The organism is Methylobacterium sp. GXS13, assembly GCF_001455965.1.
Classification (GTDB): Bacteria; Pseudomonadota; Alphaproteobacteria; order Rhizobiales; family Beijerinckiaceae; genus Methylobacterium.
In genome coordinates, this window is record NZ_LKKO01000001.1 from 161,931 (window position 1) to 274,208 (window position 112,278).

A 112,278-nucleotide genomic window follows, 5' to 3' on the forward strand; every position below is an offset into this window, starting at 1 on the left:
CTTGGTCTCCCCGAGTTTCGCCTCGACGCTATTCGTCTCGGGGACGAACTTCCAGGGCAGGCCGGGAGCGACGTTGGTGTCGAAATGCACCACCATGCTGTCATCGGTGCGTGCCGCCGACGAGGACAAAGCCGGCCCCTGACGCGGCGTGCCGTCGTATCCGGTCGCCTTGCAGAAGGCGTCGTAGAGCGGCACGGATGCGAAGGCGAGACCGACCATGCCGACGGCGAGGCCGGCGCAGGCAATCGCTGTCCGTGTGGCACCGCGGCTGGGATTGGGGCGGGATGGGGTCATTGGGATCCCTCAGAGCGGACGGCTGAGGATCTGCGGGCCGAGCTTCACGATCGTCAGCACGAAGAACAGCAGCACCCAGGCACCCAGCGCCAGGGCGATCGCAATCGATCGCTTCCGGCGGCGCGCTTCTTCCTGGGGTGTAAGCTGGCGGTACGGGACCTCGGGATCCGCCATGGCGCTCAGACCAGGGGCCGGAACAAGCCGAAGCTCTGCTCGGCGAGCAGCGCCGAAAACAGCGCGAAGAGGTAGAGGATCGAGAAGCCGAACATGCCCAGGGCGGCCTTCTTCTCGGCCTCACCTTCGCGGTTCTTCAGGACGCGGACGCTGAAGGCCAACATCCCGACGCCGCCGACCACGCCGATCACCGCATAAAGCAAGCCACCGAAGCCCAGGGCCACGGGTACGAGACCGAGCGGGGCGAGGAGCACGGTGTACCAGACGATCTGGCGGCGGGTGGAGGCCGGGCCGGCGACGTTGGGCATCATCGGGATGCCGGCGCGGGCATATTCCTCGGCCTTGATCAGGGCCAGCGCCCAGAAATGCGGCGGCGTCCAGATGAAGATGATAGCGAACAGGACGAGCGACTCGATCCCGACCGAGCCCGACACAACCGCCTGGCCGATCACCGGCGGGAGGGCGCCGGCGGCCCCACCGATCACAATGTTCTGCGCGGTCGCCCGCTTCAGCCACATTGAGTAGATCACCGCGTAGAACACGATGGTGAAGGCCAGCAATCCGGCGGCCAGCCAGTTCGCGGCCAGGCCCAGCACCAGCACCGACGCCACCGACAGGAACAGGCCGAAGCCGAGCGCTTCCTCGGACGAAATCCGACCGGCCGGGATCGGGCGCTGCGCCGTCCGGGTCATGACGGCATCGATGTCCGCGTCCCACCACATATTGAGGCAGCCCGACGCCCCGGCTCCAACCGCAATGGCCAGAAGCGAGATCACGCCGATCGCAGGCTGAACATGGCCCTGGGACACCACCATGCCGACGAGGGCGGTGAAGATTACGAGGACCATCACCCGCGGCTTGAGCAGGGCGAAATAGTCCGGCACGTCGCCGCCAACGGCCGTGAAGGCCGGGGCCGGGGTGTCCGGTCCGATCGTATTCGTCAGGCTCGTCATCGCGTCTGCCGCTGTTGTGTCGGCGCCCGGCCACGCGCGTCACGGCCGAGTCAAATCTTGAAAACGATTAGTTCCAAGAACGAGCGCGAGTGATTCACGCGACGTATGCGGATCACCCGTCTGGATCGCCCTTGCCGGGAAGTCGCCGTCACGGCTTCCGGGGAAGGGCGAGGGCCGCGCATACGGCCCTCGCAGATGCGGATCAGTGCGCGCCCGGCTCGTCGACGATGCGGGGCAGCGTCTCGAACTGGTGGAAGGGCGGCGGGGAGGGGAGCGTCCACTCGAGGGTGGTTGCGCCTTCACCCCACGGATTGTCGGCAGCTCGCTCCTTGGAGCGGAAGGCCAGCACGACGCCGATCACGAAGACGAACATGCTGAGGCCGAAGATGTGGCCGCCGTAGGTCGAGACCTTGTGCCAGGCCGCGAAGGCATCCGGGTAGTCGGCGTAACGACGCGGCATTCCGGCCAGGCCGAGGAAGTGCATCGGGAAGAACAGGACGTTCGCACCGATGAAGGCCAGCCAGAAGTGCAGCTTGCCGGCCCATTCCGGGATGATGTGACCCGTCATCTTGGGGAACCAGTAGTAGATACCGGCGAAGATGATGAACACTGCGCCCAGCGAGAGCACGTAGTGGAAGTGCGCCACGACGTAGTAGGTGTCGTGTAGGTACTTATCGACCGCCGAGTTAGCGAGCACGACGCCGGTCACGCCTCCGACGGTGAAGAGGAAGATGAAGCCGACGGCCCAGTGCATGGCTGCGGTGAAGCGGATCGAGCCGCCCCACATCGTGGCGATCCACGAGAAGATCTTCACGCCCGTCGGGACCGCGATCACCATGGTCGCGAACACGAAGTAGGACTGCGTCTGCAGCGACAGGCCGACCGTGTACATGTGGTGGGCCCAGACCACGAAGCCGACGACGCCGATCGCCACCATCGCGTAGGCCATCGCAAGGTAGCCGAAGACCGGCTTGCGCGAGAACGTCGAGATGATGTGCGAGACGATGCCGAAGGCCGGCAGGATCATGATGTAGACTTCGGGGTGACCGAAGAACCAGAACAGGTGCTGGTACAGGATCGGGTCACCGCCGCCGGCCGGGTCGAAGAAGGTCGTGCCAAAGTTGCGGTCGGTGAGCAGCATCGTGATGGCGCCCGCCAGAACCGGCAGCGACAGCAGCAGCAGGAAGGCGGTCACCAGTTCCGCCCAGGCGAAGAGCGGCATCTTGTGCAGCGTCATGCCCGGGGCGCGCATGTTCAGGATCGTGGTGATGAAGTTGATTGCCCCGAGGATCGAGCCTGCACCCGAGAGGTGCAGGGCGAAGATCGCGAAGTCGACGGCTGGGCCGGGATGGCCGGCGGTCGAGAGCGGCGGGTACACGGTCCAGCCGGTGCCGGCGCCGGACGCACCGGGCGCGCCTTCGACGAACAGCGAGCACAGCAGCGAGCAGAAGCCCGCCACGGTGAGCCAGAACGAAATGTTGTTCATGCGCGGGAACGCCATGTCCGGCGCGCCGATCATGAGCGGCACGAACCAGTTGCCGAAGCCTCCGATCAGTGCCGGCATCACCATGAAGAACACCATGATGAGGCCGTGGCCGGTGACGAACACGTTGTACGTCGCCGGGCTCGAGAAGAACTGCAGCCCCGGCTGTTCCATCTCCATTCGGATGCCGAAGGAGAGGAACGCGCCGATCATGCCGGCGCAGAAGGCGAAGAGCAGGTAGAGCGTGCCGATGTCCTTGTGGTTCGTCGACAGGAACCACCGGGCGAAGAACGACGGCTTATGGTCGTGGACCTCGTGGGCCTCGGCATGGGCTGCGGCTGTAGCCATGGATTCGGGTGCCTTGTGGATCTCTGACGGGTTCTGATCGGTCGGCCGGGGCTCAGCGCGCCTCGGCGAAGCTCGTGCCGTTGTCGATGCGGGCGTACTTGGTCTTCGCTTCCTTAAGCCAGTCGGCATAGGCCTGCTCGCTGACGACGCGGACGACGATCGGCATGTAGGCGTGACGCTGCCCGCAGAGCTCCGAGCACTGGCCGTGGAACGTGCCTTCCTTATCGGCCCGGAACCACATCTGGTTCAGGCGGCCCGGCACGGCGTCGATCTTGAAGCCGAAGGCCGGCATGGCCCAGGAATGCAGCACGTCCGCTGCCGTGACCTGGATCTTCACGATCTTGCCCAGCGGCACGACCATTTCGTTGTCGGTCTGCAGCAGGCGGGGCTGCTTGTCCTCGTCGATGTTGGCATCGAAGGTGAAGCCACCACCGGCCTCGGTCTGCGGGTACTCGTAGGACCAGTACCAGGCATGGCCGATGACCTTGACGATCATGTCGGCCTTCGGATCCGCGAGCTGCGTGCGCAGCAGGCGGAAGGACGGGATCGCGACGGCGACTAGGATCAGCACCGGGACGATGGTCCAGGCGATCTCGATTGCGGTGTTGTGCGTAGTGCGGGAGGGGGTGGGATTCGTCTTCTCGTTGAAACGGAAGACGCACCAGAGGATCAGTCCCAGCACGAAGACCGAGATCGCCAGCGAGAGCCAATGCAGGCCGATCTCGAAGCTCAGGATATCGCGCGCGTTTTCGGTGACCGGGATCTGCCGGCTCATCTCCCACGGCACCGGCTGTCCGAAGCCCGCCGCGAGCGCACCGGATGTCGAGGTGAGCAAAGCGCCAAGGGCGGCGAGGCTCCAGGGTGATCGGGTGATCGTCCGCACCGTCCGCATCTGCCTCTCGTTGCTCCCCTGCGATTTGCTTTCCCGTCGGCCTTTCCCGTCTTGACTGAGCGCGGGATGGTGCCGACGTGACGGACTGCCAGTTGTGTTACCCGGCGTGTATCCGATCGCGGCTTCAGATCACAAGGGCGTTCGCGGTGCAACCGCACAAGCGTCGCAGCGCGTGGATTCCGGCAGATTCGGGTCGCGTCGCGACAGCTTTTCATCGACCTTTCGCCGATGGTGGAGCGTTCATGCCGCTCCCAAATCGGCGCGACAGTAGCGCTACAGAGTTCTTTTGGAGCTTCGGATGTCGATGAAACCCAAGGATCGACCCGCCGGGACGCCGCCGATCTCGATGCAAGCCCCGATGCAGGTGGTCGCGTACATGGCTTCGGCGCCGAAGGCGGGCACGCGAGCGCTGGCCGTGGAGGCCGCTGTCAATCTCGTCTACGGCAGCGTGCCGCACGCCGTCATGATGGCGACGCCCGCCGATCTCGACGATTTCGCCTACGGCTTCAGCCTTACGGAAGGCATCGTCGAATCCGCCGACGAGATTCGAGCGACGCGGGTCGAAGTCGGATCCGACGGGCTTCGCCTCCATGTCGAGCTTGCGCCCGGCCGCCTCCGTGAGCACCTGGCTCGCAAGCGCGCGATCAGCGGTCGAACCGGCTGCGGCGTGTGCGGCATCGAGGATCTGTCCGATCTCCCGCGCGCCGAAACGCGGGACGCTCCAGACGTGCGGGTCGCGCTTCCGGCGATCGCCAGGGCGCTGCAGGGGCTCGATGCGGGCCAGGTTCTGGGCGCGGAAACCCGTGCCGTTCACGCGGCCGCCTGGGCTCGCCTCGACGGTTCATTGGTCGCCGTGCGCGAGGATGTCGGCCGGCATAATGCTCTGGACAAGCTGATCGGGGCGCTGATGCGGACAGGCACCGATACCGCCGCCGGTTTCCTGGTGATCACCAGCCGTTGCTCGTTTGAGATGGTGGAGAAGGCCGCACGGCTGGGTGCTGCCGTGATCGTGGCGATCTCGGCCCCGACATCCCTGGCGCTGGAACGAGCCAAGGCGCACGGGATCACGCTCTGCGCGATCGCGCGCTCGGATACCCTGACCGTCTTTACCGGGTCCGAACGCCTCATCCCGGGCGGGTAGCGCTACTGCGGCGCCGACTCCTTCTCGGAGGGGCCGGGGACGATTGTGGCTCCGCCGATGATTCGCACCGGCTTCCTGTCCGGTGGCGGATCCTTCCAATCCGCGGCCGGCGGCTTGGCCGCCTGGGCGATGCCGCCTGCCGCGGGCTTGGCCGGAGGGGGATCGGCAGGCGCGGAATTGGCTGTAGGCGCCTTGTCGATGGCGCCGGACTTGGTGTTCGGCTTGGCCTCGGCAGCAGGATCCGCCGTGGCGGCCTCAGCGGGCGCGATCTTCGGGGCAGGGGCTTCCGGGACGTTGCGCAGCGCGGGCTTCAACTCCGGCTGGCGGCTGGGCTGCGCGGCGCGGGCGACCTTACGCGGTGCATCGGGCCGGGCACGGGAGGCGGGATTAAGACCATCAGGATTGGCATCCGGGCGCAGGGCCTCGGGACTCACCCGGCGTTGCGGCCGCAGGGCCGGGCCCGGTATGCTGTCGGGCGTCGCCGGCCGCAGGATACGCCGCGGCGCGGTATCCTCCTCGGTCCAGCCGAATCCAGGGCTGGGACGCTCGAGGCGGGCGTAGGTCTCGGGGGCACCGATCCGCTGGCGCCCGACGATCGCGCCCGCGGCGGGATCGACGAACAGCCGGACCGTCACGCCGGTCGGGCTGACGGCATCCACCACGTAAACACGTCCATCGAAGCGGGGACGACCCAAACCGCTGAAACCGCGTTCGGCCAGACGCCATGCGACGACCCGCGGCGGCAGGATCTCTTCCTCGAAAGCGAATTGCGCGCTGGCGCCGCGGCAGAGACCCAGCATCGCGCCGCCGGAGAGCAGCACGGCACACAGCGCTCGTGCCGCCGCCCGCCGCGCGCGGCAGGGCATTCTGTTCTCGATCATCACTCTGGTGCGTTCCCGTCTTGGAGACCCGGCAGAGTATCCGGTTCCGGCATGGTCCGGGCCGGTTTGCCCAGACCTCGACCATGCCGGCGAGGTCGTTGCCCCGCATGCCGCTTGTGCTCGGCGGGATCCCGTAGACCGGGTGATTCTGGCGAGATTGCGGAAGAGACTGATTAACAGCTGTTTAAGCCACGTCGCCGATGCCGCGCCCGGGGCTCCGTGCGCTCCCTTGCTGAAACGGTTTCAATCTGCCAATTTCGCGACTTAGGACAGTAGAACTGTCCCATCGGCCGTGCATGCTGACCGTCTCCGTCTCGCGCAAAAGCGGGAAATCCGGCAGACGGTTTCGAGCGCGCCAGCGCGCCGCTCCCTGGAGCGGTCCGGGTTCTCGATGAACGCAGGTCGACGGACGTGCCCTTCCGGGGACCGACCGGATCGCCTGCGGCATCGGGTCGGGGCGCCGGGCGGCGACGGCCCGCGGGCATGAAACATGCTCGCGGGTTGACCGGCAGCGGACGGGATCGAGGGAAGGACGAGACGAAGCATGGCCCAGCGCGGATCCGCCGAAGAGTTTGCTGCTTCCGAGTTCCAGGCTGCCGCCCCCCGCGGCGGCGCGATGCCGCTCACGGTGCGCGATCCTGCTCTGCCCAAAGCCCAGGGCGCCTACGATCCGGCCAACGAGCGCGATGCCTGCGGCGTCGGCTTCATTGCCGACATGCATGATCGCCGCACTCATGCCATCGTCCAGCAGGGTCTGAAGATCCTCGAGAATCTCGACCACCGCGGCGCGGTGGGTGCGGATCCGAAGATGGGCGACGGCTGCGGCATCCTCACCCAGATCCCGCACGGCTTCTTCGCGGACGAATGCTCGCGCCTGGGTTTCGAGCTGCCGCCGGCCGGCCAATACGCGATCGGTCAGTTCTTCATGCCCAAGGCCGAAGAGCCCCGGGCAATCATTCAGGGAATCATCGAAGCGGCCCTGGCCGACGAGGGCCTTCCGCTGCTCGGCTGGCGCGACGTGCCGGTGGACCCGGAGGATCTCGGCGTGGCCGTGAAGGCCACCGAGCCGCATCACCGGCAGGTGTTCATCGGTCGCCCGGCCTCGGTCTCCGACCAGGACGTGTTCGAGCGGCGCGTCTTTGTCGCCCGCAAGGTGATCTCCAACAAGGTCTACGCCCTCGACGATCCGCGGGTGAAGGAGTTCTACCCGGTCTCCGTCTCGACCCGGACCATCGTCTACAAGGGCATGGTCCTGGTCACGCAGATCGGCGACTACTTCCTCGATCTGAAGGACGAGCGCTTCGTCTCGGCGATCGCCCTGGTCCACCAGCGCTTCGCCACCAACACGTTCCCGACCTGGCGGCTGTCGCACCCGTACCGGATGGTCGCCCATAACGGCGAGATCAACACGCTGCGCGGCAACGTCAACTGGATGGCGGCCCGCCAGGCCAGCGTCGATTCGGACCTGTTCGGCAACGACATCTCGAAGCTCTGGCCGATCTCCTACGAAGGCCAGTCCGACACGGCCTGCTTCGACAACGCCCTCGAATTCCTCGTGCAGGGCGGCTACCCGCTCGCCCATGCGATGATGATGCTGATCCCGGAGGCTTGGGCCGGCAATCCGCTCATGAGCGAGGAGCGGCGCGCCTTCTACGAGTACCACGCCGCCCTGATGGAGCCGTGGGACGGCCCCGCCGCGGTGGCGTTCACGGATGGCCGCCAGATCGGCGCCACCCTCGATCGCAATGGCCTGCGCCCGGCCCGCTACATCGTCACCGATGACGGGCTCGTCGTGCTCGCCTCCGAGATGGGTACGCTGCCGATCCCGGATGAGAAGATCGTCCAGTCCTGGCGCCTGCAGCCGGGCCGGATGCTGCTGATCGATCTGCAGAAGGGCCGGATCGTCTCCGACGAGGAGATCAAGGGCGAACTCGCCGCCGCGCACCCCTATGCCGACTGGGTCAAGAACACGCAGATCGTGCTTGAGGATCTCAAGCCCGTCGTGGCGCGGGAGACGCGCTCGGACGTGGGCCTGCTCGATCGCCAGCAGGCCTTCGGCTACACGCAGGAAGACCTGAAGCTGCTGATGCAGCCCATGGCCGTGACCGGCCAGGAGGCGGTCGGCTCGATGGGCACGGATACGCCGCTCTCGGCGCTCTCCGAGAAGTCGAAGCTGCTCTACACCTACTTCAAGCAGAACTTCGCCCAGGTCACCAACCCGCCGATCGATCCGATCCGAGAAGAGGCGGTTATGAGCCTCGTCTCGTTCATCGGGCCGCGGCCGAACCTGCTGGACATGGAGGGTGCGTCCCGGCGTAAGCGCCTGGAGCTCCGCCAGCCGATCCTGACCAACGGCGACCTGGAGAAGATCCGCTCGATCGGTCATTTCGAGGACCGGTTCGACACCAAGACCCTGGACATGACCTACCCCGCCGAAATGGGCGCACAGGCCATGGACGGCGCGCTCGATCGCCTGTGCGATCGGGCGGAGGCGGCGGTGCGCGGCGGCTACAACATCATCGTGCTGACCGACCGCGCGGTCGGGCCGGACCGGATCCCGATCCCGGCGCTGCTGGCGACCGCCTCCGTCCACAACTACCTGATCCGCAAGGGTCTTCGCACCTCGGTCGGCCTCGTGGTCGAATCCGGTGAGCCGCGCGAGGTGCATCACTTCGCGTGCCTGGCCGGCTACGGCGCCGAGGCGGTGAACCCATACCTCGCCTTCGAGACGTTGCTGGCGATGAAGGACGAGTTCCCGCCGGACCTCACGGACGACGAGATCATCTACCGCTACATCAAGGCGATCGATAAGGGCCTGCTCAAGGTCATGTCGAAGATGGGCATCTCGACCTACCAGTCCTATTGCGGCGCCCAGATCTTCGACGCGGTTGGCCTGAACTCGACCTTCGTGGGCCGGGACTTCTTCGGCACGGCGACCACGATCGAGGGCGTCGGCATGGCCGAGGTGGCCGAGGAGACGGTCAGCCGTCACCGCGACGCCTTCGGCGACGCCCCGATCTACCGCAACGCCCTCGATGTCGGCGGCGAATACGCCTACCGGTTGCGCGGCGAAGCCCATACCTGGACGCCCGACACGATCGCGACGCTCCAGCACGCGGTGCGCCTCAACGTCCCCGAGCGCTACCGCGAGTATGCGGCCCTGGTGAACCGCCAGGAGAACCAGCTCAAGACCCTGCGCGGCCTGTTCCGGCTTAAGTCGGCGACCGAACTCGGCCGCGAGCCGGTGCCGCTGGATTCGGTCGAACCAGCCTCCGAGATCGTCAAGCGCTTCGCCACAGGGGCGATGTCGTATGGATCCATTTCGAAGGAAGCGCACGAGACGCTGGCGATCGCGCTGAATTCCTTCGGCGGCCGTTCGAATTCCGGCGAAGGCGGCGAAGAGGTCGAGCGGTTCAAGCCGCTGCCGGACGGCCGCTCCCGCCGGTCCGCCATCAAGCAGGTCGCCTCGGGCCGTTTCGGCGTCACGACGGAATACCTGGTCAATTCCGACATGATGCAGATCAAGGTCGCGCAGGGCGCCAAGCCCGGCGAGGGCGGCCAGCTGCCCGGCCACAAGGTCGACGCCAAGATCGCCAAGGTGCGCTACGCCACCCCGGGCGTCGGCCTGATCTCGCCGCCGCCGCATCACGACATCTACTCGATCGAGGATCTGGCCCAGCTGATCTTCGACCTGAAGAACGTGAACCCGTCGGCGGACGTATCGGTGAAGCTCGTCTCCGAGGTCGGTGTCGGCACCGTGGCGGCGGGCGTCGCCAAGGCGCGTGCCGACCACATCACCATCTCGGGCTATGACGGCGGCACCGGCGCCGCCCCGCTCACCTCCCTCAAGCATGCGGGCGGCCCCTGGGAGACGGGCTTGGCCGAGACCCAGCAGACGCTGGTGCTCAACGGCCTGCGCGGGCGCGTTGCCCTCCAGGCCGACGGCGGCATCCGCACCGGGCGGGACGTGATTATCGCGGCCCTGCTCGGCGCCGACCAGATGGGATTCTCGACCGCGCCGTTGATTGCGGCCGGCTGCATCATGATGCGCAAGTGCCATCTGAACACTTGCCCGGTGGGCGTCGCCACGCAGGACCCGGTCCTGCGCAAGCGCTTCAAGGGCACGCCCGAGCACGTTGTGAACTACTTCTTCTTCGTCGCGGAGGAGGTGCGCGAGATCCTGGCCTCGCTCGGCTTCACCAAGCTGGAAGAGGCGGTCGGCCGCTCGGACGTGCTCGACAAGGTCGAGGCCATCGCCCACTGGAAGGCGCGCGGGCTCGACTTCACCAAGCTGTTCCACCGCCCGAAGGTGGCGGACGGCATCGCCATCCGGCATGTGGAGAAGCAGCACCATCCGATCGACACGGTCCTCGACCGGCGTCTGATCGAGCAGGCCAAGCACGCCATCGAGACCGGCGAGCCGGTGGTCGTCACCGACACGATCCGCAATTCGGATCGGGCCGCCGGTGCGATGCTGTCCGGCATGGTCGCCAAGGCCCACGGCCACGAGGGGCTGCCCGACGACACCATCGTGGTGAAGCTCTCCGGCACCGCCGGCCAGAGCTTCGGTGCCTGGGTCGCGGCCGGCGTGACCATCGAGCTCACCGGCCACGGCAACGACTATGTCGGCAAGGGCCTGTCGGGCGGGAAGCTGATCATCCGGCCGAGCGACGCCCTACGGTCGCCGCCTGACCGGACCATCATGGTCGGCAACACCGTCCTGTACGGGGCGATCGCCGGCGAGTGCTACATCCGCGGCTCCGCAGGCGAGCGCTTCGCAGTGCGCAACTCCGGCGCGATCACTGTGGTCGAGGGCATGGGCGACCATGGCTGCGAGTACATGACCGGCGGCGTCGTCGTGTCGATCGGCGAGACCGGGCGCAACTTTGCTGCCGGCATGTCGGGCGGCATCGCCTATGTGCTGGACGAGGACGGCTCGTTCTCGGCTCGCTGCAACCTCTCGATGGTCGATCTCGAACCCGTCGAGGAGGAGGACGACCTGATGCGCCGCTTCCACCAGGACGGCGATCTGGAGACCAAGGGGCGCGTCGATATCCTGGCCGACATGTCCGGCCACGACGAGGAGCGCCTGAGCCAGCTCATCACCAACCATCTCAAGTACACGGGCAGCCCGCGGGCGAAGCAGATCCTCGACGACTGGGCGAGCTTCCGCACCAAGTTCGTCAAGGTGATGCCGGTTGAGTACCGCCGGGCGCTGCGCGAGATGGAGATGGCGCGGATGCCGGTGGCGGCAGAGTAAGGCTATCGGTCTCGGCGCCCGAGCGAAACGGGCGCCGATCGCGGAATGAAGGTCTCATAGGCTGCAGCATCGGTCGATCTGCGGGCCTCAAGGGTTGATCGATGGGCAAGATCACGGGTTTCCTCGAGTTCGACCGGCAAGAGCAGAAGTACCAGCTCGCGGCCGATCGCGTGCGGCACTTCCGCGAGTTCACCCTGCCGCTCGACGAGCACGACCTGACCAAGCAGGCGGCGCGCTGCATGGATTGCGGCATCCCGTTCTGCCACGGCCCGACCGGCTGCCCGGTCCACAATCAGATTCCGGACTGGAACGATCTGGTGTTCCAGTCGGACTGGGAGGAAGCCTCGCGCAACCTTCACTCGACCAACAACTTCCCGGAGTTCACCGGCCGCGTCTGCCCGGCGCCCTGCGAAGAGGCGTGCACACTCAACCTCGAGAATCAGCCGGTTGCGATCAAGACAATCGAGCAGGCGATCGCTGACCGCGCCTGGAACATGGGCTGGATCAAGCCTGAAACGGCCTCCGTACGCACCGGCAAGCGCGTGGCGATCGTCGGCTCCGGGCCCGCCGGCCTCGCGGCGGCCCAGCAGCTCGCCCGGGTCGGGCACGACGTGCACGTGTTCGAGCGCGAGCCGAAGGCCGGCGGTCTGCTCCGCTACGGTATCCCCGACTTCAAGATGGAGAAGCGCCACATCGACCGCCGGGTGCGGCAGATGGAGGCCGAGGGCGTCGTCTTCCACTACAACCAGAACATCGGCGTGACGAAGCCGGTCGAGGAGCTGAAGGCCGAGTTCGACGCTGTGATGTTCTGCGGCGGCGCGGAGGATCCGCGGAATCCGCAGCTCCCTGGCCAGGAGCTGGAGGGCGTCCACTACGCGATGCCCTACCTGATCCAGTCGAACCGCCGCGTCGCAGCCGAGCCGATGCGCGGCAACGGCGAGGTGCCGATCCTGGCCTCGGGCAAGAACGTCGTGGTGATCGGCGGCGGCGATACCGCCTCGGATTGCGTCGGCACCGCCTTCCGCCAGGGCGCCCTGTCGGTGACGCAGCTCGATATCCGTCCCCGTCCGCCCGAGCGTGAGGACAAGCTGACGGTGTGGCCGTACTGGCCGACCAAGATGCGGACATCCTCCAGCCAGGCCGAGGGCGCAGAGCGCGAATTCCAGGCGGCGACGCTGCGGCTCGACGGCAACAAGAAGGGCCGCCTGACCGGCGTAGTCTGCGCCCGGGTCGACGCCAAGCGTCAGCCGATCCCCGGCACCGAGTTCATCCTGCCGGCCGATCTGGTGTTCATGGCGATCGGCTTCGCCGGCTCGGTGCAGAAAGGCCTCCTCGAGCAATCCGGCATCAGCGTCAGCAAGCGCGGCAACGTCGAGGCGAACGAGGAGGATTACCGCACCTCGGACGAGAAGATCTGGAGCGCCGGAGACATGCGCCGGGGCCAGTCACTGGTGGTCTGGGCGATCCGTGAGGGTCGTCAGGCAGCCCGCGCCATCGACGAGACCCTGATGGGCGCGAGCGTCCTGCCGCGATAGCTCTCTTGACTCGACGGCGCGGGTTGAGGAACCCGCGCCGAACGCGTCCCGTCAGCCCGGCGGCCAGCGGAAATCGTCGGCGCGGCCGGGCTGGGGCAGCGGTGCGGCGCCCCGTACGAGCGTCCGCTCCACGGTTCCAAGGTTGTCGCCGTCGCGCGGCCGACCGGTCAGCAATGCGCCGCCGGGAGAGACTTCGGTTCGACCAAGCGGTACGACCGGGCCCGCCGCCGGCTTCACCGGCAGGGCAGGAACCCCCGGCGGTTCCGGCAGGCTCGGTAGCATCGCGGTGATCTGCCGATCGATCGTTGCGGTGTCCGTGGGCTGCCCTGCACCGTCGAGGCTCGGCCCTGATGTCGAGGGCGTACCGGCCGGCGCGATGCTCGCGGTCGGCGGCTGGTCCGTCAGCGCTGGCGTGGCCGTGCCCATCAGCCGCTTCAGCTCGACATCGGCGAAATGTGCCAGCTTGCGGTCGCCCGCCTTGGTGAAGTGAACGCCGTCGGCGGTCCGAAGCTTGGCGATCTGTCCTTCGGGATCGGGGCCGGAGGCCGTGTAGCGGTCGCGGTCGTCGACGAAGCCCGGCCAGATGTCGACATAGGTCGCGCCGGCTTTGGTGACGCTGTCCCGGACGATGTCATTGATGGCGGCGAGGTCCCGGCTCAGCGGCTCGCTCTGCATCGGCGGAAGGCCGACCCAGACCAGCGGCACTTTGTGATCGGTGAACACCTTCACGAACGCGTCGACCCGCGCACGGTACAACACCTTCCAGCGATCGGTGAGGGGATCGGCCGTCTCGTCGCCTTCGCGGATCGGCTGTCGGTCATTGGCGCCGAGCATGACGAGCCCGTAGCGCACCTTCGGATTGGTGCGGAGGTAGTCCTCGGCACTCTTCGGCCAATCGACGACGTCCTTGCGCACGAGCCCGCTATCGCCCTTCGCACGATCGATGACCGCAACGTCGGCATTGTCCTCGAAGACGTCGTCGAGCCCGTGGGCGAGGTGGTCGGCCAAGGAGTCGCCGAACACCGCGATCTGCACGTTCGGCGCGGTCTTGGCGATAGCCGGCTTCGGCGGCATCGGTGCCCGTGCCGGTCGCTCTCGTCGCTTGATCGCGGGCGGGGGCCGCTGTGCGTCGGCGCTTCCCACGTTGTTGCGCGGACGGGGCGCCCGGTAGGTGCGCTCCGGTGGGGGGGCGACCGGCTGTTGCGGTCGGTCCTCCCACGGCCAGTAGAATTGGCGCGGCGCTTCCTGGGGGGGCGCATAGCGGGGCTGGCGCGCGTAAGCTCCGTCATCACGGTAATAGGCATCACGCGCACGACGCCGCGTCGGCGCTTCGGAATAGGCGCCGTTCCCGGGTTGCTGATAGCCGTCGCCCCACTGCGCCCGGGCAGGCGTATTGCCGATCAGGAATAGGGCCGCCTGGCCCAGCAGGACGGCCAGCCCGAGGAGGGCCGGACGTGTCGTGCGACGCCAAACAGCGACTCTCATGCGCATCCCGCATTCCCAAGGCGCCCGGGTACCGGTCGCTGGCCGAGAGTATATGGGAGACGGGCGCGTACGTCTAAACCGCGCGCTATCGACTGGGGCCGTGCCGCTCCCGGATATGGGTGAGAAGCGCCGGCGTGGCGTAGCCGTCGGCCTGGAGCCCCGCATCGATCTGGTAGCGTCGCACCGCCTCGCGAAATTTCGGACCGGCGCGGCCGTCCGTGGGGCCCTCGTAAAAACCGGCCATTGCGAGCTCGCTCTGGAGTGCGCGCAATCCCGTACCGTCGAGGCGCGGGCCGGTCGGCCAGGGAGCCGCAAGGGCTGGGCCGCCGTCGAGACGGTCGGCGAGGTGGCCGACCGCCAGCGCGTAGGAATCCGAGGTGTTGTAGCCGCGGATCACCTCGAAATTGCCGGTGATCAGGAAGGCCGGCGCGCCGAGGCCGCCGGGCAAGAACAAGCTAGCCTTACCCCGCTCGGACAGGCGCTTGCCGTCCATCCGCCGGACGCCGCGGCTCGCGAACCGGCCGAGATCGCCGGAATAATCCGAGAGGTCGAAACCGTCGGGCAGATGCACCTCGTAGCCCCAGGCAAGGGACGGATCCCAACCGAGATCCTTGAGATAGGCTCCGATGGAGGCGAGCGAATCCGCGTCGCTCAACCAGATATCTCGGCGGCCGTCGCCGTCGAAATCGACCGCATGTGCCAGGTAGGTAGACGGCAGGAACTGAACTTGGCCCATGGCACCAGCCCAGCTTCCACTCATCCGCTCGGGCGTGATGTCGCCCCGCTGAAGGATGGTGAGGGCAGCGAGCAGCTCGTCGCGAAACAGCGTGCCGCGATGCTGGGCTTCCGCCAGGGTCGCCAGAGCCCGGATGGTCGAGAGGCTGCCGGCGCTCGCACCGAAATCGGACTCGATGCCCCAGATTGCGAGGACGATGGCGGCCGGAACCCCATAACGGGCCTCGATGGCCTTGAGGGTGGGCGCGAGGGACGACGCCCGTGCGCGTCCCCGGGTTATACGACCGGTTGAAACGGCACCCACCAGATAGTCCCAGACCGGGCGAACGAACTCGCCCTGCTGCTTCGTCCGAGCCAGGATGGCGCTATCGGGCGCCGAGATACCGCGGAAAGCCGCCGTAAAGGTCTCGGGCGTCACCCCGCGGGCCTCGGCGTCCGGACGCAGCGCCGCGATGAACGCCTGGAACGCGCCGTCCGACGCACCCGGTTTTGCGGCCCTGGTCACGGCCGGGACGAGGCATAGGGCGGCTGCGAGGACGGCGCCGCCGGCAAGCACCGGCTCAGATCCGGTTGCGCATACTGAGTTTGTCCTCCCAGGCCAGAGCCTGGGCGACGATGGCGTCGAGATCGTCGTGGCGGGGCTGCCAGCCCAGCTGCGACCGGATCCGGCCCGCCTCCGCCACGATCCGTGACGGAGACCCGGGCCGGCGCGGGCACAGCCGGACCGCGAAGTCCCGCCCCGAGATCCGCTTGACCACCTCGATCACCTCCAGCACCGAGTAGCCCCGGCCGTAGCCACAGTTCAGCGTCAGGCTCGCGCCGCCCCCGCGCAGATGGTCCAGCGCCACCCGGTGCGCGTCGGCGAGGTCCGAGACCTGGATGTAGTCGCGCAGGCACGAGCCGTCCGGGGTCGGGTAGTCGGTGCCGTAGACATCGAGCCGGTCGCGCCGCCCGAGCGCGGCCTGCGTGGCCACCTTGATCAGGTGCGTCGCGTTCGGGGTCGACTGGCCCGAGCGCCCGGCCGGATCCGCGCCGGCGACGTTGAAGTAGCGCAGCACGACGTACGAGAAGCCGTGGGCGGCCGCCGCGTCGGCGATCATCCACTCGCTCATCAGCTTGGAGCGGCCGTACGGGTTGATCGGGGCGAGCGGGAGGTCCTCGGGCACCGGCACCACCTCGGGCTCGCCGTAGACGGCGGCCGTGGAGGAGAAGATCACGTGGCGCACGCCCGCGCGGGTGGCGGCCTCGATCAGGGCGCGGGTCTTGACCGTGTTGGCGAGGTAGTAGCCGAGCGGGTCGGCGACCGAGTCCGGCACGACGATCCGGGCGGCGAAGTGGGCCAGCGCGTCGATGCGGTGCTGCAGGATGGTCTGGGTGACCAGCGCCTGGTCGGCGACGTCGCCGACCACGAGCTTGACCCCCTCGGGCACGGCCCAGTCGAAGCCGGTGGAGAGATCGTCGAGCACCACGATCTCCTCGTGGCCGGCATCCAGAAGCGCCAGAACCATGTGGCTGCCGATATACCCGGCCCCGCCCGTCACCAGAACCGCCATGTCACCCGCTCCGTAGCCGTTTCGATCATGCCCGCCGGGAGCCTTGCCCGATGGGGCCGCGACGGGGCAAGGCTATCCGCCGTCGCTTCATCGCACGTTCAAGCGCCGTGTGGGATTCCACTTGATAACGGCGACTTTAGGTGGTCGCAGACGGTATATTTATGGAGCAACGGTTCATACTAACGACGTAGAGGCCTTGCGAAGCATCGTGTTAGGCTATCTCGCTGTCCGAACCTTTGCCCCTGCCGGTCCATTCAGTTTTTGAGGTCGCCGCTTGATGAAACCGATCCGCAAGGCTGTCCTGCCCGTCGCGGGCTTGGGCACGCGATTCCTGCCCGCCACCAAGGCGGTCCCGAAGGAAATGCTCACTGTCGTGGACCGACCGGTCGTACAGCACGTCGTTGACGAAGCGCGCGAGGCCGGCATCGAGCACTTCATCTTCGTCACGGGTCGCGGCAAGGCGGTGATCGAGGACCATTTCGATATTGCGTTCGAATTGGAACACACCCTTCAGGAGCGCGGCAAGACGGCGGCTTTCGAGGAGCTGAAGCGGGATCTCCCAAAGGCGGGTCAGACCAGCTTCACCCGCCAGCAGGCCCCGCTCGGCCTCGGTCACGCGGTGTGGTGCGCCCGCGAGATCGTCGGAGACGAGCCGTTCGCGGTCCTGCTGCCCGACATGTTGAGCCGCGGGTGCATGCAGCAGATGCTGTCGACCTATGAGCGCCACGGCGGCAACGTCATCGCGGTCGAGGAGGTCGCTCCGGAGGAGACGCACCAATACGGCATCGTCAGCGTCGGTGAGACCTATGGTCAATCCTTCGAGATCACCGGGATGGTCGAGAAGCCGAAGCAGGGTACGGCGCCCTCAAACTACATCATCTCCGGGCGCTACATCCTTCAGCCCGAGATCTTCGGCATCCTGGAGCACGGAAAGAAGGGCGCCGGCGGCGAAATCCAGCTCACAGACGCGATGATCGACCTGATGGAAACGCAGGATTTTTTCGGGATGCGCTATGAGGGCCGAACTTACGACACAGGCTCCAAGATCGGCTTCCTCACTGCCAACCTCGCCTACGCGCTGGAGCGGCCGGAACTCGCTGGGCCGTTGAGGGCTGAGATCGCCAAGCTGCTCGAACAAAGCTGAGGCCTTTGCGCAAGACGCGGCGGAGGCATGCAGCCGTTGCGGAGGCAAACGCGAATTAAGCCTTGCTTCTTGTGCGGCGCACTTTAATTTGTGCATTGCGAGATCGCGATGGCGTCGCGGTCCCGTAGCCCTTCTTGGGCGTTTCCTCCCTAGACTTCGGGCCGCTCCTTCGGGAGTGGCCTTTTTTCTTGCCTTGCTCGCCAGATCAGGCTCGCGTCGGGTTTGCTCGGCAGGTGAACGGTGAGGGGCCTATTCGGCCGCCATCCTGCGAGGCGTTAAGTCGCCGAGATCGGCCGCGACCGTCGCAATGACCGTCCGCAACGCCTTCACGAGGCTCGGAAAATCCGGCGTCATCGCGAGGCTCGCCTCATTCATGTAGAGGGCCCGGTTGACCTCGATCTGCAGGGCGTGACGCCCGAGATTCGGCTCGCCATAATGTTCGGTGATGAAGCCACCAGCATAAGGCTTGTTGCGCACGACGCGGAAGCCCTGTGCCCGGAACGCTGTCTCGAACGCCTCGATCAGGCTGGGCGCACAGGCCGTTCCGTACCGGTCCCCCAGAACCATATCGGCTTTGACCTCGGCATCGCGCCCGAGACTCGAGGACGGCATCGAGTGGCAATCGATCAGGACGCAGTGGCCATGGAGGCGCGCCGTCTGTTGGATCAGGCTGCGGAGGACCCGGTGGTAAGGCTTGTACAAGGCCTCGATCCGGGCGGTCGCCTCGCTGACCGGCAGCCGCCGTGCATAGATCTCCTGACCATCGGCCACGACGCGCGGGACCGTGCCGAGGCCGCCTGCCACCCGCATCGATCGCGTGTTGGCGAAGGGCGGCAGCCGTCCGTCGAACATCCGCGGGTCGAGTTCGAACGGCTCGCGGTTCACATCCAGGAAAGCCCGCGGAAAGTTGGCCCGCAGGAGCGGAGCGCCGAGTTCGACCACCGAGGCGAACAGGCGGTCGACATACGCATCCTCCGACCGGCGCAGGCTGAGCGCGTCCAGTCGCGAGGCCGCAATGAAATCCGAGGGGTAGACTGCGCCGGAATGGCCGGTATTGAAGACGAAGGGCAGGGTGCGGCTCGCCGCCGCGTCGACCGCGAAGGCCGGGGCAAAACCGAAGACATCGGGCTGTACCGTTTCGGGCGCGGTCATTGGGTTTGTGCAGGCCCCGGCGGTTGGAAAAACGCGGCGGATACGCACTGTGGTATGCGAATGGTCGCCTGTCCACTCTGGTGCAGACGGCCCACACGTCCGTCTCGGGGACGTGCGGCGCCGGCTGCGGGCTCAAATCCTAACACCTTGTTTACCATCGCCTCCCTTTATGGGATCAACATTTCGACTCGAGGGCTCGGAAACGGCCGATGAAAATCCTGCTGGCGGAAGACGACAACGACATGCGCCGGTTCCTGGCCAAGGCGCTGCAGAACGCGGGCTACGACGTCCTGTCCTTCGACAACGGCCTGTCGGCCTATAACCGGCTGCGCGAGGAACCGTTCGAGCTGCTGCTGACCGATATCGTGATGCCCGAGATGGATGGCATCGAGCTGGCGCGGCGCGCCACCGAGCTGGATCCGGACATCAAGGTGATGTTCATTACCGGCTTCGCTGCCGTCGCGCTGAATCCGGACTCCAAGGCCCCCAAGGACGCCAAGGTCCTCTCCAAGCCGTTCCATCTGCGCGATCTCGTTAACGAGGTCGAGAAGCTGATGGCCGCCTGACCGGCACAGAGTGCCGACAGCTTCGGCTGTGACCACGCGGGCATAGGTATTTTCACGGGCGCGCTCCTATATGGTGGGAGCTTCCGCGCGAGACGACGAACGCCATGCAGCCGGTCACGATCTACACCACGGCCTGGTGCCCTTATTGCTCGGCGGCCAAGAGCCTGCTGAAAGAGAAGGGCGTCGCCTTCCAAGAGATCGATGTGGAGCGTGCCCAGGGTGCGCGGGCTACGATGGTCGAACGCGCTGGTGGGCGCACCAGCGTGCCGCAGATCTTCATCGGGCTGACCCATGTCGGCGGCTGCGACGACCTCTACGCCCTCGACCGCGCCGGCAAGCTCGATCCGCTGCTGACGGACAAGGCCGATGCCTGAGCGGACGTTCATCGCGGCCTGCGTTCAGATGCGCTCGGGCCGTGACCCGGGCGCCAACCGCGACGCCGCGGTAGCGGGTGTTCGCGAAGCGGCCAGTCGCAGCGCGTCCTATGTGCAGACTCCGGAGATGACCTCCCTGGTCGAGCGGAGCCGCGAACGCCTGTTCGAGCGCGTGACCACCGAGGATCAGGACGCGACCCTCGCCGGTCTGCGGCAGGTCGCCCGCGAGACCGGTACCCTGGTGCATATCGGATCGATCGCAGTCCGATCGGGCGACAAGATTGCCAACCGAGCTTACCTGATCGGTGCCGATGGCGAGATCCTCGCGTCCTACGACAAGCTGCACCTGTTCGATGTCGATCTGCCGAGCGGCGAGCGCTGGCGCGAATCGGCGACCTATACCGGCGGGGCCTGCGCGGTCGTGGCGTCCACGCCCTGGGCGATGCTCGGCTTGACGATCTGCTACGATATCCGCTTCCCGGCCTTATATCGGTCGCTGGCAGAGGCGGGGGCCGAGATTCTCACTGCGCCGGCGTGCTTCAACCGCCAGACCGGCGAGGCCCACTGGCACATCTTGCAGCGGGCGCGGGCAATCGAGACCGGCGCCTTTGTGATTTCGGCGGCGCAGGGTGGCGTCCACGAGGACGGTCGCGAGACCTTCGGCCATTCGCTGATCGTCGATCCCTGGGGGCGGGTGCTCGCGGATGCGGGCGGGTCGGAGTCGGGGGTGATCCTGGCCGAGATCGATCTGGCTCAGGTCGCGGATGCCCGGGCGCGGATCCCGGCGCTGCAGCACGCACGCGCGTTCACGGTCGAGCGCATCGGGCCTCAAGCCGAGGCCGCACAGTAAGCAATAGAATGATCCGGTACAGTCTCGTTTGCGAAGCCGCACACGGCTTCGACAGCTGGTTTCCGTCTTCCGAATCCTACGACGCTCAGGCCGCGCGCGGTCTCGTGACGTGCCCGATCTGCGACAGCGCCAACGTGATGAAGGCCCTCATGGCGCCGAGCGTCGCCCGGACCGATCGCGGGCAGCTTCCGACGCCGGTGGCGCCCCAATTCGACGCCCCGATGCCGATGATCGCCGAGCCCGAGCGCCAAGTGCGGGCTATGCTACGAGCGTTGCGCGAGCAGGTGGTCGCCAATTCCGAGCATGTCGGTGTGCGCTTCCCCGAAGAGGCCCGCAAAATCCATTACGGCGAGGCCGAGGGCCGTCCGATCTATGGCGAGGCGAGCCCAGCCGAGGCGCGTGCGCTCATCGATGAAGGGATCGACGTCGCGCCGATCCCGATCATGCCGGACGACCGCAACTGAGCCGCTTCGCGCTGCGCGTTCACGACCTCACGGCAGCGGTGCCGGAGAAAGAGGCTAGCAGGAAGGACGCAAAGGCGTTCCACCCGGCGAGCGAGATCCCCAGGACCCGCATCGCCGCCACCGAGCAGTCCACCACCCTGGTGCTCTGAAGCGCGTTCAGGAATTCGCTGACCTGACCCGGATTGGCCCCCGTGCCGCCGCCGCAATCGGTCGGCCCCGGCCAGAAACCCCATTCCGCACCGGCATGGTAGACGCCGATCCCGGCCCCATACAGGAGTCCGAGGGCTGCGAGTCCGAGGGCGAGGCGCGCGAGGCGTTCCGGCGCGAAGAGGGCCGCGAGCCCGAGCGGAATAGCGGCATAGTACGGAAGCCGCTCGGTCAGGCAGAGCTTACACGGCGCGTAGCCGTAGCCGTATTGGAGGATCAAGACGGCGCCCAGGATCAGGGCGGACGCGAGGGTAAGCCAGAGGCCCGTTCTCTTGAGGCGCAGCGCCGACGCAACGTTCATGGCTACAGGATCACCTTGAACAACAGGAAGCCGAGGACGACGACGGCGACCGAGATCGCCACGACCGCGTTGAGATGCCGGTCGAGCACGCCACGGATCTGAACACCGTAGCGACCGAGTAGACCGGCCAGGATGAAGAACCGGGCCCCGCGGGTGATCACGGACAGAACCGTGAACCAGAACAGGCTGTAATGGGCAAAGCCCGACGTGATCGTCACGAGCTTGTAGGGGATCGGCGTCAGACCCTTCAACAGGATCACCCAATGGCCGTAGCGGGCGTAGGAATCCTGGAAGGTCGCCGCGGAATTTTGAAGCCCGTACAAGCGGATGAGCCATTCGCCGACGGAGTCGAACAGCAGCGCGCCGATGGCGGGGCCGACGAGGCCGCCCAGCACCGAGGCGATTGTGGCGATGGTCGCGTAGAGCCAGACCCGATCGGGTCGGCTGACCGCCATCGGCACAAGCATCGCGTCCGGCGGGACCGGAAAGAACGAGCTCTCGGCGAAGGCGACGGCCCCGAGCACGTAGGGCGCGGAGGGCCTGCCGCTGAGCGCGAGGATCCACGCGTAGAGCCGCCGAAGCATTCAATGTCCGGGTTTGAGGGAACGGCGATCCTTTGAGCATAGGCGCTGCGCAATGGCCAGATCGCCTGGTTCGGCAAAAAACAGCGCCGATGCCCTTGGCGCAGACGCCATACCTATGCGAAGAGCCCGACGCGCGCGGGTATGGCGGAATTGGTAGACGCGGGCGACTCAAAATCGCCAGCCGCAAGGCGTGGGGGTTCGATTCCCTCTACCCGCACCACTCCTCGGCTGATGAGGAACAGCCCTGACTGCGTGTTACGGCCGGGAGAAGCCGTCCGCGTGAGTGCGGATAGCAGCCAAGTGCGATGCGCGGCGGTGCCGTATCACCCGGATAGATCCTCCGGGTCCAACGGTCGCGGTCGATCGTCTCTGACGCGGCCGCAAACCTCCCCTAGTTCTGCGGACAGCAAGACCGACGGGTCTGCTGCAAACGCGGGACAATTCCTTGAGCCAACGCCACCCTGTCGCGATCCTCGGCGCCGGCATGGCCGGTGCGGCGGCGGCACGACGTCTCGCCGAGGCCGGCCACGCGGTGCGCATCTTCGACAAGGGGCGCGACGTCGGCGGTCGGATGGCAACCCGGCATTCGGGCGCGATGCAGTTCGACCACGGGGCGCAGTTCATGCGTGCGCACGGAGCCGCGTTCGCCGCGCGGCTCAACGATTGGGAGCGGCGGGGTATCGTGACGCCCTGGGCGGGGGCAGGCCGCTGGGTCGGCGTACCCGACATGAACGCGCCGGCTCGTGATCTTCTCCTCGGCCTCACGGTCGCGCGCAGTACCACCATCACCAGGATCCGCCGCAATGGAGCGTCCTGGCACCTGACAGACGGTGCGGGTGCCGATCATGGCCCATTCGCCGCGATCGCAATCACGTTCCCGGCCCCCCAGGCCGTCGCGCTGCTTGCCCAATCGGGGCTTGCTCTCCCGGACATCGAGCGCGCCACCTACGCGCCATGCTGGTCGTTGATGCTGGCCGTCGAACAAGCTCCCGCGAAGGTTCTGTTGAAGCCGCAGGATGGAGCAATCGGGCTCATTGCATTGGATTCGTCGAAGCCCGGTCGACCGGAAGGCTTCCGCCTGACCGTGCACGCCACGCCCGACTGGTCGCGCACGCATCTGGAGGAGCCCCGCGAAGCGATCGTGTCGGCGTTGACGCAATCTGCAGTCGCCTGTGTCGGCACGCCGCTTCGATGGAGCTACGCGGAAGCGCATCGCTGGCGCTATGCCCAGGTCGAAGGAGCCCTCGGCAAGCCCTGTCAGTATGATTCCGGCCTGCACCTGGGCGCTGCCGGCGATTGGTGCCTCGGGCCGCGGGTCGAAGCAGCGCATGACAGCGGTCTGGCGCTGGCGGAGGCGATCCTCGCCGATCTCGGCACGCCCTCGTGATCCCGCCCATCGCTTTTCACCCGGCCTATGAATCCAGCCTGCCGGTCGGACACCGTTTTCCGATGCGGAAATACGGTCTGCTCGCCGAAACCTTGGTCGCCAAGGGTCTGGCACCGCTCGGATTCGTCACGCCGGAGTTGGCGGCCGCCGAGATCCTGATCAACGCGCACGCTCCGGATTACGTGGCCGCGGTCCTCGGCGTCGCCGTCCCCCGGGAGATCGAGCGGGCCATCGGCCTGCCGGTGGATGCGGCCCTCGTCCGCCGCTCGCGAGCCTCTGTGGGCGGGACGCTCCTTGCCGCCCGACTGGCGCTGGCCGAGGGGCTGGCAGGGAGCGCCGCCGGCGGCAGCCATCATGCGCGCCGGTTGCAGGGCGCCGGCTTCTGCGTGCTGAACGATGTCGCCGTCGCCGCCCGGACCCTGCAGAAAGAGGGGGCCGTCCGGCGGATCCTAGTCGTTGATTGCGACGTCCATCAGGGTGACGGCACGGCAGATTGCCTGGCGTGCGATCCGGACCTGTTCACGCTCTCGATCCATTGCGAGAACAACTATCCGGCCCAGAAGATCGCCGGGGATCTCGATATCGGCCTGCCGGACCGCCTCGATGACGTCGGCTATCTGGAGGTGCTGCACGCCCGCCTGCCGCCGCTCCTCGATGCGCTGGTTCCCGATCTCATCTTCTACAATGCCGGGGTCGATCCGCATCGCGACGACCGGCTTGGGAGACTTTGCCTCAGCGACGCTGGCCTGTTCGCACGCGACCGGTTCGTGGTGGCGCAGGCGCGTGCCCGGCTCATCCCGCTCGTGGCTGTCATCGGCGGGGGCTACACTCACGACGTGGACGCACTGGCACTCCGGCATGCGCTGGTCTTTGAGGCGTTGGCGGCCGAGGCCGCATCCTCCGCGACCCGGTGAGGCACGGATGCATCAGGTCTGCGTGCATGAGGCCGGGCCGCTGAGTCCGAAAGGTTTTGGGAAGGGTCCGCGCTGAGGATCCAGAAGTCACGGATCGATCGGCCTGTGCGCGGTAAGCGTCCTGAACAGCTTCGCCCCAGGTTGATCTGCCCAAGATGCTGTGACGCCGTTGGGAATTCATCATGCTTGCGCGGACCTGGGAGGTTGTGAAGGCGACGCTGGCGGTGGCGGCCTTGATCGCAGCCGCTCTCGTCTCGGCGGACAAGCTCGATCGGCAAAAGGCCCCGGCCAACGCCGCCGCGGCTTTGGCCGAGCCCGTCGCCACCGGGGCGATCACGCCTGGCTCAAGACCCTGATTGCGCCGGACGCGCTTGACCGCCGATCCTATCGGCGCGCGGTCACACATCGCGAGGCGCCGATGGTGCGACAGAATAGGGCATTTGCCGGGGGGATATCTCGGTCGGTCCGGGCGTTCTCGCCCAACTTCCAGACTAGGCCGTTCGGGCCCTTCAAGCACCTTCCAGAGGATCTGTTTCGATGAAGTCGGCCTCGATCGCGCTGCTCGCCCTGATCGCCGGTGCCGCGCCCGCGTTGGCGGATTCCCGAGCCGACCGCGCCGCCTGCACGCCGGACGTCATGCGTCTCTGCGCGTCGCAGATCCCGAACGTCGCGGCGATCACGGTGTGCCTGCGCCAGCAGCGGCCAAATCTCAGCCCCGGCTGCCGCGTGGTGATGGATCAGTCCGCCCGGCCGGTCCGGAGCGTCTCGAACCGGCCCTGAGACCACGCTTCACCAGCCGTTGATGCGCGGCCAGACCGCGCCGGTGAGCCGGCCGCGAACGACTGGATGGTAGCCATCGTGCTGGGCACCGGTGGCGCAGGCATGGTTGGGCAGGATCCGCAGGCGAGCCCCGATCGGTAGATCCGGAAGAGGTGTGGAGGCGCCGGGCCGCACCGCAAGGATGCCGTGTTCCTGGTTCGCGTCCCGCACGATCAGGTTCGGATACGGGCGTCCGGCCAGATCGCAGGCAACGCCGTAGCCCTGGTCCACCGCCTGCCGGGCGGTGCCGCGGTCACGCGAGAGTGCCATCCAGCCGGCATCCGTGATGATCCAGCCCTTCTCCCGCTGGTGGCCGATCACCGTCGTCAGGACGGTGAGCGCGATGTCGTCGATCCCGCAGGACCCAACGCCGGCCTGGAACAGGTCGCCGATCATGAACACGCCGGCCCGGACCTCGGTGATGCCGTCGAGATTCGCCGCGTAGCACGCTGTCGGGGTCGAGCCGACGCTCACCACCGGGCAGGGCAGGCCCGCCGTGCGCAGAACGGAGGCGGCGGTCAAGGCAGCGTGGCGCTCGGCTTCGGCCGCCGTCGCGAGCGCGGCCGGATCGTTCAGCCCGTAGCTATCGCCGGCATGCAGCAGCACGCCTCGCAGGCTCGCACCTTCGGCAAGCACCCGGCCGATCGCCACAAGCTGCTCCGCATCACGCGGATCAACGCCGGAACGGTGCCCATCGGCATCGACCTCGATCAGAACCGGCAGCGGATCGCCGTTGCCGCGGCTCCAGGCGGATACGGCTGCGGCCTGCTCGATCGAATCCACGACGATCGCCAGATCCGCGCCCTGGCGCCTCCGGATCGCGCCGACCCGGTCGAGCTTCTGCGGTGCGATCCCCACGGCGTAGATCAGGTCGCGAACGCCGCCCGCGGCGAAATATTCCGCCTCCTTGAGGGTCGAGACGGTGGCCGGGCCGGACGGGCTCGCCATTGCGATGCGGGCGACGTCGAGGGACTTCGCAGTCTTGAGGTGAGGCCGGAGCGATACGCCAAGCCCGTCGAGACGCGCCCGCATTCCGACCACGTTGGCCGCCAGCTTGTCCGCATCCAAAAGCAGGCAGGGCGTCTCAAGATCGTCGAAGCCGCCCGCCTGCCCGATGCGCTCGTCCGTCATCCGCCCGCTCCCGCAATCTGCACCCAGGCGCGCTTCTAGACTTGGGTCGGGTCGCCGTCACGGCGGCGCTGCGGTCAGGCAGATCCGCCAGTCGCTGCGATGAAGGCCGCCGCGTCCCGGGCGACATCGGCTGCCGGCTTGCCGGGGCGGTAGAGGTTCGAGCCGAGCCCGAAGCCGACGGCGCCCGCCGCGCGCCAGACGGCGACGCTGTCGGAGGTCACGCCGCCGACCGCGAGCACGCGCGCGCCGGACGGAAGCACGGCCCGGTGCGCCTTCAGCGCTGCCGGGGTCGCGATATCAGCCGGAAAGAGTTTCAAGGCCGTCGCGCCGGCGGCCAGGGCGGCGAACGCTTCGCTCGGCGTCTGGTAGCCCGGCAGCGACACGAGGCCGGCGTCCACGGTGGCGCGGATCACCGCAGCATCGGTGTTGGGCGAGACGATCAGGGTCCCACCCACCGCCGCGACCTCCGTGACCTGCGCCGGCGTCAGGACCGTGCCGGCGCCGACCAGAGCACGCCCGGCGAAGCGCTCGGCGAGACGCGCGATGCTGGTGAGCGGGTCCGGCGAGTTGAGCGGCACCTCGATCAGGGTGAAGCCGGCCTCCACCAGCGCATCGCCGATGCCGGGCGCCTCGTCCGGCGTGAGCCCACGCAGGATCGCCACCAGTGGGCAGGCCGCGAAGGCGACCTCGAAACGGTCGAGGATGGTCATGCCCGCAAACTCCAGATGGCGTGGATGCCGGCCGTGGTCGACCCGTCCGGAACCGTCACGACGTGGCCGCCGGCTTCCCTGATCGCCACGGTGTAGAGCGCGGCCAAGATTTCGCCGCCGAGCAGATGGACCGGACGGTCGGCGAGATCGGTGCGCGTCCCGATATCGGCGCCGATCATGACGCCGCTGGCATAGGCGGCGGCGTCCGTCGGAGCCAGCCGGTCGAGCAGCACGCCGGCCCGGACTTCGAACAGGACCGCGGCGAGGTTTTGCGAGTCCCGTCCGCGGCGAAGGCCGTCCCGGAAGGCGGCACCGTCCGCCACCGCGCCGTCCAGCATGCCGGCCAGGATACCGTGGTTGCGGACCAGGGCAAAAAGCTCCCCGGTCATCACGGTGGCGAAATCCGTGATCGCGCCGTCCACCGTCTCGATCCACTTGTTGTGGGTGCCGGGCTGGCAGAACAGAGCCGTGGGCGGCGCGGCGCCGGTGCTGATCGCCCCGAGCACCTGAACCTCCTCGCCGCGCATCACGTCCGGGCGCGGCCCGGTCCTGAGCGCGACGCCGGGGATGATCCGTACGCCGGGGGCGACCTCGAGACTCGCGGCGCCGAGGGCCTCCAGCGTCGCGGGCGCGTCGATATAGGGGGCTTCCCGCCAGCCTCGCGTCGATCCGACCATGCCGGCGGCGACGATGGTCTGTGCGCCGAACCGATCCCTCAATGTCGCGATGGCGTCAGGATAGTCGCCGGGACTGAGCGCGAGGACCCCACGGTCATCGTGCAGGGCGTCTACCACGGTGCCGTCGGCGGTCACCGCGTAGGCGCGCCGGTTTGTGGTCCCCCAGTCGACAGCGATGTAGGCCGTTCGACCGACCATGTGCCCCCCTTGGCTGCAATTTGTCTGAGTTACAGGGGGGCCGGTGGCGGGGTCAAGCAACGGTCCCCGGCGCACCGAGCTTGCGGGATGGGGCAGCCGGCCGCGATTCGCGTCGGCATCGGCATCGGAGATCAGAGCCCTGACCGGAAGCCAAGAACCATCAGCATATCATGAGCCGGGGATTGTCCCGTCGCGCGGACCGTTTGCGATGGACTGGTCACGGCCGGATCGGCGATATGGCAGGTAATAAAACATACGCGGGAGGGACGCGCTTGGCACGGGACGTGATCCTGGCGACCGATGGCTTGACGATGGAATTCAAAGGATTCCGGGCCGTCAACGGCGTCAAGTTGGAAGTCGAGCGCGGAACGATCCACGCGCTGATCGGTCCGAACGGTGCAGGCAAGACCACCTGTTTCAATCTGCTGACGAAGTTCCTCATCCCGACTGCCGGCACCATTCGGTACAAGGATCGGGACATCACCGGGATGCGGGCGGCCGACGTGGCGCGGCTCGGTCTCGTGCGCTCTTTTCAGATCTCGGCGGTGTTCCCGCACCTGACCGTGACCGAGAATGTGCGGATCGCGCTCCAGCGCCGGCGGCGAGGCGATTCGTTCGATTTCTGGCGTCCCGAGAAGGTGCTGCGGGCGCTCGACGGCGAGGCCCTGGCGCTCGTCGAGGCCGTGGGCCTGTCCGAGTTCGCCGACTCGCTCGCGGTCGAGCTGTCCTACGGCCGCAAGCGGGCGCTCGAGATCGCCACCACCCTGGCGCTCGATCCGGAGATGCTGCTCCTCGACGAGCCGATGGCCGGGATGGGCCACGAGGACGTGGACCGGACGTCCCAGCTGATCCGGCGGGTCTCCAAGGACCGGACCATCCTGATGGTCGAGCACAATCTCTCGGTGGTCGCGTCGCTGTCGGACCGCATCACCGTCCTGGCCCGCGGGCAGGTCCTGGCCGAGGGCGATTACGCCACCGTCTCGAAGGATCCGCGGGTGATCGAGGCCTATATCGGGGCGGGACATGCTTGAGACCGCTGTGAAGACGCCTGTTAAAACGTCCTTGCCGGCCCCGGCGACGGACGCCCTTCTGACCGTGCGCGGGCTGGAAGGCTGGTACGGCGAGAGCCACGTGCTCCACGGCATCGATATCGATGTCCGGGCCGGCGAGGTGATCACGCTGCTGGGCCGCAACGGCGCCGGCAAGACCACGACCCTCCGGGCGATCATCGGCATCCTGGGCAAGCGCACCGGTTCGATCGTCTATGACGGGGTTGAGACCATCCGGATGGCCTCGCGCAACATCGCCGGTCTCGGCCTCGGCTACGTGCCCGAGGAGCGCGGCATCTTTGCGAGCCTCACGGTGCAGGAAAACCTGATGCTGCCGCCCCGGGTGAAGCCCGGCGGGATGACGGTGGCCGAGATCCACACCCTGTTCCCGAACCTGAAGGAGCGCGCCGGCAGCCAGGGCACCAAGCTCTCGGGTGGCGAGCAGCAGATGCTCGCCATCGGCCGCATCCTGCGGACCGGCGCCAAGCTAATCCTGCTGGACGAGCCCACCGAAGGTCTCGCGCCGGTGATCGTCCAGCAGATCGGCCGGACGATCCAGCAACTGAAGTCCCAGGGCTATACGATCGTTCTGGTCGAGCAGAATTTTCGCTTCGCGCAGACGCTGGCCGACCGGCACTTCGTTATCGAGCAGGGCAGGGTGGTCGACATGATCCCCAATGCCGAGCTTGACGCCAATATCGACAAGCTTCACGCCTATCTCGGCGTCTGAGGCGGACGGCCAATACCCAATAAGCGCCGGAGAACGGCGTCGGACACTCGGCAGGCGGGGATCCGCTGCGCCGCTGGAGGATAGGAAGACCATGTTCGGACGTCTCATCGGGTCCGTCTCCCTCGCCGCCCTCGCCGGTGCCCTGATGGTGGGCGGCGCGAGCGCGCAGACGAACGTAAAGATCGGCATTCTGGGCGACCGTTCGGGCGCCTATTCCGATATCAGCGGCGAGGGCTCCGTGGTCGCCGCGAAGCTGGCGGTCGAAGATTTCAAGCCGGCCGAGCATGGGCTGAAGGTCGAGATCGTCTCCGCCGACCATCAGAACAAGCCCGATGTCGGTGCCGCCATCGCCCGGCAATGGTACGATCGCGACAACGTCGACATGATCACCGACGGCGTCACCTCCTCGGTGGCCCTGGCGATCAGCCAGGTGACCAAAGAGAAGAACAAGGTCTTCATCGATACCGGCGCCGGCACCGCCGACCTCACCGGTCCGCAATGCACGCCGAACACCATCCATTGGGTCTACGACACCGTGGCGCTCGCCAACGGCACTGGCGGCGCCATGGTCAAGCGCGGCGGCAACACCTGGTTCTTCCTCACCGCCGACTACGTGTTCGGCCAGACCCTGCAGCGTGACACCAGTGCGGTGATCACCAAGAACGGCGGCAAGGTCGTCGGCTCGGTCAAGACCCCGTTCCCGACCTCGGATTTCTCCTCATTCCTGCTTCAGGCCCAAGGGTCCGGCGCCAAGGTCATCGGGCTGGCCAATGCCGGTACCGACACGATCAATTCGATTAAGCAGGCCGGTGAGTTCGGCATCACCGAGGGCGGTCAGGCGCTGGCCGGTCTCCTGGTGTTCTCCTCGGACGTGCACTCGTTGGGCACCAAGGTCGCGCAGGGCCTCGTCCTCACCGAGCCGTTCTATTGGGACCTGAACGATCAGACCCGGGCCTTCTCGGACCGGTTTTCCAAGCAGATGAAGGGCAATTCCAAGCCCACTGCCAACCATGCCGGCGTGTATTCGGACGTGCTCCACTACCTCAAGGCGATGGCCGAGATGAAATCGACCGCCGACGGCGCCGCCGTCGTCGCCAAGATGAAATCCATGCCCACCGACGACCCGCTGTTCGGCAAGGGTACGATCCGCGCGGACGGGCGCAAGATCCACGACATGTACCTGTTCGAGGTCAAGAAGCCCTCCGAGTCGAAGGGCGAGTGGGACCTCTACAACAAGCTCGAGACGATCCCCGGCGATCAGGTCTTCCGCCCGCTGGGCGAGGGCAACTGCCCCCTGGTCAAGGGCTGACGGTGCGGCGCCACGGACGGCCATGAGGGGCGAGCGATGACCACGATCTTCGGCGTGCCGACCCAGGCGCTGTTCGGGCAGTTGTTGCTCGGCCTGATCAACGGCTCGTTCTACGCGATCCTGTCGCTTGGGCTCGCGATCATTTTCGGGCTCTTGAACATCATCAACTTCGCCCATGGCGCCCTCTACATGATGGGCGCCTTCGTGGCCTGGATGCTGCTGTCCTATGTTGGGCTCGGCTATTGGTGGGCGCTCGGTCTGGCGCCGCTGGTGGTGGGCGCCTTCGGTATCCTGCTGGAGCGGGTGCTGATCGCCCGGCTGTACAAGCTCGACCACCTCTACGGCCTGCTCCTGACATTCGGGTTGGCGCTGATCACCCAGGGCCTGTTCCGCAACCAGTACGGCGTTTCGGGCCTGCCCTACGCGATCCCGGCGGAGCTGTCGGGCGGCCAGCGCCTGCCGTTCATGTTCCTGCCGAACTACCGGGCCTGGGTGGTGGTGGCTTCGCTCACCGTCTGCATCGCCACCTGGCTCGTAATCGAGAAGACCAAGCTCGGCGCCTATCTGCGCGCGGCCACCGAGAACCCGACCCTGGTCCAGGCCTTCGGGGTCAACGTGCCCCTGTTCCTGACCCTGACCTACGGGTTCGGCGTGGCGCTCGCGGGCTTTGCCGGCGTGCTCGCGGCACCGATCTACTCGGTGAACCCGAATATGGGCGCCGACATCATCATCGTGGTCTTCGCCGTGGTGGTGATCGGCGGCATGGGCTCGATCATCGGCTCGGTGATCACCGGCTTCGCGCTGGGCTTGGTCGAGGGCCTGACGAAGGTGTTCTACCCCGAGGCCTCGGCCACCGTGATCTTCGTGATCATGGTGCTGGTACTGCTCGTCAAACCCGCCGGCCTGTTCGGGCGCACGGCCTGATCGCGATCTTAGGGACGAATCCCATGGCCGACACCGCCGCCATCGACGTCGCACCGATCGCCGCCGCGCTGCCGACGCGCCGCGACGACAAGGCGCTGCACCGGATGATCTTCGTCGGCATCGCTCTTCTGCTGATCGCGGCGCCGCTGGTGCTCTATCCGGTCTACCTGATGAAGGTGCTGTGCTTCGCGCTGTTCGCCCTCGCCTTCAATCTGCTGCTCGGCTACGGCGGCCTGCTGTCCTTCGGCCACGCCGCCTATTTCGGCATGGCGAGCTATCTCTGCGCCTACACGGCCAAAAGCCTCGGCTTCACCCCGGAGCTGGCGATCCTGTCGGGCACCGTCACGGCCGCTTTGCTCGGGCTGATCTTCGGCTCGCTGGCGATCCGCCGCCAGGGGATCTACTTCTCGATGATTACCCTGGCGCTTGCCCAGATGGCGTTCTTCTTCTCGCTGCAGGCCAAGTTCACTGGCGGCGAGGACGGCATCCAGGCCGTGCCGCGGGGCAATCTGTTCGGGGTGTTCAGCCTCGCGGACGACCGGGCGATGTACGGTCTCGTCTGCGTGATCTTCATGGCCGGGATGCTGCTGATCTACCGGATCATCCACTCGCCGTTCGGGCAGGTGCTCAAGGCGATCCGGGACAACGAGCCAAGGGCGATCTCGCTGGGCTACCGGGCCAACCAGTACAAGCTCGCGGTGTTCGTCCTCTCGGCGACCCTGGCCGGGCTCGCGGGCTCGACCAAGGCGATCGTGTTCCAGCTCGCCTCCCTCACCGACGTCCATTGGTCGATGTCGGGCGAGGTGGTGCTGATGACGCTGGTGGGCGGCATGGGCACCGTGTTCGGCCCAATCGTCGGCGCGCTGGTGATCGTCACCATGGAGACCTACCTGGCGCAATTCGGCGCCTGGGTGACGATCATCCAGGGCTGCGTTTTCGTGCTCTGCGTCCTCCTGTTCCGCGAGGGGATCGTCGGGCTCGTCGCGAAGCTGATCCGGAGGCCTCTGTGACACACGTCCATGCCGTGCGCGGCCCAGGCCGTTGACGCTTCGTTAACCAAGGCACCTCAACCTGCAGTTCCCGGGCTGACAGGTTTGACCATGACGAAGACCCAGCCACTGAGCATCGACGATCCCGCGGTGGATTGCCCGATCCCGCCCGAAACCGTCGGCCAGTTGATCAAGGCCGACGCCGATACGGCGTCCTATATTCTTGACGGCATCCCCGAGGCGACCCGGGCACGGCTCGCCGTCTGGCTGTATGGCCGCAGCCACACCCACGAGATCGGCGTGCGTGTTGCGGCGACCTGCGACGGCGCGATCCTGCGCCGCACCGCTGGCCTCGTCGGCAATGCGCTCTATGATGCGTCCCGCCGGCCTTACAAGGCGCCGAGCCACGGCGCCCGGCCCGCTGGCAGCCGCATCTCCCTGGGTGGCTCCAGCCGCCGCGCCTGAGCGCCGCGGCTTTGCGACGCCAACGCTGTCACCCGGGACCCTAGGAGCGCCGTCCCCCGCGGGCTATCGTGCGCCTCGATGTCCGCCCCCCATCCCGTCATCCGCCGCCTGGACCCGATCCTCGTCGACCGCATCGCCGCGGGCGAGGTGGTGGAGCGCCCGGCTTCGGCCGTGAAGGAGCTGGTCGAGAACGCCATCGATGCCGGCGCCCGCACGATCGACGTGGTGGTGGAGAATGGCGGCCGTCGGCTGATCCGGGTGGTCGATGACGGCCGCGGTATGAGCCCGGAGGACCTGGCGCTCTGCGTCGAGCGTCATGCCACCTCGAAGCTGCCGGGCGGCGACCTCTCGGCCATCGACACGCTGGGTTTCCGCGGCGAGGCTTTGCCTTCGATCGGCGCCGTCTCGCGTCTCGCCATTACCACCCGTCCCGAGGGCGCCGAGGCCGGGGCGAGCCTGACCGTCGAGGCCGGGTTGAAGGGTCCGGTCCGTCCGGCCCCGGCCCAGCGCGGCACCCGGATCGAGGTGACCGAACTGTTCGCCGCGACCCCGGCCCGGCTGAAATTCCTGAAATCCGACCGGGCCGAGAATTCCGCCATCGCCGAGACCCTGCGGCGTCTCGCCGTGGCCCAGCCCGGCATCCGCTTCACCCTGAAGGCGGATGCCGGTCAGCCGCTGCTCCTGCCCGCCGAAACCGGGCCGGAAGCGGAACTGCGTCGCCTGACCGCGGTGCTCGGGCCAGATTTCGCCGCCAACGCCCTGCCGGTATCGCTCATCCGCGAGAGCTTCTGGGTCACCGGCCATGTCGGCCTGCCGACCTATCACCGGGGAGCGGCCGGCTACATTCATCTCGTGGTCAACGGCCGCCCGGTACGCGACCGGTTGTTGCTCGGCGCGGTGCGCGGGGCCTATGCCGATACCCTGGCCTCCGACCGACACCCCGTGCTCGGGCTCGCCATCGCCTGCGATCCCGACCATGTCGACGTCAACGTCCACCCGGCTAAGACCGAGGTGCGGTTCCGCGAGCCGGGCCTGGTGCGGGCGCTCGTGGTCAGCGCGATTCACGACGCCCTGCGCCGGGGCGGGGCGCGCTCGGCCACGACCGGCGCCAGCCGGACCCTCGACGCCCTGCGCCCGGCCGGCCCGGCGCTCGTGCCCCATACCGGCGCCGCGGCGCCGAGCCTGTTTCGCTCTGCGCGGCCGAGCTTCTTCCCGGCAGGCACGCCGTCCGTGGCCGCGCCTTCGGGCTACCGCCCGCTGGAGAGCTGGCGTCCGGCCCCCGGGTCATCCCTCGAGAATGCGGAGCCGGTCTTCGGGGAGCCGCAGGGTTTCGGCGAGGCGGCGCAGGCCGCGTTCGCGGGCCCGGCGGATCTGACGGCCCCGCCCCAAGCCGATGTTCGCACCGATTCCGAGGCGGCCGAAGCCGTCGACCATCCCCTCGGCGCCGCCCGCGCCCAGATCCACGAGACCTATATCCTGGCCCAGACCCGGGACGGCCTCGTCATCGTCGATCAGCACGCCGCCCACGAGCGCCTAGTCTACGAGCGCATGAAGGCGGAGCGGGCCCGCGGCGGCATCGCCCGCCAGGGCCTCCTGATCCCCGACGTGGTCGAGATGAGCGCGGACGCGGCCGAGCGCCTGATCGCCGCCGCCCCGGATCTCGACCGGCTCGGCCTCACCATCGAGGCGTTCGGGACCGGCGCCGTGCTGGTGCGCGAGGTCCCGGCGGCCCTGCTCGGCGCCTCGATCCGCGACCTCGTGACCGACATCCTCGACGCCCTGGAATCCAGCGGCGACGAGGAGGGCGGCGCCCCCGCCACCGAGGGCGGCCCGCTCGGCCGGCGCCTCGACGCGGTGCTCTCGCGCATGAGCTGTCACGGCTCGGTCCGCGCCGGGCGGCGTCTGCGGCCTGAGGAGATGAACGCGCTGCTCCGCGAGATGGAAGCGACGCCCAATTCTGGCCAGTGCAACCACGGCCGCCCGACCTCGATCGAGCTGAAGCTGTCCGATATCGAGCGGCTGTTCGGCCGCCGATAACGTCCCTCGCACCGCACCCCGCCGGAGCCCGCGACCATGGATTTCACCATCTCCCGCCGTGTCGAGGATTACCGCGCGCGGATCGCGGCCTTCGTGGACGCGCAGATCCTACCGGTGGAAGCGGATCGGTCGGCCTATGATGGGCACGGCAATATCAGCCTTACCGAACTGGCGCGGCTGCGCGGGCTCGCGAAGGCCGAGGGGCTGTGGTGCCTGCAACTGAAGGCCGAGACCGGGGGCGCCGGGCTGAACAAGGTCGGCATGGCGGTCTGCTACGAGGCGATGAACCGCTCGATCTTCGGGCCGGTGGTGTTCAACTCCGCCGCCCCCGACGACGGCAACATGATGGTGCTGGAGAAGGTCGCGACCCCGGCCCAGAAGGCGCGCTGGCTCGACCCGATCGTGCGCGGCGAGGTCCGCTCCGCCTTCGCCATGACCGAGCCGCATCCCGGCGGCGGCTCGGATCCCGGCATGATCCAGACCCGGGCCGAGCGGCGGGGCGACACCTACGTGGTCACCGGCCGCAAATGGTACATCACGGGGGCCGAGGAGGCCGCCCACTTCATCCTGATGGCGCGCACCTCCGACGATGCCCGAAAGGGGCTGACCGCCTTCCTGTTCCACAAGGACCAGCCCGGCTGGGAGATCCTGCGCCGGATCCCGATCATGGGTCCGGAGGAGCATGGCGGCCATTGCGAATTGCTGTTCGACGGGCTGGAGATCCCGGCCGAGAACGTCCTGATGAACGACGGCGACGGCCTCAAGCTGACCCAGATCCGCCTGGGCCCGGCCCGGCTGACCCACTGCATGCGCTGGCTCGGCTTGTCAAAGCGCTGCGTCGAGATCGCCCGGCCGCTCGCGGGCGAGCGCCACGGCTTCGGGATCCGCCTCGCCGACCGGGAGAGCATCCAGCTGATGCTCGGCGACCTCGCCATGCGGATCGAGATCGGCCGGCTGCTGGTGATGAAGGCCGCCTGGGCGCTGGACCAGGGGAGCTTTGCCCGCAAGGAGGTCTCGATGGCCAAGGTCCACGTCGCCAACTTGGTCCATGCGGCGGCCGACATCGCTATCCAGATCAATGGCGCCCGGGGCTACTCCACCGACACGCCGCTCGAATGGATCTATCGCTACGCCAGGCAGGCCCGGCTGGTGGACGGCGCCGACGAGGTCCACAAGATGGTGCTCAACCGCAATCTCGAGGCCGAGGGCGATGCGTTCTGGACTTGGGGTGTCGAGGCGTAACCGGCGTGTTTTCGTCCGTGACGTGAACCTCCAACCCACCCCCTCATCCTAAGGTCCAAAAAGAATGACCGATGTCGTGATCACCGGTGCGGTGCGCACCGCGATCGGCACCTTCGGGGGCTCGCTCGCCGCAATCCCGCCGGCCGAGCTGGCAGCCCAATGCGTCGCGGAGGCGCTGAAGCGCTCAAGGACTGCCCCCGAAAAAGTCGGCCATGTGGTGCTCGGCCACGTCATCCCGACGGAGCCTCGGGACGCCTACATCGCCCGGGTCGCGGCCATCGAGGGCGGGGTGCCCAAGGAGGTGCCGGCGCTCACGGTCAACCGCCTGTGCGGCAGCGGCCTGCAAGCGATCGTCTCGGCCGCCCAAGCGATCATGCTGGGCGACGCCGAAATCGCGGTGGCCGGCGGCGCTGAGAGCATGAGCCGCGCGCCGCACCTCCTCAAGACCAGTCGCTTCGGCCAGCGCATGGGCGATGCGGCCCTGGTCGATTACATGGTCGGCGTGCTCAACGACCCGTTCGGCCACGGCCATATGGGCGTCACCGCCGAGAACGTCGCCGCGCGCTACGGCATCTCCCGCAGCATGCAGGATGACTTCGCCGCCGAGAGCCAGACTCGGGCCGCGCGAGCGATCCGCGAGGGCCGGTTCCGCGAGCAGATCCTAGCCGTCGAGGTCCAGCGCAAGCGCGAGACCGTGGCGTTCGACACCGACGAGCACCCGAAGGCCACCAGCGCCGAGGAGCTCGCCAAGCTCCGCCCGGCCTTCTCCAAGGCCGGCAGCGTCACTGCCGGCAACGCCTCGGGGCTCAACGACGGCGCCGCGATCGTGGTGCTGGCGAGCGCGGCCGCGGCCGAGCGGGACGGTGCGAAGCCGCTGGCCCGGATCGTCGGCTACGCCCATGCCGGGGTCGATCCGTCCGAGATGGGTATGGGGCCGGTGCCGGCGGTGCAGCGCCTGCTGGAACGGACCGGCCTGCGCGCGGCCGATTTCGACGTGATCGAATCCAACGAGGCCTTCGCGGCCCAGGCCTGCGCGGTCGCCCGCGCCCTCGACCTCGACCCCGCCAAGGTCAACGTGAACGGTGGCGCCATCGCGCTCGGACATCCCCTCGGCGCCACGGGGGCGATCGTCACCGTGAAGGCGCTCTACGAGCTGGCCCGGGTCAACGGCCGCTACGGGCTCGTCACCATGTGCATCGGCGGCGGCCAGGGCATCGCCATGGCGATCGAGCGGGTGCACTGAGATGGCGGACCTGTTCGATCTCACCGGCCGGCACGTGCTGGTCACCGGCGCCTCGAGCGGCCTCGGCCGGCATTTCGCGGGCACGCTGGCCAGGGCCGGCGCACGCCTCTCGCTCGGCGCCCGCCGCGCCGACGCACTCGCCGAGACCGTCGCGCGGGTCGAGGCTAACGGCGGCGAGGCGCACGCCATCGTCATGGATGTGACCGACGCCGCGAGCGTCGAGCAGGCCCTCGACGCAGCCGAGGCGCGGTTCGGCCCCGTGGCAGTGCTGGTCAACAATGCCGGCGTCACGGCCACGAAGCCGGCCCTCGATCTCGCGGAGGCCGACTGGGACTTCGTGCTCGACACAAATTTGAAGGGCGTCTGGCTGGTGGCGCAGGCGACCGGGCGGCGGATGGTCCGGCACGGGGCCGGCGGCAGCATCGTCAACATCGCCTCGATCCTCGGCCTGCGGGTCACGGGCGAGCAGGCGGCCTACGCCGCCTCGAAGGCCGGGGTGGTGCAGCTCACCAAGAGCCTGGCGCTGGAATGGGCCCGCCACGGGATCCGGGTGAATGCGCTCGCCCCCGGCTACATCGCCACCGAGCTGAACGACGCGTTCTTCGACTCCGAGCCTGGCAAGGCGCTGATCAAGCGCGTGCCGCAGCGCCGCCTCGGCGAGGCCTCGGAGCTGGACGGGCCGCTCTTGCTGCTGGCGTCGGAGGCCGGCTCGTACATGACCGGCAGCGTCGTGGCGGTCGATGGCGGCCACCTCGTGTCAGGGCTCTAGCCGATGGACCAGACACGGCTGCGCGACTGGATCGCCGGGCTTCTCGACAGTCCGGATCTCGTCATCGAGGAGATCCGCCCACTGGGCGGCGGTTCAATCCAGGAAAACCGACTGGTCCGCTGCCGGATCGGCGACACCGCGCGGGCCTTCGTGCTGCGCATGGACGCGGCTGCCACCATCGCGTCGAGCCGATCGAGGTCGGAGGAGTTCCGCATTCTCGAAGCGGTCTGGCGGGCGGGGGTGCGGGTGCCGGAGCCCGTCGGCTTCTGCGCTGACCCGGCGGTTCTGGGCGCGCCCTTCGCGCTGATGGGCCTGGTCGAGGGCGTCGGCCTCGGGCCGCGCATCGCCAAGGACCTGTCTCTCGGCGGCGACCGAGAAGTTCTCGCCGAGACGCTGGGCCGCGAGCTCGCGCGGATCCACGGCGCCCTCGATCCGCGCGAGCCCCCTGCCGCGCTCGCCTTCCTGGGCACGCCTGAGAAGCAGCCGGCACTCGCCGAGATCGCCCGGCTGCGCGCCAGCCTCGACGGGATCGGCGCCCGGCGCCCGGCGATCGAATGGGGGCTGCGCTGGGGCGAGGTTCGGGCGCCGGACTGCCCGGCGCCGACCCTGGTGCACCGGGACTTCCGCACCGGCAATTACATGATCGACGAATCCGGGCTCACCGCGATCCTCGATTGGGAATTCGCCGGCTGGGGCGACCCCGTGCAGGATCTCGGATGGTTCTGCGCCACCTGCTGGCGCTTCGGCCGCCCCGATCTGGAGGCCGGCGGCATCGGCTCCCGGGCGGCGTTCTACCGGGGCTACACCGAGGAGAGCGGCTGGAGAATTGATCCGGCGAGTGTCGCCTATTGGGAGGTGATGGCGCATCTGCGCTGGGCGGTGATCGCCCTGGAGCAGGGCGCCCGCCACGTCTCCGGCCGGGAATTCTCCCTGGAGCTGGCACTCACCGGCCGGATGGTGCCGGAGCTGGAACGCACGATCCTGCGGGCCACCGCCCCGGAAAGCTGGAGCTGAGCATGCAGGACGAACCCGCCGGCGCCGCCACGCTGGATGCCGCCCGCCGGGCGCTGACGGAAGAGGTCGTCCCCGGCCTCACCGGCCGTCCGCGCTACGTCGCCTTGATGGTCGCCAACGCCATCGGCATCGCCGCCCGCGAGATCGCGCAGGCGGATAGGTTGAAGGAGACTAGCACGCGGCTGCTAGGCGGCGCGGGCGATGACGGGCTGGACGATCTGGTCCGGGCGATCCGCGACGGCGCGCGCGATGCCGATCCGGAGCTGCACGCCGCCCTAAGGGCTGGGGCGGACGCCGCCGCCGATATCTGGAAGCCGGCCAAGCCGGGCGCGTGACGGCTCAGATCGCCCGGGCCTGCTCGCGCAGGACGAACTTCTGGATCTTGCCGGTCGAGGTCTTGGGCAGGGGACCGAACAAGACGGTCTTGGGCACCTTGAACCGGGCCATCCGCTCGCGGCAGAACTCGATCAGCTCCCGATCGGTCGGGGTCGCCGCGCCCGGCTTCATCTCCAAGAACGCGCAGGGGCTCTCGCCCCAGGTGGCGTCCGGGCGCGCCACGACGGCGGCCAGCATCACCGCGGGGTGGCGCATCAGCACCTCCTCGACCTCCAGGCTGGAGATGTTCTCCCCGCCCGAGATGATGATGTCCTTGGCGCGGTCCTTGATCTCCACGGCCCCGTCGGGGTGCCAAACGGCGAGGTCGCCGGTGCGGTACCAGCCGCCTGCCAGCGCGCGCGCCGTTGCATCCGGATTGCCGAGGTAGCCCTTCATCACCGTGTTGCCGCGTAGGCAGATTTCCCCGACGGTCAGCCCGTCCTGCGGCACCGGCTGATCGGTGCCCGCGTCGACCACGACGACGCCCTCCAGGGTTGCCAGGGCCACGCCCTGGCGCGCCATGCGGGCGTAACGATCTGCATCCGGCAGATCGGCCCAGTCGGGCTGCTCCAGGCAGACGGTGGCCGGGCCGTAGCTCTCGGTCGCGCCGTAGAGATGCGTCACCTCGAAGCCGAGTTCTTCCATCGTGCGGATGATCGTCGAGGACGGCGCCGCCCCGCCCACCGCGCAGCGGACCCGCTGCCGGAAGGGCAACCGGTCGGAGGCCGGGGCGTGGGCGATCAGCGAGAGCACGATCGGCGCGCCGCAGAGATGCGTCACCCCATGCTCGGCGATCAGCGAAAAAATCGCCGCCGGCTCGACCTTGCGCAGGCAGATCTGGGTCGCGCAGGCGGCGACGCTCGCCCAGGGGTAGGACCAGCCGCTGCAATGGAACATCGGCAGGGTCCAGAGATAGGCACTCTCCGCCGTAAGCCCGAAGGTAACGGCGTTGCCGAGCGCCTGCAAATAGGCGCCGCGATGGCTGTAGACTGCGCCCTTCGGATCGCCGGTGGTGCCCGAAGTGTAGAGCAGGCAGAGCGACTGCCACTCGTCCGCCGGGCCGGGCCAAGCGTAATCGGGGTCGCCCTCCGCGAGCAACGTCTCGTAGGGAATCGCGCCGGCGATGCCGGTGGCGCCGATCTCCACCACCAGGATCGGCTGCGCCCGGTCGGCCAGCGCCTTGGCGGCGAGAGCGCCGTATTCCGCCTCGACGATCAGCACCCGGGCGCTCCCATGGTCGAGGGAGAACGCGATGGTCGCCGGATCGAGGCGTGTATTGAGCGGATTCAGTACGGCGCCGAGCATGGGCACGGCGAAATGCGCTTCGATCATCTCGGCGACGTTCGGCGCAAGGATCGCCACCGTGTCGAGCCGCCCGATCCCACGCCTCGCCAGCCCCGAGGCGAGGCGGCGGCAGCGCCCGTACAGATCGGCATAAGTCAGGCGCCGGGCCCCGTCGATCACGGCGACGCGTGCCCCGACCGAGGCGGCGGCCCGGGCCAGCAGGCTGGCCGGTGTCAGCGGTACATAATTGGCCCGATTGCGGTCGAGCCCGGTCTCGAATGGATGACGATCGGACTCCCGGGCGCCCGTGCCGGGCGGATCTGTCTCCGTCATCGTTCTGCCTTCTGATCGGGCGGCTGGCGTGGCGTACGCACTGTCCTGAGATGACGTCGCGTCCCGCCGGACTGTCAATCGGCCGGCCTGTTACAGGCGGCCTCGGTCATCACACCGCCACGCGGATGCCGAAACCTGTCGAGGCGATCCAAGGTGCTGTTACGCGGCGGCGGTTGACGACGGGCCCGCCCTGGCGGAATGCGATCTGGACGGTCGATGCGCGGGAGAGGCTTGTGAAGAACGACAACCTGCCGATGGTCTCGCCGCAGGCCGGGCGCGAAATGGCCGAGGGCAGCCTCGCACGGGTCCGCGACGCCTACGAACACTTTGCCGAAGCGGGCGAGATGGCGCTCAACGCCTTCGAGACCTCGATGGCACAGAGCTTCGACGGTTGGCGCTCGGTGATGGGCTCCAGCCGGGAAACGGCCCACCAGCTCTCCGACAGCAACGTGGCGGGCGCCCGCAGGCTGCGCGAGCAATGGGAGTCCGCCGGGGCGCGGCTCTACAATGCGTTCGAGGACAATGCCAGCCACACCCTGGCGGCGATGCGCGAGATCGGGCACCGGATGCTAGTCGCCTCCGACACCAATGTCCGCGCCTCCCTGGATTTCGCCGAGCGCCTTGCGAAGGCGGCCGATGCCCGCGAGGTGGCGGCCCTGCATGTCACGTTCATGCAGGAGCAGTCGCGCCGCCTGACCGACCAGATGGTCGACCTGCATCAGACCACCAGCCGCCTCGCCCGCGAGGCCGCCTCCCGCACCGAAACGCCGTGACTGCGCTCGGTGCCGAGCAGGAGGCGGGATCCGAGCCGATGCCGCGCCTGGATGACCTCAGCCATGCCGACGTGCCGTTCCGGACCGGGCATTTCGCCGCTTACGCACCGCAGGATTTTCACCGGATCGCCTATGTCGAATGGGGCGATCCGACCAGCCCGCACGTCGTGGTCTGCGTCCATGGCCTGAGCCGGCAGGGCCGGGATTTCGACCCGCTCGGCTACAAGCTGGCCCAGATGGGCTACCGGGTCGTGTGCCCGGACCTGCCCGGGCGGGGCCTTAGCGGCTGGCTGAAGGATCCGGAACTCTACGGCCTGCCCCAATACGCCGCCGACATGGCGGCGCTGATCGGGCACCTACGGATCGAAGGAAAGATCGACTGGGTCGGGACGTCGCTCGGCGGTCTCACCGGCATGGTACTGGCAAGCGCGGCGAATACGCCGATCCGCCGCATGGTGATCAACGATATCGGGCCGTTCCTGCCCTGGGCGCCGATCCGCCATATCGGGACCCGTCTGCGCGACGCCCCACGGCTCCACCACAACCTCGCATCCGGCGAGTCGCGCCTTCGGACCGTGCTGTCGGCTTTCGGGCCGCTGACGGACGAGCAGTGGCGCCACATCGCCAAGCACAGCTTCTTCCCCGAGCCCAACGGCGGCTGGCGTCCCCATCATGATCCGGCGATCGGTGACGCGTTCCGTCCGGGCCGGGTCTACAGCGTCAGCATGTGGCGCGACTGGGACGCGATCACCTGTCCGGTCCTGCTGCTGCGCGGCGCGCATTCGGAGCTGCTCCTCGCTTCGACCGCCGACGAGATGACCCGGCGCGGCCCGCCCACCGAGCGGATCGAGATCCCCGATTGCGGCCACGCGCCCGCGCTGCTCGACGAGACGCAACTACGCATCGTCACCGACTGGCTCGGCCCGGCCGCTTGATCGGCAAGAACCAAAGCGGATCGCTTCCGCGATTGCCTGCGTGCCATCAGTCTAAAGGAAGCCGAATCACTTGCGCCGCAGGCAATCGTGCGAACGCGATCGGTGCCGAAAAGTCCCGGCCTGCGTAGTCCGGATCGCCAGACTTGATCGATCGTTGATCTCTGTGCCGGTCGCCTTGGGTTAATTGTGAAAGCCAGGGTCCTTTGTTCATGCCGCACAGTCGCGCAAGCGTGACCATTCGTTGCGCACTCGGCTGCACTGTGGCATCAACATGCGTCACGTCTGGACCTTGGCCGTGTGATGTTGCACCTGTTGGTTGTGAGCGTCGGCCAAGGTCCGCACGCCTACGCCTGCAGCCACCTGACGAAGTCCGGACTTCCCACCATGTCCAACCCAACCCCCAAGCCGAAGCAGACCACGGCCATCGATCATGGGGTCGGCAGCCGCATCGCGTTCCTGCGTGCGGCCAACGGGCTGAGCCAATCCGCCCTTGCGAGCGCGTTGGGCGTCAGCTTCCAGCAAGTTCAGAAGTACGAGACCGGCAAGAACCGGGTCGGGGCCGGGCGCCTCCAAGCGATCGCCGAGCGCCTGGGCGTGCCGGTGTCGAGCTTCTTCGAGCCGGAACCGGAGGCTTCCACCGAGAACGGTCCGGCGCTGCTCCGCATCGCCGGCGCGGTGGAACTGCTCCGCGCCTACAATCAGATTGCCGACGACCAGATGCGCCGGGATGTCATTGCCCTGGTCAAGTCCGCGGCCCGGATCGGCCATGGAACCGCCTCCACCGACGCTGCTCAGCAGCATGCCGCGACCAACGGTGCGGCTGCGCCGTCGGCCTGAGTCCCCAGGAGGAGCCGGTTGACCGGCTCCGCCGCACGGCACACGTCGTCTCGCGATCCTGACTCGGGAAATGACGGCGATGATGGCTGCGCTGACGAACCTTTTCGCCGATCTTGAGGGCGACGCGCCCGACGAGGTCGTCACGGTCCTGCACGCGGCACCCGGCCTGCGGGTCGAGCGCATCGTCTCGACCGGGCAGGCGAGCCCGCCGGGCTTTCACTACGATCAGCCGCAGGCGGAATGGGTGGCGGTCCTGGCCGGATCCGCCGAGCTGCGCTTCGCCGACGAGGCGGCACCGCGCCTGCTCACAGCCGGCGACACCCTCCTGATTGAGCCCCATCGCCGCCATCGGGTCGAGCGTACCGAGTCACCGACGATCTGGCTCGCGATCCATTTCGGGCCGGAGGTGGGAGCGGACGAGCGCCCGTGAGTCCCACTCAGCCGGCGAACCGCGCCACCGCCACCGCGCTGCCGCCCGAGACGCGTCGCTCCAGCGGTGTGAAGCCCGCGGGCCATGCGAGCTGGACGGTTTCGGCCTCCTCCACCACCGCCAGGGCGCCGGGGGACAGCCAGGCCCCACCGGCCGCGCTCGTCAGCGCCAGGGGCGCCAGACCGCGATGGTAGGGTGGATCGCAGAAGACCAGCGAGAACGGCGCCGTGGTGCCGGCGGGGCCGAGGCGCGTTGCGTCGCGGCGGAACAGCCGCGTCACCCCCTCGGCGCCGAAAGCCTCGATATTCGAGCGAATCACCGCTCGGGCCTCGGCGCCCTCATCAACCAAGAGGGCATAGGCCGCCCCGCGCGACAGGGCTTCGAAGCCCAATGCGCCGGTCCCGGCGAACAGGTCGAGTACCCGTGCGCCGGCGACGACCTCGTCATAGGCGTGCGTCAGGACGTTGAAGAGCGACTCGCGGAGCCGATCCGAGGTCGGCCGAATCGCGTCGGTGCGCGGGGTCGCGAGCTTTCGGCCGCGCCACGCGCCACCGACGATCCTCATCGACCGCGCGGCGGACGCCCACCGCCGCCGCCGCCGCCAGGTCTCGCGCCGCCGGGCTTGCCGCCACCCTTGAAGCCGCCCGGACGCCCACCTGGCTTGGCACCGGGGCCCTTGCCGGCGAAGCCACCCGCGCTCTTGCCGGCGAAACCGCCGGGTCGACCGCCGGGGCGCGCACCGCCGCCGGGCTTCGGAGCGCCGAAAGCCGGCTTGCCGCCGGGGCCGGAACGCCCGCCACGGAAGCCGCTCTGGCCGCGCGGCGCGCCCTCGCCGGAACGCTCACCGCGGAAGCCGCTCTGGCTTCGCGGCGCGCCCTCACCGGATCCACCGCCATAGGGCCGATCTCCGCGTCCAGCCGGCCGCGCATCACGGCGGTCGTCCCGGCGCGCATCGTCCCGCGGGCCGGACGCACCCCGGGCCGATTCGCGCGGCCCTGAACGGTCGCCGTAGCTCGGACGGTCACCCACGCTCCGATCGCCCCGCGGCGACGGTCCGCGGTTGCCCCAGCTCTCGCGATCCGGACGACCCGCGGAACTCCGCTGCCCGCCCTCAGGCGCGCCGCGGTCGGCGTAACGGCGCCGCGGCTTCTCCTCTGCGACCGGCTCGACCGGGCTTGCGGACAGGCGCTCGACCACGACCCGGCGATCGCCCTTCTGGAACGATCCGACACGCTCATGGCCGCGCTCGGCCGCGGCCGCCTGCGACGCGCGCGGATCTTCGCCCCGCCGCGGGACGCGGGCGGCGCGCGGCTTGCCCGATTCCTCGTCCGACCGCCAGGCGGATTTGCGTGGGCCGGACCCGGCTCCACCGGTGGAGACCCGGGGCGCCGGCGCCGGGGCGGCCGCGTTGCGGCCGGCGGCCGGCGGCCGCTCGACATGCCTCTCGGCCTTCTTGGGGCTGCCGAAGGCGCTGATCGGTTCGCGCACCGGGCTCTCGAAATCGACTCCGGCCTGCTCGGCCAGGGCCTTGCCGAGTTGGTCCTTGAGCACGCGCATGCGCACCTCCTCGACCAGGCCGACTTCCAGATCACCGAGCTGGAACGGGCCGAAGGACAGCCGGATCAGCCGGTTCACCGACAGGCCCAGATGCTCGAGGATGCGCTTGACCTCACGGTTCTTGCCCTCGCGCAGCCCGAGCGTGAGCCAGAGATTGTCGCCCTGGACCCGGTCCAGGGTCGCCTCGACGGGGCCGTACTCCATCCCGTCGATGGTCACGCCGTTGGCCAGCGTGTCGAGCTGGGCCTGATCGGTGTCGCCGTGGGCGCGCACGCGGTAGCGGCGCAGCCAGCCGGTGTCGGGATGGGCGATCACCTTGGCGAGGCCGCCATCGTTGGTGAGCAGCAGCAGGCCTTCGGTGTTGATGTCGAGCCGGCCGACCGCGACCACCCGGGGCAGATCCTCGGGCAGGACTTCGAAGACCGTCTGGCGGCCTTCCGGGTCACGGGCGGTCGTGACGAGGCCGCGCGGCTTGTGGAAGATCCACAGGCGGCTGCGCTCACGCGCCGGCATGCGCTCGCCGTCGATCAGGATCGCGTCGTCGTCGGTCACGTTGCGGGCCGGGGACGTCAGGGTCTCGCCGTTGACGCTCACGCGGCCGGCCAGGATCATCGCCTCGGCGTCGCGCCGGGAGGCGATGCCGGCCCGGGCCATCGCCTTGGCGATGCGCTCGCCCGGTGGGGTCGGGGCGTCGGACTCGTCGGACGCGTCGGCGACGGGCTCAGCCACCGCTTTCCGGGGCGTGCTCGCCGCGGAAGCGCTCTCGAGCTTCGTCTCGGATTCGGTGCCCACATCGGTGGCGGGCGTCCAACGCTCGGTTCGCGTGGTCTCGGTGTCCGGCTGGGCGGAAGCCCCCGGGACATCGTCTTTCGGCAAGTCACTCATGTGCCGGCCTTACCAGAGCCGGCCCGGACAGGCGAGACGGGTTGAGCCGCGGCAAAGGAATATGCATCGCGCAAACAAAACGAGGCGGCCCGATAGGACCGCCCCGGTTCACACGCCGTCGGCGCGTCGTCAGAGTCTCGGGGATCGCCCGCGCATCACGCCGAACACGGCGGAGATCAGGAACAAGGCGATCGCCACGAAGAAGATGATCTTGGCCGCCTCGACGGCCGTGCCGGCGATGCCGCCGAAGCCCAGGAGCGCCGCCACGAGGGCGACGACGAGAAACGTGATAGCCCAACCGATCATGGCAACCTCGCGAAAGTCAGTCGGTTCGGGATCGGAACCCACCGTGGGCGGGTTCCGATCCGATCAGACGCTCGAACTCAGAGCTTGTCGGTGGCCGACTTAACGGCGCCCTTGGCATCGCCGACGGTGCTCTGGGCCTTGCCCTTGAGCTCCTGGGCCGCGCCGTCAGCCTTCATCTTGTCGTTGTTGGTCACGTCGCCCAGGCCCTGCTTGGCCTTGCCGAGGGCCTCGTTGGCGGCGCCCTTGATCTTGTCGGTGGTGCTGCTCATGGCGTTTCCTTCCGTCCAATCATCTCGCGGCGGCGCCGCAATCGAACTGGCAACAATGACGAAGCGACGAATGTTCCAGGCATTAACATTGCCCTGGATCGGTCTCCGGCGCCGGGTGCTGCCAGCCCCGGCGATGGGGTGATAAACCCCGTGGCGATCGATCCGATCCAGATTGCTGAGCAAGAATCCGCGAGCGCCGTCGGGGCGTTCGACCAAGCTTTCACGGCGGCGCGTGCGGCGGTTCGAGCTGGCGAGGTGCCGGTCGGTGCCGTCGTGGTCCGGAACGGCGCGGTGCTCGCGGTGGCCCATAATCGGCCCCGGGCGCTGCACGATCCGACCGCTCATGCTGAGATTCTCGCGATCCGCGCCGCTTGTGCGGCCATCGGTGACGAGCGGCTCACCGGCTGTGATCTCTACGTCACCCTCGAACCCTGCCCGATGTGCGCCGGCGCGATCTCCTTCGCCCGGATCCGACGCCTTTATTACGGTGCGGCCGATCCCAAGGGCGGCGGGGTCGAGCACGGACCACGGGTGTTCAACCAGTCGACCTGCCATCACGCACCGGAGGTCTATGGCGGCTTTCGCGAAGCCGAGGCGGCTGAATTGCTTCGCGCATTCTTCGCAGAACGGCGTGATTGAGGACTTGAAGACCCGTGGCTCTGCCGCATCCTTGACGGAGCAAACGGAGCGTCCGCCCATGACACCGACCTATCAGCGCGCCCTGATCGTCGGGGCCGGCTCCGGCCTCAGCGCATCGCTCGCTCGGCTCCTGGCGGCGGACGGGTTGAAGGTCGGGCTGGCCGCCCGCAATGTCGACAAGCTCGCCGCCCTCGCGGTCGAGACCGGAGCGGCGGTCCAGGCCTGCGATGCGAGTGACCCGGGCGCGGTCGAAGCCCTGTTCGCCCGCCTGGAACCCGCGCTCGGCGGCTCGCCCGATGTGGTGGTCTACAACGCCAGCGGCCGGCTGCGCGGCCCTGTGGTCGATCTCGATCCGGCGGCGGTGGCGCAATCCCTGATGGTCTCGGCCTATGGCGGCTTCCTGGTGGCACAGGCCGCCGCACGCCGGATGCTGCCGCACCGGCACGGGGCGATCCTGCTCACCGGCGCCTCGGCGAGCCTGAAAGGCTTCGCCGGCTCCGCGCCTTTCGCCATGGGGAAGTTCGCCTTGCGTGGTCTCGGCCAGAGCCTCGCCCGCGAGCTGCAGCCCCAGGGGATCCACGTCGCCCACGTGGTGATCGACGGCGCCATCCGGAATCCGGCCCGGGGCGGTGAGCCGCCGGACGCTCCGGACAGCCATCTCGATCCGGACGCCATCGCCCGCGCCTATCGCGACCTGCTGCGCCAGGACCGTAGTGCCTGGACCTCGGAGGTGGAGCTGCGCCCTTGGGTCGAACGCTTCTGACTGTGGCTCAGGGGTTGACCCGCAGGCCGACCAGGAAGGTGTTGTCGCGGAAACTCGAACCGACCACCGTGCTGTCGATCTGCTGGTAGATGTAGGTACCCCGCAAGGTCAGCCACCGGGTGAACCGGTAATCGAGCCGAGCTGTGGCGGAAAACCCGTTCTCCCGGATGGTGCTGCCCTGGTAGTCGTTCTTCAGGAACGAGCCGCCGAACACGATCGACAGGTTGCGCAGCAGATCGTGCTGCAGCTCCACGGTCGCGACCTCGGTGAGGATGCCGCTCGAGCCCAGGATCGTGGTCTCCGTCACGCCCGTCGCGGCGGTGAACCGGACGGTGGTGAGCGGGCTCAGGGACCAGACCAGCGCGGCGTTGACCAGCGGCGCGTCGATCGCCCGTAACGACGGATCGACGTAGGAGCGATGCTGGATGCCGGCCGAGATCTCACCCGTGACAGACCGCGCAAGTCCGAAGCTCGCCCCGACCATCAGGGCGATGCCGTCGGAATCGCGGCGGATACCGTTGGTGTCCCGGCGCAGATCGTAGACGCGGGTATCGCCCAGCAGGTCCACGAACGGACTGAGGTCCGGGCTGACCTCGTAGGCGGTGCGCAGCTGGAGGCTGTACTGATTCAGGTTGCGATCGGCCTGGTTGATGGTCACGCCGTTCGCGAGCTGAGCGTTGTCGAATTGCGAGCGGTCGACCGAGCCGCGCAGGGTCACAGAGAGCCGGTTGAACGTCTCCGTCGCGCCCAGCGACGCACCGTAGACGGCCAGCAGCGGCCGGCTCGTCGCCGCGGCGGCCTGCAGGTTGGGGCTCGACGTGCGCTGCGTGTCGACCAGGAAGCGGCCCTCCGCATCGATGTGCAGATCGCGGCTCGCGTCGATGCGCAGGCGGACGGTGCCGTCCGCGGCCGGCCGGCTGGCCGCCTCGTTCTGGGGCGTCTCCAGATAGGAGCCGCGCAGTGCGCCCTGGAGCGAACTGGAGGACCAGTCGCTGCGGAAATCGACGGCGGCCTCGGTGCGCAGGGCCACCGATCCCCGGGCGGACTGCCGGTTGGTCTGATCCGGATTCGAGTCGTAGCCGAGGCTCTGTGCGAAGCTCGGCAGCACGGTGAAGGTACCGATGCGGTAGCCGATCGGTGCGTAGGCCGGATCGGTGGGGATCGGTCGAGCGAGGTCCGTACCGAGGATGAACCCCGGCGTGAGCAGGCCCAGGGCCGGGGTGATCGCGAACAGTGGCAGGACCGGGCGCGATGCCAGAAGCGGCTGTACCGGTACGCCCACCACGGCCTGCTGGACAACCGGCGTCAGGCGAAGTGCCGGAGCCGGCACCTGCGTCACCTCCTGGGTGACCCTGCGGGTCGCTGAGCCGAGACGGCGGGGCGGAGCGGCCCGGGAGCGCAGCAGGCTCGACGGCGTCCGGTTATTCGGCGCTGTTGTCGATCCGCCGGTGCGCTGACCGCTGTCGGTGATGCGGGTCCCGAGCTGCGAGAGCCCCGGCTGGCCCTGTGTGGGGATCGCGGGCGACAGCGGCGACCGCAGGCTGTCGCCGCCGGTCTGCTCGCCGCCGGTGACGCTTCCCCCCGATGACGTACGACCATCCTCGCGCGAGAGTCCGTCCGGAATGCGCCGCCGCAGGGCCGGGAGGCCGTTGGGTGCCGTGTCTTGCCCCAGGCCGGGATTGTCGGGCTGGCCGGTGACCGGGCTGATCGCATCGAAGCGCTGGGCCACGGCCGGCGATGCCGCAAACGCGAGCGTCAGGGCGGCGAGGGCGAGCCGCATCTCCTGCCGTCCTCGCCGATCAGCGTCCGCCATCCGCACCTGATCTTGGTCTCCACCGATGCCCCGCGCTCCATCAGCCGGGATCTACAGATCACGCCGCCGCCGCCGAGGTCGTCGGTATGGTTAATGTAAGCTAGCGCCGGCATGGTTAACGCGGCGTCAACGCCGAACCTTCGCGGCTCTTCCCACGTCGTTACAGTCGCTCTTAAATTCTGTCGTCTCGCAAAAGTAGCGATTGAGATTTTCTCCCAGATCCGGTATCGTATGCCAGAATTCGATGCGTTCCTTCAGGGATTCACCGACCCGGATAGTTGGCACGACAGAGGTTCAACGTGAGCGATAGCGCTGAAGCTGGGCAGTCCGAACACATTGAGCTGGCCGTCGATATCATCGCCGCCTATGTGTCGAACAATTCCGTTCCGCCCTCGGAACTTCCGGGCCTGATCGGTGGCATTCATGCCGCCCTGAACAGCCTCTCGGCTTCGGGGTCGTCATCGACGACCGTCGTCGAAAAGATGAGTCCTGCGCAGATCCGGAAATCGATTACGCACGATCATCTGGTCAGTTTCGAAGACGGAAAGCCCTACAAGACCTTGCGCCGTCACCTGACGCTGCGTGGGCTCAGCCCGGAGGCCTATCGCGACAAATGGGGTTTGCCGCGGGACTACCCGATGACCGCAGCGAGCTATTCGGCTCAGCGATCCGAGCTGGCCCGTGCCCTCGGTCTCGGTCAGCAGCGACGCAAGTCCCGCGGCCCGGCGACACCGGTCGCTGAGGATGCGCCGGCTCCAGCCGCCCCGAAGGCGCGCGGCCGCAAGAAGGCGCCGGTCGAGTAGGCTCAGGCGCTGTTTTCACCGGTTCCGTTTGACAGGGACCGGACTCGACGTGACACGCCGGACGGAAGGCTGAGCTGAGCATCGTCCGCCACCGCAACGCACGTCGATCATGGTTTCGAAACGCTATCCGACGTCGATCGAGGTTGCCCGTTTGGCCGGGGTCTCCCAATCGGCCGTGTCCCGGACTTTCACGCCGGGTGCCAGCGTCTCAGCGCGGACGCGCGACAAGGTGCTGGCAGCGGCAGAAACCCTCGGCTTCCGCCCGAGCCTGATCCCCAAGATCATGCTGACCGACCGGTCCGGCCTCGTGGCCCTGGTGGTCGGCGGTTTGGAGAATGCGTTCTACGCGCGCGTCGTCCAGATCCTCTCGTCGCGCCTGCGGGAGGCCGGCAACCAGATCCTGCTGGTTCCGGTCGATAGCGACTACACCCTGGACGCCGTGGCGGCCCGCCTGACCCAGTACCGGGTCGACGCGATCGTCAGTGCCCTGGCGGTGCTCTCGCGAGATGCGGCCGAAACGCTCTCCGCTTCCCGGATCCCGGTGGTCTCGTTCAACACGCCGGTGACAGCCGCGCGGGTCGGCTCGGTGAGTTCCGACAACGTGCTCGGGGGCCGACAGGCCGCAGCGCTCCTGCACGCAACCGGCCTGCGCCACCCGGCCTTCATCGCCGGTCCTGCGGACAGCCCGGCCAGTACCGAGCGCCTGAGCGGATTTCGCCATGGCCTGCGGGAAGCGGGCCTGCCGGCGCCACGCGTGGCGGGGGCCGCCTATACCTATGAGGGCGGAGCCGAGGCAGCGACGCGGCTCTACGCCGAGGGTCCGGTCGATGGTCTGTTCTGTGCCAACGATCTCTGCGCGCTGGGAACGATGGACGCCCTGCGACGCGCGGGTCGCCGCATTCCGGAAGACGTGCGGGTGATCGGCTACGACGATATCCCCGCCGCCGCATGGGGGGGCTACGACCTGACCAGCTTCGATCAGGATGTTCCGGCGCTGGTCGAGGCCGCTTTGGCGATGATCGCTCGCCTGTCTACCGAGGATGCCGCTGACGGCGAGCGCGTGCTGATCCCGCCGCGGCTGACGGAGCGCGGGAGCACCCGGGTCTGACCGGCCCCATGTGAACCGCCTGCCGGATTGCCTGCACGCGGCGCAACGGTGCGTCGCGTTTGCATCGCTATGCAAAAATCCGTCAGGCCCCATCCTTGGGCGATGCTGCGTCGCACAAAGCGGCGTTAGGTATCTGTCTCAAGGAGGCCGCCGTGCCGCCCCTGCCGATCCTCGCCCTTGCCGTCGCCTCGTTCGGCATCGGCACCACCGAATTCGTCATCATGGGCCTGCTACCTGAGGTGGCCCACAGCTTCGGCGTCACCATCCCGCAGGCGGGCTATCTCGTGTCGGGCTACGCCCTGGGCGTGGTCATCGGCGCACCGATCGTGGCGATCGCCACCGCCGGGCTGCCCCGGAAAACCGCCTTGCTTGCCCTGATGGCGGTCTTCCTGATCGGAAATATCGGCTGCGCGCTGGCGCCGAGCTACGGCCTGCTGATGGCGGCCCGGATCGTCACCGCGTTTGCGCACGGCGCGTTCTTCGGCATCGGCGCCGTGGTGGCGCGGGATCTGGTGCCGCGCGAGAAGCGCACGCAGGCCGTCTCTCTGATGTTCGCCGGCCTGACCCTGGCCAACGTGCTCGGCGTTCCACTTGGCACCGCCCTGGGGCAGGTCAGTGGATGGCGCTCGACCTTCTGGGCGGTGGTCGCGATCGGAATCGCCGCCGGGCTCGCGATCCAGACCTTCGTGCCCTCGGGCCTGCCCGGCACGCGTGGCGGCCTCGTGAAGGAATTCCGGGCGCTCGGCCGCTGGCCGGTGCTGCGGCCGATGCTGATCTCGACCCTGTCGTCGGTGAGCTTCTTCACGGTGTTCACCTACATCACGCCGTTTCTCACCGGCGTCACCGGCTTCTCACCGCAGGGCGTCACGGGCGTGCTGTTTGCGGCCGGGATCGGCCTGACGGTGGGCAACCTCGCGGGCGGCCATTTCGCCGACCGGGGCCTGATGGCGACGATCATCGGTGGTTTCATCGGCATCGTCGCGGTGCTGCTGATCCTCGCCGGGGTGGCCCATCATGCGATCCCGACCGTCGCCGTGCTGGTCTTATGGTCGGGCCTCGCCTTCGCGCTGGTCTCGCCGCTGCAGATCTGGGTGGTAGAGGCCGCGAGCGACGCCCCGAACCTCGCCTCCACGTTGAACCAGGGCGCGTTCAACCTCGGCAACGCCACCGGCGCCTGGATCGGTGGCGCGGCCCTGACGCTGGGGGCGGGCTACGACAAGCTCCCGCTGATCGCCGCCGCCGTCTCGATCCTGGGCCTCGGCCTCACGGTCACCGCAGTCAGCCGGACCGGCCGCCGGGTCTTCTCGGCCTCGGCGCCTGGCGCGTAACGACTGGTTCCAAGCGTCGGCCGCCGGCTTCGGGGCACTCGTACCGGTTTGGGCTTGCGCCAGCATGCTCCCGCATCGCTCCATGCCGGCCGCGGAGCGCTCTCCTCCCCCTTGTGGGGAGGAGTTGGAGCCGGGGGTGGTGCCGGAACAGGCTCAACGATCCCTTCTGAACCACCCGACCCCTGACCCTTCCCCACAAGGAGGAGGGGAAACGCGTGGTCTTCCCAGCGCTTGCTGCCGAACGCGATGTGTGAGTCCGCGAACTCGTGGGAGGGAGAGGGCCGTCCTCAATCCGCTCGCACCAGATCGCCGAGCAGGCTCGCCGCCACGGTCGCCTTGGAGACCGTCAGGCCCGAAGCGCTGATCGCATCCACGGCGTCGCGGATGCGGACGAGCGCCGCGCCCCGCGCCTTGGCCCAGGCCGCGACGGCCTCCGGCCCGGCGCCGAGATCGGCCACCACCTCGGCCGTGAGCTTGCGATGGGCGGCGGCGATGCCGGCGACCGCCCGCTCCAGGGCGACCCGGTCGAACGTGTCGGCCACCGGCACCGTCCGGGCCGAAGCGGCGAGCTCGTCCAGCCGGAAGGCATGTTCCAGGGCGAAGTGGGTCGCCGCCACCTCATCGACCGGGCGGCCGCTGGCCTCGGCCACCCGCACGATATCGGGCGCGGAGATCAGGGCGTTCAGGGAGGCGAGCCGTCGGGCCTGTTCCCGCGCCATGCCGTGGCCTTCCAGTTCCGCCGCCCGGTCGGCGATCGCCGCAAGCGCCTCGGCGTCGAGCACTTTCGGCAAAGCCGCTTCCACGGCCGCGACACCGTCGCGGTAGCGCGCCACCAGCGGGGCGAGGCCGCCGGTCAGGTCGAGGTTGCGGATGAACCAGACGATCCGGTTGGTCAGCAGGCCCTGCACCTCGGCGTAGAGGCCGAGCTGGTCCTGCCCGGAGAGGCCGCCGCCCAGGCCGTCGATGGCGAGGTTGAGCTCCATCAGCCCGAAGGCGTCGCGGGTGATGGCGTAGGCTTTGGCGATGGTGGCGGCATCCGCCCCGGTCCCGTCGACGAGGCGCGTGACCAGGGACGGGCCGCCGCGGTTGACGATGATGTTGGCGAGCGCCGTGGAGATGATCTCGCGGCGCAGCCGGTGGCCCTTCACGGCGTCCGGGAACTGCTCGCGCAGGGCTTTCGGGAAGTAGCGCTGCAATTCGCGGTCGAAATACGGGTCGTTCGGCACCGGGCTCGCCAGGATCGCGTCGTAGAGCGACAGCTTCGCGTAGGCGAGTAGCACGGCATATTCCGGCCGGGTCAGCCCCTCGCCGCGGCGGATCCGCTCGGTGATCGCGGCATCGTCGGGCAGGTATTCCACCGCCCGGTCGAGGCGCCCTTCGGCCTCCAGCGCCTGCATCGTCCGCATGGCGAAGCCGGTCTCGCCCAGGCCGCCGCGCTGGGCGAGCGACAGGGCGAGCGTCTGCAATTCGTTGTTGCGCAGGACCAGCCGCCCGACCTCGTCGGTCATGGCGGCGAGCAGCTGGTTGCGCGCATCGTAATCGAGCCGCCCGTCACGCTCCGGGACCATCAGGGCGATCTTGATGTTCACCTCGACGTCGGAGGTGTTCACGCCGGCGGAATTGTCGATCGCGTCGGTGTTGAGCCGGACGCCCGCGCGGGCCGCCTCGATGCGGCCGCGCTGCGTCAGCCCGAGATTGGCGCCCTCGCCGATCGCCTTCGCCCGAAGCTCCGGCGCGGTGATACGCACGGCGTCGTTGGCCCGGTCGCCCGCATCCTCGTCGGTCTCGGTGGTGGCGCGGATATAGGTGCCAATGCCGCCGAACCAGAGCAGGTCCGCCGGCGCCTTCAGGATCGCCTGCATCAGCTCGGTGGGCGTCGCCTCGTCCCGGTCGAAGCCCAGCGCCGCCCGGACCGGCTCCGACAGCGGAACGGTCTTGAGGCTGCGCGCGAAGACGCCGCCGCCCTCGGAGATCAGGGAGCGGTTGTAATCCGCCCAGGAGGAGCGACCCAGATCGAACAGGCGCCGGCGCTCGGCAAAGCTCGTCGCCGCGTCGGGATTCGGGTCGAGGAAGATGTCGCGATGGTCGAAGGCCGCGACTAGCCGGATGCTCTCCGAGAGCAGCATGCCGTTGCCGAACACGTCGCCCGACATGTCGCCGACGCCGACCACGGTGATCGGGTCCCTCTGCACGTCGACGTCGATCTCGCGGAAATGGCGGCGCACCGCCTCCCAGGCGCCCCGGGCGGTGATGCCCATGCCCTTATGGTCGTAGCCCTGGCTGCCGCCGGACGCGAACGCGTCCCCGAGCCAGTGGCCCTTCTCCAGGGAGAGGGCGTTGGCGATGTCCGAGAAGGTGGCGGTGCCCTTGTCGGCCGCCACCACCAGATAGGCGTCGTCGGCATCGTGCCGCACCGTATCCGGCGGCGGCACGATCGCCTGGTCGACGATGTTGTCGGTGAGTTCCAAGAGCGTCCGGATGAAGATCCGGTAGCTCTCGGTGCCTTCCTGCATCCAGGCCGCCCGGTCCGAGGGCGGGGGCAGGCGCTTGGGAAAGAAGCCGCCTTTGGCGCCTACCGGCACGATGACGGCGTTCTTCACCTGCTGGGCCTTCACGAGGCCCAGGATCTCGGTGCGGAAATCCTCCGGCCGGTCCGACCAGCGCAGGCCGCCGCGGGCAACGTAGCCGAAGCGCAGATGCACGCCCTCGACCCGGGGCGCATAGACGAAGATCTCGAAGAACGGCCGCGGCAGCGGCATCGCCGTGACCTTGGCGCAGGCGAACTTGAAGCTGATCGTTTCCCGCGGTTTCCCATCCGCGGCTGTCTGGAAGAAGTTCGTCCGCACCGCCGCTTCGACCAGGTTGACGAACCGGCGCAGGATCCGATCGTCGTCCAGGCTGGTGACGTCGCCCAAAGCCTCCTCGATCAGGGCGCGGGTCTCCGTTTCCTGGGCGGCCCGGTCGCCCTCGTTCCGCGGGTCGAATCGGGTCCGGAACAGGCTGACGATCGCCCGGGCGATGCCGGGATGGCGGCTCAGCGTGCCGGCGAGGTAATCCTGCCCGTAGCGGATGCGCAGCTGGCGCAGGTAGCGGCCGAGCGCCCGGAGCAGCGCCGCGTCCCGCCAGGGAAGGCCGGCTTCCAGCACGAGCCGGTTGTAGCCGTCGGATTCCGCCGCGCCGTCGCCGAGCGCCAGCATCGCCTCTTCGAGGGGCTGCTCCAGCGTCGCGAGGTCGATGGGCGCCCCGGTGGCGCGCTCGATCCGCATGTCGTGCAGCCAGACCCGGGCGGATTCGTCGAGACCGGCCGGCTTGATCCGGTAGGTCCGCTCGTCGATGACCCGAAACCCCAGATTTTCCAGGCCCGGCACCCGGTCGGAGAGAGCGATCGCGGTGCCGCGGGAGAACACCTTGAGGCGGACCTGCGCCTCGGAATCGCCGGCTCGCCGCTCGATATGCACGGCGCGCGGTTGCGTGTCGCTCAAGGATTCGAGGATCGCGACATCAGCCACGGCGACATCGGATGGGAAATTGTCACGGTAGGCGGCCGAGAACGCCTCGGCGTAGCAGGTGGCCAGCAGGCGGGCGCGGTCGCCGTCATGGGCGTCGGCCAGGGCAGCCCGCAGGGCGTCGCCCCAGGTCCCGCCGGCGGCCGCGATCCCGGCCTCCAGGGCTGCCGGGTCACGCTCCGGCACATCCTCCTCGGACAGGCCGATGATGTAGTGAGTGCGGGCGAGGGGTCCCTCGGGGAAGGCGGGATCGGCGACGCTCAGCCGGCCGCCATAGGCCTCTGCCAAATAGGCCCCGATCCGGGCCCGGACGGTGGAATCGTAGCGGTCCTTCGGGACGTAGACGAGCAGCGAGACGAAGCGCCCGAACCGGTCCGGCCGCGAGAGCACGCGGATTCGCGGCCGGTCGGCGAGGTTCGCGATCGCCAGGGTGAAGCGGTACAGCCGCTCGATATCGATCTGGAACAGCTCGTCCCGCGGGTAGGTCTCCAGCACCGCCAGAAGGCTGCGGCCGGCATGGCTGGTCGGGTCCAGGCCCGCCCGCTCGGCCACCGCTTCAACCTTGCGGCGCAGGACCGGCACCTCGCGCGTCGGGGCGGTATAGGCCGAGGCCGTGAACAGGCCGACGATCCGCACCTCGCCCGAGAGCTTGCCGGTGGCCGAGAACAGCTTCACGCCGACATAGTCTAGATACGCCACCCGGTGGACCCGGGACTTGGCGCTCGCCTTGGTGATGATCAGCGCCTGCGGCTCCTCCAGGAAGGCCAGAATCTCCGGCGTGTAGTCGACCGGTGTCCGGCCGCGGCGCAGGGGCGTGGCGCCGGGATCGCGCAGCACGCCGAGGCTGGAGCCGTCGATCAGCGGGTGCCCGTCGGCCGCGATGCCGTGCTGGCGGATCCCCAGGACCAGGAACTGACCGTCCTTCAGCCAGTCGAGGAAGGCCCGCGCCTCGGCCACCTCCGCCTCCGGCAGCGGGGAGGGCGCGCGGCCGAGGCTGTCGGACAGTTCGGAGATGCGCGCCAGCATGGCCCCGTGGTCGTCGCTCGCCAGGGCCACGTCGCGGTAGACCTGGGACAGGGCTTCCACCAGGCGCTCGCGAGCCTCGCCGTCGAGCCGGCCGAGATGGAGATGGATGAAACTCTCCCGCGCCAGGCTGCCATGGGCGTCGGCGGTGGTCTCGCCAACCACCCGCACCAGCGCCCCCGCGCCGACGCGCTCGACCCCGAGAATCGGGTGGGCGACGAGGTCCGGCGTCAGGCCCTGCTCGGTCAGCTCGGCCAGGGTCGAATCCAGGAGGAACGGGCGGTTGTCGTTCACCACCTCCAGGATCGTGATCTCGCGCGGCCGTCCGTCCCGGACCAGCGCGGCGTCGCTTAGGCGCACCCGGGCCGGATCGCCCGGCTTGCGCGGCTCGGACAGGAGCGCCCGCGCCTTGACCGCGAGGTCGGCCAGGGCATCGGCCGGGTAGGGGGCCAGATCTTCCGGGGTTACGCGCCCGAACAGGTCGCGGGCGAAGCCGCCGGGGCCGCCCTGCGCGGCGACGATTTCGGCAGCGGCTTCGATGAGCCCAGTCCGGGCCGACTTCTGTTCCGATGATGACAACGCCGTGGCGGTTTCGAGTGTCATCGTGCCTCTCACGAACCGGAAGCCTGCAGGCGCAGGGTTAGCAGGGTCATCCGCCGTGTCGATGACAGCCGGCCTCATTTCCGGGTTCTCGCGTGTCGAACCGATGGAACCGTCAGGCCCGGCTTGTCGGGCCGAAAATACGTGCATATACACGCATCGTGAGCACCGATTCTCCCATCGAGCCCTGCACCTGCGTCGCCCTGCGCCGGGCCACCCGCGCCCTGACGGCGTCCTATGACGCGGCCCTGCGCCCGGCCGGGCTGCGGGTGACGCAATTCTCCATCCTGCGCCGGCTGGAGCGGCTCGGGCCGACGCCGCTCACCCGGCTGGCCGTCGAGGCGGTTCTCGAGCGGACCACGATGGCCCGCAACCTCGATCCGCTGGAGCGGCGCGGCCTCGTGAAGATCGAATCGGGCCAGGATGCGCGTGAGCGCGTCGTTTCCCTGACGGATATCGGCCGCGAGGCCGTCGCGGCGGCGACGCCCTACTGGCAGGCGGCCCAGGCCCGGATCAATGCGCAGGTCGATCCCAAGGCCGTCGCCGCCCTGGCGGACGCCCTCATCGCCGCTTCCTGACTGCTCGTCTCACCCCCGGAGCTTGATCATGGCCGCCCCCGTCGAGACGCTCCCTGCGCCCCCCGTGCCGCGCCTGCACTATGCCTGGATCGTCGCCGCGGTGACCTTCCTGGTGCTGCTGATTGGGGCGGGGGTGCGCGCCACGCCGAGCGTGCTGATCGTGCCCTGGGAGCGGGAATTCGGCTGGACCGCCGCCACGATCGGGGTCGGCATCGCTCTCAATATCTTCCTGTACGGGATGATCGGGCCGTTCGCGGTGGCGATCATCGAGCGCTTCGGCCTGCGCCGGTCGGTCTGCTGCTCGCTCTTCGTCCTGGCTCTCGGCACCGCCGCCACCAGCCTGATGACGGCGCCCTGGCAGATGGTCCTGCTCTGGGGAATCGTGGTCGGGTCCGGCTCCGGCATGGTCGCCAACGTGCTCGGCGCCACCGTGGCCGGGCGCTGGTTCGGCAAGCGTCGGGGCCTCGTGATCGGGATGCTCACGGCGAGCAGCGCGACGGGACAGCTGATCTTCCTGCCGATTCTGGCCTCGCTGGCGGTCGGGCAGGGCTGGCGCTCGGTCTCTCTGCTGGTCGCGGCCGTGACCCTTTTGCTGATCCCGGTGGCGGCCCTCCTGCTGCGCGACCGGCCGGCGGATCTCGGCCTGCCCCGCTACGGCGAGACCGTCGTGACCCCGAACCCGGTCCTCACCGAGAACCCGGCGGTCCGCGCCCTGCGCGGCCTGCGGACCGGTCTGAAGTCGAAGGATTTCTGGCTCCTGTCCGGCACGTTCTTCATCTGCGGCGCCTCGACCAACGGGCTGATCGGCACCCACCTGATCCCGGCCTGCATCGACCACGGCATCGCCGAGGTGACGGCTGCGGGCCTGCTCGCGCTCATGGGCATCTGCGACCTGATCGGCACCACGGCCTCGGGCTGGCTCACCGACCGATTCGATTCGCGCAAGCTGCTCGCTTGGTATTACGGTCTGCGCGGCCTCTCGCTGATCTTCCTGCCCTACTCGTTCGACCTCAGCTTCTACGGCCTGTCCCTGTTCGCGGTGTTCTACGGGCTCGACTGGATCGCCACCGTGCCGCCCACCGTCCAGCTCGCCGGAAAGTCCTTCGGCGAGGAGAATGCCGCGCTGATGTTCGGCTGGATCGCCGCCGCCCACCAGATCGGCGCCGCCTCGGCGGCTTGGCTCGCCGGCATGGTCCGCACCGATACCGGCAGCTATCTCGGCGCCTTCGTGTCGGCCGGCCTGCTCTGCCTGGTTGCGGCCCTGATGGCGGGCTTCGTCGGGCGCAGCCCGCGGGAGCCGGCCCTGCGCCCGCTGCCGGCCTGAACTGCGCCGCGCGGGCGGAGCCGTCACAAGCGTGCCGCGAAGGGGGCGCCCCATCGGGCCAACCCCTCGCAGCATGAGTGCCCATTGTGACCATCGCGATCCGGCCCAATCCGCCGGTCCAGCCGGTGAGCGTCCCGCAGAAACGGTCGGGGCCGGGCTTCACCGAGTTCGTCGCCATCATCGCGCTGATGATGGCGGTCACTGCCATCTCCATCGACAACCTGCTGCCGGCCTTCCCGGCGATCGAGGCGCGGTTTGCCGTGCCCGACCCGAACCGGCTGCAGCTCCTCGTCTACGTCTTCATGGCCGGGTTCGGCGTCGCCCAACTGGCCTACGGGCCGATCTCGGACACGTTCGGGCGCCGCAAGGTGCTGCTCGCCAGCCTCGCGATCTACGTGGTCGGCTGCGGCCTCGCCATGGTGGCGCCGAGCTTCGGTTGGCTGCTGGCGGCCCGGGTCATCCAGGGCATCGGCGCCGCCGGCGGGCGCGTGCTCTCGGTGGCGATCGTGCGCGACCGCTTCGCCGGCCGCGAGATGGCGAGCGTGATGTCGCTCACCATGATGGTCTTCCTGATCGTCCCGATGATCGCCCCGGCGATCGGCGGCCTGATGCTGGCGCTGGGCTCCTGGGTCTACGTGTTCGTCTCGATGCTGGCACTCGCCTTCTGGCTGACCGCCTGGTTCTCGCTGCGGATGCCGGAGACGCTGCACCCGGAATACCGTCGCCCGCTCTCGCTCCGGGCGACCCTGGATGCGGTGCGCACCACCGTCACGACACGGGTCTCGATCGGTTACGCCACGGCCCTCGGCCTCCTGACCGGCTGCATCATGGGCTATGTCGGGTCGGCCCAGCAGGTGTTCGACACCGGGCCTTACCATCTCGGGGCCCTGTTCCCCCTGGCCTTCGGGCTGGTGGCCGGCGCCATGGGGGCGGCGACACTGATCAACGCCCGGATTGTCCGGCGGCTGGGGATGCGGGCCCTCTCGCATGCCGGCATCATCGCCTTCACGCTGGTGGCCCTGGCCCAGGTCGGCGTCGGGCTCGCCTATCACGGCCATCCGCCGCTGGCGGCGTTCCTGACGATCCTGGCGGCGAACCAGTTCCTCATGAGCTTCGCCCTGCCGAACTTCAACGCCTTGGCCTTGGAGCCGCTGGGCGCCATCGCGGGCACGGCCTCGTCGTTCGTGGGCTTCTATACGACGATCCTGGGGGCGTTCTCCGGTTACGTGATCGGCCAGGCCTTCGACGGGACCGTCCTGCCGGTCGGGATCGGCTACGCGACCCTCGGGGGGCTCGCGGTGCTGGTGGTGCTCTGGACCGAGCGCGGCCGGCTGTTTCGGGGCGGCGTCGCGGGCTGAGCATCGTCCCGAAAGGTGGAAGCCGGCTTTCGGACGAAGACGATGCGCCCTTGAACCAGCGGACTTAACCTCGCCTTCAAACGAATCCGCCACGCTCCGGTCAGCCCTCACAGCCGACCGGACCCGATATGATCGCCCGCGCCCAGGACGGAACCCTTCTCGCCGCGCGCCTGCTCCTGGCGGCCGCGCTGCTGCCGACCGGGATCGCCCGGGCGCTCAACGTCTCGGGCTTCGCGCTCACCCTCGCCGGCAGCGGCATGCCGTTCCCGAACGCCGTGGCCACCGCCGCCGTCGTGGTGCAGGTCTTCGGCCCGCTGGCCCTGATCCTCGGTGTCCTGCCGCGGCTGACCGGGCTGGCGCTGGCCGTGTTCGCGGCGGTGACGGCGGTGATGCTGCACGCGTTCTGGCAATATGTCGGGCCGTCCGCCATCGCCGAGCGGACGCTGATGCTGGCCGATCTCGGTCTGGCGGGCGGGTTCCTGATCTACGCACTGACGGGGCCCGGCGCCTGGAGCTGGCAGGGCTGGCGCGCCGGCGAGGCGGGCGCACGGCCGGCTCCGCAGCGCGCGCCCGCCAAGGCACCCGCCAAAAGCCCGGCGGCGCGCGGCGGCACCGGGAAGAAATCCGGCGGCCGTGCCCCGGCCCGCGCCGCAGCCTGACCGGCTCAGCTCGCCCGGGGCTTCAGGTCGGGCGTCGCGGACGGCGTCGCGGCGACCATCCGGCGACCGGAAATCTCGGCGCCGGCATCCGGCGTCAGCTTGCGGAAGGCCAGGACGGAGAGCGCCGACAGGATAGCCACGGCGAAGAAGGCCGGCCCGAAATCCCCGGCCTCGATCGTAGTCCGGCCGTGGAACCCGGCGGTACCCTCGAGCGCCAGGGCGCCCAGCGTGACGCCGAGGCTCAGCGACAGCTGCTGGCAGACGCTGGCGAAGCTCGTGGCCGCGCTCATCTCCCGGGATTCGAGATCGGCATACGCGATGGCGTTCACGCAGGTGAACTGCACCGAGCGCGAGCAGCCGCCGATGAACAGCAGCGCGATCATGATCCAATGCGGCGTGTCGGCCGTATAGAGCCCGTTCACCGCCAGGAAGGCCGAGGCCAGCACGGCGTTCGAGACCATCACGGTGCGGAAGCCCAGACGGCGCAGGATCTTGGGCGCCAGGGCCTTCACAAACATCGCCCCGGCCGCAGCCGCGAAGGTGATCAGCCCGGAATGCAGGGCGTCGAGCCCGAACCCGACCTGCAGCATCAGCGGCAGCAGGAACGGGATCGCCCCGGTCCCGACCCGGAACAGGCTGCCGCCGAGGATCGCCACGCGAAACGTCGGGCGGTTCATCAGGTCGAGCCGCACGATCGGATGGGCGACTCGCCTGGCATGCATGACGTAGAGCGGCAGCAGGATCGCGCCGGCCGCCAGGCATCCCCAGGAGACCGAGGCCGGAAGGAGATGGCGGCCCATCGAGGCCAGCCCCAGCATCAAAGCGGCGAGGCCGGTACCGAGCAGGAAAAAGCCGGCCACGTCCAGCGGCGGCCGCTCCGGCTCGCTTATGTCCTCGAAATAGAGGCTCGCCAGCACGATCCCGGCGCAGCCGATCGGCAGGTTGATGAAAAAGATCCAGCGCCAGTCGAACCATGTGGTGATCAGTCCGCCCAGAGGCGGGCCGAGTACCGGGCCGACCAGGGCCGGGAAGGTCAGGTAGGCGAGCGCCGTCACGAGCTGCGATTTCGGCACGCTGCGCAGCACCACGAGGCGGCCCACCGGCACCATCATCGCCCCACCCATGCCTTGGAGGAAGCGCGCCGCGACGAACCACGCCAAACCGTTGGCGGCCGCGCAGGCCATGGACCCGAGCATGAAGACCACGAGCGCGGCCCGGAACACCGTGCGCGAGCCGTAGCGGTCGGCCATCCAGCCGCTCACCGGAATGAAGATCGCCAGGCTGACCAGATACGAGGTCAGGGCCAGCTTCAGAGCGATCGGATCCTCGCCGAGGCTCGTGGCGATACTGGGCAGCGCCGTGGCGATCACCGTGGAATCGGTGTTCTCCATGAACAGGGCCGTGGCCACCGTCAGGGGGACGATCCAGAGCGGTTTTGCGTTTGGCGAGGGCATCGGACAGCAGACGCGTAGCGCGCCGGGACGGTTGCACGGCGGGGCGGCGATCTCGCACGGTCGTGTTTCGCGCCTGTATCCGCAACGCAACAGGGGTTGCATCGTGACCGAACACCACCTTTTGCGCGGGTGGTCCAATGGCTACGTTTGACGCGAGCGGTCTTCCGGCCGTCGATCCCGGCACGGTGCCGGCCGCGAGACCCTTGATGCAGCCCTCTCCGAGCAAGCGCCGTTCCCTGTCGCGGATCGCCGCCGCCGTCGCGCTCATGTCGACGGTGGCAGCCTGCGGCACGGTGCTGCTGAACGACCGCGGTTCGCTGACGCGCTACGACCGCCTGCAGGCGAGCACGGCGGTCGCGTCGGCGTCGCGGCTGTACGTGGACCGGCCGGCGCTCGCGAAGGCCCGCACCGTGCGGATCATCCCGACGGCATTCCACGCCGACGTCGCGGGCGCCGCGCCGCTGACCCAGGCGGAGCGCCGCCTGATCGCCAACGCCGCCGATCGGGCGCTCTGCTACGACCTGTCGCTGCGCTACGACGTGGTGACCGGCCGCGACGCGGATCTCACCGTCCGGGCGCAGGTCACCCGGGTCGAGCCCACCGACCTTCTCGGCGCCGGCGCCACCATCGCGGGCTCGGCCGGCGTCACGGTCGCCTCGCAGGTCGGGCTGAGCGCCGTCGAGGGCATCGGCCGCATCCCGATCCCGCGGATCCCGATCGGGCTCGGCAGCCTCACGGTCGAGGCCGAGGCGCTGGACCGTCGGCGCGAGCAGCGCGCCGCGATGGTCTGGGGCGGGGCGGCGAACTCGTTCACCAGCCAGCCGCGCTTCTCCCGCGCCAGCGACGCCTACGATCTCGCCGGGGAGTTCGGCCAGGATTTCGGCTTCATGCTGGCGACGGGTGACGACCCGTTCAACGCCCCCAACACCCTGCCGACCTGGGACCGCATCCGCGTCACCACGCTCGGCGAAGCGCCCCTCGATCCCGATTGCGAGGCCTACGGCCGCGCGCCGGGTATCGACGGCATCCTGGGCGACTATATCGGCCTGCCGCCGGAATATACCGACAAGGGTCCCACCGCTCCGGCGGCGCGCTGACCCGGTCGGCGTTGCAAAAAAGCGGGGGAGCCATGCGCGATTTCCCGCTGCGACGCGGCGACGGTGCATTGGCGCAGCCGCGGACCCCATGATACTGGCCCTTGCCAACCCGATCCCGCTGCGCAGCCCCCGCGAGCGCGGCCGTCCGAGGAAAGTTGGCACATGGCCCGAGTCGATTCTGCAACGATCATCGAGGGCCTGACCTTCGACGACGTGCTCCTGCGGCCCGCCGCCTCCTCGGTGATGCCGACCGAGGTCAACGTCGCGACGCGGCTCACCCGGACGATCCCGCTGAACCTCCCGATCCTCGCCTCCGCGATGGACACCGTCACCGAGGCGCCGATGGCCATCGCCATGGCGGCCAATGGCGGCATGGGCGTGATCCACCGCAACCTAGAGCCGGCCGAGCAGGCCGAGCAGGTCCGGCTCGTCAAGAAGTACGAGTCCGGAATGGTGATGAACCCCATCACCATCCACCCGGACGAGACCCTCGCCGACGCCTTCGAGGTGATGAAGCGCAACCGCATCTCCGGGATCCCGGTGGTGGAGCGCGGGCCCAACGGCTCCCGGGGCAAGCTGGTCGGCATCCTGACCAACCGCGACGTGCGCTTTGCGACCAACTCCGCCCAGCCCGTGGCCGAGCTGATGACGCGGGACCGGCTGATCACGGTCCGCGAGGGCGTGACCCAGGACGAGGCCAAGCGCCTGCTGCACCAGTTCCGGATCGAGAAGCTGCTGGTGGTCGACGACCATTACCGCTGCATCGGCCTGATCACCGTCAAGGACATCGAGAAGCGCGTCACCTATCCATTCGCCGTGAAGGACGAGCAGGGTCGCCTGCGGGTGGCCGCTGCCACCACCACCGGCGACAGCGGCTTCGAGCGGGCCGAGCGTTTGATCGATGCAGGCTGCGACGTGATCGTGGTCGATACCGCCCACGGCCACTCGATCAAGGTGCTCGACGCGGTCGCCCGGGTGAAGCAGCTCTCCAACGCCGTGCAGGTGATCGCCGGCAACGTCGCGACCCGGGAGGGCACGAAGGCGTTGATCGATGCCGGCGCCGACGCCATCAAGGTCGGCATCGGCCCGGGCTCGATCTGCACCACCCGGATCGTGGCGGGCGTCGGCGTGCCCCAGCTCACCGCCCTGATGGAGGCCGTGGAGGCGGCCGGCGAGGCCGACATCCCGGTCATCGCCGATGGCGGCATCAAGTATTCCGGCGACCTCGCCAAGGCGATCGCGGCCGGCGCTTCGGTGGCGATGCTCGGCTCGCTGCTCGCCGGCACCGACGAGGCCCCCGGCGAGGTCTTTTTGTATCAAGGCCGCTCGTACAAGTCGTACCGGGGCATGGGCTCGGTGGGTGCCATGGCCCGCGGGTCGGCCGACCGGTACTTCCAGGCCGAGGTCAACGACACCCACAAGCTCGTGCCCGAGGGCATCGAGGGCCAGGTCCCCTACAAGGGCCCGGTGGGCAACGTCCTGCACCAGCTCGCCGGCGGCCTGCGCGCGGCCATGGGCTATGTCGGCGGCGCGACCATCCCGGATTTCCAGGAGCGGGCGCAGTTCATCCGCATCACCAATGCCGGCCTGCGCGAGAGCCACGTGCACGACGTGACGATCACGCGCGAGAGCCCGAACTACCCGTCGCGGACCTGAGGCTGGGTTTTTCGCAGGCGCCACGCGCGCTCTCGCGGGTCGCGGATTCATGCCGTTCGTTCGGTCGTAAACGCTGAAAGCACCACGCGTTTTCCCTTCCCCCTTGTGGGGAGGGGCAGGGGTGGGGGTGGCTGGGCGGTGCCTCCTGCACCACCCCCACCTCCAACTTTTTTCCACGAGGGGGAGGAGAGCGCATCGAGCCTTGCACGGGCCAGGGTGTAAACATCCGAGCCCGCACGGGAGACCGAACTAGCGATCAGCTGGCCCTTCGCGAAGCGTCGCCACCTTGACTCGATGCTGCCGGCGACCTTCGATGGTCGAGCCCATCTGACCCGATACGGCCGACAAGTCCGACCCGGAGTTTCCCAATGCGTACGCTGATCGTCGGAGCCGGGGCGACCGGCGGCTATTACGGGGCGCGGCTCGCGGAATCGGGAGCCGACGTCACCTTCCTGGTCCGGCCGGCCCGGGCGGGGAAGCTGGCGGCGAACGGGCTCGTGCTGCACTCGCCGCTGGGCGACCTGCATCTGGCCGCCCCGTCCACCGTGACGGCCGACAGGCTGGCCGAGGCCGGGGCGTTCGATCTCGTCCTGCTGTCGTGCAAGGCCTACGACCTCGACAGCGCACTGATCGACCTGACGCCCGCGGTGGGGCCGCAGACCGCGATCCTGCCTGTGCTGAACGGCCTAGCCCATCTCGACGCCCTCGATGCCAAGTTCGGCGCGGAACGGGTGCTGGGCGGTTCCTGCGCGATCGCGGCAACCCTCGCGCCGGACGGGGCGATCCGGCACATGAGCGAGCTGTGCAGCATCACCTACGGGGAGCGGGACGGCTCGCGCTCCGCCCGGATCGAGGCGGTCGACGCACTGATGCGGGGCCTGAAGTTCCAGGCGCGGCTGAGCGAGGTGATCCTGCAGGAGATGTGGGAGAAGTGGGTGTTCCTCGCGACTCTCGCGGGCGCCACGACCCTGATGCGGGCGGCAGTCGGCGATATCGTGGCGGCGCCCCGCGGCGCGGCGTTCATCGCGGCCCTTCACACCGAATGCACCGCCGTGGCCGCGGCGAGCGGGTTTGCGCCGCGCGGCGTGGTTGCCGAGCGGGCGCGGGCGCAGCTGACGGCGACGGGCTCGACCTTCACCGCCTCGATGCTCCGCGACATCGAAAATGGCGGCCAGATCGAGGCAGACCACGTCATCGGCGATTTGATCGCCCGTGGCGGCCGCTTGGCCCCGGAGGCGGCATTCCCGGTGCTCGCGCAGGTCTATGCCGGGTTGAAGGCCTACGAGGCCCGGCGGGCGCGGGAAGCGGCCTGATGCGATCCCACCCATCACCGCGGAATGAGGGGGCAGGTGGGATGAGCGCAAGTCTCCGACCAAGTCTCAGTAGCGGCCCGGTGGCGGCGGGGGTGGGCTGCCGTATTCGAGCTGCGTCTTGGCATCCAGCGGCCGCCGCGGCGGCGGGGTGAAATCGGGGGCGGCTGCCGGCGCGCTGGCGCAGGCGGCGAGTGTGGCGGCGACGAGCCCGGCAACGGTGCCGGCAAGAGTCACGCGGACGACAGAAGACATGATCTGAGGCACTCCCGGCCATGCCCCCGCGGCGGAACGCTCTGGCCCGCGACGGGAGGATGCCATACGACACGGGCCAGCCCCGCGCCGCGGGACCGCCCACGATCCGGTCTGGACCGCGATCGTGCTGGAAGCTCGGCCGTACCGTGGCGGCATCGTGGGCCAAGCGTGGCCGTTTCGCGTTGGCCTCGACCCATTCAAAAGGATCCGGACCCTGACCCCCGCCGCCCGCTGCTCCGCCGCCATCGAAGTCCTGACCGATATCACGGAGCGCCGCCGCCCGGCCGCCGACGCGCTCAAGGATTGGGGCCTCGCCCACCGCTTCGCCGGCTCCGGCGACCGGGCCGGGATCGCCAGCCTGGTCTACGATGCCCTGCGCCGGCGGGCGTCGGCCGCCTGGATCATGGGCTTGGAGACGCCGCGCGCCGTGCTGATCGGCTCCCTGCGGCTGCAGCAGGGGCTCGCCGCCGCCTCGGTGGCGGCCCTGTTTTCGGGCGAGCGCTTCGCCCCGGAGCCGGTGAGCGATGACGAGCGCGCGCGCCTCGAGTCCGGCACGCTGGACGACGCACCGCCCGAGGTGGCGGGCGATGCCCCGGCCTTTGTGCTGCCCGAACTGGCAGCCGCTCTCGGCGACGACCTGATTCCCGAGCTGAAGGCGCTGGCCCGGCGCGCGCCCCTCGATATCCGGGTCAACGCCCTGCGCGGCAGCCGTGATGACCTCATGCCGGCGCTCAGCGCTTTCGATGCCGCCCCGACCCCGCACGCGCCGCTCGGCGTCCGGGTCCCGATCGGGGCCGACGGCCGCGGCCCGGCGCTCCATGTCGAGGCCGAGTTCCTAGACGGCTGGTACGAGATCCAGGACGAAGGCTCGCAGCTCGCGGCCCTCCTGGCGGATCCCCAGGCCGGCGAGACCATCGTCGATCTTTGCGCAGGTGGTGGCGGCAAGACCCTGGCGCTGGCGTCCCAGACGCGGAACGGCGCCCGCCTGATCGCCACGGACGGCGATCCGCGCCGGCTCGCGCCGATCCACGAGCGCCTGCGCCGATCCGGGGCCGAGGTCGCGGTGCGGACCCCGCGCAGCGGCAAGGCCCGCGTCGACGTGCTGGAGGATCTCGATGGCCATGTCGATCGGGTTCTGGTCGACGCGCCCTGCACCGGCTCGGGCACGTGGCGGCGCAACCCGGACGCCAAGTGGCGGCTCCGCCCCGGCAGCCTGGCTTTGCGCATCGCCGAGCAGTCGCAGGTCCTCGACCGGGCGGCCAAGCTGGTCCGGCCCGGCGGGCGGATCATCTACATCACCTGCTCGCTCCTGCCCGCGGAGAACGATGCGGCCGTGGCCGGGTTGCTGTCGCGCTGGCGCGGGCGCTTCGACGCGGTGCCGGCCGAGACCGTCCTGGCCGCGGGACCGCCGAGCCTGGCGGCGTCCGTCCGCCACACCGAACACGGCCTGCAGATGACGCCGCTGCGGACCGGGACCGACGGCTTCTACGTATCCGTGATCACCCGGCGCGACTGAGGACGCGCGGTTCCGGAACCGGCACCGCCTCCTCCGACGTTGGGCCATGGATGTCCCAGGAGATCGCCATGACCGTATCCGTCCGCCGCGTCGTCCGGCCCCGGTCCTGAGCCTCGCCCGGGACCGGTTCATGCATCTCGACCGCCGCCTGCTGCTCGCCGGCCTGACCACCGCCCTTGGCCTGCGGGCGGCCAAGTCCCAGGAGAGACCGCCGGAGCCGGCGCCGCACGAGGCGATCCGCGCCCTGCCGCGTTCGCTGCCCGGCGCCGATCTCCAGGTGATCGATCTGTGGCCCGGGGATCCGCCGGGGGGCGGCAGCGGTCCGGATCCCGACGGCTACCGGTACGTCGAGGGCCGGTCCGGGGACGTCACCCGGGTGGCCAAGCCCTGCCTGCTGGCGATGCGGCCGGCCAATCCCAACGGCGCGGCGATCATCGTGGCGGCCGGGGGCGGCTACCAGTTCATCGCGTTGGGCAACGAGGGCGTGCCGGTCGGACGCGTCCTGAACGCGGCTGGGATCACGGTCTTCCTGCTGGTCTACCGCCTGCCCGCGGAGGGCTGGGGCGCGGGGCCCGACGCGCCAAGGCAGGACGCGCAGCGGGCGCTGCGGCTCGTGCGGGCGCGAGGCCAGGAATACGGCATCGACCCGGCCCGGGTCGGCGTGCTCGGCTTCTCCGCTGGCGGCCACCTGATGATCGAGACCGCGGTGGGCACCGCGAGCGACCTCTACGCCCCGGTGGACGAGGCCGACGCGCAGCCGGTCCGTCCGACGCTCGCCGGGCTGATCTACCCGGTCATCACCATGCGCAAGCCGTTCGATCGCACCGCGACGCGCCGGATCCTCGTCGGCGACGAGGTCACGCCGCTCGAGATGAAGACCTACTCGGTGGACCTCCAGGTCGGGCCGGAGACGCCCCCGACCTTCCTGGTCCAAGCGATCGACGATCCGGTGGCGGTGGCCGACCATCCGCTGCTGATGTTCTCGGCGCTCCGCAAGGCGCGGGTTCCGGCCGAGCTGCACCTGTTCGAGCAGGGCGGCCACGGCTTCGGGCTCGGCGCCCCCGGCACGCCGGCCGCCGCCTGGCCCGGCCTGTTCCTGGCCTGGATCCGGCTGCACGGCTTCCTCAACCGATGACCTGAGGATCAGTCCTCGCGCAGCCGGTGGAGCTTGGCCACCTTCGGGCGGCTGGTGCGGAACTGGCCACGCTCCACCGCCACGAACACCACGATGACGATGGCGATGATGCTCAGCCACCAGATCGCCGTCAGGCCGACGCCCAGGCAGGCCACCGTGAAGGCGGCGGCGAAGCACCCCATCGCCCCCGGGATCAGCGCCGGGATGTCCCGGCCGCCCCGGCGGATCGAGGCGTAGAGCGCGAAGGCGGCCGCCAGCGCGCCGACGATGCCGAGCTCGTACCAGAACTCGAACAGGGCGGTGGTCGGCGCATTCAGCGGCAGCATGCCGACGAGGCGCCCGCGCAGGGCCGTCTCGAAGCCGTGGCCGGTGATGAGCCGCACGGGATCGGTGGTCACGACCTTCTGCCAGCTCTTCAGCGACAGCACTGCGGGCGCGAGCGGCCCGAGCAGGGCGGCGCCGATCGGGCGCGCCAGGAACGGCAGCAGCGGCGCCACGGCCAGCAGGGCGGCCGAGATCGTCGCGGTCAGCATCACGCCGAGCTTCGGCCGATAGCTCGTGATCGCGAAGGCGAGCGCCCCCACCGCCAGGGCGGCGATCTGCGTGACGTCGGGCTGGACCGTGAGCGCCAGGGCGACCAGCAGGGCGAGCCCGAGCGCCTCGCGGTCGCGCCGCCGGGACCGGAGCCAGGCGAGCGCCGGCCAGACGAGCAGGATCAGGAGGATCAGGCCGCGGTCGAGGGCACCGTCGTCGTCGATGCCGGGGGGCGCCAGGTGGGCGCCGAACAGCCCCAGCACGATCGCCACGATCGAGCCGGCCACGACCCCAAGCGGCAGCAGGTAAAGGTTGGCCGAGCGCATCCGGTCGGGGAGGGCGAAATAGCCGAGCAGCGCCAGCCCGATCGTCGCCGCCAGATTGGCCAGCCGCTCGACCGCCGGTCCGAGGAACGGGGTCCAGGTCAGGGACAGGACCGACCACAGCACCACCAGCATGCCGGCCAGGAAGGCCGGGGCGGTCAGCAGCCGGGACACGGCCGGGCGCACCGGGCGCTGGCGCCGGTCGATCGCGCTGGCGATGATCAGCAGCACGACGGCGATCGGCGCCAGGATCACCGTGGCGCGCCGTGCGACCTGCGCCAGCACCGGCAGGATGACGAACAGGCCGAAGAAGCCGATGCGCCGCAGCAGGGCGGCGGCGTCGAGCGCTGGATCGATCGTGGTGGGGTTCGACGCGCGGGGCATCTTGCGCCTTCTCCCGGACCGAGGCGGCCGGATCACGCTCGATACGCAAGCCCTGCGCAAGCCGCTGTAGACCCAGAGCAACACTCCCGGGTCCGCGCGCCGGGCCGGCGGCGGTTCAGGCCGTGCGGGTCGTCGTCCGCGGGCGTCTGCGGATCAGCCGCAAGCCGATATCCGACAGCACGCGCCAGCCGCCCCAGGCGGCCAGGAATCCGATCAAGCCCGCGGCGAGTCCGTCGGCATTGGTCGGGACCGCGGGGCTGAAATCCTGGTATGCGGCCTGTGCCACCGGCACGTCGGGGTCGCGCAGCATCGCCACCACCTTGCCGAGCGGGCTGGTCGCCGAGGCGAGCACCTGCTGCTGCGAACTCAGGCGGGCGAGCCGGGTGATATCGGCCTGGGCGGCCTCGCCGCGCCGGGCGACGAGCTGGTCGGGATTGGTGCGCAGCCGGTCGACCGCGCCCTCGCGGGTTGTGCCCGTCGCCTGCGCGTCCGATTCCAGCACCGCCACCTGCCGGCGCAGCTCGTCCACTGCGCCGCCCAGGCGCTGCGCATATTGCTGCGCGAATTCGGGCGCCTGCGCGGCGATCACGCCGCCGAGCAGGCCGAGAGCGAGGCCGAGAGTGCGGAACACGCGGAACACGTCAGACCCTCCGGTTCGAAGACGGGCCGTAGCCCCGAACGAAGGGCTCCGGCCAAAGACAACGCGAATCAGGCCGGCAGGGTCAGCAGACCGGCCTGGCCGTCGGCACAGCCGAACAGCATCCGGTTGCCGCGCGCGTCCCACGCGAGGGCCGTGATCCCGCTCCCCTGGACGGCATGCCGCACGAGCAGCTCGGAGGCATCGGAGAAGCGCACCAGCAGGATACAGCCATCCTCGTAGCCCACTGCGAGGACCGGCGCCTTGGGGTGGAACGCCACCCGCGAGACCCGGGCGGGCCGGACGCCGCATTCCCGGGGCGCCTTGCCGGTGGGTCCCTCCTTGGAGTCGAACGGCCAGACGATCGCCGCCTCGGCGCCGCCGGTGGCAAGCCAGTTTCCGTCGGACGACCAGGACACCGACCGGACCTTGCCCGGATAGCCCGACATCCGCATGTGGCCGCGATCCGGCTGCAGGCGCCAGCCGTGCAGGGCGTTCTCCTGCATGGTCGAGACGACGAAGCGGCCGTCGGGCGACCACGTGACGTCGATATGCGAGCCCTTCCAGCTCACGACCTCGGCGGGGGTCTCGAGATTCGGGTACCAGAGGCTGACGCCGTTGTAGTGCGAGACGCCGATCCGGTAGCCCTTCGGGGCGAAGACCAGGCCGCGGGCCGTGGACGGGGCGGTGAAGCTTTTCTCCCGGCCCTTGGCATCCCGCGCGGTGACCGCACGCCCCGCCGACCAGGCCACCGCCCCGTCCGGGTGCAGCGCCAGGGCGTCGATCCAGGCGCCGCCCTTGGCCATGCCGAGCTCCTGGGTGGTGCCGCCGGCCCGGATCTCGACCACGCGGCCGTCGTCGCCGCCGGTGACCAGGCGGTCCTGGCTTCCGGCCGCCACCAGGATCCCGCTGTCGGGATGGGCCGCAAGGCGGGTGAGATCGTCGCCCCGCATCAGAGCGACCGTCCCGTCGCCGAGCGCCAGGGCCGGCGCATCCTTGAGGAAATGCGCGGCGACCACGTGGGCGCCCGCCTCCAGCGGGACGACGTGGTCGGTGAGGGACGGATGGCTGACGAAATCGCTCATGGGGACTCGACCTTCGTGGTCCGCTGGCCGGCGCGCAGGACCAGGAACGCAGTAATGAGCGCGAGCACCCCCGAGACCGCCACCGGCGCGATCAGGGCGTAGAGGGCAAACGCTTCGTAGGCGAGGGCGCCCAGATAGGCGCCCAGCAGCAGGGACAACCAGACCAGGCCGTCGCCGATCCAACCGAACGGCTCGCCCGTGCGGGTGAGCGCCTTGGCGATCTTCTGGCCCAGGCTGAACAGGGCGCCGGTGACGAAGGTGGTGCCGGCCCGAAAGCCCTGCACCTGCGCGAGCACGGCGTTCTGCGTTCCCATGGCGACGGCGACGAAGAAGGCGGCGAGCCCCAGCTCCGGGGAAGCGAGACCGAGCGCGAGGCCGCCCAGGATCAAGAGTGATTCGTAGGCGAGCACAACCGGTGTGGTCCACCGTGCCGGCACGAGGATCGCCAGCCCGCTGCCCAGAACCGAGCCAGTCAGGAAGGCCGCGATCAGGATCGCCGGCAGCAGCATCCGGTGCAGCTGGGCCTCCGCCCCGAACACAGCGAGTTGGGTGGTGTTGCCGCTCATGAACGAGGTGTAGAGCCCGCCGAGCCGCACAAAGCCCAGCGCATCGACGTATCCGGCGAGCCCCGTCAGGAGCAGGCCGGTGCCCAACTGCCAGGCACGGTTCACGGATCGGCCCTCCCACGGCATCCCGGTAACGCGTCGTTAACCATTTCCGACGCTCCGTTCACCTGCACCGGGGCGGGGTTAACGGGCCGTGCACCAAGTCCGAGCAATTCGATGCAATCACGGCGAACGCCGGAGCGCAGGGGCCCGTTGCTCCTTCGATCCGGCACGGGGCTACCGCGCCCCCGCCGGGTGAGTGGGAGTTGCGTCATGATGCCGTTCGCCGCCGCCTTCGCCTGCCCATCCATGCCCGCCCTGGATTCGGCCGTCGCGACCATCCTGGTGGTCGAGGATGAGCCGACCGTCTGCGAGCTGGCCGCCGAGGCGCTTCTCGAAGAGGGTTATCGGGTGCTCACCGCCGCAGATGCCTGGGAGGCCGAGGCGATCCTGGCGCGGGAGAGCGTGGACATGCTCTTCACCGATATCGACCTCGCCCGCAACACGAACGGCCTGGCCCTGGCCCGCAGCGCCCGCAGCGTCTGCCCGGACCTGCCGGTGATCTACACGTCCGGGGGCCGCGGCTGCCTGTCGGCCGCCGACGCCGTCTCCGAATCGGTGTTCGTTCCGAAGCCCTACCGCCCCAGCCAGCTCGTGGCGCTTACGAACGACATCCTGCGCGCCGCGCACCGTCACCATCACGCCTGACTTGAACCCCTGAGGAATCCCGCCATGCGGCGCCCCCTTATCGCCACCGGTCTCACCCTCGCCCTCGCCGCCGCCGCCCTGCCGGCCCGGGCTGCGTGCGACGTGAAGGGCGCCCAGATCGAGGAGGGGATCGCCGCCAAGAAGGAACTGCGCGAGGACGCCAACGCCCAGACGGTGCGCGATCTGCGCACGCTGCGCGACGCGGCGATCGTGCTGGAGACCTACAAGTTCCCCGGCGAGTGCGAGGTGCTGCTTGGCATCGCCAAGTCGTTGCTCGCCAACCCCGACAAGACGATCGTGCAGGGCGGCAACACCGACGAGGACGAGGCGGAAAGCCTCGTGGAAGCTCGTGAGCCGAAGGCCAAGGTGCCGGCGGACGAGAAGGCCCCCGCCGCCAAGGCGCCCGCTCCGAAGGCGAATTGAGGCGCGAGGATGGGTCGGCCGTCAGGCCGGAGCCAGAGACGGGAACTCGGCTTCCTCGCCCGGCCGAGTCGGTGTGCGCGCCGGAGCCCTGCTTTGCACCGTCGCTCCCCGCCTGTCTGGGGGGCAACCGCCCCGCAAAGGGGGGAGGCGAGCGCTGCTACCGCTCCTCGCCGGCGCTCGCTCCGAGCTTGGCCCGGGCCAGCGCCCGGCCGAGCTTGGCGGCGATCTGGGTGCGCAGGATATCCGCCATCTCGATATCCACCAGCCGCCAGCTGAAGCCGCGCAGTCGGAGGCGGATGCGGGTGCGCTCCGCCCGGGGCGCCTCGGGCGGTATCGGGATCACCACGGCCCGAAAGCCGCGCATCTCCAGGGACGTGTAATAGGGCAGGAGCCTCCCGGCGCTGCGGATCGCCAGGCCCTCCGGCTTGAGATCGGCGGGGCGCTCGATGTCGAGCTTGTCGGGCCAGCCGTTGTCCAGCAGGTCCATGACCGTCTCGGGCGTCACCAGGGTCTCGGCCAGCGCCAAAGCGAGGCCGTAGGCGACGTCGTTGAGGCGCTGCCGGTCTCGGGGCTCGAGCTCCAGATCCGTGTCGGAGGCGGCGCGCACCGCTGCGGTGATCTGGCGGACAAGGGACAGCCGGAGCGTCCGGAAGTTCACGTGGGTCTCGATATAGGCCACGTCGTGCCGGCGCACGGCCTGCGAGAGATCGTAGAGCGACCAGAGTGGGCTCACCGTGAAGGCGAGCCACGCCACGGCGAGGCCCAGCGGGACCGCGAGCCAGCGCACCACCCTACGACCCCGCCCGCGCCGTCACGGCTGAGCCGCCGGGGCTTGGGCCGCCGGAGCTTGGGCCGCCCAGGTCTCGAGGCCCGCGAAGGCCGCGACGACGCCCTCGTAGACCGGGCGCTTGAACGGCACGATCAGGTCCGGCAACTCGGAGAGCCGCGCCCAGCGCCAGGCATCGAACTCGGCCTTGTGGGCCCCGCCGCCGGGGGTCAGCACGTCGATCAGGTCCTCGCTGCCGAGGAAGCCGTAGGCGAACCACTTCTGGGTCTGGCCGCGATAGCGGCCCTTCCAGGCCTGCTTCATCACCGCCGGGGGCAGGTCGTAGGTGAGCCAGTCCGGGATCTCGCCGAGCAGGCGGATCGCGTCGGGCGGCACGTTGGTCTCCTCGTAGAGCTCTCGCCGTGCGGCCGCCTCGGGATCCTCCCCCGGATCGATGCCGCCCTGCGGCATCTGCCACATATACGGGCCGGCGACATGCTCAGGCCCGGCATCCTTGGTCCGGCGCCCGACGAAGACGCCGCCCGCGGGCGCGATCAGCGCGACGCCCACGCAGGGGCGGTAAGGCAGCGCGGTGCCCGAGTCGGAATCTGTGGTCATCGCGGGCGACCATAGGTCAGGGGCAAGTGGCGCGGCAACGGCACCGGCGCCGAAAGCCGCGCGGCGCCGGGTCAATTGGCGGTGCTGACCCGCTTCTCCACGGCGCCGCGCAGGGCGACGCTCGCCGAGACCAGGCGGATGCCCCGGGTGTCGAGGTCCCGGGCCCAGCGGGCGATCCGGTCGACGCTGAGGGCCGCGCCGCTGGCCGAGACGAGGGCGAATCCGGTGGCGCGGGCGCGGGCCTCGGCTTGGCTGAGCGCCGCGTCGATGGCGTCGGCGCGGGGTACCGCGTCGAGGACGAGTTCCGCCCGGGCGACGGGCGTGCGGCCCTTGTTGGCGGGCGCCGGCTTCGGCCCGGTGCCGTCGTCGAGGAAGCCGAGGCCGCGGGTGCCGATCTCGCGCAGGATCGGCTCGAAGGCCGGGTCGGCCATCATCTTGGCGCCCATGAAGTTCGCCACGCCGACATAGCCGGGGAAGCGGGCGAGCGCCCAGGCGAGGCGGTCGGCATTCTCCAGGCCCTTCAGGGCGGTGAGCAGCGTCTGCGGACCCGGATCGCTGTCGGGATAGTCGAACGGCTCCATCGGCAGCTGGAGGAAGATCTCGTGGCCGGCGTCGCGGGCACGGGCAGCCGCGCGCTCCGCCTCGGCGCCGTAGGGCAGGAAGGCGAGGCTGACCGCGGCAGGCAGGCGCACGGTCGCGCCGGCGGTGGCCGCTTGGCCGACGCCGAGGCCGGTCACCAGGATCGCAATCCGGGGGCCGGTGCCGGGCTCCCCGGCCCGGGCATAGACGTCGAGGGCGCGGATACGGCCGTCGCCGAGCTTCGGCATCAAGCCGTGACGGCCCTGCTCGCTGATCCGCGGGTCCGGCGCGGCGGCGAGGCAGGGCGCGCTGGCCGGCGGCACGCGGATCACCACGGCCTCGCTCGGACCCGAGCCCGGCGGACGCACCACCGTGACCCCGGACGCGGTCTCGATCTCCTCGGCGCTGCGCTGCTGCGCCCCCCCCGCGTTGACGACCACCGCGCCCTGCGGCTCGGGTGCCGCCACCGGGGCGGGGGCCGGACGAGCCCGAGGCTCGCGCATCGTGATCGCGACCTCCACGCGCGGCTCGCCGCCCTGGGGATCGCCCAGCGCGAGCACCAGCCCGCAGGCCGCGAGCAATCCACCCGCGATCGCTCCCGCCGCCACCTTGGGCCGGCGTAAGGGCGCGACGAGGCGCGCGAACCGGCTGAGGGGCCGCTCCGGCGCTTGTGCCTCCGGCACCCCCAGGGGGCGCGTGAGGATATCGTCGGTGGGTTCGGTCAAGCGGCACTCGATGCGGATGCGCGTCTCACGCCCGATAGCAGCGGCGCGAATCCCAGCGATCATTGCCGGCCGGTATGGTTAATCTTCCGCTAACGGCTCGATCGGCCATGAAAAACCCCGCCCGGCAGGCTGCCGGACGGGGTTTTTCTGGGACGCGGGTCGTGGATGACGAACTCAGTTCGGCAGGCTGGGCTTCTGCTGCTGCGGGGCCGGGGTGCCGTTGGCGGCGCCCTTCTGGATGCCGTGCAGGAAGTCGATCGCCGACAGGAGCTGCTTGTCCTTGGCCGGGTCCGGCGGGATGTAGGCGGAGGAGCCGCCGCGCTCGTCGGTATCCTTCTGCTTCAGGTGACCCTTGAGGCCGGCCTCACCCTTGGTCTCGTCCTTGCCCTTCAGCTCGTCGGGCACGTCCTGCAGCACCTCGATATCTGGCTCGATACCCTTCGCCTGGATCGAGCGGCCCGACGGCGTGTAGTAGCGCGCCGTGGTCAGCCGCAGGGCGCCCGAGCCGCCGAGCGGGATGATCGACTGGACGGAGCCCTTGCCGAAGGAGCGCGTGCCCATGATCGTCGCGCGCTTGTGATCCTGCAGGGCGCCGGCCACGATCTCCGAGGCCGAGGCCGAGCCGCCGTTGACCAGCACGACCACCGGCTTGCCCTTGGTCAGGTCGCCGGCCTTGGCCGAGAACCGCTGGGTCTCGTCCGGGTTGCGGCCGCGGGTGGAGACGATCTCGCCGCGGTCGAGAAAGCCGTCCGAGACCATCACGGCCTGGTCGAGCAGGCCGCCCGGGTTGTTGCGCAGGTCGACCACGTAGCCCTTGAGCTTGTCGGCGCCGATCTCGCCCGAGAGCTTCTCGATCGCCGCCCGCATGCCGTCGAAGGTCTGCTCGTTGAACTGGGTCAGGCGGATATAGGCGACGTCGCCGCCCTCGACCTTCGAGCGCACCGGCTTGATCTTGATCACGTCGCGGGTGAGCGTGACGTCGATCGGGTCCTTCGACTCCTTGCGGGAGATCTTGAGCTTCACGGCCGAGTTCACCGGGCCGCGCATCTTGTCGACCGCCTGGTTCAGGGTCAGGCCCTGGACCTGATCGTCGTCGATCTGCGTGATGATGTCGTTGGCGAGCAGGCCCGCCTTGGCGGCCGGGGTGTCGTCGATCGGGGTGACGACCTTGATCAGGCCGTCCTCCATGGTGACCTCGATGCCCAGCCCGCCGAACTCGCCGCGGGTGGTGGTCTGCATGTCACGGAACGCCTTGGCGTCCATGTAGCTCGAATGCGGGTCGAGCGAGGTCAGCATGCCGTTGACGGCCGCCTCGATCATCTTCGACTCGTCCGGCTTCTCGACGTAGTCGGTGCGGACCTTCTCGAAGACGTCGCCGAACAGGCTGAGCTGGCGGTAGGTCTCAGCCGAAGCGGCGACCGCCCGCGGTCCCGACAGGAAGTCGGTCTGGGTCGCCACCATGGAGGTGCCGGCACCCAGGAAGGCGCCGAGCATGATCAGGGATGTCTTGCGCATCAGCCGCGAACCTTCTCGCCAAGTATCTTGTCACTGGGGCTCTTCGCCCACCACGGCTCCGGATCGACGGAGCCGCCATCCTTCTTGAACTCGACGTAGAGGGTCGGCTCGCCATCGGACCCGGGCGGGCCCGCGCTACCCTCGCCCATGCTGCCCACGGGTTCCCCCGCAAGAACGAACTGGCCGACCTCTACGCTAATCTGATCCATCCCCGCCAGCAGAAGATAGTAGCCATCGCCGGCGTTGATGATCAAGAGACGCCCATAGGACCGGAACGGCCCGGCGAACTGCACCCAGCCGTCGGCCGGCGACGACACCAGCGCCTTCGGACGGGTGGTGAAGGAGACGCCGCGGGTGGTCCCGCCATTGCCATCGGGCTGGTTGAAGCCCCGCGCCAGCCGCCCACTCACGGGCCGCGGCACTTCGCCCCGCGCCTCCGCGAAATGCACTTTGGGTGCGAGGCGCGCGGGATCCCGGAAGCCCGCCGCGGCGAAACGCTCCTGCGTCACCCGCGCCTCGCGCTCGGCCGCGGCCTTGGCCTCCTCGGCGGACCGCTTGGACGCTGCGACCTCCGCCTCTGTGCGGTCGAGCAGGTCCTTCAGGGATTTCGCCTGGGCGCCGAGCTCGGCGGCGCGCTTGCGCTCCGCGGTCAGGCCGCTCTCGACATCCGCCTGCCGGGCGCGACGGGCGGTGACGAGGGCCTGGAGGCGTTGCTGCTCGCGGGCCCAGCCGGCGAGGTCGTTGGCCAGCCCCTCCTTGTCCTGGGCGATCAGGCCGCGCAGGCGGATCATCTCGGCGAGATCGGCCGCCAGGGTGTCGACCTCGCCGCGCAGCTCGGGCACCACGGCGCCGAGCAGCATCGAGGTGCGGATCACCGCGAGCACGTCCTCCGGGCTGACCAGCACGGCCGGCGGCGGCCGACGGCCCATCCGCTGGAGCGCCGCCAGGATCTCGGCGACGATGCCCCGGCGGGCATGCAGCGAGCGCCGGATCGCGGCCTCGCTCTCGGTCATCGCCTTCAGGCGTTCCTCCAGTCGGCTCAACCGGTCCTCGGTGGCCTGCGCCTGACGTCCGGCATCGAGGAGCGCGCTGTCGAGCTTGGCCCGGTCCGAGCCGATGGCGGCGATCTCGCTCTCGAACTGCGCCCGCTGGCCGGCGCTGGCGGCCAGCGCGTCCTGAACCCGCTTCAGGTTTTCGGCCCGACGCTCGCGCTCCTCGGTGGTGCGCTGGATTTTTTCCGCGTCGGTATTGGGAGCCGGGTCCTCGGCCCGCGACGGCCCGGCCGCGCAGGCCAGGGCAATCAGCACAAGCGCCCATCGGGTTGAACGCTGTCGGACGGCACGGGCGAGGCTGTCGAACCGCACGATGCCTCAGCCCGGCTCGCCGCGGTGATACGGGTGGCCGGCCAGGATGGTCAGGCTGCGATAGATCTGTTCCAGGGCGAGCACGCGAACGAGTCCGTGGGGCAGGGTGGCGGCCCCGAAGGACAGAATCAGCTCCGCCTTCGTCCGAATTGAGGCATCGAGGCCGTCAGGACCGCCGATCGCCACCATCAGGGCCGGCCGCCCGGCATCTCGCCAGCCGGCGACGCGTTCGGCCAGGGCCTCGCTGGCGATATCCGAGCGCCCACGTTCGTCATAGGCCACCAGCACCCCGCCTGGCGGCAGATGTGCGAGCAGGGCGTTGGCCTCCTCGGCGCAGCGGTCTGGCGCCCGACGGGAGCGGGATTCGACGATCTCCACGCTGTCGCAGGCTGGAAAGCCGAGGCCGCGTCCGAGCTGCGCCGCCCGTTCGCGGTATCGTGACGCGAGCTCGCGCTCCGGGCCGGCCTTCAACCGGCCGATGGCTGCCAGGACGAGGCGCACGGGGACGGGGTCTCTTGCTGTGTCGGGTCGGATGTTGCCTCACCGTCATTGCGAGCGCAGCGAAGCAACCCAGTGAGGCGATACATCCTGGGATCGCGCGCTGCCCTGGGTTGCTTCGCTACGCTCGCAATGACGGCTTGGGTCAGCGGACCGCTAATCCGCCGCCAGGCCGACCGGGCGGTCAGCGCCCCACATCTTCTCGAGATTGTAGAAGCCGCGCACTTCCGGGCGGAAGATGTGAACGAGCACGTCGCCCGCATCGATCAGCACCCAGTCGCAGGCCGGCATGCCCTCGACCCGGGCGTTGCCGTAGCCGCGGCTCTTCATCTCCTGGATGAATTTGTCGGCGATCGAGCCGACATGGCGCTGCGACCGGCCGGACGCGATGATCATCGTGTCGGCGAGGGAGGTCTTGCCCGCGAGGTCGATCGCGATCGTCTCCTCGGCCTTCATCTCGTCGAGGCACGAGAGAGCGAGCGCCTTCAGGTCGTCCGAGCGGGCCATCCCGGGCTCTTCCGGAACGGGGATATTGGTGCGGATGGTCTCCGTGCGGATGGTCTCGGGCAGCGTCCTGATTCCTCGTGATGTCGCGCCGCCCTCTTCGGACAAGCGAACCGATATGAAATTGGCGGTATCGGGCCGCGATTGCAACTGCGTCGCGTGCGGAGGGGCTTAAGCGCGGTGCCAGCCGTTGCGAATCTCGGTGGAGGACAGGGGCGATCGAGGCCCATGGAGGAAGACCCAGGCCGGCGGCCGTCGCATCGGCAGGGTGTGCGCGGCTGCCTCGGGCACCCGGGCTCCGGCGAGCCGTTGCGCGGCCCGGGCGCTCAGCGGCGTCATCGTGAAGCCGGGCCGATCGATGATGGCGATCGGAACCAGCGTGGCAATCTCGGCACATCCTTTCCAGCGGTGGAAATTTCCGAGCGAGTCCGCCCCCATGATCCAGACGAACTGCACCCCGGGGCAGCGACGGGTCAGGTAGCGCAGGGTCTGGACCGTGAAGCGCACGCCCAACGCCGCCTCGATCCCGGTCACCGCGATGCGCGGGTGCCGGGCGATCTCCCGGGCCTGCGCGCAGCGCGCCTCCACGGAGGGGAGGGCGATCCGGCTCTTGAGCGGGTTGCCGGGGCTCACCAGCCACCACACCCGGTCGAGCCCGAGCCGGCGCAACGCCGTCACGGTGACGTGGCGGTGGCCGTGATGGGCGGGATTGAAGGATCCGCCGTAGAGGCCGATCCGCATGCCGGGGGCGCTCGGCGGCAGGGTCAGCCGCACGCCGGGACTTCGCGTGGGATCACGGGCGGATCTGACCGCTGCCGTGGACCCGGTACTTGAAGGTGGTCAGCTGCTCGACGCCCACCGGGCCGCGGGCATGCATGCGGCCCGTGGCGATGCCGATCTCAGCGCCGAATCCGAACTCGCCGCCATCGGCGAACTGGGTCGAGGCGTTGTGGGTGACGATCGCCGAATCGACCTCCGCCAGGAAGCGGGTCGCTTCAGCGCGGTCGGCCGTGATGATCGCATCGGTGTGGTGCGAGCTGTAGGTCTCGATATGCTCGATCGCAGCATCGATGCCGTCGACCACCCGGGCCGCGATGATCGCATCGAGATATTCCGTGTGCCAGTCATCCTCCGAGACGGCCGTCACCCGGGGATCCACCGCCTGGACCTCGGCATTGCCGCGCACGGCGCAGCCGACATCGAGCAGGGTGCGGATCAGGGGCGCGAGATGGGTCGCCGCGCAGGCGCGGTCGACCAGCAGGGTCTCGGCGGCGCCGCAGACGCTGGTCCGGCGCATCTTGCTGTTGAGCAGCACCGCCAGCGCCATGTCGAGATCCGCTGCGGCGGCCACGTAGACGTGGTTGACGCCGTCGAGATGGGCGAAGACCGGCACCCTTGCCTCGGCCTGGACGCGCTCCACGAGGCCGCGCCCGCCCCGGGGCACGATCACGTCGACGGAGCCGTCGAGGCCGCCGAGCATCAGCCCGACCGCGGCGCGGTCCCGGGTCGGCACCAGCTGGATCGCGTCGGCGGGCAGGCCCGCCTCGGCCAAGCCCTCGCTCATCGCCTTGGCGATGGCCAGGGCGCTGCGATGGCTGTCCGAGCCGGCGCGCAGGATCGCGGCGTTGCCGGCCTTCAGGCAGAGTGCTCCAGCATCCGCAGTGACGTTCGGCCGGCTCTCGAAGATGACGCCGATCACGCCGAGCGGCACGGCGATCCGCTCGATCAGCAGACCGTTCGGCCGCTCGATCGCAGCAAGCTGGCGCCCGACGGGATCGGCCAGGGAGCCGACCTTGTCGACGGAATCCGCGATGGCCGCGACCCGGCCGGCATCGAGGGCGAGCCGATCGACCAGAGCGGCGCTCTGCCCGGCCTGGCGGGCGGCGGCGACATCGCGGGCGTTCTCGCGCAGGATCTCCTCGGCATTCGCCCGCAGGCGCTCGGCGATGAACCGCAACGCCTGGTCCTTGGTCTGGGCCGAGGCGAGCGCCATGCGCCGGGCCGCGACACGCGCCCGACGGCCGATCGCTGCCATCTGCTCCGGCAAGGTGTCGGCCGCGGCGAGATCCGATCTCAGGTTCAGGACGGGCACGCTGGCGTCCTCGATGTTCGAGGGCCGCAGAAGCCGGCCCGACAGGGGGTGAGGCCGTATTTGCACATCGGGCAATGGGCCTACAAGAGTGCTGGACAGCCGATCGCGATAGAGATCGCGTGAGCGACGACTGGATTTATAATGATCGGCGTCAATCCGATCTAGAACAATGCCAGATCATCCCGATGCACCATCCAGGCGCGGCCGGGATAGTTCAGCAGTTCGGGGATGCGCGCGCTCGGATGACCGATGATCAGCGCCGCCTCGGCGTTGTCGTAGGCCACGAGGCCGCGGCCGAGCACCCGCCCCTCGGGATCGCGGATCATCACGGCGTCGCCCCGGGAGAAGCTGCCCTCGATCGCCCGGACGCCCACCGGCAACAGGCTGGCCCCCCCCAGCAGGGCCTTGGCGGCTCCGGCATCGATGGTCAGCGTTCCCCGCGGCTCCAGGGAACCGGCGATCCAGGTCTTGCGCGCCGCGGTGGGCGTGGAGCCGGACAGGAACCAGGTGCAGCGCGCGCCCTCGCGCACCGCCTTCAGGGGGTTCTTGCCCCGCCCGTCCGCGATGACGAGGTGGGTGCCCCCGGAAGCCGCGATCTTGGCGGCTTCCACCTTCGTGCGCATGCCGCCCCGGGACAGCTCCGAGGCCGGCCCGCCGGCCATCGCCTCGATCTCCGGGGTGATGCGCTCCACCACCGGCAGGTGGCGCGCCTCCGGGTCGGATTGGGGCGGCGCGGTGTAGAGCCCGTCGATATCCGAGAACAGCACCAGCACGTCGGCGTCGATCATCGTGGCGACCCGGGCGGCGAGCCGGTCGTTGTCGCCGTAGCGAATCTCCGAGGTCGCCACCGTATCGTTCTCGTTGACCACCGGGACGGCGCGCATCTCCAGGAGCTTCAGCACGGTGGCCCGAGCGTTGAGGTAGCGGCGGCGCTCCTCGGTGTCCTGCGGGGTCACCAGGATCTGCCCCGCCACGATGCCGTGATGCCCGAGCGCCTCCGCCCAGTGCCGCGCCAGGGTGATCTGGCCGACCGAGGCCGCGCCCTGGCTCTCCTCCAGCCGCAGGATCCCGGGTGGCAGGCCGAGTACCGTCCGACCCAGCGCGATGCTGCCCGAGGACACGACCAGCACGTCGACGCCCCGGCTATGCAACTCAGCGATGTCCTCGGCCAGAGCCGCCAACCAGGCATGGCGCAGCCGGCCGGCATTGCGATCGACCAGCAAGGCCGATCCGACCTTGATGACGACGCGGCGAAATTCTTCGAGGGCCGGGATCATAATTCTTCGCCGAGACAGGTGACGCGGTGCGGTTTGGACGAAGTCCGCGCGAATGAACAGCGTTTGGACGAAGCGCAATCCCGCGCGGAAATCGGCTGGCCGACGTCTCGTCCGGCCCGCCGACCGCGCGCCGCCGCCAGACTAGTGCCGGGTCGTCGCCCCGTGACTCACGGCTGCCAAGCCACCGCCGGCTGCGCCTCCGCGTCTGCCGCGGCGCTGGCGTCGATCTCGATCTGGATCGCACGCAGCGCCTCCGGGACACCCTTGCGGCTCGCCGAGGACAGGACCAGCGGCGCCCGGCCGGCGGCGCGCTTCAGCTTGGCGACCTGGCTCTTCAAGGTCTCGGCATCCAACGCATCGGCCTTGGAGAGCGCAACGATCTCGGGCTTGTCGGCGAGCCCGTTGCCGTAGGCCTCGATCTCGCCGCGGACCAGCTTATAGGTCTTGCCGGCATGCTCGGTGGTGCCGTCGACGAGGTGGAGCAACACCCGGCAGCGCTCGACATGGGCCAGGAACTTGTCGCCCAGACCGACGCCCTCGTGGGCGCCCTCGATCAGGCCGGGAATGTCGGCGAGCACGAATTCGCGGTTATCCGAGCGGACCACGCCCAGGCCCGGATGCAGGGTCGTGAACGGGTAGTCAGCGATCTTGGGCTTGGCCGCCGTGACGCTCGCCAGAAAAGTCGATTTGCCGGCATTCGGCAGGCCGACAAGGCCGGCATCGGCGATCAGCTTGAGGCGCAGCCAGATCCACATCTCCTGGCCTTCCAGGCCCGGATTGGCGTGTTTCGGAGCGCGGTTGGTGGAGGTGGTGAAGTAGGCGTTGCCGAAGCCGCCATTGCCACCCTTGGCCAGCCGGATCTTCTGGCCGACCTCGGTGAGGTCGGCGATCAGGATCTCGCCATCCTCGGCGAAGATCTGCGTGCCGGCCGGCACCTTCAGCACCACGTCGGATCCGTTGGCGCCGTGGCAGTTCGAGCCCATGCCGTGCTCGCCCTTCTTGGCCTTGAAATGCTGCTGGTAGCGATAGTCGATCAGGGTGTTGAGGCCCTCGACGCATTCCACCCAGACATCGCCGCCGCGGCCACCATCGCCACCGTTCGGACCGCCGAACTCGATGAATTTCTCGCGCCGGAAGGCGACGCAGCCGGGACCGCCATCACCGGAGCGGACATAGACTTTGGCTTCGTCGAGGAATTTCACGGCTTTATCCCTTTTCGAGCATCGTCCCGAATGCCGGATCCGAATCGGTGCTCTAAGTATCTAGGTGGCATCGTCTTTTGCCGAAAGTCCGAAGCCCTCCGGGACGACGCGCTCGGATGCGGATCCGCGACCCGCACCGTCGTTCAGTCGGCGAGTACCGGCCTTCGCCGACCTTGAAGCCGCCTGCTCAGGCGGCTTCCGTCAATGCCGTCACAGCGGCGCTCGCCTGCCACTGCGCCCGATCCAAGTGGAACAGGTCCACGGACAGGTCGCCGCCCCGGGCCGGGAATGGCTTCGTGGCGGTGCCGGTCTGCGCGAAACCGCAAGCCTCCAGCACGCGTCGGGAGGCCGTGTTCACGGTCCGCGCCGAGGACGTAAGGTCCGTCCCGCCTGCATAGGCGAAGAAGGCATCGCACAGGGCGTGCACGGCCTCACGCATCAGGCCTGCGCCCCAATGAGGCTGGCCAAGCCAGTATCCGAGTTCCGGCGTGGCGGTGGTTCCGGGATGAATGCTGATCACGCCGATCAAGCTCGCCGGGGCCGAGCGCCGTGCCAGAGCCAGCGTCAGGGCGGCGCCAGCTGTGTTCTCGGCCCTGGCCTGCAGGACGAAGGTCTCCACCACGGCGGGTGGCAGCGGGTGGGGAACCCCGGCCAGCATCTCGGCAACGGAGCGGTCCCCCGCCAGCTTGAGGATCGCGTCCTTGTCCTTCGCCGTCGGCCAGCGCAGCCAAAGCCGGCGCGTCTCGATCCGGAAGACGTCGTCGCGGGTGAGATCGGGGAACATCGTGCCCTCGCAGGGCGGCGTTCCCGGCTCCGGGGCACCGCCTCAAGACGACGAAGGGGAGGATGGTGCCCCATCCTCCCCGGTGTTCCGTCCGATCCGTCCCGTCAGGGGCTCGGCATCGACGTCTCCGGTCCGGTGTGGGACACCGGGCGGGACGCCAGCTTCGCCGCTCGGGCGCCCGCCTGTTATTCCGCGGCCAGGGCCAGCGGGGTTACGGCCACGAAAGCGCGCCCGCGGCGCGTCTCGAAGCGGACATGGCCCGGTACCAGCGCGAACAGCGTATGGTCCTTGCCCATGCCGACATTGCTGCCGGGATGCCATTTGGTGCCGCGCTGGCGCACGATGATGTTGCCCGGAATCACGGCTTCCGAGCCGAACTTCTTCACGCCGAGGCGCCGGCCTTCCGAATCGCGGCCGTTGCGGGACGAGCCGCCTGCTTTCTTGTGTGCCATGGGATCTGCTCCGAATGCGTGTGGGTCGCGCGGATCGCGGGCCTCGCCTGGGGCCCGCGCTCGATCACGCGGAGATGCCGGTGATGCGCACCACGGTGTGGTGCTGGCGGTGACCGCGCTTGCGGCGCGAGTTCTGGCGGCGGCGCTTCTTGAAGGCGATCACCTTCTTGTCGCGGCCGTGGCTCACGATCTCGCCCGTGACGCTGATGCCCGACAGGGTCGGCGCACCGACCTGCGTCGCGCCCGCACCGTCGGCGAACAGGAGGACCTCACCGAAGGTCACGGTTTCACCGGCCTCGCCCGGCAGGGTGGCGATGGTGATGGTGTCGTTGGCGGCGACGCGGTACTGCTTGCCGCCCGTCTTGATGACTGCGAACATCGTTGCTCTCGTGTTCTCGAACGGCCTCCGGGGCGGCTGCCCCTGGACCGGCTTCTTGTTTGAAGTCATTGCACGGGCGGACCCGGACAACGCGAAACGCGCGGACCTCGTCGAGGAGGCCGCGCGCCAGGCTGGCTCAGTAGGGGCGGGGTGGCTTCGTGTCAATCCTGAACAGGGTCAGCGGATCGGCGCGCCGGTGGCGAGAATACCCTTGGCGACGCTGCCCTGGGGGCCGAACGCGGCGAGCGCCTGCGCGCACCACGCCGCCCGCCCGTCGGAGGCGAGCTGCTGGCGGACCTCCGTGGCCCGTGTCCGCAGTTTCTCCTGCAGAACGGATTCCTGCGCTGCCGCGACCTTGGTGGCGAGACGCAGGGTCGTCAGCTGCCCGGCCTTCACCTGAACGCCTGGACAGGCCTGCTCGGCGATGATGGTGGTCGCCGCCGCCTCGGCATAATTGTCGAGCGGGGAGGGTGCGGGCGGCGCGGGCGTTTGCGCGGAGGCCGGACCCGCCAGCACCAGAACCCAGATCAGCCAAGCACCGCGCAACGCTCAACCTCCATGGCTACGATTGGCGCGCCACCCGCCACAGGTCCAGCCAGATCGGATGACCAGTCCGGAGCGCGGGCACGGCCCGCGCTGCCTATACCGGCTGGCGCGCCTGCGCCATCTCAACGCCTCTGCGATCGTGCCAAGCTGTCGGGCCGATGCTCTGGCACGGGGTTCTAGGGGGCTGCCTTGAACTCGCCCTCGATGCGCAGGGACACCTCGTCGCCCAGCGCCGGCAGGAAGGCGTTCACGCCGAAATCCGAGCGCTTCACCACGGCGCGCCCGTCGAAGCCCACGGTGTAGCGCTGATCCACGGGGTGGATGCCAGCTTGGTTGAACGTGGCGTCGATCGCCAGAGGCCGGGTAACCCCGCGCAGGGTCAGGTCGCCGGTGATCCGCGCGGTGGTCGGGCTGGTCGGCTCCACTGCGGTGGCCGTGAAGGTGGCGGTCGGGAACTTGGCCGTGTCGAAGAAATCCGGCGCCGCCAGGTGTTCGTTCAGGCGCGCGCTGCCGGTGATGACGCCCCCGAGCGGCACGCTGACCTCCAGGCGACTCTTGTCCGGAGCCTTCGGGTCGAGGTCGAGCTTGCCGGTCAAGCCGCTGAACTGGCCGTAATAGGTTGAATAGCCGAGATGGCTCACCGACCACGTGACCTTGCCGTGATCCGGATCGAGGACGTAGGCGCCCGGCCGAACCTGGGTGGGGTCCTTGCTCGCCGCCGCCGCAGGCAAATCGTCCGCCGCCCAGGCGGGACCGAGGCACAGGAGGCCGATCAGGGCGAGTATGGGCGCGCGCATGGTCGTTTCCCCGCTCGTTCGGCCGGCTTAGATCCCCATCTAAGCCTGGCCGTCGCGGCCCCCTGATTTCATGAAGTGTCTCCCGGCTCAAGCGTGTCTGGCGGAGGCGCCCGGGCTTCTATAGGCATCGCCCCGACAGCGGACGGGCACAGAATGATCGGCAAGCTCAGGGGCGTGGTGGATTCGTTCGGGGAGGATTTCGTGATCCTCGACGTTTCCGGCGTCGGCTACATCGCGCATTGCTCGGCGCGGACGCTCCAGCGCATGCCCAAGGTGGGCGAGCCGGCGGACCTGTCGATCGAGACCTACGTTCGCGAAGACATGATCCGGCTCTACGGCTTCCGTTCCGATGCCGAGCGGGAATGGTTCCGGCTGCTTCAGACCGTGCAGGGCGTGGGCTCGCGTGTGGCACTGGCAATCCTTTCGGTGCTGGAGCCCGACGCGCTCGCGAGCGCCATCGCCACCGGCGACAAGGGCACCATCAGTCGGGCGCCCGGCGTCGGGCCGCGGCTCGCGGCACGGCTCACCGCCGAACTGAAGGACAAGGCGCCGGCCTTCGCGCCGGTGGACCCGGCCCTGATTGCGCTCACCGGAGCCGTGGAAGAGGGCGCCGCGCCTCAGCCGGTGGCCGACGCGATCTCGGCGCTGGTCAATCTCGGCTATCCCCAGGTGCAAGCCGCCTCCGCCATCGCGGCGGCGCTCAAAGGTGCGGGTGAAGGGGCCGAGGCCAAGGTGTTGATTCGACTTGGGCTACGCGAACTCGCCCGCTGAGCAGACAGGCTCACGAGCCGACGAGCCACTCGTGGCCCTGTAAATCGCGCTGCCTTGACCCAGGCCGGCTTGGGTGCCATTTCCCCCATGACCAGTAAGACGTTGAAAAGTCTTCTAGTTTTCAGTTGTTCTAATCTGGTCGGTCCGAATTGCCTTGCCCGACTGGTTCGGGTCGGGCTCGAGGAAGACGGGTTCTGCAGCGCGCATGATCGTCTGTTCTTGCAACGTCCTGTCCGATGGCGCTGTTCGCAGCTGCCTGTCGCCCGGCCCGGGCTGTCCCCGCACGCCGGCGCAGGTCTATGCCTGTCTCGGCTGCAGCCCGAAATGCGGACGCTGCGCTAGGACCATCCGGGAAATCATGCGCGACGCGCTGAGAGAAGCCTCGGCCGATCAGGGCAGCCATGAATGCTCCACGACTTGCGCCAGCGCTTGCAGTTTGGTTCAGTTCCAAACTGCGGGGGATGGGATCACGGCGTGACGCCAATGCCTCCCCGCTAGAATAGTTGTAAGGAGTACGGGGGCATGAAGGGCGACACCAAGGTTATCGAGTACCTGAATCGCGGCCTAAAGAGCGAGCTGACTGCGGTTAGTCAGTATTGGCTGCACTTCCGGATGCTCAATGACTGGGGATATATCGATCTTGCCAAATTCTGGCGCAAGGAATCGATCGAGGAAATGAACCATGCCGACCGGTTCGTCGACCGGATCCTGTTCCTCGACGGCTTCCCGAACCTGCAGGAGCTGGAGCCGCTGCGAATCGGCCAAAATGTGCAAGAGATTATCGAGTGTGACCTCGCCGCCGAGAATGGCGCGCGTAGCCTGTATCTCGAAGCAGCGAAGTACTGCGAATCGATCAATGATCGTGTCTCCGAGCGCCTGTTCGAGGATCTCGCCGAGGACGAGGAAGGCCATATCGACTTCCTCGAGACCCAGCTCGAGTTGATCAAGCAGATCGGCCTGCCGCTCTACGCACAGAAGCATATCGGCGGCCTCGAAGCGATCGCCCCCGAGAAAGACTAAGCTTATAGCGGGCTTCCGCGCCGGGCTCCTCGAGAGACGACGCGGAAGCTTGCGATCGGGACCATCCCCAACAGATGGTCCGGCCCATTGATGCGGCGCCTGACATCGATCAGGCTCGCCGGGGACGGAACGACATAGGACAACGTGAATGCGGCTCGTGGTGGTCGGCGCTGACGGGCGCATGGGGCGGATGCTGGTGCGGGCGGTGGCCCAAGCCGAGGGCTGCACGCTGGCGGCAGCGATCGAGCGCGAGGGCTCGCCGGTTCTCGGGCAGGATGCCGGCGTGCTGGCCGGGCTTCCGCCCCTCGACGTTCCGGTCACCGATGACCCGCTGAAGGCCTTCGCCACCGCCGACGGCGTGCTGGACTTCACCGCCCCCGCCGCCACCGTGCAATTCGCCGAGCTGGCCGCCCAGGCCCGCATCGTCCACGTGGTCGGCACGACCGGCCTGTCGGAGGACGATCTCGCCAAGCTCAAGGCGGCTTCCTACCATGCCCGCATCGTGCGCTCCGGCAACATGTCGCTCGGCATCAACCTGATGGCTGAGCTGGTGCGCCGGGTCGCCAACGCGCTGGGCGACGAGTTCGACATCGAGATCGCCGAAATGCACCACCGCATGAAGGTCGATGCGCCGTCCGGCACCGCGCTGCTGCTCGGCGAGGCCGCTGCGGAGGGGCGCGGCGTCGACCTGAAAGACGTGCGGGTCTCAACCCGGGACGGGCATACCGGCGCGCGCCGGCCGGGCGATATCGGTTTCGCCACCCTCCGGGGCGGATCCGTCGTTGGGGATCACAGCGTGATCTTCGCCGGCGCCGGCGAGACCCTGACCATCAGCCATCACGCCGCCGATCGCGGACTGTTCGCCGCTGGGGCCGTGAAGGCCGCGCTGTGGGCTCATCCGAAGCCGCCGGGGCTCTATTCCATGGCGGACGTGCTCGGGTTTTAGACCATCATCGAGGGTACGATCTGCCGATGGAGCGCCTGCTCGTCCTCGCTCGCCATGGCCAGAGCGAGTGGAACCTCAAGAACCTGTTCACCGGTTGGCGCGACCCCGGACTCACCGAGCGCGGCGGCGACGAGGCGCGGGCGGCCGGCCGCGCCCTCAGGCACGCGGGCTACGGGTTCGACATCGCCTTCACCTCCGAGCTTGTCCGGGCGCAGCGCACCTGCGCGCTGATGCTGGAGGAGATGGGTCTTTCGGATCTCGAAGTCGTGCGGTCGCAGGCGCTGAACGAGCGCCATTATGGCGACCTCGCCGGGCTCAACAAGGACGATGCCCGCGCCCGGTGGGGCGAGGAACAGGTACATCTCTGGCGCCGCTCCTACGACGTGCGGCCGCCCGGGGGCGAGAGCCTCAAGGACACCGCCGCCCGCGTCCTGCCCTACTACATCGAGACTATCCTGCCCCGGGTGATGGCCGGGCAGCGTGTGCTGGTGGCGGCCCACGGCAACTCGCTGCGCTCTTTGGTGATGGTGCTCGACCACCTGGGTCCGGACACCATCGCCGGCTTGGAGATCAAGACCGGTGTGCCGCTGGTCTACCGGCTCGCAGCCGACACCACGGTCGCCACGAAGGAGATCCTGGCCCGCGATGGCGAAGCGAGCCGCTGATTGGCGACCGAACTTGCACCGGGACTGATCCACCATCCGGGCTTCCTGAATCCGGCAGCCCGCGCGCGGCTCGCCGCCGAGGTTGCTGCCGTGCTCGCGTCCGCGCCGCCCGTCACCCCGTGCATGCCCCGCACGGGGAAGCCGTTCACGGTGCGGATGTCGAATGCCGGTGCGCTCGGCTGGGTCTCCGACCGGAGCGGCTACCGCTACCAGCCGGACCATCCCGAGACCGGTGAACCGTGGCCCGCGATCCCGCCCGCCGCCAAGGCGGCCTGGGACGCGCTGGCCGCTTTTCCGGCGCCGCCCGAAGCCTGCCTGATCAATCTCTACGCCCCGGATGCCCGCATGGGCCTGCATCAGGACCGCGATGAGGCCGACTTCTCGGCCCCGGTCGTCTCCCTATCGCTGGGCGCTGCAGCCCTGTTCCGCTACGGCAGCCTTCGACGCTCCGACCCGACCCGCTCGGTGCGACTTCTAGCGGGTGACGCCCTGGTGATCGGCGGCGCATCGCGTCTGATCCATCACGGGGTCGACCGCCTCTACCCGGAGAACGACCTCCTCGCCGAGAACCCCCTGCCATGCTTCCTGCCGGTCGGTGGCCGCTGCAACCTGACGCTGCGCCGGGTCAGCGCCCCTGTGGTGTGAGCGCCGGATAGCGGAACTCCCGATCTCCTGATCTCACAAGCGCTTGACAGCGGAAGCCGGCCGTCGGACCCATCGCACGAGGCGAGGCCGAATGGGCCTCGGTTCGAGGAGAACCGGTTTCCGATGCTGGTGCGTAACCTGACGCTGCGTTTCGGGCGGGTTCTGTCCCTGGCCGTCCTGATGGCCGGGCTCGGATCCGCGGCTCATGCCGCCGATCCGATCTATCCGCCAGGCTCCCGCTTCGGCTTCGAACCGCCCGCCGACATGGCGCTGTCGCGGCGCTTCTCCGGCTTCGAGCGCAAGGAAGGCGGCGCCACCGTGTCGGTGGTCGAGCTGCCGCCGAACGCCTTCGCCGAGATGGTCAGCGGCTTCACCGACGCCAACCTGCTCAGCCAGGGCTTCGCGGTGGAGAAGCGCGAGGAGGTCAAGGTCGGCGACAACGAGGGCATGCTCTACACCGGCGAGCAGCCCGCCGATCCGAACGCCACGGGGCCCGCGATCCGCAAATGGATCCTGGTCGTCGGCACCCCCACCGTGACCGGCCTGATCATCGCCCAGGCCCTCCCGGATGCGGAGACAGAGGAGACGATGCGCAAGCTGGTGACCGGCGTCACCCTGCGCCCACCCCTGACCCTCACGCAGCAGGTCGACGCGCTGCCGTTCCGGATCGGTGACATGGCGGGGTTCCGGCCGGTTCGGGTTTTGGCCGGCAATTCCGTTCTGCTCACCGCAGGGCCGAAGGACCAGATGCAGAATCTGGAGCAGCCGATCCTGGTTCTGGCTCAGGCGGTGCAGCAGCCGCCTGCCGCGGAGCAGCGCGACGGTTTCGCCCGGGCTGCCCTGGCTTCGAACCAGACCATGAAGGATTTCGTGATCGAGCGGGCCCAGAGCTACCGCTCGAACGGCGTCGATTGGCACGAGATCGTAGCCCGGGCCGTCGATATGCCGACCAACGTGCCTGTGGTCGTGTCGCAGACAATCCGGTTTAACGCGGACGGGTACCTTCGCGCGCTCGGGGTGGTGCGCGAGGATCAGCGTGCGGGCGTGCTCGCCAAGTTCCGCGAAGTCGTCGACAGCGTGCAGGTCAAGTAGCGCCGGACGATGATCGTACGGGGCGTGGCGAGCCTTCCGACTCTTCCAACCGCTCCCTGCACGTCGAGGCGGTGATGCGACGCGGACGCTTGCAAGGGACCTTCGAGGATCGGGCGGCTGGCTAGCGGCGTTCTTCCCGAACCTGTTTCGCTCACCTGTCCGGATGAGAAGACAGACGAGCAGCGCGCGAAAAGCAAAAAGCGCAGGCCCTCAGGCCTGCGCTTCCGAAATCTGGAACTGACGAGTCGGCTTAGTAGGGGCGGCCGTACAGCGGCGAGGTCGGATCCAGCCGGTCGACGAACGAGAGGTCGACGTTGCGGATCGCCGAAGACCGAGCGCCGATGAACGGTCCATTGGTGATCGGATCCGGCAGGATGCCGCGGCCGAACCGATCGGTCGGACCATAAGGCGGGGTGAGCTGGTTCGAAGCAGCGATCAAGTAAGGGTTGAGCGCCGGGTTACGCGAGCCACCGGCACCCGGAACGTTCGACGTCAGGGGCACGTTGCCGGCGTCGAGCCAGCTGCGCGGACGGACGCGGATCGGGAGCGGACGGCTGACGCTGTAGACGCGACCCGGACCGAAACCATCCTGAGCCTGGGCAGGCGCAGACGCCAGGACGCCGAAGCCGGTGGCGGCGATGACGCCGAGAAGAGCGATCTTAAGCGAGCGCATGGCCAACCTTGTCTGTGAGTGCCATCAATATGGCGATCGAAGCTTAACAGTTCGCCGCCTTTGATAGAACGACGCTTGAGTGGGGCTGTGGTTCCGTGAAAATGGCCGAGCTTCGGCAATTGGCCGTATTCTGGCCTCATTTTTTCGTGTGCGCCTTGCGGCGTCCGAGCGACCCGGTCGGTTCGTTGGCATCCGCCACCGTGGTCACGGTGCATCCGCGCTCTGTACGTTGAGCCGTGAAAGCGGCGGTCGCGCTGGGGTCCGCGGGGTCGTCCAGGGTCAGGGCGTCGATCATGCAGCCCAACGTTCGCGATTCGGGTGGATGGCCGAGCGGCGCGCAGAGCCAACCGTCGAGACGGAACGTTGTTTCGCGGCTGACGAAGCCAGTGCAGGTCCGTTGGGCCGGACCGCCGAGGGTGACCTCCAGGGTTTCGACAGTCCCGAACTTGGTCGCCACACGGCCACTCGGGCCAGTTCGAATGACCGAGAGGGCGGGGCCGTCGGTGGCAGCCCGTCGAGCCAGCAGGATGAACAGACTAGGTGCCGGAGCCGCGTCGTCGCCACGCGTCAGCGTTACCCGCAGCGCCGGAGCCTCCATGATTTCGAAAGCACCGCGTGCCAGCGCATCTTCGCGTAGTCTACTCGCCGGGTGGATCCGAGCCGCCGCAACCCGGACCGGGTCCAGGCCGGGCTCGGCCAGCCCGAACCGGGCCGGTGCCGCCGCGGTGGGAACTTTGGGTGCCGCCGTCGACGGCACGAAAGGGGTCGCGGCTGCATCGACAGCCACTTGCCGCTGCGCGGCTGGCGGCGTCCGGGCATAGAGACAAAGTCCGGCGATCATCGCCGCGGCGACGACGAGGCGTAGACCGAGGCCGACGAGCGAGAGCTTTCGCGCGCCTTTGGGGATGTGGGATGGGCCCTGCGCCTCGTTGCGCTGATCGTCTATCTGCATGGTGTCCCGTACGGACGGCCCCTTGCCTGGGCCGCCCGCCGATCATCACCGTATCGGGTTGAGCAGCACCCTCCAACCGGCCGTCATGCCCGGCATTCCCGCGACAGGGTGAATCGATCCTTGCGGTCGCCGCTCCGGCCTTGACAGCCTCGCCCCTTCGGCGCCTTGCTCGGGTCGGCTGCCACCCCCACCTGATGCGGGTTCGCGGCCGCGCCCGTATGGCGGGCGCCCCTTCGGCGCGAACGATCCTTCGGCCGAGTTTGCTGGCATGAGCGCGGCACCCGGATCGGTCGGGGTTTTCCGCGCGGAGACGAGAGATGGGTTACAAGGTCGCCATCGTAGGCGCCACGGGCAACGTGGGCCGTGAGATGCTGGATATCCTGGCCGAGCGGGCCTTCCCCGCCGACGAGGTTGTGGCGCTGGCCTCGCGCCGCAGCCAGGGTCAGGAAGTCTCCTTCGGCGACAAGACGCTCAAGGTCAAAGCGCTCGACACATACGACTTCTCCGACACCGACATCTGCCTGATGTCGGCGGGCGGCGAGACCTCGAAGGAGTGGTCGCCCCGGATCGGCCAGCAGGGCTGCGTGGTGATCGATAACTCGTCGGCGTTCCGTTACGACGCGGACGTGCCGCTGATCGTGCCCGAGGTGAATGCCGACGCGGTGGTGGGCTTCACCAAGCGCAACATCATCGCCAACCCGAATTGCTCGACCGCCCAGCTGGTCGTCGCTCTCAAGCCGCTGCACGAGGCGGCCACGATCAAGCGTGTCGTTGTCTCGACCTACCAATCGGTCTCCGGCGCCGGCAAGGAGGCGATGGACGAGCTGTTCAACCAGACCCGCGCGGTGTTCACCGCCGGCGACATCAAGGAAGGCGGCAAGTTCACCAAGCGCATCGCCTTCAACGTCATCCCCCACATCGACGTGTTCATGGAGGATGGCTACACGAAGGAAGAGTGGAAGATGGTCGCCGAGACCAAGAAGATGCTCGACCCGAAGATCAAGCTGACCGCCACCGCGGTCCGCGTGCCGGTCTTCATCGGGCATGCGGAGGCCGTGAACGTCGAGTTCGAGCGCCCGCTCTCGGCGGAACGTGCCACCGAGATCCTGCGCTCGGCGCCGGGCGTGCTGGTGGTCGATAAGCGTGAGAACGGCGGCTACATCACTCCGCACGAGGCAGCGGGCGAGGATGCCACCTACATCTCGCGGATCCGCGAGGACGCGACCATCGAGAACGGCCTGAACTTCTGGTGCGTGTCGGACAACCTGCGCAAGGGGGCCGCCCTCAACACGGTGCAGATCGCCGAGGTGCTGGTGAACCGGAAGCTGCTGACCCGGGCCAAGCCAAAGGCTGCGTAAGACGGCGGCATAAAGATGCGAGACGGCCGCGATCGGAAGATCGCGGCCGCTTTCGTTTTTCACGGTCGCTGATCGAGGCGTGCGGAACAGCGATTACCGTCATTGCAAGCACTGTGAAGCGACCCAGTGCAGCGCGCGACCTCCCGATGTGGCGTTTCCCTGGCTTGCTTCGCTGCGCTCGCAGTGCCGGCGCGGCTGGAAAGACATGCGAGGGTGTCTCCGGTGGTCCGATGGTCTGCGAATGAGCAGAAGCCGACCGATCGCCTGTGTGCGGGGCATTTTTTAAGGTGCTGATCGGTTCGACAAACAGTCCTGCGCTTTGCAACCTGATGCGAACACGCTGGCCTTTTGGCACCGCCCGGTTCCCTCCTGTCACAGCACTGTAATCTTCGCCGGCCACGCCGCTGCCCGGATCGGTCGGAGATTCGTGATGCGTCGCGTCATCGTTGCCTGCCTCGTCGGATTGTGCGGCTCCAGCGCCGACCGTGCCGAGACGCGGCCCCACAACGTCATCCTGTTCGTGGCTGATGGCCTCCGGGCCGGGATGGTGAACCCGCAGAACGCGCCGACCATGGACCGGCTGATGAAGACCGGTGTGCGCTTCACCAACACGCACTCGATGTTCCCGACCTTCACCATGCCGAACGCCACCGCCATGGCGACTGGCCATATGCTCGGCGATACCGGCCAGTTCGGGAACACGATCTACACCGCCTTCCCGGTCCCGGGTGCCGGCGACAGCCTGACGCCGTTCCTCGAGAGCGACCCGGTGCTCGGGGACGTCGACGAGCATTTCGCCGGCAACTACCTCAATGAGGAGACGATCCTGAAGGACGCCCGGGCCAAGGGCTTCTCCACCGCCAGCATCGGCAAGCTCGGGCCGTCCCTGGTCTTCGATCACACCGAACGCTCGGGCCAGTACAACATCCATATCGACGACAGCACCGGCCGGGCGGGCGGGATGCCGCTGGGCGACGCGTTCCGCGCCCGTTTGAAGGAGGTCGGCCTGCCGGACCAGGCACCGACCCGCGGCGCCAACGGCCAGGCCGGCACCGCCGAGACCGCCGGCACGGTCGTGGCCAATGTCGAGCAACAGGCCTATTTCGCCACCGTCGCCACCAAGGCCGTGCTGCCGCTGTTCAAGGCCCGGCAGAAGCCGTTCGTGCTGGTGTTCTGGTCGCGCGATCCTGACGGGACGCAGCACAACCAAGGTGACAGTCTCGGGCGTCTCGTGCCCGGCATCAACGGGCCGACGAGCCTCGCCGCCATTCGCAACGCCGACGACAACCTCGCTGCCCTTCAGGCCGCCTTGCGCGAGCAGGGCCTAGCCGAGACGACGGACATCGTGCTCACCTCCGATCACGGCTTCTCCACGATCTCGAAGGAGAGCGCCACGAGCTTCGCCGCGTCACAATCCTACAAGGGTGTGCCGGCCAGGCAGCTGCCGCCGGGCTTCCTCGCCATCGATCTTGCGCACGACCTCGGCCTGACCCTGTTCGATCCGGACGCGAAGGGCGCCAAGATCGAGACGGGGGCCTTCCCGAGCCGGGCCAACGGCCTGATCGGCTCCGATCCGGTCAAGCCCGACGTAGTGGTTGCGGCCAATGGCGGCTCGGACCTCGTCTATGTGCCGAACAGCGATAAGGCACTGGCCCGGAAGGTGGTCGAGGCGCTGTCCCGCCAGGATTACGTCAGCGGCCTGTTCGTCAGCGACGCGCTCGGCGCGATCCCCGGCACCCTGCCGCTCTCGTCCATCGCCCTCGACGGGTCGGCCCTGACCCCGATGCCGGCGATCGTGGTGAACTTCCGCAGCTTCTCCACGGGCTGCGCCGATCCCACCACTTGCGGCGTCGAGGTGTCGGACACCACCCTGCAGCAAGGCCAGGGCATGCACGGCAGCTTCGGGCGCTCCGACACCCGCAACGTCATGGGCGCTGTCGGCCCGAGCTTCCGGGGCGGCCTGGAGAGCGACATCCCGGCGAGCAATGCCGATCTTGGCAAGACCATCGCCCGGATCCTCGATCTCGACATTCCCAGCAAGGGCAAACTGGTCGGCCGGGGCCTGACGGAGGCGATGGTCAACGGCGCGCGGCCCACGGCGCAGAAGCATATCCGCCGCTCGGAGCCGGACGCGGCCGGCATCGTGACGGTGCTGAACTACCAGACGGTCGGCGAGACCCGGTATTTCGACGCCGCCGGATATCCAGGCCGGACGCTGGGCTTGGTCGAGGGGGCCCACGCCGCGGGCGGGCACTGACCGCCGATCGAAGCACCCACCCAATAGGCGAAGGGCCGTACCTGGTGGGGTACGGCCCTGTTCGATTCCGATCTGGCTCCGGCCTCCGAACCTCGTGCCGGCTCGGCAGCCTAAGCCCTACGCCATGCCGAGGGCCTGCATGTAGAGCTCGAGGATCGCCTCCTGCTCCTGGCGCTCGCTGTGATCCTGCTTGCGGATCCGGATGATCGTGCGCACTGCCTTCGCGTCGAAGCCGCGGCCCTTCAATTCGGCGAACACCTCCTTGATGTCGCCCATGATGCCGGCCTTCTCCTCTTCGAGGCGCTCCAGGCGCTCGATGAACTGCTTCAGCTCGTCGGCGGCCACGCCTTCGGAAGACGAGACGTCGCCCCCGGGCCGCTGGGCCGCAGCAGTGGGCATCGAATGGGCGTTCATGGGGCTCTCCGGGATGCGCGGCGCGGTTGCGCCCTGGACCGTTGGTTAAGGGTCCGAACTTACCGGAAGCTTAGCCGATTCTCGCCCGCCGGGTCGCCGCCTCAGTGATCCTTGCCTTGCGCCGCGGTGAATCCCGCCTGTTGCTCCGGGCTCGCCTCGCTCTGATGCTTCGCCTTCCACTCACTGTAGGGCATCCCGTAGACCGCCTCGCGGCTCTCGTCCTTGGTGAGCGGCACGCCGGTCTCGTCGGCGGCATCCTTGAGCCAGTTCGACAGGCAGTTCCGGCAGAAGCCCGCCAGGTTCATCAGGTCGATATTCTGCACGTCGGTGCGATTGCGCAGATGCGACACGAGCCGGCGAAACACCGCGGCTTCGAGTTCGGTCTGGGTCTGCGGGTCGATCTCGGGCATCGTCGGAATCGCTTTTCGGTTGAGGTCAGGCCGCCCGGATCTTGGGATCGGACGCATGCCGATCAAGCCGCGATCAGCGGGCGCAGGATTCGGGCGAAGCGCTCGGCCCATTCCTCCTGGCCGGCCTCGCCGGCGATGAGATCCTGGCGGATCTCAACCAGGGCGTTGGGCAGGCCGCGGGCGGTGGCGTGGCGATCGATCGTGTCACCCGGCAGGCCGCCACCATAGGGCTGGTTGTCGCCGACCGTGAGCCCGGCCGGATCGGCCTCCAGGGATTCGATCAACGGGCGGGCAAAGCGCGCATCCCGATCGTACAGGATGCCGACCTGCCAGGGCCGAGCGATGCCGCGCCAATAGGGTGTGAAGCTGTGCATGGTCAGGATCGCGGGGGGGCGGCCGGCGGCCTGGGCGGCCGCGACCGCTTCGTCGATCGCGGCGTCGAACGGCGCGTAGAAGCGCGCGATCCGGGCCTGCTTGCCGGCCTCGTCGATCCGCGCGTTGCCGGGCACCACGGCGCCGTCGGAGAGGCGCATCACAAGGGTCGGATCGGATCGACCGCGGTTCGGGTCGATGATCAGGCGGGAGAAATTCGTCAGGATCGCCGGCACGTTCAGCCGGGCCGCGAGCCCGCGGGTCACGGCCGCGGCGCCGATATCGTAGGCGATGTGCCGGCGGAACTCGGCCTCCGGCACGCCGAGTTCGATGTCGGGGGGCACGAAATTCGAGGCGTGGTCGCAGGCGAGGACGAGGCCGCAGGCCGGATCACCCGGGATGATCTCGCACGGGTGCGGGGCCGGGGCGCGCGCTTCTGTCTCCGGACGGGTCACGGGGCTCCGAGGGTTGGATCTGTGGGACGGCGCCGATCGCGCTTGCCGTGGGGCGGCGGCTCGGGCAGATCATCGGGTGAGGCCAGATGCCTACCAAACAACGTGCGCTCACGGCAAGAAACGGGCCCGCCGCCCACAACGCATGGGCGGGGATCGCACGCAAGAAACTGTAGTGAGGAGCCCGTCCGACGCCATGCCCGAGACCGTCCCGCCCATCGCCGATCCCGTCATCCTCAAGCAGCGCGCGCTCCTCGAGACCCTGCTGACTGCCGGCATCCGCGCCGCCCATCCGGACCTGTGTCTGCCCGCGCACCTGCCGGCGCCGAGCCCGGGGCGCCTGATCATCCTGGCGGCCGGCAAGGCGGCAGGGAGCATGAGCGCCGTGGCGAGCCGGTTCTATCGCCAGCAGCACGGGCTCGGCGACGACCGGATCGTCGGCCTCGCGGTGGCGCGCCATGGCTACGGCCAGGACGCGCCAGGTATCCACATGGTCGAGGCCGGCCACCCGGTGCCGGACGAGGCCGGCATCGCCGCCACCCAGGAGGCCCTGCGGCTGGCCACCGAGGCCGGCCCGGACGACGAGGTGCTGGTGCTCCTGTCCGGCGGCGGCTCGGCCAACTGGATCGCCCCGGCCGGGGACCTGACGCTTGCCGAGAAGCAGGCGATCACCCGGGCGATGCTGCGCTCCGGCGCGCCGATCGGCGAGATCAACACGGTGCGCAAGCACATCTCCCGGATCAAGGGCGGCCGGCTCGCCATGGCCGCCCGCAACGCCCGGCGGATCCTGACGCTCGCGATCTCCGACGTGCCGTTCGACGATCCGGCGGTGATCGCCTCGGGCCCGACCGTGCCCGATCCCTCGACCCTGGCGGATGCCCGCGCGATCTGCGAGCGCCGGGGCATCCCGCTGCCGGAGACGGCGATCCGTCTGCTGAACGACCCGAACAACGAGACCCCGAAGGCCGGCGACCCCGCCTTCGCCCGGGCCGAGTACCGCATCATCGCCCGGCCGATCGACGCCCTGGAAGCCGCCGCTGCAGCCGCCCGGGAAGCGGGCTACGAGCCGATCATGCTGGGCGCCGACCTCGAAGGCGAGGCTCGGGAGGTCGCCGCCGTGCATGCCAGCGAGGCCAAGCGCTACAAGGCCGCCGGCCAGCGCGTGGCTTTGATCTCGGGGGGCGAACTCACCGTGACGATCCGGGGCGAGGGCCATGGCGGCCCGAACCAGGAATACGCCCTGGCGCTTGCCGTGGCGCTCGACGGCGAGCCCGGCATCTTCGGGATCAGCGCCGACACCGACGGCACCGATGGCGGCCGCGGCCTCGCCACCGACCCGGCCGGCGGCCTGGTCGACCCGACCACCCTGGAACGCGCCCGCGCCGCCGGCCTCGACCCCGCCGCGATGCTGGCGCAGAACGACTCGACCGCGTTCTTCGCGGCCCTCGGCGACCTCGTGAACCCCGGTCCGACCCGTACCAATGTCAACGATTGCCGTATCATCCTCGTCGGGTAGTTTTTTTGGGAGCGGAGCCGCGGCTCCGCTCGCGCTGTCGGTGGCCCTGGGGATCGGTGTCGCACTGCTCGGCACAGGCCCCGCCAAGGCCGACCTGCGCCTGTGCAACCAGACTGCCAGCAAGGTCGGTATCTCGCTGGGCTACCGGGACCCGCAGGGCTGGGTCACGGAGGGCTGGTGGGATCTGGCCCCGAAGGCCTGCGAGACCCTGCTCAAGGGCGCGCTGGCGGCACGGTTCTATTACGTCTTCGCGGTCGACTACACGCGCGGCGGCGAGTGGAGCGGGCGCTCGCTGATGTGCACCCGCGATTCCGAGTTCACGATCCGCGGCGTCGAGGATTGCCTCGCCCGCGGCTACGACCGGAACGGCTTTTTCGAGGTCGATACCGGCGAGCAGAAGAGCTGGACCATCCAGCTCACCGACCCCAACCGGGCGGACGCGCCGGCCAAGCCGTGACGGTGCCGGGGCGCCCTTGACGCTGCCCCGTGCCGGATGCCTACACCCGCACCCAACAAACCGACGCCGCCGAGGACGAACTCGCGCGGACGCGGCGGAACACCCGGAGGATCACGCTTGAAACGCTCGCGCCGCACCAAGATCGTCGCCACCCTCGGCCCGGCTTCGGATTCGCCGGAGATGATCGAACGCCTGTTCCGGGCGGGCGTGGACGTGTTCCGGCTCAACATGAGCCATCTCCCCCGCGAAAAACTGCCCGAGAAGGTCGAGGTGATCCGGGCGATCGAGCGCGAGGCCAAGCACCCGATCGGCATTCTGGTCGATCTGCAGGGACCGAAGCTCCGGCTCGGCACCTTCGCGGAAGGCGCCGTGATGATCGAGACCGGCGCGACCTTCGTGCTCGACGGCGACCCGACCCCCGGCGATGCCCTCCGCTGCCACCTGCCGCATCCGGAGATCTTGGAGGCCCTCGAAGCCGGCCACGCGATCCTGCTGGACGACGGCAAGCTGCGGCTGACCGTTCTCGAAACCTCGGAGAACCGGGCGGTCACCCGCGTCGAGGTCGGCGGCAAGATCTCGAACCGCAAGGGCGTGTCGCTGCCCCACACGGTGATCCCGGTCCCGGCGATGACCGAGAAGGACCGAGCCGACCTCGATGCCGGCCTGAATGCCGGGGCCGACTGGATTGCCGTCTCCTTCGTGCAGCGTCCCGAGGACGTGGCCGAGGTCAAGAAGGTCTGCGCCGGCCGCGCCCTGGTCATGGCCAAGATCGAGAAGCCGCAGGCCCTGACCCGTCTCGACGAGATCATCGAGATCTCGGACGGCCTGATGGTCGCCCGCGGCGATCTCGGCGTGGAGATGCCGCTGGAGCAGGTGCCCGGCGTGCAGAAGCGGATCACCCGCAGCGCGCGCCGGTTCGGCAAGCCCGTGGTGGTCGCGACCCAGATGCTCGAATCGATGATCACGGCGCCGGTCCCGACCCGCGCCGAGGTCTCAGACGTGGCGACCGCGGTCTACGAGGGCGCGGATGCGGTGATGCTCTCGGCCGAGAGCGCTTCGGGCGCATTCCCAGTCGGGGCCGTGGAGACGATGAACCGCATCGCCGAGCAGGTGGAGCGCGACGCGGTCTACTGGTCGATCATCCGGGCGCAGAGCGCGACCCCGGACGAGACCGCCGCCGACGCCATTGCGGCGGCCGCCCACCAGATGGTCGACGCCCTGAACCTCGACGCGATCATGGCCTGGACCAATTCCGGCTCGACCGCCTTGCGCCTGTCGCGCGAGCGCCCGAACGCCACGGTGATCGCCCTGACGCCCCGGCGCGAGACCGCCCGCCGCTTGGCGCTCGCCTGGGGGACGCACCCGATCGTGACCAAGGATGCCAGCGACGTGGACGACATGTCGTTCCGCGCCGCCAAATTCGCCGTGCGCGAGAAATTCGCCGCGGTGGGCGACCGGGTGATTGTTGTGGCCGGCCTGCCCTTCGGGACGCCGGGCGCGACGAACCTCGTGCGGCTGACCTTCATCACCCGGGAGCACGCCGAGAAGGCGTGAGGTCCGGCAGTTTGCATCGTCGTGGTCCGAAAGCCGGAACTCATCGTTCGGATGAAGGACTAATCCTTGAAGAGCGGCGCCGCCTCGCGCCGCTCACCAGCGAACCGGGCGATCTCCTCGGTCAGGCGCTCGGCCGCCACGAAATGGAGCATGTGACCGATCCCGGGCAGCAGAACGAGCCGCGCGCCGGGAATCGCCTTGGCCAGCGGGATCGCCTGGGTCTCGCTGCGGACGATCGGATCGGCCTCGCCGGAAATCACCAGGGTCGGGACGCGGAGATCGCCGTAGCGCGGGCTCTGCGCTGCCAGGGCGGCCGGTAGCCCGACGAGATCCTGCACATTAGCAAGGAGGGTTCCGGGCCGCAGCACGAGAGCGGCGCGGACCGCCTCCGCGTAACCCGGAGTCTCCTGCTGAGGCAGGAAGACCCGCTTCGCCGTTTCCGGCAGATAATATTGGGCGAGCGGCGGACCGATGGTGCGGCTCAGCAGCCAAGCCACGGGTGGTTTCAGCGCCAGACGCCAGTACCAGGGCAGCACCAGCATCCGCGCCGGCATCGGCATGGCGACGGGGGCCGCGAGGACCAGCCCCGACACCCGCTCAGGATGATCGAGAGCTAGTGCCAGGGCGAGCGCTCCGGCCCAGGAATGGCCGAACACCAACGCCGGACCGACACCCAGCGTCTCCAGCGCTTCCGCGACGATCTGCGCCTGGGCGGCCGGCGCGGCGGCTGAACGTCCGTCGATGCGGTCGCTCCAGCCGAATCCCGGCCGGTCGAAGGCGATGACGCGAAAGCCCTTCTCGGCCAGGCGGCGCCCGAAGCCCTCCATCGGATCGGAGGCGTTGGCCGAGGCTCCATGCAGCAGGATCACCGGGGGACCGTCGGCCGGCCCGGCCTGGATCGTCGCCAGGTGCCCGCCAGCGACATCGACGAAAGGACCGGCCGGCGGATTCTCGGCACCGACCCGCAGTGTGATGATGAGGCTCGCCACCGCGCCGAGCGCCAGAACCAGACCCAGGATCGCGACCGGGAGAGCGAGAAGTGTGAGGAGGAGGCCGGCCACGCGGCTCACAGGTCGCGGCCGTCGACCTCAGGCGCCAGGCGGTCGACTGCCTCGCCGATCTTCTCCATCGTCGGATAGAGCGCCTTGGCCCGGCGGAAGGCCGCCAGCGCCCGGGCCTTGTCGTCGAGGGATTCGTAGATCCGCCCCATGGCGGCCCAAGCCTCGAAATGGCGCGGCTCCAGAACCAGGGCGCGTCGCAGATCGGCGATGGCGTCGTCCTTGTCGGTCAGGAGCCAGAACACCGTGGCGCGCCGGTTCCAGCCTTCGGGCCAGTTCGGCTCCAGGGCGGTGACACGATCCATCAGTTCGGCGGCTAGGGGGAAGTCGTGGGCCGCGATGGCCTGTCGGGCGCGGTCGGTGAGCAGGTCTGCGGTCGGACTGCCGGAGGTGTCGAGGCGGCGCTCGATCAGCTTGGCGATGCCCTTCGCCTCGGCCGGATCGTCGCTGGCGCGCAGGCGCGCGAACAGGTCGTCGAGGCTCACGGGCTTCGGTGCCGGCTTCGCCTCGGGCGCCGGACGACCGGACCGGCCCGCATCCGGAGCTGCCGCGGCGGCCGACACGAAGACCGGGAGGCAGATCAGGGCGGCGAAAAGGCGGGTCGGCATCATCGCGCCAGAGTGTGCGCGGGTGCGCGCCTCGTCAACGTGCCGCGGTGCCGCGCACGCGAAAGCAGCCGCGACCCGGACGGGTGCGGCTGCTTTCGCAATGTCGAGCTCAGCCGAAGCTGAGCCGCAGATCTCAGCCCTGGCGGGCCTTAAAGCGCTTCTGGGTCTTGTTGATCACGTAGACCCGGCCCTTGCGGCGCACGAGCTGGTTGTCGCGGTGACGGCCGCGCAGGGACTTGAGGGAGTTACGGATCTTCATCGGTTTCTCGAGCCCAGATGGGGCCGTCCATTCAAGGGGGATCGGGAACGTGGTCACGAGGCGGGACGCGACGATCGCGTCCAGCGATCACGGCACACGCATCGCGGGATGGCGCCGCCATATCAGGATTCGCCACCGCAAGGCAAGGCGTCGCAGGCGCGATGCCTCAATGCACGCTGTCGACATGCGGCACCGCCGCTGTGACGACGAGTTGCCGCCCGATCTCGTGCAGCAGCGCGTCCATCAGCGGCTTCAAGCGCTCGAAGTCGACGCCCGACAGGCCTTCGGCCGTCGTGAACAGTGCCAGCGCCAGTTCGGCCACCCGGTCGATCCCACCCTTCTGGCCGTCGATCGCGCAGAAGGTGGCCTCGTCGATGTAACCGTCCCGGCTGCTCTCGGTCACGTCGATGATGATGCCGCGGGCCTCGCTGACGGTCCCGTCCGGACCGATGACGAAGCGGCCCCGCGCCAGCACCCAGCGCACGTCGTCCGGCGCCAGCACAGTGCGGTACTGGGCGACGTAGAGGCCGCCGTTGCGCTGGAGGTTTCTCACGATCGACCCGATACGCGGCTGGTCGTCCGGATGGATCCGCGCGAAGAACAGCGCGTAGCTCGTGTCATGCCCTGTCGCCGTTCGCGGGATGCCGAGCATCGTCGCGGCGACGGAGTCGCAACGCACGACGTCGTCGGCGATTCGCCACTCCCAGGTCCCGACATTCGTGGCAGCGAGCGCCCTGGCAACGATTTGCGTGTCCTGCCGCTTCTGCTGCGCGCTGACGCCCACAGATCCTGCCTCCGAAACTGAATGATGTCATCGTCCGCAGAGGCGGTATCTGGTCGACACGTTACCGCGAAGCGCGATCGCGCACAACGCAAACGGCTTCCGGCCCCGGTTCCATCCCCATGGGCCGAAAGGCTTTTCGCTCAGGCCCGTGCGTAGGTGCCGATGAGCTTACCCTTGCCGATCACAGTTCCACGCATGGCGTCGAGAAGGGCGCCGCGGCCGGGATCCTCGGGCAGATCGAGGACGCGCCCCAGCGCGTAGAGCTGGAAGAGATAAGCGTGGCTGCCGTGGCCGCTCGGCGGATCGGGCGGGAGCCATTCGGACTTGAGGAAGCTGTTCTTGCCGAGGCTTGTCCCGTCCGCCGACCGGCCAGGCCCCGGCAGCGTTCCTTCTGCGAGGCCGGCAGTGGCGGGCTGCAGATGCCAGACGATGAGATGAACGAGCGGCTGCGGCGTCGGGCTGCCGGCATCCTCGACCAGCAGGACCAGGGCAGCGGTCCCGGCCGGCAGATCGCTCCAGGCGAGGGGCGGGGAGGTCCCTGGCCCGTCCGCGGTGAAGCGGGCGGGGATCTCCGTCCCGTCCGCGAAGGCCGGACTCGTCAAGGTCACTGTCTCCGGGATGTCGGCGAACGCCGCGTGATAGGCGGTCTTCTCCATCCCGGCCTTGAGGCCGGACAGGGCCTCGCCGACCGCACTTGGAATCTTCTCGAGCATGCTCTGGGTCTCCGCTGCGGTCTCAACCGCGAACGGCGGTTCCGGTTCAGCCCCGGCGCTCGGCCGCGACCATGTAGTTCACGGCCTTGTCCCGGCCGGTGCGCCAGCCATCCGTCAGAGGATTGTAGGCGACGCCGATCGTATCGGTGACGTCGAGGCCGCCCGCCCGGATCGCGCGGGCGAACTCCTGCGGCGTCACGAACTTTGCCCAATCGTGAGTGCCCCGCGGCAGCCAGCCGAGCACGTACTCGGCGCCGACAATGGCCAGCGCGAAGGAGCGCATCGTCCGGTTCAGGGTCGCCCCGAACAGCATGCCGCCGGGCTTCACGGCCGCGCAGGCGGTGCGAACGAAGGCCGGCATGTCCGAGACGTGCTCGACCACCTCCATGATCAGCACGGCGTCGAAGCTCTGGCCCGCGGCGACAATGGCCTCGATGGTCTCGCCGCGGTAATCGACCGGTACGCCCGCCGCCTCGGCATGGGCGCGGGCCACCGCGATGTTCTGCTCCGCCGGATCGAGGCCGGTGACCTTGGCACCGAGCCGGGCCAGGGGTTCCGAAAGCACGCCACCGCCACAGCCGACATCGCAGATGGTCAGCCCATCCAGCGGAAACGGCGCCTGCGGATCCCGGCCGAAGCGCCGGCACAGAGCGGTGCGGATATAGGCCAGCCGGACCGGGTTGAACCGGTGGAGCACACGCATCGGCCCGGCCTCGTCCCACCAAGTGGCGGCGAGCGCGTCGAACCGCGCGACCTCGCCGCGATCGACGAAGCCGTCCGTACCGGTATTCGTGGCTGTCCTATCCATGCGCGTTCCGTCCAGACGATCCACCATCCCTGTCCGTTCATGGCCCGGAACCGCAGCGCTCGCTGAGCGATCGCGATTGAGGGCCGGCAGGTCAGGTCCTGCGCCGCCCATAGCACGGCTCTCCCGAGGCCGTCGCCGCGGCGCCGGAGCCATGTCCGGTCGGTTGTTGACACCTTACCGAGCCGCTTGTACCCGCCGGGCACTGTCCGGGACCCGCCAGGGCGGTCCCTCTCCCAGGCGCCGGGAACCCGCGAAGAACGATCATGCCCCGTCTGGTGATGAAATTCGGCGGCACCTCCGTCGCCACCGTCGACCGCATTCGCAACGTGGCCCGCCACGTCGCCCGTGAGGTCGCGGCCGGCTACGAGGTGGCCGTGATCGTGTCGGCGATGTCCGGCAAGACCAATGAGCTGGTCGACTGGGTCAAGGACGCCAACCCGCTCTACGACCCGCGGGAATACGACGCCGTCGTGGCCTCCGGGGAGCTGGTCACTGCCGGCCTGCTGGCGGTCGCCCTGCAGAAGGACGGCATCAAGGCCCGCTCCTGGCAGGGCTGGCAGATTCCCGTTGTGACCTCGGACGCGCATGGCTCCGCCCGTATCGCCGAGATCGACCCGAAGAATCTCGAGGCCGGCTTCGCCAAGGGCGAGGTCGCGGTGATCGCCGGCTTCCAGGGCATCCATCCGGAGTCCGGCCGCGTGACGACCCTCGGGCGTGGCGGCTCGGATACCTCGGCGGTGGCCGAGGCGGCCGCCATCCAGGCCGAGCGATGCGACATCTATACGGACGTGGACGGGGTCTACACCACCGATCCGCGGATCGTAACGAAGGCCCGGCGCATGGAGCGCGTGACCTTCGAGGAAATGCTGGAGATGGCGTCGCTCGGCGCCAAGGTCCTGCAGGTCCGCTCGGTGGAACTCGCCATGGTCCACCGGGTGCCGACAACGGTCCGGTCCTCCTTCGATCCGCCGGACGCCGCGCGCCCTGGCACCCTCATCTGCGACGAGGACGACATCGTGGAACAGCAGATCATCACCGGGATCGCGTTCTCCCGGGACGAGGCGCAAATCACCCTGCGCCGGGTGAAGGACAGCCCGGGCGTCGCCGCCGCCATCTTCGGGCCGCTGGCCGACGCCAACATCAACGTCGACATGATCATCCAGACTGTGTCGGGCGACCAGTCGACCACCGACATGACCTTCACGGTTCCGGCCGCCGAATACGAGCGCACCCGGGCGATTCTCGATCAGGCCAGCCCGCAGATCGGCTACGCGCAGATCGAGGGTGCCACCGATGTGGTGAAGGTCTCGGCGATCGGCGTCGGCATGCGCAGCCATGCTGGCGTTGCCGCCAAGGCGTTCCGGGCGCTGGCCGAGAAGGGCATCAACATCCGCGCAATCACCACTTCGGAGATCAAGTTCTCCGTGCTCATCGACGCGGCTTATACGGAGCTTGCCGTGCGCACGCTCCACTCGCTATACGGCCTGGATCAGGCCTGAGCCTGCACGGGCTCAGTTTAGAGCGTTTCCGCGCCGAATGGATGCCGGTTCGGCGGGCGGAGGCGATCTGAAACTAGGCTTGGACGAGAGATCGAAATCGTGTTCGATCGCGGGGCGATCGGGTGGGGTTTTGAAGGTGGATCGGGTGTCTTGAACTAGAACAGTCACGGGCCGGTCCGCCGATCCCAGAGGTGCTCTGGAGGAATGCGGCGCGGTCCATCGGGCGCCCGCCGTTTCGATGGTGGCGCCAAGGTTGCAGGGTGGTCGACGCCAAGGCCACTCGCCACGTTGGAACGACGAACCGAT

113 protein-coding genes and 1 tRNA gene (2 of these 114 running past the window's edge) are annotated in these 112,278 nt (G+C 69.0%); 59 read left to right on the forward strand and 55 right to left on the reverse strand.

Annotated features, from left to right (window positions below):
- The 5 genes from AO398_RS00895 to coxB form a co-directional block, all read right to left on the reverse strand.
- A protein-coding gene (locus AO398_RS00895) for a cytochrome c oxidase assembly protein (RefSeq protein WP_058190125.1) crosses the window boundary here: on the reverse strand, positions 1–294 show its start. Its footprint begins 318 nt before the window's first position; 294 of the gene's 612 nt are visible here — the first part of the coding sequence; the start codon lies at positions 292–294; its stop codon lies beyond the left edge, outside the window.
- Between the two features lie 9 nt (positions 295–303).
- Positions 304–468, reverse strand: coding sequence for a hypothetical protein (locus AO398_RS28925; RefSeq protein ID WP_058190126.1), 165 nt, complete (start codon positions 466–468; stop codon positions 304–306).
- A gap of 5 nt (positions 469–473) precedes the next feature.
- Positions 474–1,421, reverse strand: coding sequence for a heme o synthase (locus tag AO398_RS00905; RefSeq protein WP_058190127.1), 948 nt, complete (start codon positions 1,419–1,421; stop codon positions 474–476).
- A gap of 202 nt (positions 1,422–1,623) precedes the next feature.
- Entirely contained in the window at positions 1,624–3,252 is a 1,629-nt protein-coding gene (gene ctaD, locus AO398_RS00910; RefSeq protein ID WP_058190128.1) for a cytochrome c oxidase subunit I, read from the reverse strand.
- A gap of 52 nt (positions 3,253–3,304) precedes the next feature.
- Positions 3,305–4,144 carry a cytochrome c oxidase subunit II gene (gene coxB, locus AO398_RS00915; protein WP_058190129.1) on the reverse strand — a complete coding sequence of 280 codons (840 nt, stop codon included), beginning with the start codon at positions 4,142–4,144 and terminating at the stop codon, positions 3,305–3,307.
- Between the two features lie 298 nt (positions 4,145–4,442).
- On the opposite strand from coxB, the gene fdhD reads away from it, so the two are divergent.
- Positions 4,443–5,285, forward strand: a complete 843-nt coding sequence (gene fdhD / locus AO398_RS00920) for a formate dehydrogenase accessory sulfurtransferase FdhD (protein ID WP_058190130.1) — start codon at positions 4,443–4,445, stop codon at positions 5,283–5,285.
- A 2-nt stretch (positions 5,286–5,287) separates the two neighbouring features.
- Here the strand turns inward: fdhD and AO398_RS00925 are convergent, their stop codons facing one another.
- The gene (locus tag AO398_RS00925) at positions 5,288–6,166 is read right to left on the reverse strand and encodes a hypothetical protein (RefSeq protein WP_058190131.1); all 879 of its coding nucleotides are present in this window, start codon (positions 6,164–6,166) and stop codon (positions 5,288–5,290) included.
- Between the two features lie 616 nt (positions 6,167–6,782).
- Between AO398_RS00925 and gltB the strand changes: the two genes are divergently transcribed.
- Positions 6,783–11,426 (forward strand): glutamate synthase large subunit, encoded by a 4,644-nt coding sequence (gene gltB, locus AO398_RS00930; protein WP_244498645.1) that lies wholly within the window; start codon positions 6,783–6,785, stop codon positions 11,424–11,426.
- Positions 11,427–11,527: 101 nt separating this feature from the next.
- Positions 11,528–12,961 (forward strand): glutamate synthase subunit beta, encoded by a 1,434-nt coding sequence (locus AO398_RS00935; protein WP_058190133.1) that lies wholly within the window; start codon positions 11,528–11,530, stop codon positions 12,959–12,961.
- Positions 12,962–13,012: 51 nt separating this feature from the next.
- On the opposite strand, the gene AO398_RS00940 is transcribed toward AO398_RS00935, so the two are convergent.
- From AO398_RS00940 to galE, 3 genes are all read right to left on the reverse strand, one after another.
- Positions 13,013–14,452, reverse strand: a complete 1,440-nt coding sequence (locus tag AO398_RS00940; protein WP_058190134.1) for an SGNH family hydrolase — start codon at positions 14,450–14,452, stop codon at positions 13,013–13,015.
- A 79-nt stretch (positions 14,453–14,531) separates the two neighbouring features.
- Positions 14,532–15,686 (reverse strand): lytic murein transglycosylase, encoded by a 1,155-nt coding sequence (locus AO398_RS00945; RefSeq protein WP_058190557.1) that lies wholly within the window; start codon positions 15,684–15,686, stop codon positions 14,532–14,534.
- 55 nt (positions 15,687–15,741) lie between these two features.
- Positions 15,742–16,734: a UDP-glucose 4-epimerase GalE gene (gene galE / locus AO398_RS00950; RefSeq protein WP_058190135.1), complete on the reverse strand. Its 993-nt coding sequence runs from the start codon at positions 16,732–16,734 to the stop codon at positions 15,742–15,744.
- Positions 16,735–17,011: 277 nt separating this feature from the next.
- Between galE and galU the strand changes: the two genes are divergently transcribed.
- Entirely contained in the window at positions 17,012–17,878 is an 867-nt protein-coding gene (galU, locus tag AO398_RS00955) for a UTP--glucose-1-phosphate uridylyltransferase GalU (protein ID WP_058190136.1), read from the forward strand.
- Between the two features lie 249 nt (positions 17,879–18,127).
- Here galU and AO398_RS00960 read toward each other — a convergent pair whose 3' ends face one another.
- Entirely contained in the window at positions 18,128–19,030 is a 903-nt protein-coding gene (locus tag AO398_RS00960) for an N-formylglutamate amidohydrolase (RefSeq protein WP_058190137.1), read from the reverse strand.
- A 209-nt stretch (positions 19,031–19,239) separates the two neighbouring features.
- On the opposite strand from AO398_RS00960, the gene AO398_RS00965 reads away from it, so the two are divergent.
- The 4 genes from AO398_RS00965 (at position 19,240) to AO398_RS00980 (ending at position 21,284) form a co-directional block, all read left to right on the forward strand.
- Positions 19,240–19,596 (forward strand): response regulator, encoded by a 357-nt coding sequence (locus AO398_RS00965; RefSeq protein WP_007558883.1) that lies wholly within the window; start codon positions 19,240–19,242, stop codon positions 19,594–19,596.
- A 104-nt stretch (positions 19,597–19,700) separates the two neighbouring features.
- On the forward strand, positions 19,701–19,970 hold the full coding sequence (grxC, locus tag AO398_RS00970) for a glutaredoxin 3 (protein WP_058190138.1): 270 nt from the start codon (positions 19,701–19,703) through the stop codon (positions 19,968–19,970).
- Positions 19,963–20,820, forward strand: coding sequence for a carbon-nitrogen hydrolase family protein (locus AO398_RS00975; RefSeq protein ID WP_058190139.1), 858 nt, complete (start codon positions 19,963–19,965; stop codon positions 20,818–20,820). Before grxC ends, AO398_RS00975 begins: the two co-directional genes overlap by 8 nt.
- 8 nt (positions 20,821–20,828) lie before the next feature.
- Positions 20,829–21,284 (forward strand): DUF1178 family protein, encoded by a 456-nt coding sequence (locus tag AO398_RS00980; protein ID WP_058190140.1) that lies wholly within the window; start codon positions 20,829–20,831, stop codon positions 21,282–21,284.
- Positions 21,285–21,303: 19 nt separating this feature from the next.
- On the opposite strand, the gene AO398_RS00985 is transcribed toward AO398_RS00980, so the two are convergent.
- Both AO398_RS00985 and AO398_RS00990 read right to left on the reverse strand, forming a co-directional pair.
- Positions 21,304–21,792 (reverse strand): disulfide bond formation protein B, encoded by a 489-nt coding sequence (locus AO398_RS00985; protein WP_058190141.1) that lies wholly within the window; start codon positions 21,790–21,792, stop codon positions 21,304–21,306.
- A 2-nt stretch (positions 21,793–21,794) separates the two neighbouring features.
- The gene (locus AO398_RS00990) at positions 21,795–22,376 is read right to left on the reverse strand and encodes a YqaA family protein (RefSeq protein ID WP_058190142.1); all 582 of its coding nucleotides are present in this window, start codon (positions 22,374–22,376) and stop codon (positions 21,795–21,797) included.
- 135 nt (positions 22,377–22,511) lie between these two features.
- On the opposite strand from AO398_RS00990, the gene AO398_RS00995 reads away from it, so the two are divergent.
- The 5 genes from AO398_RS00995 to AO398_RS01010 all read left to right on the forward strand — a co-directional run bounded on the left by AO398_RS00995 (position 22,512) and on the right by AO398_RS01010 (position 25,457).
- A tRNA-Leu gene (locus AO398_RS00995) sits at positions 22,512–22,596 on the forward strand.
- 225 nt (positions 22,597–22,821) lie between these two features.
- Complete coding sequence (locus tag AO398_RS01000) at positions 22,822–23,763, forward strand: FAD-dependent oxidoreductase (protein ID WP_152997368.1); 942 nt, start codon at positions 22,822–22,824, stop codon at positions 23,761–23,763.
- Complete coding sequence (locus tag AO398_RS01005) at positions 23,760–24,677, forward strand: histone deacetylase (RefSeq protein ID WP_201025691.1); 918 nt, start codon at positions 23,760–23,762, stop codon at positions 24,675–24,677. Before AO398_RS01000 ends, AO398_RS01005 begins: the two co-directional genes overlap by 4 nt.
- 182 nt (positions 24,678–24,859) lie before the next feature.
- Positions 24,860–25,033 (forward strand): hypothetical protein, encoded by a 174-nt coding sequence (locus AO398_RS28930; RefSeq protein WP_201025692.1) that lies wholly within the window; start codon positions 24,860–24,862, stop codon positions 25,031–25,033.
- Between the two features lie 181 nt (positions 25,034–25,214).
- A complete protein-coding gene (locus tag AO398_RS01010) occupies positions 25,215–25,457 on the forward strand; it encodes a hypothetical protein (protein WP_058190144.1) in 243 nt (80 codons plus the stop codon).
- A 9-nt stretch (positions 25,458–25,466) separates the two neighbouring features.
- On the opposite strand, the gene AO398_RS01015 is transcribed toward AO398_RS01010, so the two are convergent.
- The 3 genes from AO398_RS01015 to AO398_RS01025 all read right to left on the reverse strand — a co-directional run bounded on the left by AO398_RS01015 (position 25,467) and on the right by AO398_RS01025 (position 28,212).
- On the reverse strand, positions 25,467–26,627 hold the full coding sequence (locus tag AO398_RS01015; RefSeq protein WP_058190145.1) for an alanine racemase: 1,161 nt from the start codon (positions 26,625–26,627) through the stop codon (positions 25,467–25,469).
- A 74-nt stretch (positions 26,628–26,701) separates the two neighbouring features.
- Complete coding sequence (locus AO398_RS01020) at positions 26,702–27,337, reverse strand: 2-dehydro-3-deoxy-6-phosphogalactonate aldolase (protein WP_058190146.1); 636 nt, start codon at positions 27,335–27,337, stop codon at positions 26,702–26,704.
- Positions 27,334–28,212 carry a 2-dehydro-3-deoxygalactonokinase gene (locus AO398_RS01025; RefSeq protein ID WP_058190147.1) on the reverse strand — a complete coding sequence of 293 codons (879 nt, stop codon included), beginning with the start codon at positions 28,210–28,212 and terminating at the stop codon, positions 27,334–27,336. The genes AO398_RS01020 and AO398_RS01025 overlap by 4 nt, the downstream gene beginning before the upstream one ends.
- 272 nt (positions 28,213–28,484) lie before the next feature.
- On the opposite strand from AO398_RS01025, the gene AO398_RS01030 reads away from it, so the two are divergent.
- The 12 genes from AO398_RS01030 to AO398_RS01085 all read left to right on the forward strand — a co-directional run bounded on the left by AO398_RS01030 (position 28,485) and on the right by AO398_RS01085 (position 40,318).
- Entirely contained in the window at positions 28,485–29,243 is a 759-nt protein-coding gene (locus AO398_RS01030; protein ID WP_058190148.1) for an ABC transporter ATP-binding protein, read from the forward strand.
- Positions 29,236–29,991, forward strand: coding sequence for an ABC transporter ATP-binding protein (locus AO398_RS01035; RefSeq protein WP_058190149.1), 756 nt, complete (start codon positions 29,236–29,238; stop codon positions 29,989–29,991). The genes AO398_RS01030 and AO398_RS01035 overlap by 8 nt, the downstream gene beginning before the upstream one ends.
- 91 nt (positions 29,992–30,082) lie before the next feature.
- Positions 30,083–31,300: an ABC transporter substrate-binding protein gene (locus AO398_RS01040; RefSeq protein ID WP_058190150.1), complete on the forward strand. Its 1,218-nt coding sequence runs from the start codon at positions 30,083–30,085 to the stop codon at positions 31,298–31,300.
- A 36-nt stretch (positions 31,301–31,336) separates the two neighbouring features.
- A complete protein-coding gene (locus AO398_RS01045; protein ID WP_058190151.1) occupies positions 31,337–32,224 on the forward strand; it encodes a branched-chain amino acid ABC transporter permease in 888 nt (295 codons plus the stop codon).
- Positions 32,225–32,247: 23 nt separating this feature from the next.
- A complete protein-coding gene (locus AO398_RS01050) occupies positions 32,248–33,234 on the forward strand; it encodes a branched-chain amino acid ABC transporter permease (protein WP_058190152.1) in 987 nt (328 codons plus the stop codon).
- Positions 33,235–33,324: 90 nt separating this feature from the next.
- Positions 33,325–33,678 (forward strand): hypothetical protein, encoded by a 354-nt coding sequence (locus AO398_RS01055; RefSeq protein ID WP_058190153.1) that lies wholly within the window; start codon positions 33,325–33,327, stop codon positions 33,676–33,678.
- Positions 33,679–33,756: 78 nt separating this feature from the next.
- On the forward strand, positions 33,757–35,715 hold the full coding sequence (mutL, locus tag AO398_RS01060) for a DNA mismatch repair endonuclease MutL (protein ID WP_058190154.1): 1,959 nt from the start codon (positions 33,757–33,759) through the stop codon (positions 35,713–35,715).
- A gap of 36 nt (positions 35,716–35,751) precedes the next feature.
- Entirely contained in the window at positions 35,752–36,957 is a 1,206-nt protein-coding gene (locus tag AO398_RS01065) for an acyl-CoA dehydrogenase family protein (protein WP_058190155.1), read from the forward strand.
- 64 nt (positions 36,958–37,021) lie between these two features.
- Positions 37,022–38,200 (forward strand): beta-ketothiolase BktB, encoded by a 1,179-nt coding sequence (gene bktB / locus AO398_RS01070; RefSeq protein ID WP_058190156.1) that lies wholly within the window; start codon positions 37,022–37,024, stop codon positions 38,198–38,200.
- Position 38,201: 1 nt separating this feature from the next.
- Positions 38,202–38,969, forward strand: a complete 768-nt coding sequence (locus tag AO398_RS01075; protein WP_058190157.1) for an SDR family oxidoreductase — start codon at positions 38,202–38,204, stop codon at positions 38,967–38,969.
- A 3-nt stretch (positions 38,970–38,972) separates the two neighbouring features.
- Positions 38,973–39,983, forward strand: a complete 1,011-nt coding sequence (locus AO398_RS01080; RefSeq protein WP_058190158.1) for a phosphotransferase family protein — start codon at positions 38,973–38,975, stop codon at positions 39,981–39,983.
- 2 nt (positions 39,984–39,985) lie between these two features.
- Positions 39,986–40,318 carry a DUF6285 domain-containing protein gene (locus AO398_RS01085; protein ID WP_058190159.1) on the forward strand — a complete coding sequence of 111 codons (333 nt, stop codon included), beginning with the start codon at positions 39,986–39,988 and terminating at the stop codon, positions 40,316–40,318.
- A 4-nt stretch (positions 40,319–40,322) separates the two neighbouring features.
- On the opposite strand, the gene AO398_RS01090 is transcribed toward AO398_RS01085, so the two are convergent.
- Complete coding sequence (locus tag AO398_RS01090) at positions 40,323–41,975, reverse strand: AMP-binding protein (protein ID WP_058190160.1); 1,653 nt, start codon at positions 41,973–41,975, stop codon at positions 40,323–40,325.
- 233 nt (positions 41,976–42,208) lie between these two features.
- Here AO398_RS01090 and AO398_RS01095 point away from each other — a divergent pair, with 233 nt between their 5' ends.
- From AO398_RS01095 to AO398_RS01110, 4 genes are all read left to right on the forward strand, one after another.
- Complete coding sequence (locus AO398_RS01095) at positions 42,209–42,748, forward strand: phasin family protein (RefSeq protein WP_058190559.1); 540 nt, start codon at positions 42,209–42,211, stop codon at positions 42,746–42,748.
- Complete coding sequence (locus AO398_RS01100; RefSeq protein WP_058190161.1) at positions 42,745–43,683, forward strand: alpha/beta hydrolase; 939 nt, start codon at positions 42,745–42,747, stop codon at positions 43,681–43,683. The genes AO398_RS01095 and AO398_RS01100 overlap by 4 nt, the downstream gene beginning before the upstream one ends.
- Before the next feature lie 384 nt (positions 43,684–44,067).
- Positions 44,068–44,520, forward strand: coding sequence for a helix-turn-helix transcriptional regulator (locus AO398_RS01105; RefSeq protein ID WP_058190560.1), 453 nt, complete (start codon positions 44,068–44,070; stop codon positions 44,518–44,520).
- A gap of 82 nt (positions 44,521–44,602) precedes the next feature.
- Complete coding sequence (locus AO398_RS01110) at positions 44,603–44,950, forward strand: cupin domain-containing protein (protein WP_058190561.1); 348 nt, start codon at positions 44,603–44,605, stop codon at positions 44,948–44,950.
- A 7-nt stretch (positions 44,951–44,957) separates the two neighbouring features.
- Here the strand turns inward: AO398_RS01110 and rsmD are convergent, their stop codons facing one another.
- The 4 genes from rsmD to AO398_RS01125 all read right to left on the reverse strand — a co-directional run bounded on the left by rsmD (position 44,958) and on the right by AO398_RS01125 (position 47,967).
- Positions 44,958–45,515 carry a 16S rRNA (guanine(966)-N(2))-methyltransferase RsmD gene (gene rsmD, locus AO398_RS01115; RefSeq protein ID WP_058190162.1) on the reverse strand — a complete coding sequence of 186 codons (558 nt, stop codon included), beginning with the start codon at positions 45,513–45,515 and terminating at the stop codon, positions 44,958–44,960.
- Positions 45,512–47,392 carry a pseudouridine synthase gene (locus AO398_RS01120; protein WP_082643074.1) on the reverse strand — a complete coding sequence of 627 codons (1,881 nt, stop codon included), beginning with the start codon at positions 47,390–47,392 and terminating at the stop codon, positions 45,512–45,514. Before AO398_RS01120 ends, rsmD begins: the two co-directional genes overlap by 4 nt.
- A 129-nt stretch (positions 47,393–47,521) precedes the next feature.
- Positions 47,522–47,698: a DUF1328 domain-containing protein gene (locus AO398_RS27195; protein WP_082643075.1), complete on the reverse strand. Its 177-nt coding sequence runs from the start codon at positions 47,696–47,698 to the stop codon at positions 47,522–47,524.
- 77 nt (positions 47,699–47,775) lie between these two features.
- Complete coding sequence (locus tag AO398_RS01125) at positions 47,776–47,967, reverse strand: CsbD family protein (RefSeq protein ID WP_058190163.1); 192 nt, start codon at positions 47,965–47,967, stop codon at positions 47,776–47,778.
- A 171-nt stretch (positions 47,968–48,138) separates the two neighbouring features.
- On the opposite strand from AO398_RS01125, the gene AO398_RS01130 reads away from it, so the two are divergent.
- Together AO398_RS01130 and AO398_RS01135 are read left to right on the forward strand one after the other, a co-directional pair.
- Positions 48,139–48,606, forward strand: coding sequence for a nucleoside deaminase (locus AO398_RS01130; RefSeq protein WP_244498646.1), 468 nt, complete (start codon positions 48,139–48,141; stop codon positions 48,604–48,606).
- A 58-nt stretch (positions 48,607–48,664) separates the two neighbouring features.
- Complete coding sequence (locus AO398_RS01135; protein ID WP_058190164.1) at positions 48,665–49,369, forward strand: SDR family oxidoreductase; 705 nt, start codon at positions 48,665–48,667, stop codon at positions 49,367–49,369.
- Between the two features lie 7 nt (positions 49,370–49,376).
- Here the strand turns inward: AO398_RS01135 and AO398_RS01140 are convergent, their stop codons facing one another.
- Entirely contained in the window at positions 49,377–51,149 is a 1,773-nt protein-coding gene (locus AO398_RS01140; protein WP_058190165.1) for an outer membrane beta-barrel protein, read from the reverse strand.
- Between the two features lie 332 nt (positions 51,150–51,481).
- On the opposite strand from AO398_RS01140, the gene AO398_RS01145 reads away from it, so the two are divergent.
- From AO398_RS01145 to AO398_RS01155, 3 genes are all read left to right on the forward strand, one after another.
- Positions 51,482–51,985, forward strand: a complete 504-nt coding sequence (locus AO398_RS01145; RefSeq protein ID WP_058190166.1) for a MucR family transcriptional regulator — start codon at positions 51,482–51,484, stop codon at positions 51,983–51,985.
- Positions 51,986–52,094: 109 nt separating this feature from the next.
- Positions 52,095–53,093 carry a LacI family DNA-binding transcriptional regulator gene (locus AO398_RS01150; RefSeq protein WP_058190167.1) on the forward strand — a complete coding sequence of 333 codons (999 nt, stop codon included), beginning with the start codon at positions 52,095–52,097 and terminating at the stop codon, positions 53,091–53,093.
- Positions 53,094–53,245: 152 nt separating this feature from the next.
- Entirely contained in the window at positions 53,246–54,421 is a 1,176-nt protein-coding gene (locus AO398_RS01155; protein WP_058190168.1) for an MFS transporter, read from the forward strand.
- A gap of 287 nt (positions 54,422–54,708) precedes the next feature.
- Here the strand turns inward: AO398_RS01155 and AO398_RS01160 are convergent, their stop codons facing one another.
- On the reverse strand, positions 54,709–59,553 hold the full coding sequence (locus AO398_RS01160; protein ID WP_058190169.1) for an NAD-glutamate dehydrogenase: 4,845 nt from the start codon (positions 59,551–59,553) through the stop codon (positions 54,709–54,711).
- Positions 59,554–59,711: 158 nt separating this feature from the next.
- Here AO398_RS01160 and AO398_RS01165 point away from each other — a divergent pair, with 158 nt between their 5' ends.
- The 4 genes from AO398_RS01165 (at position 59,712) to AO398_RS01180 (ending at position 63,469) form a co-directional block, all read left to right on the forward strand.
- Entirely contained in the window at positions 59,712–60,128 is a 417-nt protein-coding gene (locus tag AO398_RS01165) for a MarR family winged helix-turn-helix transcriptional regulator (protein WP_058190170.1), read from the forward strand.
- 28 nt (positions 60,129–60,156) lie between these two features.
- Positions 60,157–61,452: an MFS transporter gene (locus tag AO398_RS01170; RefSeq protein ID WP_058190171.1), complete on the forward strand. Its 1,296-nt coding sequence runs from the start codon at positions 60,157–60,159 to the stop codon at positions 61,450–61,452.
- Between the two features lie 191 nt (positions 61,453–61,643).
- Positions 61,644–62,810 (forward strand): multidrug effflux MFS transporter, encoded by a 1,167-nt coding sequence (locus AO398_RS01175; RefSeq protein ID WP_058190564.1) that lies wholly within the window; start codon positions 61,644–61,646, stop codon positions 62,808–62,810.
- 128 nt (positions 62,811–62,938) lie between these two features.
- Positions 62,939–63,469 (forward strand): DoxX family protein, encoded by a 531-nt coding sequence (locus tag AO398_RS01180; RefSeq protein ID WP_058190172.1) that lies wholly within the window; start codon positions 62,939–62,941, stop codon positions 63,467–63,469.
- 5 nt (positions 63,470–63,474) lie between these two features.
- Here AO398_RS01180 and AO398_RS01185 read toward each other — a convergent pair whose 3' ends face one another.
- The gene (locus AO398_RS01185; protein ID WP_058190173.1) at positions 63,475–64,923 is read right to left on the reverse strand and encodes an MFS transporter; all 1,449 of its coding nucleotides are present in this window, start codon (positions 64,921–64,923) and stop codon (positions 63,475–63,477) included.
- 206 nt (positions 64,924–65,129) lie between these two features.
- Between AO398_RS01185 and AO398_RS01190 the strand changes: the two genes are divergently transcribed.
- From AO398_RS01190 to panE, 3 genes are all read left to right on the forward strand, one after another.
- Positions 65,130–66,020, forward strand: a complete 891-nt coding sequence (locus AO398_RS01190; protein WP_058190565.1) for a DUF3313 domain-containing protein — start codon at positions 65,130–65,132, stop codon at positions 66,018–66,020.
- A gap of 162 nt (positions 66,021–66,182) precedes the next feature.
- On the forward strand, positions 66,183–67,676 hold the full coding sequence (gene guaB, locus AO398_RS01195) for an IMP dehydrogenase (protein WP_058190174.1): 1,494 nt from the start codon (positions 66,183–66,185) through the stop codon (positions 67,674–67,676).
- Positions 67,677–68,044: 368 nt separating this feature from the next.
- The gene (panE, locus tag AO398_RS01200; protein WP_058190175.1) at positions 68,045–68,989 is read left to right on the forward strand and encodes a 2-dehydropantoate 2-reductase; all 945 of its coding nucleotides are present in this window, start codon (positions 68,045–68,047) and stop codon (positions 68,987–68,989) included.
- Positions 68,990–69,055: 66 nt separating this feature from the next.
- Here the strand turns inward: panE and AO398_RS01205 are convergent, their stop codons facing one another.
- Positions 69,056–69,241, reverse strand: a complete 186-nt coding sequence (locus AO398_RS01205; RefSeq protein WP_058190176.1) for a hypothetical protein — start codon at positions 69,239–69,241, stop codon at positions 69,056–69,058.
- Positions 69,242–69,398: 157 nt separating this feature from the next.
- On the opposite strand from AO398_RS01205, the gene AO398_RS01210 reads away from it, so the two are divergent.
- Together AO398_RS01210 and AO398_RS01215 are read left to right on the forward strand one after the other, a co-directional pair.
- A complete protein-coding gene (locus AO398_RS01210) occupies positions 69,399–70,757 on the forward strand; it encodes an RsmB/NOP family class I SAM-dependent RNA methyltransferase (protein WP_244498647.1) in 1,359 nt (452 codons plus the stop codon).
- Positions 70,758–70,887: 130 nt separating this feature from the next.
- Positions 70,888–71,892 (forward strand): alpha/beta hydrolase, encoded by a 1,005-nt coding sequence (locus AO398_RS01215; RefSeq protein WP_058190567.1) that lies wholly within the window; start codon positions 70,888–70,890, stop codon positions 71,890–71,892.
- Between the two features lie 8 nt (positions 71,893–71,900).
- Here the strand turns inward: AO398_RS01215 and AO398_RS01220 are convergent, their stop codons facing one another.
- The 4 genes from AO398_RS01220 to AO398_RS01235 all read right to left on the reverse strand — a co-directional run bounded on the left by AO398_RS01220 (position 71,901) and on the right by AO398_RS01235 (position 75,526).
- Positions 71,901–73,133: a hypothetical protein gene (locus AO398_RS01220; RefSeq protein ID WP_058190177.1), complete on the reverse strand. Its 1,233-nt coding sequence runs from the start codon at positions 73,131–73,133 to the stop codon at positions 71,901–71,903.
- Positions 73,134–73,248: 115 nt separating this feature from the next.
- On the reverse strand, positions 73,249–73,773 hold the full coding sequence (locus tag AO398_RS01225) for a DUF2937 family protein (RefSeq protein ID WP_058190178.1): 525 nt from the start codon (positions 73,771–73,773) through the stop codon (positions 73,249–73,251).
- Positions 73,774–73,841: 68 nt separating this feature from the next.
- The gene (locus AO398_RS01230) at positions 73,842–74,855 is read right to left on the reverse strand and encodes a hypothetical protein (RefSeq protein WP_058190179.1); all 1,014 of its coding nucleotides are present in this window, start codon (positions 74,853–74,855) and stop codon (positions 73,842–73,844) included.
- Positions 74,852–75,526, reverse strand: coding sequence for a YoaK family protein (locus tag AO398_RS01235; protein ID WP_058190568.1), 675 nt, complete (start codon positions 75,524–75,526; stop codon positions 74,852–74,854). The genes AO398_RS01230 and AO398_RS01235 overlap by 4 nt, the downstream gene beginning before the upstream one ends.
- Before the next feature lie 207 nt (positions 75,527–75,733).
- Here AO398_RS01235 and AO398_RS01240 point away from each other — a divergent pair, with 207 nt between their 5' ends.
- Both AO398_RS01240 and AO398_RS01245 read left to right on the forward strand, forming a co-directional pair.
- Positions 75,734–76,168, forward strand: a complete 435-nt coding sequence (locus tag AO398_RS01240) for a response regulator (protein WP_058190180.1) — start codon at positions 75,734–75,736, stop codon at positions 76,166–76,168.
- A 24-nt stretch (positions 76,169–76,192) separates the two neighbouring features.
- The gene (locus AO398_RS01245; RefSeq protein WP_058190181.1) at positions 76,193–76,591 is read left to right on the forward strand and encodes a hypothetical protein; all 399 of its coding nucleotides are present in this window, start codon (positions 76,193–76,195) and stop codon (positions 76,589–76,591) included.
- Positions 76,592–76,748: 157 nt separating this feature from the next.
- Here the strand turns inward: AO398_RS01245 and AO398_RS01250 are convergent, their stop codons facing one another.
- The 16 genes from AO398_RS01250 to AO398_RS01325 form a co-directional block, all read right to left on the reverse strand.
- Positions 76,749–77,381 (reverse strand): DUF2939 domain-containing protein, encoded by a 633-nt coding sequence (locus AO398_RS01250; RefSeq protein WP_243956078.1) that lies wholly within the window; start codon positions 77,379–77,381, stop codon positions 76,749–76,751.
- 21 nt (positions 77,382–77,402) lie between these two features.
- A complete protein-coding gene (locus tag AO398_RS01255; RefSeq protein ID WP_058190182.1) occupies positions 77,403–77,975 on the reverse strand; it encodes an RNA pyrophosphohydrolase in 573 nt (190 codons plus the stop codon).
- A gap of 71 nt (positions 77,976–78,046) precedes the next feature.
- Positions 78,047–79,279, reverse strand: a complete 1,233-nt coding sequence (locus AO398_RS01260) for a divergent polysaccharide deacetylase family protein (RefSeq protein ID WP_058190570.1) — start codon at positions 79,277–79,279, stop codon at positions 78,047–78,049.
- Between the two features lie 174 nt (positions 79,280–79,453).
- Positions 79,454–80,794 (reverse strand): S41 family peptidase, encoded by a 1,341-nt coding sequence (locus AO398_RS01265; protein ID WP_058190183.1) that lies wholly within the window; start codon positions 80,792–80,794, stop codon positions 79,454–79,456.
- Positions 80,794–82,101, reverse strand: a complete 1,308-nt coding sequence (locus AO398_RS01270; protein WP_243956068.1) for a peptidoglycan DD-metalloendopeptidase family protein — start codon at positions 82,099–82,101, stop codon at positions 80,794–80,796. The genes AO398_RS01265 and AO398_RS01270 overlap by 1 nt, the downstream gene beginning before the upstream one ends.
- A 63-nt stretch (positions 82,102–82,164) precedes the next feature.
- Positions 82,165–82,659, reverse strand: a complete 495-nt coding sequence (gene rlmH, locus AO398_RS01275; protein WP_058190185.1) for a 23S rRNA (pseudouridine(1915)-N(3))-methyltransferase RlmH — start codon at positions 82,657–82,659, stop codon at positions 82,165–82,167.
- A 153-nt stretch (positions 82,660–82,812) separates the two neighbouring features.
- A complete protein-coding gene (gene rsfS / locus AO398_RS01280; RefSeq protein WP_082643077.1) occupies positions 82,813–83,163 on the reverse strand; it encodes a ribosome silencing factor in 351 nt (116 codons plus the stop codon).
- A 168-nt stretch (positions 83,164–83,331) separates the two neighbouring features.
- Positions 83,332–83,934, reverse strand: coding sequence for a nicotinate-nucleotide adenylyltransferase (locus AO398_RS01285; RefSeq protein ID WP_082643078.1), 603 nt, complete (start codon positions 83,932–83,934; stop codon positions 83,332–83,334).
- A 19-nt stretch (positions 83,935–83,953) separates the two neighbouring features.
- A complete protein-coding gene (locus AO398_RS01290) occupies positions 83,954–85,252 on the reverse strand; it encodes a glutamate-5-semialdehyde dehydrogenase (RefSeq protein WP_058190186.1) in 1,299 nt (432 codons plus the stop codon).
- Between the two features lie 161 nt (positions 85,253–85,413).
- Entirely contained in the window at positions 85,414–86,529 is a 1,116-nt protein-coding gene (gene proB, locus AO398_RS01295; protein WP_058190187.1) for a glutamate 5-kinase, read from the reverse strand.
- Positions 86,530–86,696: 167 nt separating this feature from the next.
- A complete protein-coding gene (gene obgE, locus AO398_RS01300) occupies positions 86,697–87,731 on the reverse strand; it encodes a GTPase ObgE (RefSeq protein ID WP_058190188.1) in 1,035 nt (344 codons plus the stop codon).
- 187 nt (positions 87,732–87,918) lie between these two features.
- Complete coding sequence (locus AO398_RS01305) at positions 87,919–88,515, reverse strand: GNAT family N-acetyltransferase (protein ID WP_058190189.1); 597 nt, start codon at positions 88,513–88,515, stop codon at positions 87,919–87,921.
- Positions 88,516–88,700: 185 nt separating this feature from the next.
- Complete coding sequence (rpmA, locus tag AO398_RS01310) at positions 88,701–88,967, reverse strand: 50S ribosomal protein L27 (protein WP_058190190.1); 267 nt, start codon at positions 88,965–88,967, stop codon at positions 88,701–88,703.
- 64 nt (positions 88,968–89,031) lie between these two features.
- Complete coding sequence (gene rplU, locus AO398_RS01315) at positions 89,032–89,346, reverse strand: 50S ribosomal protein L21 (protein ID WP_007568206.1); 315 nt, start codon at positions 89,344–89,346, stop codon at positions 89,032–89,034.
- A 177-nt stretch (positions 89,347–89,523) separates the two neighbouring features.
- Positions 89,524–89,892: a hypothetical protein gene (locus AO398_RS01320; RefSeq protein ID WP_058190191.1), complete on the reverse strand. Its 369-nt coding sequence runs from the start codon at positions 89,890–89,892 to the stop codon at positions 89,524–89,526.
- Between the two features lie 176 nt (positions 89,893–90,068).
- Positions 90,069–90,689 carry a YceI family protein gene (locus AO398_RS01325; RefSeq protein ID WP_058190192.1) on the reverse strand — a complete coding sequence of 207 codons (621 nt, stop codon included), beginning with the start codon at positions 90,687–90,689 and terminating at the stop codon, positions 90,069–90,071.
- A 153-nt stretch (positions 90,690–90,842) separates the two neighbouring features.
- Here AO398_RS01325 and ruvA point away from each other — a divergent pair, with 153 nt between their 5' ends.
- The 7 genes from ruvA (at position 90,843) to AO398_RS01355 (ending at position 95,828) form a co-directional block, all read left to right on the forward strand.
- The gene (ruvA, locus tag AO398_RS01330; protein ID WP_058190193.1) at positions 90,843–91,460 is read left to right on the forward strand and encodes a Holliday junction branch migration protein RuvA; all 618 of its coding nucleotides are present in this window, start codon (positions 90,843–90,845) and stop codon (positions 91,458–91,460) included.
- A 205-nt stretch (positions 91,461–91,665) separates the two neighbouring features.
- Entirely contained in the window at positions 91,666–91,938 is a 273-nt protein-coding gene (locus tag AO398_RS29240) for a (2Fe-2S)-binding protein (protein WP_082643079.1), read from the forward strand.
- A gap of 44 nt (positions 91,939–91,982) precedes the next feature.
- Complete coding sequence (gene bfr, locus AO398_RS01335) at positions 91,983–92,480, forward strand: bacterioferritin (RefSeq protein ID WP_058190194.1); 498 nt, start codon at positions 91,983–91,985, stop codon at positions 92,478–92,480.
- A 148-nt stretch (positions 92,481–92,628) separates the two neighbouring features.
- Positions 92,629–93,426 carry a 4-hydroxy-tetrahydrodipicolinate reductase gene (dapB, locus tag AO398_RS01340; RefSeq protein ID WP_058190195.1) on the forward strand — a complete coding sequence of 266 codons (798 nt, stop codon included), beginning with the start codon at positions 92,629–92,631 and terminating at the stop codon, positions 93,424–93,426.
- A 26-nt stretch (positions 93,427–93,452) separates the two neighbouring features.
- Entirely contained in the window at positions 93,453–94,091 is a 639-nt protein-coding gene (locus AO398_RS01345) for a 2,3-bisphosphoglycerate-dependent phosphoglycerate mutase (protein WP_058190196.1), read from the forward strand.
- Complete coding sequence (locus AO398_RS01350; RefSeq protein WP_058190197.1) at positions 94,092–94,736, forward strand: alpha-ketoglutarate-dependent dioxygenase AlkB; 645 nt, start codon at positions 94,092–94,094, stop codon at positions 94,734–94,736.
- Between the two features lie 123 nt (positions 94,737–94,859).
- Positions 94,860–95,828 carry a hypothetical protein gene (locus AO398_RS01355; protein ID WP_058190198.1) on the forward strand — a complete coding sequence of 323 codons (969 nt, stop codon included), beginning with the start codon at positions 94,860–94,862 and terminating at the stop codon, positions 95,826–95,828.
- A gap of 250 nt (positions 95,829–96,078) precedes the next feature.
- Here AO398_RS01355 and AO398_RS01360 read toward each other — a convergent pair whose 3' ends face one another.
- The gene (locus AO398_RS01360) at positions 96,079–96,501 is read right to left on the reverse strand and encodes a hypothetical protein (RefSeq protein ID WP_058190199.1); all 423 of its coding nucleotides are present in this window, start codon (positions 96,499–96,501) and stop codon (positions 96,079–96,081) included.
- A 136-nt stretch (positions 96,502–96,637) separates the two neighbouring features.
- The gene (locus AO398_RS01365) at positions 96,638–97,453 is read right to left on the reverse strand and encodes a hypothetical protein (RefSeq protein WP_244498627.1); all 816 of its coding nucleotides are present in this window, start codon (positions 97,451–97,453) and stop codon (positions 96,638–96,640) included.
- A 317-nt stretch (positions 97,454–97,770) separates the two neighbouring features.
- On the opposite strand from AO398_RS01365, the gene AO398_RS01370 reads away from it, so the two are divergent.
- Entirely contained in the window at positions 97,771–98,811 is a 1,041-nt protein-coding gene (locus tag AO398_RS01370; protein WP_058190200.1) for an aspartate-semialdehyde dehydrogenase, read from the forward strand.
- Between the two features lie 430 nt (positions 98,812–99,241).
- Positions 99,242–101,068 carry a nucleotide pyrophosphatase/phosphodiesterase family protein gene (locus tag AO398_RS01375; RefSeq protein WP_058190201.1) on the forward strand — a complete coding sequence of 609 codons (1,827 nt, stop codon included), beginning with the start codon at positions 99,242–99,244 and terminating at the stop codon, positions 101,066–101,068.
- 117 nt (positions 101,069–101,185) lie between these two features.
- Here AO398_RS01375 and AO398_RS01380 read toward each other — a convergent pair whose 3' ends face one another.
- The 3 genes from AO398_RS01380 to AO398_RS01390 form a co-directional block, all read right to left on the reverse strand.
- The gene (locus AO398_RS01380) at positions 101,186–101,467 is read right to left on the reverse strand and encodes a DUF2312 domain-containing protein (RefSeq protein ID WP_187193696.1); all 282 of its coding nucleotides are present in this window, start codon (positions 101,465–101,467) and stop codon (positions 101,186–101,188) included.
- Positions 101,468–101,583: 116 nt separating this feature from the next.
- Complete coding sequence (locus AO398_RS01385) at positions 101,584–101,892, reverse strand: DUF1244 domain-containing protein (protein WP_058190203.1); 309 nt, start codon at positions 101,890–101,892, stop codon at positions 101,584–101,586.
- A gap of 62 nt (positions 101,893–101,954) precedes the next feature.
- Positions 101,955–102,719 carry an N-formylglutamate amidohydrolase gene (locus AO398_RS01390; RefSeq protein WP_058190204.1) on the reverse strand — a complete coding sequence of 255 codons (765 nt, stop codon included), beginning with the start codon at positions 102,717–102,719 and terminating at the stop codon, positions 101,955–101,957.
- A 193-nt stretch (positions 102,720–102,912) separates the two neighbouring features.
- Here AO398_RS01390 and AO398_RS01395 point away from each other — a divergent pair, with 193 nt between their 5' ends.
- From AO398_RS01395 to pyk, 3 genes are all read left to right on the forward strand, one after another.
- Positions 102,913–104,232: a glycerate kinase gene (locus AO398_RS01395; RefSeq protein ID WP_058190206.1), complete on the forward strand. Its 1,320-nt coding sequence runs from the start codon at positions 102,913–102,915 to the stop codon at positions 104,230–104,232.
- A 46-nt stretch (positions 104,233–104,278) separates the two neighbouring features.
- A complete protein-coding gene (locus AO398_RS01400; RefSeq protein ID WP_082643109.1) occupies positions 104,279–104,689 on the forward strand; it encodes a DUF1036 domain-containing protein in 411 nt (136 codons plus the stop codon).
- Between the two features lie 117 nt (positions 104,690–104,806).
- On the forward strand, positions 104,807–106,243 hold the full coding sequence (gene pyk, locus AO398_RS01405; RefSeq protein ID WP_058190210.1) for a pyruvate kinase: 1,437 nt from the start codon (positions 104,807–104,809) through the stop codon (positions 106,241–106,243).
- A gap of 59 nt (positions 106,244–106,302) precedes the next feature.
- Here pyk and AO398_RS01410 read toward each other — a convergent pair whose 3' ends face one another.
- From AO398_RS01410 to ubiG, 6 genes are all read right to left on the reverse strand, one after another.
- On the reverse strand, positions 106,303–107,313 hold the full coding sequence (locus AO398_RS01410) for an alpha/beta hydrolase (RefSeq protein ID WP_058190212.1): 1,011 nt from the start codon (positions 107,311–107,313) through the stop codon (positions 106,303–106,305).
- Positions 107,310–107,912, reverse strand: a complete 603-nt coding sequence (locus AO398_RS01415; RefSeq protein WP_058190213.1) for a tetratricopeptide repeat protein — start codon at positions 107,910–107,912, stop codon at positions 107,310–107,312. The genes AO398_RS01410 and AO398_RS01415 overlap by 4 nt, the downstream gene beginning before the upstream one ends.
- A gap of 130 nt (positions 107,913–108,042) precedes the next feature.
- Complete coding sequence (gene ykgO / locus AO398_RS01420; protein ID WP_003601867.1) at positions 108,043–108,168, reverse strand: type B 50S ribosomal protein L36; 126 nt, start codon at positions 108,166–108,168, stop codon at positions 108,043–108,045.
- 166 nt (positions 108,169–108,334) lie between these two features.
- Positions 108,335–108,952, reverse strand: a complete 618-nt coding sequence (locus tag AO398_RS01425) for a PAS domain-containing protein (protein WP_058190215.1) — start codon at positions 108,950–108,952, stop codon at positions 108,335–108,337.
- Positions 108,953–109,092: 140 nt separating this feature from the next.
- Positions 109,093–109,665: a YbhB/YbcL family Raf kinase inhibitor-like protein gene (locus AO398_RS01430; protein ID WP_058190216.1), complete on the reverse strand. Its 573-nt coding sequence runs from the start codon at positions 109,663–109,665 to the stop codon at positions 109,093–109,095.
- Positions 109,666–109,711: 46 nt separating this feature from the next.
- Positions 109,712–110,473 (reverse strand): bifunctional 2-polyprenyl-6-hydroxyphenol methylase/3-demethylubiquinol 3-O-methyltransferase UbiG, encoded by a 762-nt coding sequence (gene ubiG / locus AO398_RS01435; protein ID WP_058190574.1) that lies wholly within the window; start codon positions 110,471–110,473, stop codon positions 109,712–109,714.
- A gap of 263 nt (positions 110,474–110,736) precedes the next feature.
- Between ubiG and AO398_RS01440 the strand changes: the two genes are divergently transcribed.
- Both AO398_RS01440 and ptsP read left to right on the forward strand, forming a co-directional pair.
- A complete protein-coding gene (locus AO398_RS01440) occupies positions 110,737–111,972 on the forward strand; it encodes an aspartate kinase (protein ID WP_058190218.1) in 1,236 nt (411 codons plus the stop codon).
- Between the two features lie 304 nt (positions 111,973–112,276).
- Positions 112,277–112,278, forward strand: partial view of a phosphoenolpyruvate--protein phosphotransferase gene (gene ptsP / locus AO398_RS01445; RefSeq protein ID WP_058190220.1) — a 2-nt sliver only. The gene runs 2,260 nt beyond the window's last position; only 2 of the gene's 2,262 nt are visible here; the start codon is cut by the window's right edge — 2 of its three bases fall inside, at positions 112,277–112,278; its stop codon lies beyond the right edge, outside the window.

Excerpts from the sequence above, each read along its gene's own strand:
- guaB (WP_058190174.1), top strand. The coding sequence starts at position 66,183 with ATGGCCCGAGTCGATTCTGCAACGATCATCGAGGGCCTGACCTTCGAC.
- AO398_RS01230 (WP_058190179.1), bottom strand. The coding sequence starts at position 74,855 with ATGAGCGATTTCGTCAGCCATCCGTCCCTCACCGACCACGTCGTCCCG.
- AO398_RS01020 (WP_058190146.1), bottom strand. The coding sequence starts at position 27,337 with ATGACCATCCTCGACCGTTTCGAGGTCGCCTTCGCGGCCTGCCCACTG.
- AO398_RS01415 (WP_058190213.1), bottom strand. The coding sequence starts at position 107,912 with ATGATGCCGACCCGCCTTTTCGCCGCCCTGATCTGCCTCCCGGTCTTC.
- AO398_RS01140 (WP_058190165.1), bottom strand. The coding sequence starts at position 51,149 with ATGCGGCTCGCCCTCGCCGCCCTGACGCTCGCGTTTGCGGCATCGCCG.
- rpmA (WP_058190190.1), bottom strand. The coding sequence starts at position 88,967 with ATGGCACACAAGAAAGCAGGCGGCTCGTCCCGCAACGGCCGCGATTCG.
- AO398_RS01440 (WP_058190218.1), top strand. The coding sequence starts at position 110,737 with ATGCCCCGTCTGGTGATGAAATTCGGCGGCACCTCCGTCGCCACCGTC.
- AO398_RS01110 (WP_058190561.1), top strand. The coding sequence starts at position 44,603 with ATGGCTGCGCTGACGAACCTTTTCGCCGATCTTGAGGGCGACGCGCCC.
- AO398_RS00975 (WP_058190139.1), top strand. The coding sequence starts at position 19,963 with ATGCCTGAGCGGACGTTCATCGCGGCCTGCGTTCAGATGCGCTCGGGC.
- rplU (WP_007568206.1), bottom strand. The coding sequence starts at position 89,346 with ATGTTCGCAGTCATCAAGACGGGCGGCAAGCAGTACCGCGTCGCCGCC.
- AO398_RS01215 (WP_058190567.1), top strand. The coding sequence starts at position 70,888 with ATGCATCTCGACCGCCGCCTGCTGCTCGCCGGCCTGACCACCGCCCTT.
- AO398_RS00990 (WP_058190142.1), bottom strand. The coding sequence starts at position 22,376 with ATGCTTCGGCGGCTCTACGCGTGGATCCTCGCGCTCAGCGGCAGGCCC.
- AO398_RS01240 (WP_058190180.1), top strand. The coding sequence starts at position 75,734 with ATGATGCCGTTCGCCGCCGCCTTCGCCTGCCCATCCATGCCCGCCCTG.
- AO398_RS01035 (WP_058190149.1), top strand. The coding sequence starts at position 29,236 with ATGCTTGAGACCGCTGTGAAGACGCCTGTTAAAACGTCCTTGCCGGCC.
- AO398_RS01105 (WP_058190560.1), top strand. The coding sequence starts at position 44,068 with ATGTCCAACCCAACCCCCAAGCCGAAGCAGACCACGGCCATCGATCAT.
- gltB (WP_244498645.1), top strand. The coding sequence starts at position 6,783 with ATGCCGCTCACGGTGCGCGATCCTGCTCTGCCCAAAGCCCAGGGCGCC.
- AO398_RS01150 (WP_058190167.1), top strand. The coding sequence starts at position 52,095 with ATGGTTTCGAAACGCTATCCGACGTCGATCGAGGTTGCCCGTTTGGCC.
- ykgO (WP_003601867.1), bottom strand. The coding sequence starts at position 108,168 with ATGAAGATCCGTAACTCCCTCAAGTCCCTGCGCGGCCGTCACCGCGAC.
- AO398_RS01190 (WP_058190565.1), top strand. The coding sequence starts at position 65,130 with ATGCAGCCCTCTCCGAGCAAGCGCCGTTCCCTGTCGCGGATCGCCGCC.
- AO398_RS01185 (WP_058190173.1), bottom strand. The coding sequence starts at position 64,923 with ATGCCCTCGCCAAACGCAAAACCGCTCTGGATCGTCCCCCTGACGGTG.
- AO398_RS00980 (WP_058190140.1), top strand. The coding sequence starts at position 20,829 with ATGATCCGGTACAGTCTCGTTTGCGAAGCCGCACACGGCTTCGACAGC.
- AO398_RS01265 (WP_058190183.1), bottom strand. The coding sequence starts at position 80,794 with ATGCGCAAGACATCCCTGATCATGCTCGGCGCCTTCCTGGGTGCCGGC.
- AO398_RS28925 (WP_058190126.1), bottom strand. The coding sequence starts at position 468 with ATGGCGGATCCCGAGGTCCCGTACCGCCAGCTTACACCCCAGGAAGAA.
- AO398_RS00905 (WP_058190127.1), bottom strand. The coding sequence starts at position 1,421 with ATGACGAGCCTGACGAATACGATCGGACCGGACACCCCGGCCCCGGCC.
- AO398_RS01345 (WP_058190196.1), top strand. The coding sequence starts at position 93,453 with ATGGAGCGCCTGCTCGTCCTCGCTCGCCATGGCCAGAGCGAGTGGAAC.
- AO398_RS01045 (WP_058190151.1), top strand. The coding sequence starts at position 31,337 with ATGACCACGATCTTCGGCGTGCCGACCCAGGCGCTGTTCGGGCAGTTG.
- AO398_RS01085 (WP_058190159.1), top strand. The coding sequence starts at position 39,986 with ATGCAGGACGAACCCGCCGGCGCCGCCACGCTGGATGCCGCCCGCCGG.
- AO398_RS00940 (WP_058190134.1), bottom strand. The coding sequence starts at position 14,452 with ATGCGCATGAGAGTCGCTGTTTGGCGTCGCACGACACGTCCGGCCCTC.
- AO398_RS01305 (WP_058190189.1), bottom strand. The coding sequence starts at position 88,515 with ATGTTCCCCGATCTCACCCGCGACGACGTCTTCCGGATCGAGACGCGC.
- mutL (WP_058190154.1), top strand. The coding sequence starts at position 33,757 with ATGTCCGCCCCCCATCCCGTCATCCGCCGCCTGGACCCGATCCTCGTC.
- AO398_RS01355 (WP_058190198.1), top strand. The coding sequence starts at position 94,860 with ATGCTGGTGCGTAACCTGACGCTGCGTTTCGGGCGGGTTCTGTCCCTG.
- AO398_RS01170 (WP_058190171.1), top strand. The coding sequence starts at position 60,157 with ATGGCCGCCCCCGTCGAGACGCTCCCTGCGCCCCCCGTGCCGCGCCTG.
- AO398_RS01395 (WP_058190206.1), top strand. The coding sequence starts at position 102,913 with ATGCCCGAGACCGTCCCGCCCATCGCCGATCCCGTCATCCTCAAGCAG.
- AO398_RS01180 (WP_058190172.1), top strand. The coding sequence starts at position 62,939 with ATGATCGCCCGCGCCCAGGACGGAACCCTTCTCGCCGCGCGCCTGCTC.
- AO398_RS01065 (WP_058190155.1), top strand. The coding sequence starts at position 35,752 with ATGGATTTCACCATCTCCCGCCGTGTCGAGGATTACCGCGCGCGGATC.
- coxB (WP_058190129.1), bottom strand. The coding sequence starts at position 4,144 with ATGCGGACGGTGCGGACGATCACCCGATCACCCTGGAGCCTCGCCGCC.
- fdhD (WP_058190130.1), top strand. The coding sequence starts at position 4,443 with ATGTCGATGAAACCCAAGGATCGACCCGCCGGGACGCCGCCGATCTCG.
- AO398_RS01080 (WP_058190158.1), top strand. The coding sequence starts at position 38,973 with ATGGACCAGACACGGCTGCGCGACTGGATCGCCGGGCTTCTCGACAGT.
- AO398_RS00935 (WP_058190133.1), top strand. The coding sequence starts at position 11,528 with ATGGGCAAGATCACGGGTTTCCTCGAGTTCGACCGGCAAGAGCAGAAG.
- AO398_RS01360 (WP_058190199.1), bottom strand. The coding sequence starts at position 96,501 with ATGCGCTCGCTTAAGATCGCTCTTCTCGGCGTCATCGCCGCCACCGGC.
- AO398_RS01205 (WP_058190176.1), bottom strand. The coding sequence starts at position 69,241 with ATGTCTTCTGTCGTCCGCGTGACTCTTGCCGGCACCGTTGCCGGGCTC.
- AO398_RS01375 (WP_058190201.1), top strand. The coding sequence starts at position 99,242 with ATGCGTCGCGTCATCGTTGCCTGCCTCGTCGGATTGTGCGGCTCCAGC.
- dapB (WP_058190195.1), top strand. The coding sequence starts at position 92,629 with ATGCGGCTCGTGGTGGTCGGCGCTGACGGGCGCATGGGGCGGATGCTG.
- AO398_RS01135 (WP_058190164.1), top strand. The coding sequence starts at position 48,665 with ATGACACCGACCTATCAGCGCGCCCTGATCGTCGGGGCCGGCTCCGGC.
- AO398_RS01090 (WP_058190160.1), bottom strand. The coding sequence starts at position 41,975 with ATGACGGAGACAGATCCGCCCGGCACGGGCGCCCGGGAGTCCGATCGT.
- ubiG (WP_058190574.1), bottom strand. The coding sequence starts at position 110,473 with ATGGATAGGACAGCCACGAATACCGGTACGGACGGCTTCGTCGATCGC.
- AO398_RS01015 (WP_058190145.1), bottom strand. The coding sequence starts at position 26,627 with ATGACGGACGAGCGCATCGGGCAGGCGGGCGGCTTCGACGATCTTGAG.
- AO398_RS01055 (WP_058190153.1), top strand. The coding sequence starts at position 33,325 with ATGACGAAGACCCAGCCACTGAGCATCGACGATCCCGCGGTGGATTGC.
- AO398_RS01125 (WP_058190163.1), bottom strand. The coding sequence starts at position 47,967 with ATGAGCAGCACCACCGACAAGATCAAGGGCGCCGCCAACGAGGCCCTC.
- rsfS (WP_082643077.1), bottom strand. The coding sequence starts at position 83,163 with ATGGCCCGCTCGGACGACCTGAAGGCGCTCGCTCTCTCGTGCCTCGAC.
- AO398_RS28930 (WP_201025692.1), top strand. The coding sequence starts at position 24,860 with ATGCTTGCGCGGACCTGGGAGGTTGTGAAGGCGACGCTGGCGGTGGCG.
- AO398_RS01365 (WP_244498627.1), bottom strand. The coding sequence starts at position 97,453 with ATGCAGATAGACGATCAGCGCAACGAGGCGCAGGGCCCATCCCACATC.
- AO398_RS01430 (WP_058190216.1), bottom strand. The coding sequence starts at position 109,665 with ATGCTCGAGAAGATTCCAAGTGCGGTCGGCGAGGCCCTGTCCGGCCTC.
- AO398_RS29240 (WP_082643079.1), top strand. The coding sequence starts at position 91,666 with ATGATCGTCTGTTCTTGCAACGTCCTGTCCGATGGCGCTGTTCGCAGC.
- AO398_RS01220 (WP_058190177.1), bottom strand. The coding sequence starts at position 73,133 with ATGCCCCGCGCGTCGAACCCCACCACGATCGATCCAGCGCTCGACGCC.
- ruvA (WP_058190193.1), top strand. The coding sequence starts at position 90,843 with ATGATCGGCAAGCTCAGGGGCGTGGTGGATTCGTTCGGGGAGGATTTC.
- AO398_RS01370 (WP_058190200.1), top strand. The coding sequence starts at position 97,771 with ATGGGTTACAAGGTCGCCATCGTAGGCGCCACGGGCAACGTGGGCCGT.
- AO398_RS00960 (WP_058190137.1), bottom strand. The coding sequence starts at position 19,030 with ATGACCGCGCCCGAAACGGTACAGCCCGATGTCTTCGGTTTTGCCCCG.
- grxC (WP_058190138.1), top strand. The coding sequence starts at position 19,701 with ATGCAGCCGGTCACGATCTACACCACGGCCTGGTGCCCTTATTGCTCG.
- AO398_RS01120 (WP_082643074.1), bottom strand. The coding sequence starts at position 47,392 with ATGAGTGACTTGCCGAAAGACGATGTCCCGGGGGCTTCCGCCCAGCCG.
- panE (WP_058190175.1), top strand. The coding sequence starts at position 68,045 with ATGCGTACGCTGATCGTCGGAGCCGGGGCGACCGGCGGCTATTACGGG.
- galE (WP_058190135.1), bottom strand. The coding sequence starts at position 16,734 with ATGGCGGTTCTGGTGACGGGCGGGGCCGGGTATATCGGCAGCCACATG.
- AO398_RS01050 (WP_058190152.1), top strand. The coding sequence starts at position 32,248 with ATGGCCGACACCGCCGCCATCGACGTCGCACCGATCGCCGCCGCGCTG.
- AO398_RS00965 (WP_007558883.1), top strand. The coding sequence starts at position 19,240 with ATGAAAATCCTGCTGGCGGAAGACGACAACGACATGCGCCGGTTCCTG.
- ctaD (WP_058190128.1), bottom strand. The coding sequence starts at position 3,252 with ATGGCTACAGCCGCAGCCCATGCCGAGGCCCACGAGGTCCACGACCAT.
- AO398_RS27195 (WP_082643075.1), bottom strand. The coding sequence starts at position 47,698 with ATGATCGGTTGGGCTATCACGTTTCTCGTCGTCGCCCTCGTGGCGGCG.
- AO398_RS01075 (WP_058190157.1), top strand. The coding sequence starts at position 38,202 with ATGGCGGACCTGTTCGATCTCACCGGCCGGCACGTGCTGGTCACCGGC.
- AO398_RS01025 (WP_058190147.1), bottom strand. The coding sequence starts at position 28,212 with ATGGTCGGTCGAACGGCCTACATCGCTGTCGACTGGGGGACCACAAAC.
- AO398_RS01385 (WP_058190203.1), bottom strand. The coding sequence starts at position 101,892 with ATGCCCGAGATCGACCCGCAGACCCAGACCGAACTCGAAGCCGCGGTG.
- AO398_RS01325 (WP_058190192.1), bottom strand. The coding sequence starts at position 90,689 with ATGCGCGCGCCCATACTCGCCCTGATCGGCCTCCTGTGCCTCGGTCCC.
- AO398_RS01245 (WP_058190181.1), top strand. The coding sequence starts at position 76,193 with ATGCGGCGCCCCCTTATCGCCACCGGTCTCACCCTCGCCCTCGCCGCC.
- bktB (WP_058190156.1), top strand. The coding sequence starts at position 37,022 with ATGACCGATGTCGTGATCACCGGTGCGGTGCGCACCGCGATCGGCACC.
- galU (WP_058190136.1), top strand. The coding sequence starts at position 17,012 with ATGAAACCGATCCGCAAGGCTGTCCTGCCCGTCGCGGGCTTGGGCACG.
- AO398_RS01380 (WP_187193696.1), bottom strand. The coding sequence starts at position 101,467 with ATGCCCACTGCTGCGGCCCAGCGGCCCGGGGGCGACGTCTCGTCTTCC.
- proB (WP_058190187.1), bottom strand. The coding sequence starts at position 86,529 with ATGATCCCGGCCCTCGAAGAATTTCGCCGCGTCGTCATCAAGGTCGGA.
- rsmD (WP_058190162.1), bottom strand. The coding sequence starts at position 45,515 with ATGAGGATCGTCGGTGGCGCGTGGCGCGGCCGAAAGCTCGCGACCCCG.
- bfr (WP_058190194.1), top strand. The coding sequence starts at position 91,983 with ATGAAGGGCGACACCAAGGTTATCGAGTACCTGAATCGCGGCCTAAAG.
- AO398_RS01160 (WP_058190169.1), bottom strand. The coding sequence starts at position 59,553 with ATGACACTCGAAACCGCCACGGCGTTGTCATCATCGGAACAGAAGTCG.
- AO398_RS00925 (WP_058190131.1), bottom strand. The coding sequence starts at position 6,166 with ATGATCGAGAACAGAATGCCCTGCCGCGCGCGGCGGGCGGCGGCACGA.
- AO398_RS00985 (WP_058190141.1), bottom strand. The coding sequence starts at position 21,792 with ATGAACGTTGCGTCGGCGCTGCGCCTCAAGAGAACGGGCCTCTGGCTT.
- AO398_RS01175 (WP_058190564.1), top strand. The coding sequence starts at position 61,644 with ATGGCGGTCACTGCCATCTCCATCGACAACCTGCTGCCGGCCTTCCCG.
- AO398_RS01010 (WP_058190144.1), top strand. The coding sequence starts at position 25,215 with ATGAAGTCGGCCTCGATCGCGCTGCTCGCCCTGATCGCCGGTGCCGCG.
- AO398_RS01255 (WP_058190182.1), bottom strand. The coding sequence starts at position 77,975 with ATGACCACAGATTCCGACTCGGGCACCGCGCTGCCTTACCGCCCCTGC.
- AO398_RS01040 (WP_058190150.1), top strand. The coding sequence starts at position 30,083 with ATGTTCGGACGTCTCATCGGGTCCGTCTCCCTCGCCGCCCTCGCCGGT.